We start from the raw sequence: 109427 nt of genomic DNA on the forward strand, positions 1-109427 counted from the left end.
ATCCCCACACCTCGCTGAGCAGCTGCTCGCGGGTGAACACGCGAGAGGGGTGCGTGGCGAGGAAGTGCAGCAGCTGGAACTCCTTGTAGGTGAGGTCCAACGGGCGTCCGCGGAGCTTCGCCGAATAGGACTGCTCGTCGATCGTGACGCCAGACGCCTGTACGCGGGTCGGTTCGGCGACCTCGTCACGGCGTGCGAGTGCGAGCCTGACCCGCGCGTCGGTCTCGGCCGGCCCCGCAGTCGACAGCAGCACGTCGTCGATGCCCCACTCGCCCGAGAGGGCGCTCATGCCGCCCTCGGTGACGACGAGCAGCAGCGGGGCGTCCTGCCCTGTGGCCCGCAGCAGGCGGCAGAGGGACTTCGCCCCGACGAGATCGAGACGGCCGTCGACGATCACGATGTCGTACTCGGGGGCGCTCACGAGTTGGGCGGGCTCGGCCGGGATCTGACGCACTCGATGGCTGAGGAGCTCGAGTGCGGGCAGGACCTGCTCCGAGACCGGAGCATTGGTCAACACCAGGACCTGGGCCACACGCACTCCTTCCGGACGGCGGGGTACGCCGTGCCGCAATGATACCGGGCGCTGATGGGTGACAATGGAGTCATGACGGATCCAGCGCTCGCACCGCGTAATGCTTTCGTCGGCGTGCTCATCGTCTGGGCCGTCGCCTTGGTGGCCGCTGTCGGCGTGGGCATCTTCGTCGCCGAGGAGTGGCGGGTGCCGTGGCTGCTCGTCGCGTTCGGCGCGATCGTGCTCCTCTCCTTCGCCGTGCAGCTGCAGTACGGGCGCACACAGGGCTTCATCTTCCGTGTGGGTGCCAGCACGATCGGTGCGCTGCTGCTGATGGGCGTGATCTCCGTCGGCTTCGGCCTGGCCGCACTCCTCACCTGATCCGCAGACGAGACACCGGGTCTACCGCAGGGTAAAGTGGTGGCCATGGACCTCATGGCGCTCGAACTCTTCTTCATCGGCCTCCTGGGCCTGGCGAGCCTCGCGATCGCCTTCGTCTCGGTCGTCGTGCTGAGAAACCTCTTCCGCGGCCAGCGCTGAGCATCGTGCTCGAGCTCCCCACCGATCTCCCCGCCGACCTCGCGCCGCTCTCGTGGCTCATCGGCGTCTGGGAGGGAACCGGCGTCATCGACTATCCGGTCGGCGACGAGCGTCTACAGGGTGAGTTCACGCATCGCGTGAGCTTCAGCCACGACGGCGGCCCGTTCCTGAACTACTCGGCCACTGCGACGTTCACCGGCGACGACCAGGCGGTCTCCCTCCCGCTCGTCGCCGAGACCGGTTTCTGGAGGCTCAGCCGTCCGGCCACCGCCGCCGATCCCGGCCCCGGGCTGCTGCCGCCGCTGACCGAGCCGGTCACGCGCGGAGTCGACGACGTCGAGCAACTGCGCGCGGCATCGGGCGGATTCCCGATCGAGGTCTCTCTCGCACATGCCGACGGGACGCTCGAGCTCTACCTCGGCGAGATCAACGGTCCGCGCATCGACATCGCCTCCGACGCGATCGTCCGCGGTGCGGGTGCCAAGGAGTACGGCGCCGCGACGCGCATGTACGGACTCGTCGACAACCACCTGCTCTGGGCCTGGGACATCGCGGCTCTCGGCACTCATATGCGGGCGCACGCGTCGGCACGATTGGCCAAGGTCTGACATGACCGGTTTCTCCGGCATCCCCGGCGCTGTGACCGGCGACGGCGGGATCGCCCACTTCGGCGACGCGTTCCGTGAGCAGCGTCGCCTCGCCTCAGGCGGGGCGATCGTGCCGCTCGACGACCGGACGGTCATCGAGGTCGCGGGCCCCGAACGACTCGGATGGTTGGATTCCATCACCTCGCAGTCCGTCGGTCGGCTCGCGCCCGGCGAGAGCACCGAGATGCTCGTGCTCGATCCCCAGGGGCGCGTCGAGCACGCCGCCGGCGTCCTCGACGACGGGGCATCGACCTGGCTCATCGCGGATGCCGGCGACGCCGAGGCGTTGGCGACCTGGCTGACGCGGATGAAGTTCCGCACACAGGCCACCGTCGCCGTGCGTCCCGATCTCGCGCTGCTCGGCTTCGTCGACGGAGGCGCGGCGGCTGAGCGTGGGACTGCTGCGGCATCCGCTCCTGCAGGCGCACCGCTGATCTGGACCGATCCGTGGCAGCGCGTGAGCGCGGGCGGTCACCAGTACGCCGAGGTCCTCGATCACCCGGGTGCAGACCTCGCCTGGAAGGTGGCCATCGCGACCGCCGAGGCAGCAGATGCGCTGGCAGCGACGCTCTCACCGGAAGAGGTCGCCGGACTCCTCGCCGCCGAGGCGCTGCGCATCGCCGCCTGGCGACCGCGGTGGTCGGCCGAGGTCGACGAGCGCTCGCTGCCGCACGAGTCCGACTGGATCCGCACCGCCGTGCACCTCAACAAGGGCTGCTACCGCGGACAGGAGACCGTCGCGAAGGTCCACAACCTGGGTCACCCGCCGCGCAGGCTCGCGGCACTGCACCTCGACGGCAGCGAGGCCGTGCTGCCCGCGGTCGGCGATGCGGTACTCGCGGGCGACGACGAGGTCGGTCACATCACGTCGGTCGCCCGGCACCATGAAGACGGACCGATCGCCCTCGCGATCCTGTCGCGTCGCACGCCGGTCGGCGATCTCGTCGTCCGCGCCGAGGGGGTCGACATCGCCGCGACGCAGCAGGTGATCGTGCCGGCGGATGCCGGTGCCACGGCCGACATCCCTCGTATCACCCGACTGTCCCGACGGCCGAGCGCACCGGATCCGCGCCAGGCGGGCTGACTCGCGGGGCGAGCAGTGCCCTTCACGGGAGCGGCGCGACCGCATCCCAGGGGAGCGTGAGCTCACCGAGTCGCCACCGGCTCTTGACGCCGAGCACGGGCCAGCCATGATCGCGCAGAGCGGCGACCGCGCCCAGGAATCTCTGCGTCGCTCCGAAGGTCGACAACGGCGCCGCACGGCTCCACTCGCGATCGAGGTCGACGAGCAGGGCGTGCACGCGCTCGCCGGGCACGTTGCGGTGGATCAGCGCTTTCGGCAGCCGCTCCGCGACGATGCTCGGACGCTCGAGATCCGCGAGACGCAGGGAGATCGTGAACCGGAGCGGCGATCCGGTCGGGTCGACGTCGACCCAGCTCGACACCCGACCGATCTCCTCGCAGGTGCCCTCGACGAGCAGGCCCTCGGGAGCGAGGCGCCCGGCCATCGTGCTCCAGGCCGCGGCGACATCGGACTCGTCGTACTGGCGGAGCACGTTCATCGCGCGGATCACCGCGGGGCGCCGCCCGGCAGGCAGAGGCACCTCGAATCCACCGCGGGCGAAGGAGACGCGCAGATCGGGCGAGAAGGCGGTGTTCCCTGCCTGCACCTCGACCAGCTGCTGAGTCGCGGTCGCGACTCTGACCGGATCGATCTCGAGGCCGCGCACCTCGGCATCCGCTCGCACGCGCTGCAGTCGGGTGGCGAGCTCGAAGGCGGTCACCCCGCTGGCGCCGTAGCCGAGGTCGATGACGAGCGGATCCGCGGCGCGGCGGAACGCGGGGCTCACCGCGATCCAGCGGTCGTTGCGGCGCAGCCTGTTCGTCCCGGTGGTGCCGCGGGTCGGCCGACCGAGGGGAGATGACGCCATGCGTCAATCCTCGCAGGGCATGGGCGTGGACGCGTCCGGCTGCGCCGATAAACTGGGGCCATGACTTCGAAGCGCACCCTGATCCTGCTCCGTCACGGCCGGAGCGAGTGGAACGAACTGAACCTCTTCACCGGATGGGTGGACGTCCGCCTGAACGAGCAGGGCCGGAACGAGGCCCGCCGCGGCGGCGAGCTCCTGGCCGAGGCGGGCATCCTGCCCGACGTGCTGCACACCTCGCTGCTCAGCCGTGCGATCCAGACCGCGAACATCGCGCTCGACGCGGCCGACCGTCTGTGGATCCCGGTCACGCGCTCGTGGCGCCTCAACGAGCGTCACTACGGCGCTCTGCAGGGCAAGGACAAGGCGCAGACGCTCGAGGAGTTCGGCCCGGAGCAGTTCCAGCTGTGGCGCCGTTCGTTCGACGTGCCGCCGCCCGTGCTCGACGACGACAGCGAGTTCAGCCAGGTGAATGACGTGCGCTACGCCGGCATCGACGGCGAGGTGCCGCGGACGGAGTCGCTGAAGCTCGTCATCGATCGCCTGCTGCCGTACTGGGACGACGCGATCGTCCCCGACCTCGAAGCAGGCAAGACGGTCCTCGTCACCGCGCACGGCAACTCGCTGCGCGGCCTCGTGAAGCACCTCGAGGGCATCAGCGACGATGACATCGCCGAGCTGAACATCCCCACCGGTATCCCGCTCGTGTACGAGCTCGACGAGAACAACGTCCCCACCGGTCCAGGCCGCTACCTCGACCCCGAGGCTGCCGCCGCCGGTGCTGCCGCCGTGGCAGCGCAGGGCAAGAAGTAACACCGCAGACGAAGGGGGCGGATGCTGACAGCATCCGCCCCCTTCGTCGTGTCATCGGCGCTCAGGCGTGGCCGAGCTCCTGCTGCTGCTCGACCGCGAGGGCGATGTCCTCCTCCTCGATGCGCCAGTCGCCGGTCGCCAGGTAGATGACCTTCTTGGCGACCGCGACCGCGTGGTCTGCGAAGCGCTCGTGGTAGCGGCTGGCGAGCGTCGCGTCGACCGTCGCCGTGGCCTCGCCCTTCCAGTTGTCGCTGAGCACCTTCTCGAAGACGCTGGCGTGCAGCTCGTCGATGTCGTCGTCGGTGTTGCGGATGGTGTCGGCCAGCTTCAGGTCCTGGGTTCGCAGCAGCTCGGAGAGCGTGCGCGAGATCTCGACGTCCAGCTCGCCCATCTTCGTGAAGGTGCCCTTGAGGCCCTTCGGGATCGCGCGCTCGGGGAAGCGCAGGCGCGCGAGCTGGGCGATGTGCTCGGACATGTCGCCCATGCGCTCGAGCGAGGCGCTCACGCGCAGCGCGGTGACGACGACGCGCAGGTCTCGCGCGACCGGCTGCTGGCGGGCGAGGATCTCGATGGCCTGCTCGTCGAGCGCCACGGCCAGCGCATCGATCTTGGCGTCATCGGCGATGACCTCTTCGGCCAGCTCGACATCGCTCGTGGCGAAGGAGCGGGTGGCCTTGTCGATGGAGACCGTGACGAGGTCGGCGATCTCCACGAGCTGGGACTGCAGGTCCTCGAGGGACTGATGGAAGACTTCGCGCATGTCGGCGCAACCTTTCGTTCGGGTCTCGGCTGTGGTGTCAACGCGAGACGGCCGGGCCGCTCGCACGAGAGGAGAGCACAGCGCTCCCGCACAGGCCCGAAAGCGATTGTCTGCTCCGAAGGTTAACGAACGGTGCCCAGCACGTGAATAGTACTTCTCGCCGTGGCTCAGGGGCGGGCGAACCCGCCGATCCGCGGGTGAACGCACTCTACGCTGGGGTTATGACCTTGCCGCAGATCGCGCTGCTCGCGTTGGCCGTCGGCCTCGTGATCGGCGTCGGCCTCTCCCTTCTCGTGGCCTGGGCATACCGTGCGCGGGCGCGCGTGGCCGATGAGACCTCGCTCGTGGTCCCGGAGGGTGTGACCGCCGTGCTCGGCAGCATGGACGATGCGGCATGCGTGGTCGACTCCTCCGGACTCGTGCTCGCCGTCTCGAAGGCGGCGACCAGGTTCGGCATCGAGGTGGGCGCACCCCTGGAGAACCCCGAGCTGCGTCAGCTCGTGCGTGGCGGACGCATCGAGGGCAGTTCGGCGACCGAGTCGCTGCGCATCACGCGCGGCGGGCTCAGCCTCGATCCACGGCTCGTGTCGGCTCGGGCGAGCGCCATCAGTCCGCGCATGACGCTGCTGATCATCCGCGACGTCACGGAGCAGGAGCGCCTCGACCAGATGCGCCGAGACTTCGTGGCGAACACCAGTCACGAGCTCAAGACCCCTGTGGGAGCCGTCACTCTGCTCGCCGAGGCCATCGAATCGGCGGCCGATGACCCTGCTCAGGTGCGCCACTTCGCGACCCGGATCTCGGCCGAAGCCGCACGTCTCGGTCAGCTGACCGGTCGGATCATGAGTCTCTCGAGACTGCAGACCGACGATGCGCTGTCCGATGTGCGGCCCGTCTCGATCGACGAGGTTCTCGCCACCGCGCTCGAGGCGCACGTCGTGCAGGCCGACTCCGCCGGGGTCGAACTCGCCCGCGGTGGCGATCGCGGAGTCTGGGTGCGCGGCGACTCGCAGATCCTCATCGAGGCCTTCGGCAACCTCATCGCCAACGCGATCGTCTACTCCCCGAAGGGATCGCGCGTCGGCATCGGTGTGAAGGCCGATGAAGGGGTGGTCGAAGTGGCGGTCTCGGACCAGGGCATCGGGATCGCGGAGGCGGATCGGGAGCGGATCTTCGAGCGCTTCTACCGGGCGGACGAGGCGCGGTCCCGCCGCACCGGCGGAACGGGGCTCGGACTCTCGATCGTCAAGCATGCGACACAGCGCCACGGCGGCGAAGTACGCCTCTGGTCGCGCCCCGGACGAGGCTCGACCTTCACCATCAGGCTTCCGAGGATCGACGCTCCCCCGAGCATCGACAAGGACCAGAAGAACAAGAAGAAGCGCGAGCGCAAAGCGGCCAAGGCCGCTGCTCGCGTCCGAAACGGAGAGAACGCATGACCCGCATCCTTCTCGTCGAAGACGAGCCCGACCTCGCCGACCCGCTCGCCTACCTCCTGCGCCGAGAGGGGTACGAGGTCGAGATCGCCGAGGACGGTCCAGGGGCGCTGGCCGCCTTCCGCGAGCGCGGCGCCGACGTCGTGCTCCTCGACCTGATGCTGCCCGGCATGCCGGGCACCGAGGTGTGCCGGCAGATCCGCTCGACCTCGGCGGTGCCGATCATCATGGTCACGGCCAAGGACTCGGAGGTGGACATCGTCGTCGGACTCGAGCTCGGCGCCGACGACTACGTCACAAAGCCGTACTCTTCCCGCGAGCTGCTCGCCCGGATGCGCGCGGTCCTTCGTCGCGTGGTGCAGGCCGACAGCGAGCTCGACGAGCGCGTGCTCGACGGGGGACGCGTCTCGCTCGACATCGATCGCCACACCGTCTCGGTCGCCGGACAGCAGATCAACATGCCTCTGAAGGAATTCGAGCTCCTCGAGGTGCTGATGCGCAATTCAGGTCGAGTGCTCACGCGCGGTCAGCTGATCGACCGCGTGTGGGGGAGCGACTACTTCGGAGACACGAAGACGCTCGACGTGCACATCAAGCGGATCCGCTCCCGCATCGAAGAGAACCCGGGGGAGCCCGTCATGCTCGTCACGGTTCGCGGTCTCGGGTACCGCTTCGAGGGCTGACGCAGTCGTCGGACGGCACGCCCGTCCCCATGACGGAGAAGAGGCCGGCACCCCGCAGGGTGTCGGCCTCTTCGTCAGCGTATGCGCCAGCTCACTCCGCCGGAGCGGGGGCAGCCGTGTCCGTGGGGGCCGGCTCGGGCGTCGGCGTCGACTCCTGCTCCGTGGGCACGAGGTCGGCGTAGTACGGCAGAGTGCCGTCGAGAACGGGAACCTGAGTCTTCGTGCCGGCACCGTCGCCCGACTGGAAGTGGATCTCGATGGTCGCGCCGGGCATGGTGTCGAGTCCGTCGATGCGCAGCGGCTCCTCGTCGGCACCGAAGCTGACGGTCTTGCCCGCGGGCACGGAGACGGTGAACGGCTCATCGGAGCCCGACACGGTCATCGTGAGCGTCGCCTTGTCGGCGGTCGGGTTGACCACGGCGCCGATGAAGTTGCCGACCGATCCGTCTTCGTTCGCGACGATGAAGGCATTGCGCACGTCGATGGGGCCGTCGGAGTCCGAGACGTTGACGCCGTCGGAGGCGGAGTATTCGATCGTCGTCGCCTGCGGCGAGATGAACGTGCAGCCCGTCGCGCCCAGAAGAACGAGGGCGCTGATGGCGGCAGACGCAACAAGGCGCGATTTCACGGGTCCTCCTGAGGTACGACGGGATATCCGCGTCCCATTCTATGCGCATGCGGGGCACCGCCCGAGGACGCGGCGGCGCGAACCTTAGCGCATGTCCCCTGTGGTATCCTTGAGGTTGCCGAAAGGACAAGTTTTTATGCTTTTTGAGGTTGGCGAAACTGTCGTCTATCCGCACCATGGCGCTGCGACCATCATCGAGGTCAAGGAGCGCATCATCAAGGGTGAGGCGAAGAAATACCTGAAGCTCAACGTGACCCAGGGGGACCTCATCATCGAGGTGCCTGCGGAGAACGTCGATCTGGTCGGGGTCCGCGATGTCATCGGCCGGGAGGGGCTCGACAACGTGTTCGAGGTGCTCCGCGCTCCGTTCACCGAAGAGCCCACGAACTGGTCTCGTCGTTACAAGGCGAACCTCGAGAAGCTCGCCTCCGGCGACGTGATCAAGGTGAGCGAGGTCGTCCGCGACCTGTGGCGTCGGGATCAGGACCGCGGTCTGTCGGCCGGTGAGAAGCGGATGCTGGCGAAGGCTCGTCAGATCCTCATCTCGGAGCTGGCTCTGGCGGAGAAGACCGACGAGGACAAGGCGAGCGCGCTGCTCGACGAGGTCCTCGCTTCCTGAGCGGATCGAGACAAGGCGGGTGCTTCGGCATCCGCCTTTTTTCGTGCGCGCCGGTAACGTGAACCTGGTGAGCATGCTTCCCGTCCCTGACACCGCGATCATCGTCGTCGCCGCCGGCTCCGGCACGCGACTGGATGCCGGAGCGCCCAAGGCGTTCGTCGGCATCGACAGCCATTCGATCCTCCGCCACGCGCTCGACGGCGTCTTCGCGGCGGGGCCCGCCCAGGTCATCGTGGTCGCCCCCGCAGGGTTCGAGGGCGACGCGGAGACCGAAGTGCGTGCTGCGGCCGGCGATCGCGTCGACCTCGGCAGGGTCGTGACGGGCGGAGAGACCAGGCAGCAGTCGGTCGCCGCCGGTCTGAAGGCCCTGTGGGGAAACGTCACGCGAGTTCTCGTGCATGACGCGGCGCGCGCGCTGACCCCGCCGGAAGTGATCGACGCCGTGGCCCGGGCGATCGACGGCGAGACAGGGGTCATCCCGACGCTCCCCGTCGTCGACACGCTCAAGCGGGTCGACGGAGTCGCGGTCATCGCGCCGGTGGATCGCTCCGAGCTCGCGGCAGCGCAGACGCCGCAGGGCTTTCCGCGCGCCCTTCTCGAGGCCGCCTACGATGCTGCGAGCGGCTCGGACGTCGAGTACACCGATGATGCGGCGCTGTTCGCCGCCGCCGGACATCTCGTGCGTCAGATCCCGGGTTCGCCCAGCGGATTCAAGATCACCACGCCCGCCGACCTCGAGCGCGCCCGCCAGCTGCTGGCGGCTGTCGCCATTCCGGCACCCGAGCTCGCCCCGACGTGGACGGGACCCCGGGTCGGCCTCGGCACCGACGTGCATGCATTCGGCGGAGACGGGAACCTGTGGCTCGCCGGCCTGCAGTGGCCGGGGGAGCCGGCGCTCTCCGGGCACTCCGACGGCGACGCCGTCGCTCACGCGATCGTGGACGCGCTGCTCGGCGCTGCAGGGCTCGGAGACATCGGCGAGCACTTCGGCACCGCACACCCCGAGTACGCCGGCGCACACGCGGACGTCTTCCTCGCCCGCACCCGGGAGATCCTCGCCGAGGCGGGCTTTGCGATCGGCAATGTCTCGGCGCAGTTCCAGGGCAATCGACCGCGCTTCAGCACGCGACGCGCGGAGGCGGAGCAGGTCCTGTCGACCGCGCTCGGCGGCGCGCCGGTATCCGTCACGGCGACCACGACCGACGGACTCGGGTTTCCCGGGCGAGGCGAGGGGATCGCGGTGACGGCAGTCGCGATGGTGCACGCGATCTGACAGGCGTCACGGATTGCGCGGGAATGTCTCAGCATCCGCGCTCGTTGTCGGAGAACGTCGTGCGATCGTCGCACGATCCGGAGGAGGCAGCATGAGGATCCTGGTCATCGGAGCCAGTGGACAGGTCGGCCGCACGGCCGTCGACGCGTTGGCCGGACACGAGGTCATCTCGGCGTCGCGCAGCAGCGAGCCGTCCGTCGATGTCACCGACTCGGCGTCGGTGGAGCACCTCTTCGCCTCGGTCGGACAGATCGACGCCGTGATCGTCGCCGTGGGAGAGGTGCCCTTCCGCTCGCTCGACGAGCTGAGTCGGAGCGACTACGAAGCGGCTTTCCGCGGCAAGGTGCTGTCGCAGCTCGACGTCGTGCGCATCGGCACGTCGTATGTGCGCGACGGCGGCTCGATCACGCTGACCTCCGGCATCCTCTCGCGCGAGCCGATCGCCACCGGCGCCGCGGCGTCGCTCGCGAACGGAGCCATCGAGTCCTTCGTCGTCGCCGCGGCGACCGAGCTGCCCCGCGGCATCCGCATCAACGCCGTGAGCCCGTCGGTGCTCGCGGACGCACCGTCGTATCACTCGTCGTTCCCCGGCTTCGTGCCCGTGTCGTCGCACCGCGTGGGGCAGGCCTTCGCGAAGAGCGTGCTCGGCGTGCAGACCGGGCAGGTCTACCCGGTCGACTGAGCGGCGGCAGGGCCGGGGTCACACCCAGTCTTCGGATTGCGCCGCCCGGTAAGCTTGTGCGGTGACTCTCCGCCTCTACGACACCCGCGCACAGCAGCTGCGCGACTTCGTGCCTCTCGATCCCGAGAACATCACGATGTACGTCTGTGGAGCCACCGTGCAGTCCGGCCCTCACATCGGTCACGTCCGAGCGGCGCTGAGCTTCGACCTCCTGCGGCGCTGGCTGACTCACCGCTACGGCCGCGTCACGTTCGTGCGCAACGTCACCGACATCGACGACAAGGTGCTCGTCAACGCGACAGACGTCGAGCCGTGGTGGGCGCTCGCATACCGCATGGAGCAGGAGTTCACCGCCGCGTATGCCGGCATCGGCATCCTGTCCCCGACTTATGAGCCGCGCGCGACGGCGTCCGTCCCGCAGATGCAGGAGCTGATCGCGATCCTCATCGAGCGCGGCCACGCGTACCCTGCACCGGACGGTTCCGGCGACGTCTACTTCGACGTCCGCTCGTGGACGGAGTACGGGTCGCTGACGAACCAGTCCGTCGACGCGATGGAGGCGGCGGAGGATGCCGACCCTCGCGGCAAGCGCAACCCGCAGGACTTCGCGCTGTGGAAGGGTGCCAAGCCCGACGAGCAGGCGGATGCCGTGTGGCAGTCGCCCTGGGGCGCAGGTCGCCCCGGCTGGCACATCGAATGCTCGGCGATGTCCAAGCGCTACCTCGGATCCGAGTTCGACATCCACGGCGGAGGCCTCGACCTGCGCTTCCCCCATCATGAGAACGAGCTCGCCCAGTCGACCGCGGCCGGAGACGGCTTCGCACGCTACTGGGTGCACAACGGCCTCGTGACGGTCGGCGGACAGAAGATGTCGAAGTCTCTGGGCAACTTCACCCTGGCGAGCGACGTGCTCTCGGAGCGGGATCCGCAGGTGGTGCGCTACGCACTCGCCGCCGCGCACTATCGCTCGAGCCTCGACCTCTCGGAGTCGTCGTGGACCGAGGCAGAGGCGGCACTCGGCCGCATCCGCACGTTCGTCGAGCGCGCTGAACGCATGCTTCCGAAGACCTTCGGCTGGGGGGAGCGCACGCCGCTGCCCGAGGCGTTCGCCACCGCGATGGATGACGACCTCGGCATCCCGCAGGCGCTCGGAGTCCTGCACGACACCGTGCGCGCGGGCAATGCGGCGCTCGACGCCGGTGATGCCGACGGCGCCGGGACGGCGAGGAGCGAGGTGCTCGCGATGCTCGACGTCCTCGGATTCGAGCGCGCGGGTGTCGCGTCGACGGGCGATGCGCAGGCCTCTGCTCTCGACGCGCTCGTGCAGACGATGATCACCCAGCGCGCGCAGGCGCGCGCTGACAAGGACTGGGCGGCGGCCGATCGCATCCGTGATGCGATCGCCGCGGCAGGAATCACGCTGGAGGACTCTCCGGCCGGAACTCATTGGAGTATCGATGGCTAAGCCACAGCGCCCCGGCGCAAGCAACGGCAAGAAGAAGGGCCCCACCAAGGGCACCGGCGGACTCGGACGCAAGTCCCTCGAGGGCCGCGGACCGACCCCGAAGGCGGAGGACCGCGCGTGGCACCCGGCAGGCAAGCGCAAGGCCGCGGCCGAGCGCTATGCGGCATCGGGTGGAAAGGGCAAGCCGGGGCAGCGTCAGACGTCCGGCGGAAACCCGAACCGCTCGGCCCGCGCGAAGGACAACACCACCGAGGTCGAGGTCGTCACCGGCCGCAACTCGGTGCTCGAGGCTCTCCGGGCGAAGATCCCCGCGTCGGCGTTCTACATCGCGCAGCGCGTCGAGATGGATGACCGCGTCAAGGAGATGCTGTCGATCGCCACCCACCGCGGAATCCCGGTCCTCGAGGTCACGCGTCAGGAGCTCGACCGCATGGCCGGCTTCGACGGAGTCCACCAGGGCGTCGCCGTCAAGGTGCCGCCGTACGAGTACGCGCACCCGCAGGACCTCCTCGAGGCCGTCATCGACAAGGGCGAGGTCCCGCTGTTCGTCGCCCTCGACGGCATCACCGACCCCCGCAACCTCGGCGCGATCATCCGCTCGACCGGTGCGTTCGGCGGACACGGCATCATCCTGCCGCAGCGTCGTTCGGCCGGTGTGAACTCGGCAGCCTGGAAGACGAGTGCCGGTGCTGCGGCACGCGTGCCGGTCGCGCTGGCGACCAACCTCACCACGCAGCTCAAGGAGTTCAAGAAGCAGGGCGTCTTCGTGCTCGGCCTCGACGGCGACGGCGACGTCCTGCTGCCCGAGCTGCAGCTGGCCGACCGCCCCGTCGTGATCGTGACCGGTTCAGAGGGCAAGGGCCTCTCGCGTCTGGTCGCCGAGACCTGCGATCAGATCGTGTCGATCCCGATCTCGGCCGTGACCGAATCGCTCAACGCCGGCATCGCGACCTCGGTCGCGCTCTACCAGGTGTCGTCCATCCGCAACGCGAAGAAGTAGGGGAGAAGTCATGGCTCGGATCGTCGTGCTCGGAGGAACCGGCTACGCCGGACGCCACATCGTGTCCGAGGCGGTGAGCCGCGGCCATGACGTGATAGCGATCTCACGCAGCACGCCGACCGATGCTGTCGACGGCGCCTCGTACGTGCAGGGCTCGGCGCTGGACGCCTCGTCGCTCGCGAACGCCTTCGACGGAGCGGATGCCGTCGTCTCGGCCCTCTCCCCGCGTGGCGACATGGCGGACCGCGTGCTCGAGGCGCTGACGAACGTCATCGCGGAGCTCGCCGATACGAGCACCCGTCTCGGCGTGGTCGGCGGCGCCGGTGGAAGCCTGGTCGCCCCGGATGGCCCGCGCCTCTTCGACCTCGACTTCCCTGAGGAGTACAAGCACGAGGCACAGGTCGGCATCGACTCGCTCGCACTGCTCCAGAGCACGGACCGGTCGCTGGACTGGTTCTTCATCCACCCGGCCGAGGTCTTCGGACCCTGGGCCGAGGGTGAGCGCACCGGTCACTATCGCGATGGTGGAGATGTGCTCGTGCGTGACGCCGAGGGCAAGTCCTTCATCTCGGGGGCGGACTTCGCGGTCGCGGTGGTCGACGAGATCGAGCGCCCGGTGCACCGTCGCGGACGCTTCACGGTCGGGTATTGACCTCAGACGAGGTCGCGCCAGTCGACCTCGTCGTCGTCATCGGCGACGGAGTGCGTGCCTGTGATGACGGGCAGGCTCATCGTCTCGGTGGGCGGGCCCATGATGGTCGCCTCGTCGCGGCGGTGGCGCAGCACCTCGTTGATGTAGCTCGTGAGGACCTCGGCGAGCGGGACTGAGCGTCCCTGCGCCTGAGAGAGATACCACCGGTGCTCGAGCACCTGGTGGAACACCTCTGCGGGTTCGAGCTTGGCGCGCAGCTCCCAGGGGATCGCACGCACCACGGGCTCGAACACGCGGGTCAGCCATTCGTGCGCGTACATCTCCTCGTCGACCCACTGCTTGGTCGAACGGGCACGGAACTCGTCGAGATCGTTGAGCAGGCGGCGGGCCTGGTTCTCCTCGACGTCCAGGCCCGTGAGGCGGATCAGGCGGCGCTGGTGGTGTCCGGCATCCACCACCTTCGGCTGGATCTCGACGACCGTGCCGTCGGAGGTCGTCGACATCGACATCTCGTCGATGTCGAATCCGAGGGCGTTGAGGCGTTCGACGCGCTCCGTGATGCGCCAGGTCTCCGCCGCGGCGAAGGACTCCTGCACCGTCAGCTCCGCCCACAGCGAGTGGTACGACGAGACGATGCCGTCGGCGATCGAGACCGCGTCGACGCCGTGCTCGAGCCGTCCGCCGGCCGCGAGGTCCATGATCTCCCCGGCGATGTTGGTGCGGGCGAGGTCGAGGTCGTAGAGGCGCTGCCCGTCGGTGAGCCCCTCCTCGTGCAGTTCACCGGTCTCGGCGTCGACGAGGTAGGCCGCGAAAGCGCCGGCGTCCCGGCGGAAGAGCGTGTTCGAGAGCGAGACGTCGCCCCAGTAGAAGCCGACGTTGTGCAAGCGCACCAGGAGCACCGCGAGGGCGTCGACCAGGCGATTCGCCGTGTCGGGGCGCAGCACCCGGGTGAAGAGGGCGCGATACGGCATGGAGAAGCGCAGGTGCGAGGTGACCAGCGCGGCGGGGAGCGGCTCGCCGGCGGCATCCGATCGCCCCGCGATCACGGCGACGCGGTCGACGCAGGGCACATCGAGCCTGGCCAGGTTGCCGAGCATCTCGTACTCGCGCCTCGCCATCTCATCGGTCGTCTCTTTGACCGCGACGACCTTGCCCGAGAGGTCGGCGAAGCGCACCAGATGCCGCGACAGCCCCTTGGGGAGCGACACGATCTGTTCGGACGGCCACTTGCCGAGGGGGGTCGACCAGGGGAGGGCGAGCAGGGCCGGGTCGATCGAGCTCGCCGTGATCCGCAGCGCATCCTGCATGTCTCTCCAGTGGGTCGGGGCGGAAAAGAAAGAAGCGGCGCGGGCGACCGAAGTCAGCCCGCGCCGCGTCAGTGGGTCCGATCAGGCGGAGACGATCGGCTTGTCGTTCAGACGAACGCCCGACTCGATGTCGAACGCGTGCACGTGGCCCGCGTTCGCCGCGAGGGTGACGGTCTCACCGGCGTTGGGGTGGCTGCGACCGTCGACACGTGCGACCAGGTCGGCGCGCTTGCCGTTGATCTCGGTGTGACCGTAGAGGTAGCCGTCAGCGCCGAGCTCCTCGACGAGGTCGACGACGACCGAGAGGCCCTTGCCGTCGGCGGGGCCGACGGTGATGTCCTCCGGGCGGACGCCGACGGTGACCTGCGAGCCGTTGGCGCGGCCCACGGTGTCGCGGTCGAGCGGGACGACCTCGGTGCCGAAGCGCACGCCGCCGTCTGCCAGGTCTGCGCTGAACAGGTTCATCGCGGGCGAGCCGATGAACCCGGCGACGAAGACGTTCTCGGGCTTCTCGTACAGGTCACGCGGCGAACCGACCTGCTGGAGGAGTCCGTCCTTCAGCACGGCGATGCGGTCGCCCATGGTCAGAGCCTCGGTCTGGTCGTGCGTGACGTAGACCGTGGTGACGCCGAGGCGGCGCTGCAGCGACGCGATCTGCGTGCGCGTCTGGACGCGGAGCTTGGCGTCGAGGTTCGACAGCGGCTCGTCCATGAGGAAGACCTGGGGCTGACGGACGATCGCGCGACCCATCGCGACACGCTGACGCTGACCACCCGAGAGGGCCTTCGGCTTGCGGGTCAGGTACTCCTCGAGGTCGAGCAGCTTCGCGGCCTCGAGCACGCGGCTGGCGCGCTCTTCCTTGCCGACGCCGGCGATCTTGAGCGCGAAGCCCATGTTCTCGGCGACCGTCATGTGCGGGTACAGCGCGTAGTTCTGGAACACCATCGCGATGTCGCGGTCCTTCGGCGGCACGTCGGTGACGTCGCGGTCACCGATGAGGATGCGGCCGGCGTTGACCTCTTCGAGGCCGGCGAGCATACGCAGCGAGGTGGACTTTCCGCAGCCGGAGGGGCCGACGAGAACGAGGAACTCGCCGTCAGCGACCTCGAGGTTGAGCTTGTCGACAGCCGGGCGGGTTCCGCCGGGGTAGAGGCGGGTGGCCTCGTCGAAAGTCACAGATGCCATTGTGTTTCTCCTTCACCGGCAGGTACGTGCCGGACGATCCGTAGTGATAGAGCGGCGGAGCGATCCGCCGTGACCCCTCATCGGGTCGGGATCAGTATGGCAGATGCCCGTGCATCTGGGTATTTCTCAGCCTGGCTGGTTAACATCGATCTCGGCCGCTTAACGCGGCGTTCGCCGCCCGAGTGGCGTCCGGGGCCACCCTGCCCCCCTGAGACTGTCTAGAGGAACGATGTCGAGCGACGAGACGCCGAACGTCCCCAGCCCTCGCAATTCGCGTGAGGTCGTGCGGGAGAAGGCACAGAAGGTGCATGCCCAGCAGTCGAGGGCGCGCGTGATGCGACGAATCATCCTCGGGGCGATCGCCGTCGTCGCCGTCGGCGCCATCGGCACCGCGATCACGCTCGCCGTCTCTGCACAGGTCTCGAAGCCGCAGCTCACCCCGGGCGGGATGAACGACGACGGCATCCTCGTCTCCGACATCAGCGCGTCCGCGATGTCCGACGAGACGGTCGCGCCTCCGAGCCCGGAGGAGACCGAGGCGGGTGGCGAGACGACGCCGACCCCGGAGCCCACCACGTCGAGCACGGTCGACATCCACATCTACGTCGACTACCTGTCGCCGGATGCCGGTGAATTCGAGCGCGCCAACGCGCGCCAGCTCGTCAACTGGATCTCGGAGGGTGCGGCGACGGTCACCTACCACCCGGTCGCGCTGCTCACCGCGAGCTCGAACGGCACCAAGTACTCCCTGCGTTCGGCGGCGGCCGCGGCCTGTGTCGCGACGCACTCGCCGGCACAGTTCTACGCGTTCAACCACGACCTGCTCGATGACCAGCCCGAGGTGAACACCGACGGCTTCTCCGATTCTCAGCTGGCCGACATCGCCGGCGCGGTCGGCTCGGACAACGTCAAGAGCGTCCGGTCGTGCATCGAGGATCAGGACTACGTCACCTGGGCGAAGGAAGCCACGTCCCGTGCGCTGGAGGGCCCGCTCGTCGGTTCGGACGACCTCGTGCTCACTGCCGCGCCCATGATCGTCGTGAACGGCGAGGCCTACGTCGGCGCCCTCGACGACCCGAGCGAGTTCTCCCAGTTCGTGCTCACGGTCGCAAGTGACGCGTACTACGCCACCGAGACTCCCACTCCCGCGCCGACCGAGACCACGGAGCCCGCACCCTCGGAGACCCCGGCGCCGTAGTTCGTCGGTGCCCGCCGCCCATCGCTAAGCTGGGGGGTGTCCGCCGACTTGGCGCAATTGGTAGCGCACCGTACTTGTAATACGGGGGTTGCAGGTTCGAGTCCTGTAGTCGGCACAAGAAATCCCAGTTCATAGCGAAGAAAACCGCCCCGGTTCCGTTTCGGAATCGGGGCGGTTCGTTGTTTACTCATGGTTTTCGGACGAACAACTTCGACAGAACAAGTCCGGCAGCCGGGCCGCGGTGCACCTCGTCGGCGTAGTGCTTCAGCGTCGTGCGCTCCGACTCGTGGCCGAGCTGATCCTTTGCCGCTTCGACGCCGAGCTCGTCGCGCAGCACGGTCGCGACGGTCTTGCGGAAGCTCTTCGGCGTCGTGCCCTTCCAGTCCGTGTCGCGCAGCGCGTCGCGCCAGGAGGTCCGATAGTTGTTCGGGTGACGGAACGTCCCCACGCTGGACGCGAAGACGAACGCCGAATAGGACGCCACGCGCCGACGCATCAGCATGTCGACGAGATGATCGGGCAGCTCGAGCTCGCGGTATCCGGCGTCCGTCTTCGTGAACTCCTGGACGAAGAACTTCCCGTCACGGTCCTGCGCGATCGTGCGCCGGATCGTGGCGAGCTTCGCGTCGAGGTCGAGCTGATCCCACTGCAGCGCGAGCAGCTCGCCGGTACGGACTCCGGTGCCGATGATCATGTCCGTCGTGTCGAGCAGCTCACTCGCGCGCGGCCGCCGGCGTCGCCGGTCGTCGGCGGGCCTCCGCTCGGTTCCGGCGTCCCACTCCTCGAAGCGGGCACGCATCGCCCGCACGACCTCGAGGTTCGGGGCGGCGCGCCTGGTCGTGCGCTTCCGCTTCTCCGGTGCTGGAACGTCGGTCATCGGGTTCGGGCGCACGGCGCCGTGGCGCGCAGCGAGCGTGAACATACCGCGCAGCACGACGTGCGTCGTAGTCGCGGTGCCGGGGCCCGAGGACTTCGTGAGCGCGGTGATGAATCGGTCGAGCCGCGGCACGCTGATCTCACTGAGCCGCACCGCGCCGAGGCCGGGGGAGATGTGCTTCTCGATCGCGTTCTTGTAGATCCGAATCGATCCCTCGGCGAGCCGCGCCTTCGAGTCGAGCCACATCGTCGCGAGGTCGCTCACGGTCGAGGCTGACGTGAGCATCTCGCTCGCCGGCGCGAGACGCTTCTTCAGCGCCTTGATCAGCATGCGCTCTGCCTCCGGGGCGGTGCGCCCCTGTCGCTGCATCAAACGGGTGACGCCATCGGAGTCCCGGTAGTAGGCGATCGCGATCATCGTTTCCCCGTCGCCGGAGCAAATCGCGCAGCAGGAAGCGCCGTCGTGGTTCGTGTCGGTGATCCTGCTCCTGCCGCTGCCGCTGCCTCTCTTCCGTCTGGACCTGCTCGCGACCGAGTGGGCCGACCGACGGGCGGTGGAGAGGCGGAAGCCGTTGGAGGTCGCGCGTGACTGATACCGGCATCATCGTCTCCGTCATCGCGCTGCTGTCGGGGGTGCTACTCGCGCTGATCGCGTTCTGGCGGTTTCGACGCAAGGACCGCGCCGACGCTCAGCAGGTCGAGGAAGGCACGATCTCCGGCCGATTCAAGGACGCCGACGCGCTCATGCGGTACATCGACGAGCGCGTCGACGAGCGCACCGCTCAGCTGGTTACGCAGCTTGAGGAGATGCGGGAGAAGCTCAAGACCGTCGGCGCCGAGTCGCACGAGATGCATGACGCTGTCCGAGCCCGCGAGACACAGCTCTGGCTCTGGAATCACCGCGGCCGCCCCGGCGACCTTCCCATGCTCCCCGAGCCCATCCTTCGACGCCTCGGCCTCGGCCACATGGTCCGCGACGACTGGCCCACTCAACCCCTCAACCCCAAGACCTAGGAGGTCACCATGAGCACGCCCACACAGACGCCGAACGTCGTCGTCCAGAACCCCACCGTCCGCAAGGCCGCTGGCATCGTCCTCGGCGCCGCTGGCATCATCCTCGGCACGGCAGTTGTCGTCGACGGCGCGACGGCCGCGTTCGACATCACCGAGATCACGACCCCGATCACCGCCGGCTACCTCTACCTGTCGAGCCTGTTCGGCCTCGCGGTGACCGTGCCGAACGTGCCGACTCCGCGCGCGCTTCTGCGCCGCGATCTTCGCTGAGCCCTGCACGGACACAGAAGACCCCCACCTAGCCTTCGGGCCGGGTGGGGGTCTTTCGTCGTTGTGGTGCGTTAGATCGCGGCGACTCTGTTGAGGAATCTCTCGACCGTCTGCCCCACGACTACGTCAGGCTTCAACTGATCGACTAGATCCCAGTCGAAGTCGGGCCCCCAGTGGAAGTGGAATTCGCTGAAGAGGTGCTTTCCCCACCAGGAGAGGTATCCGGCGAAGTCACCGGTTCCGAAGAAGGAGTTGCCGAAGATGAGCACCTTGAGCGGGCTCGGCGCGGTGCTGTTGGTCCACCTGAAACGCCGGCCCCTCATTCCGCCATCGGCAGGGAAGTGGTTCTCGATCATCGTGATGCCGTCCGCGTAGGCGGCAAGTTCATCGTCGCTCGGTTCGACGATCCGTGAGTAGAGAGGCAACTTGAAACGGCCGGTGAGGTCACCGACTGCATACCGGAACTGGTACATGCGAACGGCGTCGACGATGGGCACGAGCTGGGAGTCGATTTGCGCGGCGAGGGCGGAGAACATTCGCTGAGCGCCGACGGCTGAGAAGTGCGTGTCCGCCATCAGGAATGGATCGTCGACGTCGCTCCACTGCTCGAAGGGGGACAGGCCGCTGACGTAGAAGTCGGCGTCGCGCAGCCTGCTCTCGATCTCTTGGAGCACGGGGCTCGGACCCTCAATGTCGACAGGGGCATCGTCGCGCAGGACGGTCAGCTTCTCCGGGATGATGGTCTGCACGAAGCGCGTCCCACGTGCCTCGCAGCCTTCTCCTCGCTGGGCGAGCACATCCATCCACCGGTCAACTCGCGACATGAGTGCATCGTCGACAGGCTCGGCGTACAGCGACAGCAGGGAGTTGCTGCCCTCGGTGAGGAAGAGATGCCCGCGCAGACCGATGACCGCTGACCCATCCATCGACGGCAACCCGGCCGGCATGAGCATGGGGGACAGGTTGCCCGCCTCGACCTGGTGCTTCACCGCGTTCCGCTCTTCCGAAGACCAGAGGGTCGTCGACGACGACGACTCACCATTCAGTTCTTCGACGGCGGTCTTCTTCAGAGTGGCTAGACCGTCGGCTCCGAGGCTCAGAGCTGCTTCTCGACCATCACTCAGAGCCTTGACCTGGAACCGTCCGGATACGACATCGAGAGCGGTGAAGGCACGGGAGCACTCGAGGGAGAACCACGCATCTTGGGTCGTGATCTTCTGCAGGTCGTTACGAGTTGCGCTCGGTCTCGTTTCCCCGACGATCTCGCCGTCGAAGGTCGCGACCACGCGCACATCCCGGTTGTCTTCCGCCTCTTCGTCGTACACCCAGCCCCTGATGGTCTGCTTGCCGAAGTCGAAGCGTTCCGCGTATCCCCTCATTAGGCCAACTGTAGCGAACGGGTCACCTGCCGCGTTCTGGCCACGACGCACCTGCGTGCGCGGTCGGCGTCCGGTGGTCGGGCTGCGCGCGGCGGTTCGCGCCGATCGCGATCCACGGCTCGAGTCCGGGCAGCTCGCGCAGTGCGGTGCACAGGGTGATGATGTGGGCCTCTTCGAAGAACCCGACCCAGAGGCCGACGGACTCGGTGAGGATATCGAGCCGGTCGCCGGCAGTCGCGTAGAGCTCGGCGATCACAGGGCCCGGGTCGCTGGTGTACCTGTTGGGTGAGCAGATGGCGTCGAGTTCGATGCTGAGCATCACGTCGGGGGAGAGCCTTCGAGGCATGGCCGGGTGTCCTTCCTCCGGCCGAGATGATGAGTCTACGTCGCCGTGCCGACGTCGGTGGTTGGAGGGATGATCGGAACCGTGACGCCTGCTGACATCCTCGCTTTCGAGGCCGCCAACCCGCACCACACGCCGACCCGAGCCGAGCGCATCCGCCGCGAGCTCGGCATCACCCCGATCAGATACTTCGTGCTGCTCAGGCGTGCCGCCAGCTCGGCCGAGGGGATGGCAGCCGACGCGATCACCGCTCGGCGCCCGTGAACAGATGGCGATCCGCGCTGCTGCGCGGGCGCGCAGGACCGCGGCGTAACCCCTCGCTGATGCTCGTCGTATCCATGGTTTAGTCATGGTTTTCGAGGCGTACCAACCTGTACATGGTTGTACTGACCACGCGGAATCGCGCAGAGAGTCCAGAAAAGTACACGCATGGACACCGCATCCTTCAAACGGGGGTTGCAGGTTCGAGTCCTGTAGTCGGCACCGTCCAGCGGATCGCATCCGCGCCTCCCTCGACGACACAGATCGTCACACGGGAAATAGTGCGAGCAGAGCACACGTTCTCCCCGGTATGACTCGTATCGGAAACAGTGACCTAGACGTCTTCCCGCTCTCGCTCGGAGGCAACGTGTTCGGCTGGACAGCCGACCGTGATGCCTCGTTCGCCGTGCTCGACGCCTTCGTGGCGGGTGGTGGCGATTTCATCGACACCGCAGACGGGTACAGCTCGTGGGTGCCGGGCAACTCGGGCGGCGAGAGCGAGACGATCATCGGTGAGTGGCTCGCGTCACGCAAGCCCGAAGGCGTCATCGTGGCGACCAAGGTGAGCCAGCACCCGGAGTTCTCCGGGCTGTCGGCGTCGAACGTGCGCAGGGCCGCCGAGGCATCGCTCGCCCGACTGGGCGTCGACGCCATCGATCTCTACTACGCGCACTTCGACGATGAGACCGTGCCGCTGGAGGAGACGGTCACCGCATTCGGCGAGCTCGTCTCAGACGGCCTCGTACGCAACGTCGCGGTGTCGAACTACACTGCGCAGCGCATCCGCGAGTGGGTGGAGATCGCCCGTCGCACGGGATCGGCGTCGCCCGTCGCCGTGCAGCCCCACTACAACCTCGTTCACCGCAACGACGTCGAGGAGACGATCATCCCGGTGGCGCAGGAGTTCGGTCTGAGCCTGGTGCCCTACTACTCGCTCGCGAGCGGATTCCTCACCGGCAAGTACCGTTCGGCGGCCGTCGAGGGTCAGACCTCGCCGCGCGCCTCCGGTGCGGCCAAATACGCGACGGAGGCGGGGCTGCGCATCATCGACGCTCTCGAGGAGATCGGCGACGCCCACGGCGCCTCGATCGCGGCGACCTCGTTGGCGTGGCTGCGTGCTCAGCCGACGGTCGCCGCCCCGATCGCGAGTGCGCGGACGGTCGAGCAGGTTCCTGACCTTCTCGCCGGAGCGCGATTGGAACTGCGCGAGGACGAGATCGAGACGCTGAACCGCGTCTCCGAGTGGACACCGGCGAAGGCCTGAGGCTGTCGGCCTGTCCTCCGCCCTTGCTAAGAGCCCGAGGACAGGCCGCCGTCGACCAGACCCATCCTGTGAGCCAGGATGACCAGGTGGATGCGGTCGCGGGATCCCAGCTTCGACAGGATCCTGCCGACATGCGTCTTCACGGTGGATTCGCTGACGAACAGCGCCTGAGCGATCTCCGCGTTCGTGAGGCCGCGCGCGATCTCGACGAAGACGTCGCGCTCGCGGTCGGTGAGGTCTGCCGTCAGGTCCTCGGTCGCAGTGGCGGACGCTGCCGGTGTCGCGCCGAGCGTCGGGGTCACATGCTCCAGCAGCATCCGCGTGACCCGCGGTGAGAGGGCCGCGTCACCGCGGTGGATGGCTCGGATCGCCGAGATCATCTCGTGCCTCTGCGCGTCCTTCAGGAGGAATCCGCTCGCGCCGGCGCGAATCGCGCCGAAGGCGTACTCGTCGAGATCGAACGTCGTGAGCACCAGAACACGGGTGTCCGGATTCTCGCGGACGATGGCCTCGGTCGCCGCGATCCCGTCGAGCCCCGGCATCCGGATGTCCATCAGCACGAGGTCGGGACGGAGTCCGGACGCCTGGACGATCGCGTCATGCCCGTCCGCGGCCTCGCCGACCACGACCATGTCGGCCTCGGCGTCGAGCACCATCCGGAAGCCGACGCGGATGAGAGCCTGGTCGTCGACGAGGAGAAGCCTGATCGGCTCGGTCATGGTGCATCCTTCGGTTCGAGGTCAGCAGGATCGGCGGGCGACACAGGCAGCTCGGCGCGCAGCATCCACCGACCGCGTTCGACGGGTTCAGAGGTGATCGTGCCGCCCGAATGCGCGGCACGTTCCACGAGCCCGCGCAGGCCGAACCCGGTCGTGCCGACAGGGCCGGAGACGCCGTCGTTGAGGATCTCGACGATCACCGAATCCGAGGCGTAGATCAGCCTGACCTCGATCGACGTCGCCATCGGCGCGTGCCTCATGGCGTTCGTGACGCCTTCCTGCACGATGCGGCCGAGCGCATGCGACAGAGCGGTGGAGATCGAGGCGGTGCCTGTGACGGAGAGCGTCACCGGAAAACCGGCGCGCTGCGCCACTGCGACCGTCTCCTGCGGCGGCGTTGGCTCGAGAGGTGCCAGGGGGAGTGGCGAATCATCGGCGCGGAGGACTCCGAGCATCGCGCGCATCTCGGTGAGCGCGCTGCGAGCCGTCTCGGCGGCGGAGGACGCCGCCGTTCGTGCCTGCACGGGATCCGGTGTCGCGGCTGCGCCCTCGGACAGGGCGACGATCACCGTGAGCGAGTGCGAGACGATGTCGTGCATCTCGCGGGCGATGCGGGCGCGTTCGCCTGCTGCGGCCAGCTGGGCCTGCTGATCGCGTTCCACGAGCAGCTGGCGGGAGCGGTCGATCACCGCAGCCAGGTAGCGTTTGCGTCCTCCGACATTCACACCGATCAAAGTGCCGATGAGTCCGAGGACCAGCGACATCACGACGGCGTTCGCGGCGATCTGCAGAGTGATGACGCCGGTGAGGGTGAGCGCACCGGCGAGCGCCGCGAGCGATGCGATCGCGATGCCGAAGCCGGTCCACGCCGCCCGCGACGAGCGGTACACGGCGAGCGAGTAGCAGCTGACCAGCAGGACAGGAGCGCCGATCGGCTGAAGCGCGAAGAGGAACAGGGCTTCGAGTGCGAAAGATGCCACGAACGGCACCAGCGGGTGTCTGCGCCGCCAGAGCAGAGTCGCGCAGGTGCCGACCACCGCGGCGGGGACCAGGATCGCCACGCCGATGGCGAGGGGCATCGGAAGATCGCGGGTGATCGCACCAGCGGGAACGAGGGAGAGGAGCAGGCACAGGATCGTGATGACGACGTCGGCGACCACCGGATGCCGCGCCCAGAAACGGCGTAGGACGCCGGGGGGACGCGGCAGCCGCAGCCCCTCGTCCTCGCGGACTGAGGTGCTGCGGCTGATCGGGGTGGTCACCGGCCGACTCTACGCGGATCGGTCATCGGTCGGCTCTCGGTCACGCGTCGCGGGTGCGGAGCACGCCCCAGGCGGCGAGCATGCCCGCAGCCACCCAGCCGGCCAGCGTGAGATACGCGACCGGGCCCTCGAGGGCGGCTCCCTCGGGAAGGATCGCACTCTGAGCGGCGGCGACCGGCAGGTAGTTCGCGGTCTCGAGGAGCCACGTCCACGCGTCGCCGGCGATCGTGAAGAAGCTCGCGACGATCGGCAGGACGAACAGCAGGCCGACGGTCGCGGCGATGGCTCCGGCGCCCGAGCGCAGGATGAAGCCGAATGCGACGCCGATGAGAGCGAAGACGGACATGGCAAGCGACGACACGACGATCGGAAGGAGCGATGCCGCCGGATCGGACCAGTCGATGCTCTGATCGCGCGACGCGACGACCGCGGAGACGGCGACAGCTGCGGCTGAGAAGATCACCAGAGACGACACGAACAGGAAGACCGCGATCACGACGGCCTTGGCGGCGAGCACGGAGCCGCGCTTCGGGTTGGCTGCCAGCGTCGAGCGGATCATTCCGGTCGAGTATTCACCCGTCACGGAGATCGCACCGAGGATGCCCGCGAGCAGCATCGTGAACTGGATCGGCATGACCACGGCCTGAATGGGGTCGAAGCCCGGCAGGTCGATCGCCTGAGCGATGAGCACCGCGATGCCGACGGTGAGCACTGCGGCGATGCCGATGGACCACCAGGTGGAGCGAAGCGTGGAGAGCTTGATCCACTCGCCGCGGATCGCGCGGACGAACGTGAGGCGGTGTCCGGTGTCGACGTGCTGGCGCGTGCGGGCAGGAGCCTGGACGGTCATGAGATCTCCTTCGTGCGGTACTCGACCGAGTCGCCGGTGAGCGCCAGATAGGCGTCTTCGAGCGACCCGGTGGTCGGGGTGAGCTCGTGCAGGGGGATGCCGTGTCGAGCGGCGAGGTCGCCGATGCGGGAGGCCGGCAGGCCGACGATGTCGAGAAGGTCGGGAGCCGAGCTCACGATCTCGACCGACGGACCGCCGACCGCTGTGGCCAGATCCGCTGCGCGGGGCGTGCGGACGCGCACGGTGTTCGTCGTCCAGGCGCGGACAAGCTCTTCGAGCGGAGCGTCGGCGAGCACTCTGCCCCGGCCCATCACGATCACGTGATCGGCGGTCTGCGCCATCTCGCTCATCAGGTGGCTGGACAGCAGGACCGTGCGCCCCTCGGACGCCGCATGGCGCACGAACTGTCGCACCCATCGCACCCCCTCGGGGTCGAGGCCGTTGACAGGCTCATCGAGGATCAGCGTGTGCGGATCCCCGAGCAGGGCCGAGGCGATTCCGAGCCGCTGCCCCATGCCGAGTGAGAACTTCCCGGCGCGCTTGCGGGCGACGGGCGCGATGCCCGCCAGGTCGATGACCTCGTCGACGCGCGACGCGGGGATGCCGTGGGTCGCCGCCATCGCACGCAGATGATTGCGAGCGGTGCGGCCGGTGTGCACCGCCTTCGCGTCGAGAAGCACCCCCACCTCCGTGAGCGGGGCGCGAAGCTTCCGGTACTCCCGGCCGGCGACGGTCGCGATGCCGGACGTCGGTCGGTCGAGGCCGACGATCATGCGCATCGTGGTGGATTTTCCTGCGCCGTTCGGACCGAGGAACCCGGTGACCGTGCCCGGCTTGACCGTGAACGACACGTCCTGGACGGCTGTCTTGTCTCCGAATCTCTTCGTGAGGCCTTCTGCTGTGATCATGTCTACGACGCTATCGACGGCGCCGCAGCCCGCGCGTCCTCCCTGGGTACCGTTCCCCGGAGGCAGCGGGTCATCCTCACGGTGGATGGCCGGTGCGGAATCGTCAGGACGAGGGGCGCCCGAACAGGTCGGGATCCACGGGCCGCTGGGCGCGTGGGAGCTTCTCGACCACCAGACGGTACGACTCCGTGACCAGCTCGGACACGAGTTCCTCGTCGAGTGACGGCCCCGGCATGAGGGTGATCCAGTGCTTCTTGTTCATGTGGTACCCCGGGACGATGTCGGCGAAGGTCTCGCGCAATGCGACCGAGTCGTCGGGGTGCGACTTGAGCGTGACCCTCCCGGTCTGGTCGAGAGGGATCAGCAGGAACACGCGTCCGCGCACCTTGTACACGTCCCACTCGGGACCGAACGGGTTCTCCCGCGCCGCGCCCGGCAGCTCCTCTGCACGCTCCGCCGCGGTGGCGACGAGATTCGTCGAATCCATGAGCTCAGAACAGCCGATCCGCGCCCTTGTCGCTCGCGCGCGGCGCGGCGTGCACGCGCTCGTCGAGCGTCGCAGCGGCGAGCAGCGCCTCGTCGATGATGTCCTTCGTGGGCTCGGCGGTGAGCCACTCCTCACTCAGGGACGCGGGGATCAGCAGCGGCATCCGGTCGTGCACGTCCGCGAGGTGCGGAGGAGCCGGGCGCATCACGATCGAGTAGCAGGTGAAGGACTCGCCGTCGGCGGTGCGACCTCTCTGGGTGACCGCGGCCATCCCGAAGAGGGCCCCCTCGTCGACGAGGAACTCGTGCCACACGCGCTCGGGCTTCTTCATCTCGTACCAGCTGGTCGCAGGGACGAGCGCGCGACTCTTCAATCCGCCGGGGCGCTCCTGCAGCCGCTCGGAGCGGGTGTTGATCGACGGGAACTTCGACGGCTCCCCGTTGATGAGGAATCCCCACCACGCCGGCTCGAGCGTCGGAGCGGTGTCGGGCTGGACGACGATCGGATTGAGATTGCGGAGGTTCTTGCCGGTGGGGCGAACGGTCTCGCGGGCATTCTGCTCAGCCCACTCCCGGAGACCGTCGAGCACGGCCTCGTCGGCCGCTGCGAGGAGTTCGGTGTCGGTGAACCGGGGGTCAAGTCCGTAGCTCGCGCACATGCCGTCAGGGTACGCCCGGCCACGGACATCGTGCACGCTGCGGGAGGAGGATCCTCGCTCGGCTAGGGTCGACGGGTGACTCAGGTTCGTCGTCTCTCCCCGCCCCTCGCGCTCGGCGGAGCAGTCGCGATCGGCGTCATGACGGCTGTCCAGGCCCGGATCAACGGAGTGCTGGGCGTCGAGATCGACAACGGCATCGCGGCCGGTCTCATCTCGTTCTCCGTGGGACTCGCAGCCCTGGCGGTCGTGATCGTCTGCCTTCCCTCGGCTCGTCGAGGCGTCGGACGACTGCGCAGCGGCATCCGCGATCGGACCATCCCGTTCTGGATGCTGCTCGGCGGCGCCTGCGGCGCACTCACCGTATCGACCCAGGGGATCACCGCCGGCGTGCTCGGCGTCTCGCTGTTCACGGTCGGCGTGGTGGCGGGACAGACGCTGCACGGCCTCGTCCTCGACAGGATCGGGTTCGGCCCGGCGGGAGTCGTCGCGATCACGCCGGGACGCGTGGCGGGCGGCGCGTTCGCGCTCGCCGCAGTGGGCATCTCCCTGAGCGGGGACGTGCTGGCCACCGCACCGCTCTGGATGCTGCTGCTGCCGTTCGCCGCGGGTGTCGGCATCGCCTGGCAGGCAGCGACCAACGGCAGGCTGGCTCAGCGCGTGAGGTCGCCCCTCGCGGCCACCTTCATGAGCTTCATCGCCGGCACCGTCGCGCTGCTGGCCGCCGCGGGCATCAGCATCGCCGTGCGAGGGGTGCCCGATGCGCTGCCGACCGAGCCGTGGCTGTACCTCGGAGGATTCCTCGGCGCGGCGTACATCCTGCTCGGCGCCTTCATCGTCGCGCATACCGGCGTGCTGCTGATGGGCCTCGGCTCGGTGCTCGGTCAGCTCGCCACGTCGGTGATCATCGACCTCATCTGGCCCGCGGCCGCGGGGCCGGCGCTCTGGCAGATCGTCGGCATGGTGATCGTCGCCGTGGCATCCGTGGTCGTCGCACTCCCGCGGCGCCGACGCAGCTGAGCGCCCTACTTCTTCTTCGGCTGCGGCATCCGCGTCACGAGTGCCCGGGCGTCGACCGGCTTGCGGCGTCCCGGCTTCTTGCCCTGCGGCTTGCCGCCGACATACAGCCAGCCGAGCAGCTCTTCGTTCTTGCCGATGCCGTGAGCCTTCGCGATGGCCTTCGAGCGCGTGTACCGACCGGTGCGCCACAGCACACCCCAGCCGGCCTCGTCGAGCAGCAGGCTGAGCATGTGGGCGACGCCTGACGCGACCGCCTCCTGCTCCCACCGGGGAACCTTGTCGCTCTTGCGATAGCTGGCGACCACGGCGATCAGCAGCGGAGCGCGAAGAGGCTTGGTCGACGGGGACTTGTCACCCTCCGCCTTCGCGATCGCCGCGCCGAGCACCTCGCGGTCGGACCCGCGGAGCTCGATGAGACGCCACGGGCGCAGCGACGAATGATCGGCCACACGACCCGCTGCGGCGACGAGCGTCAGCAGCTCATCGCGCGACGGCGCGTCGTCGGTGACCTTCGACCAGGACTGCCGTGCGCGGACCGCCTCGAGGGCGTTCACGACTCTTCGGGTGTGAAGTTCAGGGCGATCGAGTTCATGCAGTAGCGGTCGCCGGTGGGCGTGCCGAATCCGTCGGGGAAGACGTGACCCAGGTGAGAGCCGCAGCTCGCGCAGCGCACCTCGGTGCGCACCATGCCGAGCGTCGTGTCCTCGATGAGCTGCACCGCGTCGGGGCGGATCGACTCGTAGAAGCTCGGCCAGCCGCATCCGGAGTCGAACTTCGTGCCGCTCTTGAACAGCTCGGCACCGCAGGCGCCGCAGGTGTAGAGGCCCGCTCGGCCCTCGTCGAGAAGCTCGCCCGTCCAGGCGCGCTCGGTGGCGGCTTCGCGCAGCACGGCGTACTGCTCCTCGCCGAGCTCCTCGCGCCACTCTTCTTCGGTCTTGTCCACGCTGTACGACATCGGTCCTCCTGGGGGTCTGATCCATTCTCTCGCGTTCAGAGGCGCTCGGCGCCACGAGACAATGGATCCATGACGGATGCCGTGCAGCAGCGCTACGCGCGTTTCGCCGAGCAGGAGGCGCCGGGGCGCAGCGACCTGTATGTCGAGTGGGCCGACGGTGTCGCCGCCGACTCCGAGGTCCAGGGCGTGCTCGCGCGGATTCCGGAGAACAGACGGCAGCCCCCGCTCGTGTTCGCGGTGACACGGATGCTGGGCGCCGGCCTCGTCGGCTACGGCGCCTGGCGGTCATTCGTGATCGCGCGCGCCGATGAGATCGTGGCCGAGTGCAGCGGCCGGCGCCTGCAGACGAACGAACCTCTGCGTCTCGCGCCACTTCTGCCTGCGCTGTCGGAGATCGACGGCCCGATCGCGCTGCTCGAGGTCGGAGCCTCCGCAGGACTGTGCCTCTATCCGGACAGGTACTCGTATCGCTTCGTGGGCGCGGACGGGCGGCTGCGCGCGTCGCTCGACCCCGCGGACGGCCCCTCCACCGTGATCCTCGAGAGCCGTGTCGACGGAGCCCTTCCGCCGATGCGGATGCCCGATGTGGTGTGGCGAGCGGGCATCGACCTCGCGCCGCTCGACGCGCGAGACGAGCGTGACCGGCGCTGGCTGCTGGGTCTGGTGTGGCCGGGGGAGGAGGGGCGCGAGCAACGGGTGTCGGCGGCGCTCGACATCGCGGCATCCGCCCCTCCCCACCTCGTCGCAGGCGACGCGCTCGAGCAGATCGACGAGCTCGCCGCCGAGGCGCCCCGCGACGCCGCCCTCGTCGTCACGACTCCCGGCGTGCTGGTGCACATTCCCCGGGAGGCCCGTGAAGCCCTCGTCGACCGCATCCGGGGACTCGGCGCGCGCTGGCTGACCATCGACCCTCCCGCGCTCCTCGACGCCTGGGATCCGCCCGTCGTCGCAGCGGAGTGGCCCGGTTTCGTCGTGGCGCTCGACGGGCAGGTGCGCGCAGCCGCCGACCCACTCGGGCGATGGTGGGAGTGGCGTGCCGGAATCGGCGGGGCGGCGACCTAATCTGATCTCATGCTGGGAGAGCTGAGCGAGCGCGATCGTGCGATCCTCGCGCTGGAGACCGCGTGGCCGCGGCACGGCGGCGCGAAGGAGGAGACCATCCGCGCCCAGCTGGGTATGAGCGCCGCGCGCTACTACCAGCTCCTCGGACGTCTGATCGAGTCGGAGGCCGCCCTCGAGTACGACCCGATGCTGGTGCGTCGGCTGCGGCGCATCCGCGACTCGAGATCATTCCAGAGAGCCGCTCGCACGCCCGGTTTCGTCGGCTGACTCGCGCGTCCGCCACGCGCCGACGGCGCTCGATGCGGATACAGAGGTCGGTGCCGTTAGCATCGAGGGGTGTCAAAGCCCAGCCGAGATCGATTCGACGACGTCCCCCGATCATCCGGACGCGTCGGAGCGCATCGCGCCGAAGCCCCGGGGATGAACGGCTGGGTCGTGCTCCTCTGGTCTTTCGTGGCCGCTCTGGTTCTCATCATCGGCGGCATCTTCGGCTCGCTGGTGGTGATGGGGCGCATCAGCCTCTTCCCGGAGGCCGTCCCCACGGCCAGTCCTGCACCCGTCGAGACCGGAGTCGTCGACGTCACCTACTCGGTGATGATCCTCAACGCATCCCCGGACGAGGGGCTCGACGAGCAGATGCGCGACGTCCTGATCAACAACGGCTGGGCAGCGGACGTCGTGTTCGCGACCGACAGCGCGAGCCAGGACTTCTCGACGACGACGGTCTACTACGTCGCCGACGAGGACGAGCTCGCGGCCATCGGCCTCGCGAACCTCATCGGCGGAGCGCAGGTGGAGCAGAGCGATTTCTACACCGATCTGAACGACACCGGCGCGAAGCAACTCACGGTGGTCATCGGACTCGATCGCGCGACCACCGCTCCCGAGACTCCCGCAGACACCCCTGCCCCGTAGAGCGCCGCGCGGTCCCTCCCCGCAGCTTGCACTCGATGGGGTCGAGTGCCAGAATGGCGTTAGCACTCTCTCACTCTGAGTGCTAAACCCAACGTCTACGTCCAGGAGGGACGACAAAACTCATGGCAAAGATCATCGCTTTCGATGAGGAGGCCCGCCGCGGCCTCGAGCGCGGCCTCAACATTCTCGCCGACGCCGTCAAGGTGACGCTCGGCCCGCGCGGTCGCAACGTCGTGCTGGAGAAGAAGTGGGGCGCCCCCACGATCACGAACGACGGCGTCTCCATCGCCAAGGAGATCGAGCTCGACGACCCGTACGAGAAGATCGGTGCGGAGCTCGTCAAGGAGGTCGCCAAGAAGACCGACGACGTCGCCGGTGACGGAACCACCACCGCCACGGTGCTCGCCCAGGCTCTGGTCCGCGAGGGTCTGCGCAACGTCGCAGCCGGCGCAGACCCGATCTCGCTGAAGCGCGGCATCGAGAAGGCCGTCGCGGCCATCACCGAGGAGCTCCTCGCCAGCGCGAAGGAGATCGACTCCAAGGAGCAGATCGCTGCGACCGCTTCGATCTCGGCTGCTGACCCCGCCATCGGCGAGCTCATCGCCGAGGCGATCGACAAGGTCGGCAAGGAGGGCGTCGTCACCGTCGAGGAGTCGCAGACCTTCGGCACCGAGCTCGAGCTCACCGAGGGCATGCGCTTCGACAAGGGCTACCTGAACCCGTACTTCGTGACGGACCCGGAGCGCCAGGAGGCTGTCTTCGAAGACGCCTACATCCTCATCGCGAACCAGAAGATCTCGAACATCAAGGACCTTCTGCCCATCGTCGACAAGGTGATCCAGGACGGCAAGGAGCTCGTCATCATCGCTGAGGACGTCGAGGGCGAGGCTCTCGCGACTCTCGTGCTCAACAAGCTCAAGGGCATCTTCAAGTCGGTCGCCGTCAAGGCACCCGGCTTCGGCGACCGCCGCAAGGCGCAGCTGCAGGACATCGCGATCCTCACCGGTGGTCAGGTCATCACCGAAGAGGTCGGCCTGAAGCTCGAGAACGCCACGCTCGACCTGCTGGGTCGCGCTCGCAAGGTCATCGTCACCAAGGACGAGACCACGATCGTCGAGGGTGCCGGAGAGGCAGACCAGATCGAGGGTCGCGTCACGCAGATCCGTCGCGAGATCGAGAACACCGACAGCGACTACGACCGCGAGAAGCTGCAGGAGCGCCTCGCCAAGCTTGCAGGTGGCGTCGCCGTCATCAAGGCGGGCGCGGCAACCGAGGTCGAGCTCAAGGAGCGCAAGCACCGCATCGAGGACGCCGTCCGCAACGCGAAGGCAGCCGTCGAGGAGGGCATCGTCCCCGGTGGTGGCGTCGCGCTGATCCAGTCCGGCACCAAGGCTCTCGACGCTCTCTCGCTCTCGGGCGACGAGGCGACCGGTGCGAACATCGTTCGCGTCGCGATCGAGGCTCCGCTGAAGCAGATCGCCCTCAACGCCGGCCTCGAGCCGGGTGTGGTCGCGAACAAGGTCTCCGAGCTTCCCTCGGGTCAGGGCCTCAACGCGGCTACCGGTGAGTACGTCGACATGTTCGCAGCGGGCATCATCGACCCGGCGAAGGTGACCCGCTCGGCGCTGCAGAACGCAGCATCGATCGCGGCTCTCTTCCTCACCACCGAGGTCGTCGTGGCTGACAAGCCCGAGAAGGCTCCGGCCCCGATGGGTGACCCGTCTGGTGGCATGGACTTCTGATCCATCACTGCTGAACAGAAACGCCCCGACCTCGGTCGGGGCGTTTCTGCGTTCGCGGGCGGTCGAGCCCGTGAGTCAGCGGAACAGGCTCGCTGAGTACTGATCGGCATCCGCGTACTGCGTCGCCGCACTGCCCAGCGAGTGCCCGATGGACTCGAGCACCTGCTCGACGTGCAGCTGGGCTCCTCGCCACTCTTCAGCGCATGACTGGAACGCGGCTGAGGCGGTGCCGACCCACGATGCCTGCAGCTGCGTCAGCTGGGACATGAGCGTCGCAGACTCGGTCTGCAGACGCTCCATCGTGGCCAGTGCGGCTCCTTGGGCGGCACCTACTGCTTCGGTGTCGACGGTGATGACGGACATGGGAACTCCTCTCGTTCGGTTCTCCGACGGTAGGGGAGGGGCGACTGCCGGATGCCGATGCGGCGCGATCGCCCGCAGCCGCTGTGGAGAACCTGCGCGGAGGATTCTCCGTGCAGCAGGAGCCGTCAGATGTCGAGCGGCTCGATCGGCTGGGTGTCCTCGAGAAGATGCGCAGGTGTCGCGCGTGAAGGTGCGAGGGGGAGGGTGACGGTGAACGTCGCTCCGCCGCCGGGCGTCTCCGACACCGCGACGCTTCCGTGCAGCGCCTTCACGATGGACGAGACGATCGCGAGACCCAGGCCAGACCCTCCCGTCTCGCGAGCGCGCGAGGTGTCGGCGCGCCAGAAGCGCTCGAAGATCTGCTCGCGGATCTGCGGCGGGATCCCCTCACCGTGATCGACGATCGCGATGCTCCCCGTGCCTCGCACACGATCTGCGTCGACCACGATCTCGATCGGACTCTCCTCCGCCGAGAAGCGTCGCGCATTGCCCAGCAGGTTCGTGACGACCTGGCGGACCTTGTTCTCCTCGCCGAGCACGATCGGCGGCGTGCGCACGGGGATGTCCGCCGCTTCGGTGAAGTCGATCGCCGGCACGGCCGCACCGGAGTTCCGGGGGCGACGGCGCAGGCGCGCGAGCGTTCCGCGTGAGAGCCCACGGGGTGCTGGCGTCTCCGGAGCGGAGGGAGCGACGGGTGTAGAGCGCGTGGTGACATCGATCAGCGGAGCCTCGACGGTGCGATCGACCACGGTCACGGTGCGCGCCGGAGCCGCAGCGCGCAGGTCGAGAGCGGCGTCCCGCGCGATCGGTCGAAGATCGAGGGCTTCGATCTCGGGCTCCCGCTCCTCGTCGAGGCGCGCAAGAGCGAGGAGGTCCTCGACCAGGACGCCCATGCGGATCGCCTCCTTCTCGATCCGCTCCATCGCGCGTGCGGTGTCTTCCTCGCCCTTGATCGCGCCCATGCGGTAGAGCTCGGCGTATCCACGCACGCTCACCAGGGGAGTGCGCAGCTCGTGGCTGGCATCTCCGATGAAGCGCCGCATGTGCTGCACGGTGCGATCTCGCTGCGCGAGTGACGCGTCGACGCGGTCGAGCATCGTGTTGATCGCGCTGTTCAGGCGGCCGACCTCGGTCGTGGGCTCGAGATCGGTGAGACGCTGGGTGAAATCGCCGGCGGCGATCGACATGGCGGTCGACTCGACCTGCCCGAGTCGACGGAATGTCAGGGTCACCAGACCGCGGGTCAGCAGAGCGGCCAGGAAGATCGTGACGAACGCGACCGTGATGTAGATGCCGAAGTACTGGCTGATGATGCGATCCGCGTACTCGAGAGGCATCGCGACGATCTGGATACGCAGCGATCCGTCGCCCTCTCCGGGCACCCGCGCGACAGCGGCGCGGAAGCTCGACCCTTCGGTCCCCTCCATCGTGAACGGCGTGTCCTCGTTCGCCTGCACGTCGAGAGGCGAATAGGTCGCGGGGAAGAGGGGCTGTCCGTTGGCGGAGTTCCCGGTGGTCGTCTGCAGCACGCCCTCGGCGTCGTAGATCGCGACGAAGAAGTCTCGCGGCGAGTCGGTGGGGGTGTAGACGGTCTCGCCGTCCTCGACCGTCACCTCGAAGTAGCGGCTCGCGAGATCCGCCGACACCAGGGCCGGAAGCTGCGCATCGATGTTGCTGATGAGGGAGTTGCGCAGGATCGGCACGGTGCCGATGCCCGCAGCGAGAAGACCCAGCGCGAGCACCGCGACCGTGACGCCCGTCACCTTGGCGCGCAGGCTGATCGACCGCCACCACCGGGTGATCGCGTCAGGCTTGTGCGCCATGCGGACCTCCCTGGAGACGGATGCTGTGCGGCGTCAGCGTGCGGCGGTGTGCCGGACTACTTGCCGACCTTGAGCATGTATCCGAAGCCGCGCTTCGTCTGGATCACCGACTCCTCGGTGTGCGGGTCGATCTTGCGGCGGAGGTACGAGATGTAGCTCTCGACGATGCCGGCATCGCCGTTGAAGTCGTACTCCCACACGTGGTCGAGGATCTGGGCCTTCGACAGCACGCGATTCGGGTTCAGCATCAGATAGCGCAGCAGCTTGAACTCGGTCGGGCTCAGCTCGATCGACTCCTTGCCCACCTGCACGTCGTGGGTGTCCTGATCCATCGACAGCTCGCCGGCCCGGATGATCGACTCCTCGTCGGCCTGCATCGTGCGGCGAAGGATGGCCTGAGCGCGGGCGACGATCTCGTCGAGGCTGAACGGCTTGGTGACGTAGTCGTCGCCGCCGGCGTTGAGCCCCTCGATCTTGTCGTCCGTGCCGTCCTTCGCCGTGAGGAACAGGATCGGCGCAGTGAACCCGGCGCCGCGAAGACGCTTGGTCACGCTGAAGCCGTTCATGTCCGGAAGCATCACGTCGAGGATGATGAGGTCCGGCTCCTCCTCGAGCACCGCCGAGATCGTGGCGGCGCCGTTGGCGACGGTCTTCACCTGGAACCCGGCGAAGCTGAGACCCGTCGAGAGCAGGTCGCGGATGTTGGGTTCGTCGTCGACGACCAGGATGCGCGCATCAGTCATGTCCCCATTATGGTGACTTCGGCCATGCGGATGCTGACTATCCTTCGGAGCGGCGCTTTCGCCCTCCGCGTAGCGGCGCTGTTCCGAGGGAGTGAAGACGGTCAGGCCGCGATCGCGTCGGCATCCATGATCGTGTAGCTGTATCCCTGTTCGGCGAGGAACCGCTGGCGATTCTGGGCGTAGTCCTGGTCGATCGTGTCGCGTGCGACGAGCGTGTAGAAGCTCGCCGTGCGGCCCGACTGCTTGGGACGCAGGAGCCTGCCGAGGCGCTGAGCCTCCTCCTGGCGGGAACCGAACGAACCAGACACCTGAATGGCGACGGACGCCTCGGGGAGGTCGATCGAGAAGTTCGCGACCTTCGACACCACGAGCAGCGAGATCTCGCCCTCGCGGAACGCGCGGTAGAGCTCCTCACGCTCGTCGATGGGCGTCGCGCCGGTGATCTGCGGCGCGTTCAACGACTGCGACAGGGAGTCCAGCTGGTCGAGGTACTGACCGATCACGAGGATCCGCTCGTCCTTGTGCTTCGCGATGAGCTCGCGCACGGCGTCGATCTTCGCCGGGGCGGAGGCGGCGAGGCGGTAGCGCTCGTCGTCGGTCGCGGCGGCGTATTCGAGCCGGTCGTCCGGCGGGAGGTCGACCCGAACTTCGTAGCAGACGGCGGGGGAGATGAAACCCTGCGCCTCGATCTGCTTCCACGGGGCGTCGAACCGCTTGGGCCCGATCAGGCTGAACACGTCTCCCTCGCGTCCGTCCTCGCGGACCAGCGTGGCGGTGAGGCCGATCCGGCGACGCGCCTGGAGGTCGGCGGTCAGCTTGAACACCGGTGCGGGGAGCAGATGGACCTCGTCGTAGACGATGAGGCCCCAGTCGAGAGCATCCAGCAGGGCGAGGTGGGCGTACTCGCCCTTCCTCTTGGCCGTGAGGATCTGGTAGGTCGCGATCGTCACCGGCTTGACCTCTTTGGCCTGCCCCGAGTACTCGCCGATCTCCTCGGGCGTGAGGCTCGTGCGCTTGAGCAGTTCGTCGCGCCACTGCCGAGCCGAGACCGTGTTGGTGACGAGGATGAGGGTCGTGGTCTTCGTCGCGGCCATCGCGCCGGCGCCGACGATCGTCTTGCCGGCGCCGCAGGGGAGGACGACGACGCCCGAGCCGTCCTTCGAGAAGGCGTCGACGGCATCCTGCTGGTAGGGGCGGATCGCCCATCCGTCCTCTGCCAGTTCGATCTCGTGCGGGGTGCCGGGGGTGTAACCGGCGAGGTCTTCTGCAGGCCAGCCGATCTTCAGGAGCTCCTGCTTGATCTGACCGCGCGCCCAGGCATCGACGACGAACGTGTCGGGAGCCGGGTGGCCGATCAGCAGCGGCTGGATGCGCTTGTTGTTCGCCACCTGTGCGAGCACGGCGGGGTCGGTCGAACGCAGGATCAGGGTGCCCTCGTCGTCGCGTTCGATGACGAGGCGCCCATAGCGGTTCACGGTCTCGCGCAGGTCGACGGCCACCGACGGGGGCACGGGGAACCGGGACCAGCGGTCCAGCGTGTCGAGCATGTCCTCGGCGGTGTGCCCGGCGGCGCGGGCGTTCCACAGGCCGAGCCGCGTGATCCGGTAGGTGTGGATGTGCTCCGGCGCGCGTTCGAGCTCCGCGAAGATCGCCAGCTCGTGGCGGGCGCTCTCGGCATCGGCGTGGGCGACTTCGAGCAGCACGGTGCGATCGCTCTGGACGATCAGGGGGCCATCAGACATAGCTGTCCAGTTTACTGTGCGATCACGGTGGCGGCGCGGATGCTCGACACCGGAAGCGTGCGCTCGACGTCGGCTGCCCGGTCGCGCCCGCGCAGCCGGCCTCCGCCCAGCCCGGTCGCCTCGAGGATCAGCTCCCTGGTCGATCCGTCCGGCATGCCCACGCTGACCCGCAGCACGGCCTTCGCGCGCACGGCGGCCTCGAGCTCGCGGTCGAGCCAGGCCGCGTCGGCGTCGGGACCCTGGTGCGAGCGCAGCGCGGCGATGAGGCCCGAGTAGTCCGGCGCCGGGTCGGGCGTCGCCTCGGAGACCGGGTTCCGTTCGCCGGCCACCGCGTGTCCGTCTTCGTCGACGAGCGTCGCCGGGTAGCGGGCATCCGTGAGCGCCCAGTACACGGTGTCGCGCCCGACGCGGGTCGTGAGCGAGGCGACGTGCTTCGTGAGGGCGAGCGGCCGCAGCCCCTGGTCGACGGACATGGCCTCGATCAGATGCTGGTCGCTGCTCTCGATGCGCGTTCGCCCGGTCTCGGCGTCTGTCGACACCCGCACCAGGCCGTGCCGTTGGGCGGTCTGGGTGACGAGATACCGGAGCGGCTGGGGGATGCCGGTGAGCGAGAGCGACTCGAGGAACTCGAGGATCGACTGCTCCGTCTCGCCGGCGACGAGTGCGTGGGCGATCGATTCGGGAGTGAACCGATAGGTGGAGGCCTGAGCGGCGGACTCGCGCGCGGCGATCGTGCGCAGCCGCACGTCCAGACCGGGGGCCAGCGGGCCGGGGGAGATCGCGCTCAGATCGTTCTGGAGGAAGATGCGATCGACCTCGCTCGGGAGGAGTGCCGTGAGGGGAGTGGCATCGACGCTCGCGCCGCGCCGGATCGCCGCCGCCCATGCGGGCTCACGGCCCTCATCGGCGATGAGCCCGAGCAGGCGGGCGCGCTCCAGCAGAGCCGTGCTCTGCTCTGCCCAGGCAGGGTCCCAGGGGTGAGCGTCGGCCCAGTCGCTCGGGGGTATCCACCCGCCCTCCGTGGTGCGCAGACCGCGGGGGAGAGCGTCGCGGAAGCCTTCGACCAGGGTGCTCCACCGATCGGCCACGGACGATCGCAGCCAGTCCTCGGTCTGTGGCGTCGTGCGCAGTCTGCGGGCGTCCGGTGCGACGAGGCGCGAGTCGACGGCGATGGCGATCAGCGCGTCGATCGATTCGGCCACGACGCCCGACTCGCCGAGCTGTCGCTTCTCGCCGGCGCTGACGTTGCCGCCGGCCAGCAGGGTGAAGGGCTTCTCGCGGGCGAGCAGGAGCAGATCGGCCAGGGCCGAGACGGTGGTGAAGGCGCGCTCGGCAGCGTGGGCCGTCTCGGTGTCGGTCGTGGGTTCCGGCACGGTGTCGCTGGGTGCACTCGGCTCCGCACGATCTGCGACGGCGGTGACCACCGGCGGGAAGGGCGCCCCGTCCGGGCGCAGCAGCGCGAGGCTTTCGAGGGTCTCGCGCTGCGCGGAGTGTTCCGACGCGGGACTCGCTGCGAACGCGAGAAGGGCTGCGGCCTCGTCGCGCGTCAGGGTGGGGAGGACCCGAGCGAGCGACGCGGGATCGAGAAGCGCTTCGGCGGCGTCGAAGAAGTCTTGCCAGTTGACGTCCGGGCGCACTCGCCGTGCCGTGAAGAGGGTGCTGAGCTGCTCGTCGCTCGCCGCGGACAGCCATTCGGCCAGCGGTCGGGCGTGCGTGCTCATGCCGGATACCTCAGGGCCGCGATGCCGCGCGCCCCTTGCGGATGAAGCTCATGGCGAGGAGCACGATGATCATGACGAAGGCGGCGGGGAGCCCCCAGTAGGGGATCGCGGCGATGAACGGCCATGCGCCTGAACCGAAGTCCTCCTGCTGCATGCCGACCGCTGTGCCGATGATGATCGCGAAGAAGCAGATGATGGACGCCGCAGCGAGTCCGAGTGCCGTGAACGCCAGAATGCGATCGATGCGGCGAACGGGAACCTCAGGTTCGGGACTCTTGGTGCTCATCCGTCTCAGCCTAGTCGTTGCGGGGTGGCACGGTTCCGCATCGTGACCTACGGATTCCGTGCCCGGCGACCGGTAGGCTGGGGGTGGCCGCACACGTGCGTCCCATCCAGCTCCACACCGACTCAGCGAGGTTTCTTCCATGCCCACCGGCAAGGTCAGGTTCTACGACGAAGACAAGGGTTTCGGCTTCATCGCCGCCGATGACGGCCAGGACGTCTTCCTGCACGCCTCCGCTCTGCCGGCCGGCGCCGCTGTGAAGGCGGGTGCACGCGTCGAGTTCGGTGTCGCCGACGGCAAGCGCGGCCTGCAGGCGCTGTCCGTCCGGGTGCTCGAAGCGCCGCCGAGCCTCGCGAAGGCGAAGCGCAAGCCCGCGGACGACATGGCGATCATCGTCGAGGATCTCGTGAAGCTCCTCGACGGAATGGGCGGCGACCTGCGTCGCGGCCGCTACCCCTCGTCTGCACAAGGCCGCAAGATCGCGGCAGTTCTGCGCAAGGTAGCCGATGACCTCGAAGCCTGAGGCGGACCAGCGTCTGATCGACGCTCACGATCTCGCGCTCGCCGCCCTGCACGAGATCACTCCGGCGTCGACCGTCGGACCCGCAGCCGACTATCTCCCCGAGGAGGACGGCTCGGTCTCGCTGCGCTTCGAGAACCGGCTCCCCGGATACCCCGGCTGGTTCTGGACCGTCACGGTCGCTCGCGTCGATGACGAGGAGCCGACGGTGCTCGAACTCGAGCTGCTGCCGGGCGACGGCGCCCTGCTCGCACCCGAATGGGTGCCGTGGGCTGAACGCCTCGCCGAGTACCGCGCCCACCAGGTGGAGCTCGCGGAGCAGGCGGCCGCGGCCGCCGCGGACGACGAGGATGCCGCATCGGTCGAGGACGACGACTCCGATGACGATCTCGACGGCGATGACCTCGACGACGATGACGACGATGAACTCGACGACGACGACGACGACGACGATGACGACATTGATGAGGACGAACTGGCCGCGGAGCCGCGAGAGCTGCACGCCGGTGACCTCGACGGAGTCGACATCGACGAGCTCGACGACTCCGCCGCCGCGGACGACGAGGATGACGATGACGAGGACGAGTCGGATGACGACGAGGACGACGTCTCCGACGAGGATGACGACTCCGACGACGAGGATGACGACTCCGACGACGAGGATGACGACTCCGACGACGACGAGGACTCCGACGACGAGGAATGATCGTCCACGGGACGAATGAGAAAGGGGCCGCGTTCGCACGCGGCCCCTTTCGTCTTCGTCGGTGGGTGTCAGGCGCCCTGCTGCCCGAGGACGTAGTCGAGAGAGCGGGCGAGCTGTCGGATGTCGTCCGGTTCGATCGAGACGAAGGTCGCGACGCGCAGCTGGTTGCGACCGAGCTTGCGGTACGGCTCGGTGTCGACGATGCCGTTGGCGCGCAGGGTCTTGGCGACCGCCGCCGCATCGATGCTGTCGTCGAAGTCGATGGTCACGACGACCGGTGACCGGTGCGCCGCGTCCGTGACGAACGGGGTCGCCACCGTGGACGCCGCCGCCCAGTCGTAGAGGATGCCGGACGACTCCGCCGTGCGGGCGCCGGCCCAGGCGAGGCCGCCGTTCGACAGGATCCAGCTGAGCTGGCTGTCGAGCAGGTGCAGCGTCGTCAGTGCGGGAGTGTTCAGCGTCTGGTTGAGTCGGGAGTTGTCGACGGCGTTCTTCAAGCTGAGGAACTCCGGGATGTACCGACCCGAAGCGGCGATGCGCTCGATGCGGTCGACGGCGGCGGGCGACACCGCGGCGAACCACAGGCCCCCGTCGGAGCCGAGGTTCTTCTGCGGCGCGAAGTAGTAGACGTCCGCCTGAGAGGCGTCGAAGTCGATGCCACCGGCCGCGCTGGTCGCGTCGATGACGGTCAGAGCGCCGTCGGCGACCACGCGCTCGATCGGTGCCGAGACGCCGGTCGACGTCTCGTTGTGCGGCCAGGCGTAGACGTCGATGCCGTCGACGACCTCTGCAGCGGTGCGCGAGCCCGGCTCGGACTTGCGCACATCCGGCGCCTCGAGCCACGGTGCGGCAGCGGCTGCGGCGAACTTGCCGCCGAACTCGCCGAACACCAGATTCTGGCTGCGGCGCTCGATCAGGCCGAAGGCGGCGGCGTCCCAGAACGCCGTCGAGCCGCCGTTGCCGACGATGATCTCGTATCCCTCGGGAAGGCGGAAGAGTGCTGCGAGCTGCTCGCGGACGCTGCCCACCAGGTTCTTGACGGGTGCCTGTCGGTGCGAGGTGCCGAGCAACGTCGGACCTGCGGCGAGCAGCGCATCGAGCTGCTCGGTGCGCACCTTCGAGGGACCGCAGCCGAAGCGGCCGTCAGCGGGCAGGAGGTCACGGGGAATCTCGATCGCCATGCGTTGATTCTACGGCGTGGGCCCCCGGTGCCTTCACCGCATGACGCCCTGATGTCCGCGCGGGAATGTAGGCTTGCCTAAGAAGACCCGGAGGGCCACATGACGGACTTGATCGACACCACGGAGATGTACCTCCGCACCATCCTCGAACTCGAGGAGGAGAACATCGTGCCGCTGCGTGCGCGTATCTCCGAGCGGCTCGGCCACTCGGGTCCGACGGTCTCGCAGACGGTCGGGCGCATGGAGCGCGACGGCCTCGTCGTCGTCTCCGAAGACCGCACCCTCGAACTCACCGACGCCGGTCGTCGCAAGGCGGTCAACGTCATGCGCAAGCACCGCCTCGCCGAGCGCCTCCTCTCCGACGTGATCGGCCTCGACTGGGCGTTCGTCCACGAAGAGGCGTGCCGCTGGGAGCACGTGATGAGCGAGCAGGTCGAGCGTCGTCTCGTCGAGCTGCTCGGCCACCCCACGGAGTCCCCGTACGGCAACCCGATCCCGGGCCTCGACCAGCTCGGCGACGCGCCTGCGCGCACGTTCGACGAGGGCGTCATCGGGCTCGTGCAGAAGCTGAACGCCGCTGGCGCTCCGATCGATGGCACCGTCCGCCGTCTCGCCGAGCCCGCTCAGGTCGACCCGGAGCTGCTCGAGCAGCTGCGAGACGCAGGCGTGGTTCCCGGTGCGAAGGGCGACTATCGCTTCAACGAGGGCTACGTGCTCATCCAGATGGAGGGCAAGGAAGACGGTCTGGAGCTCCCCGTCGAACTCGCCTCGCACATCTTCCTGGTCGGCGAGCCCGCCTGAACTTCGAGGCCGAAGGGCCCGACATCCGCGTGATTCCGCCTCTCCGAGGATTGCCAGGTTCGCAGGGTGACAGGATCGTTATCTTCCGGTAACCTCGGACGAGTCGTCGAAGAAGCCCGCTGACGACACCCGAGAGGATTCGCCTTCCAGGCTCGTCGACCTCCCGGTCAGACCGCACAACGTACCCGAGCTACATACGTGCCACGAGAGCAGAGTGCCGACGAGCCAGCGCTTCCCGAGCGTGCAGGCGCAGGAGGACTAAGTTTTGGCCAAAGACATCGAATCGCCCGAGAAGACAACTGAAGATCGAGCAGTCGCCCGCAGCTCTCGCAGCCGCGTCGACGCTCGCAAGGTCGTTAAGCCCTTGCGTTCGATCGCCATCTTCGGGGCCGTCGGTGCTCTCGTCGCTGCTGTCGCTCTTCCCGCCTACGCCGCATCGAAGCCGGCAGAGACCGCGGCGACCGTCCAGCAGCTCGCTGCTGTCGACGCCCAGTCTCTGGTCGTCGCGTCCGACGCGACCGCCGCTCCGCTGAGTCGCGGTACCTTCAGCGCCACGACTCCGGACGAGATCGAGAAGAAGAAGGCCGAAGAGGCCGCAAAGGCCCGCGCGGCCGCTGCTGCAGCCTCCGTCGCCTCTGCGTCGAACACCAGCTTCGACATCGGTCGCTACGCGCTGGTGTCGCCCGGTTCCGGCGAGGTCCGGTACCCGCTTCCTCAGGGTTCCTACAACGTCAGCCGCACCGTCGGCGGCGCTCACCAGGGCGCCGACATGCTCGCCCCGGCCGGCACCCCGATCTACGCTGCGGCTGCGGGCGTCGTCCGTGCCTCTGCCGAGAGCATCGGCGGATACGGCGTCGCCGTCATGCTCGACAGCGTCGTGGGCGGTCAGCGCGTGCAGACGACCTATGGTCACATGATCTACGGTTCGCGTCAGGTCCAGGCGGGGCAGACCGTCGCCGCCGGACAGCTCATCGGCTTCGTCGGCAGCACCGGACGCTCGACGGCCAACCACCTGCACTTCGAGGTCTGGGTCAACGGCGGCCTCATGGAGCCGATCGCCTGGCTCGGCGCCAACGCGGGCTGATCGCTCGCACCTTCATCTTTCCCTCGCGGACACGCCTTCGTGCGTTCACCCGCAGTTTGACCCTCCTGTGCTGCTGATGGGTTAGCCTGAACCCGTTGTCGCATAGTCGGGAGAAGCTGATGGAGCGAATACCGAACATCCGAACCATGGATGCCCTCGGTCGTCACGTCCTTCTGCATCGTCCGCAGGGACGCCACGGTCTTGCCGTGCGCATGAGGCGCTGTCTGTAGACAGCGCCTTTTTCATCCCCGCGAACGCTTCCGTCCTGTGCGGCTTCGTGTGAGTCGAGAGTGCCGGGAAGCCGTCCCGGCGGATCGAGAGGATGACGATGCGCACACTTGTACTGAACGCAGGATACGAACCGCTCGCGATCGTGTCGTTCAAGAGAGCCCTGGTCCTGGTCATGAACGACAAGGCGACGGTCATCGAACGTGTCGAGGACGACCCCGTCTGGGGCAGTCACGGCGTCTACGACCGTCCTGCCGTCATCGTCCTCTCGCGGTATGTGCGCATTCCGATCAGCAGACGGGTCCCGGTCACACGGCGGGGCGTCCTCCGCCGTGACAACCACCGCTGCGGCTACTGCGGCAAGGCCGCCTCGACCATCGACCACGTGATGCCGCGTTCGCGGGGAGGGGCTGATTCGTGGGAGAACCTCGTCGCGTGCTGCCTGCGCTGCAACAACACCAAGAGCGACCGCACGCCGCAGGAGATGCGCTGGGAACTGAGGTTCGCGCCTCGTCCTCCGCACGGGACGGCGTGGACGGTCCGCGGCACGGAGCGGAGCGACCCGCGATGGGAGCCGTACCTGGCCCTCGCCGCGTGAACGGAAGGCGGGGGCGGGGCTTCCTCTAGAATGGAATCCTCGCCCCCGTAGCTCAGCAGGATAGAGCAGCCCTCTCCTAAAGGGCAGGTCGCTGGTTCGAATCCAGTCGAGGGCACATCTCAGTCACGGCCGTTGCGCCACAGCTTCGACGGCCACCAGATCACTCGACCCAGGTCGTAGGCGAGTGCCGGCACGAGCAGCGAGCGCACCACGAAGGTGTCGAGCAGCACCCCGAACGCGACGATGAACGCGAGCTGCGCGAGGAACAGGATCGGGATCACCGACAGGGCGGCGAAGGTCGCTGCGAGCACGAGACCCGCAGACGTGATCACGCCGCCGGTGATCGAGAGTCCGCGAAGCACGCCTTCGCGTGTGCCGTGCTCGAGCGACTCCTCGCGCACCCTCGTCATCAGGAAGATGTTGTAGTCGATGCCGAGTGCCACGAGGAACACGAATCCGTAGAGCGGAACCGCAGGATCGGCACCGGGGAAGTCGAACACTCCGTTGAAGACCAGTGCCGAGACGCCCATCGCCGTGCCGAACGACAGCACCGTGGTGATGATGAGCAGCACCGGCGCGAGGATCGACCGCAGCAGCAGCATCAGGATCAGCATGATCACGAGCAGGACGACCGGGATGATCAGGTTGCGGTCATGGATCGAGGCGTCGTTCGTGTCGATCGCGGTCGCCGTCACTCCGCCGACCAGAGCATCGAGCTCGTCCAGCTGGGTGCGCAGGTCCCGCACCGTCGCGGCAGCCGCGTCAGAGTCGGCCGCGTCGGTCAGAGTGCCCTGAAGAAGAACGTCTCCGTCGACGACGGTGGGCTCGGGCACCGGGGTCCCGGGAGGGCCGACGGCGACCAGGCCGTCTTCCGTGACCGGCGCCGAACCGCTCGGCGAGTCAGCGGCCGTGACAGAGACCCCGTCGATTCCATCGTCGGCCAGCAGCACGTCGGCGGCATCCTGCAGCTCGTCCTCCGCGACGACCACGTACACGGGACTGCCGGAGCCGCCGGGGAAGTGCTCGCCCAGAGCCACCTGACCGTCGCGCGCCTCGGACGCGCCGAGCACGAGATCGGACTGGGGCACGCCGACGGCGTTCAGCTGCAGGACGCCCGAAGCACCGGCGAGCAGCACCAGGGTCGTCACGATCCAGATGACGCGCGGGCGGCGGGTGATGAGGTTCGCGAGCCGTGTCCACAGGCCCGTCTTGCGCATGCCGTGCTCGTCGGCGACGACCTCGGGCTCGAACTTCGGGCGACGGGGCCAGAACACCGCGCGGCCGAACAGCAGCAGGAGAGCCGGCAGAAGTGTGAGTGCGGCGAGCATCGCGAACACGATGCCGATGGCGGCCACCGGACCGAGGGTGCTGTTCGACTTGAGGTCGCTGAGCAACAGGCAGAGCAGTCCGGCGATGACGGTTCCGCCGGAGGCCACGATCGGCTCGAAGGAGCCTTTCCAGGCCGCCAGCACGGCGGCCCCCTTGTCTCGGGTGACGCGCAGCTCTTCGCGGAACCGCGCTACGAAGAGCAGCGCGTAGTCGGTGGCCGCTCCGATGACCAGGATGAAGAGGATGCCCTGGGTCTGGCCGCTGAGCAGCAGCACCTCGAACTTCGCCAGCCACCAGACCACGAGGAGCGCGACACAGAGTGCGAAGAGGCTCGTCGAGAGCACGACGATCGGCAGCAGGAACGAGCGGTAGACCAGCACGAGGATGACGAGCACCGCGAGCAGGGCCACGCCCAGGAGGAGGCCGTCGATGCCGGCGAACCCGGCGACGAGGTCGGCGCTGAATCCTGCAGGACCCGTGATGTAGACGGTGACGCCGTCAGGCGCGGCATCCCGCAGCTGAGTGCCGAGTGCGTCGATCGCGTCGGCGAGTTCCGCGTCGCCCTCGATCGGGATGAACGCCTGGACGGCCTTGCCGTCGTCCGACGTCAGAGCGGGAGAGACGTCTTCGCTCACGCCCTCGACGGAGGGCGCGTCGGCCACCGCATCCGAGATGGTCTGGAGGTCTGACTCCGACAGCTCGTCATCGGCGACGAACACCGCGATCGCCGGAATGGCATCGCTGTCGTTGAACTCGCCGAGGAGCTTCTGCACCTGCGTCGCATCGGCCGACTCAGGCAGGTAGCTCGTCTGATCGTTCGATGAGACCTCGTCGACCTTGCCGAACAGCGGGCCGCCGAGCCCTGCGCCCACCAGCCAGATGAGGATGAGGGCGACGGGGATGAAGACGCGCGCCCAGGAGTGCCGACGCGTGCGCTCTCGGGTCGGCGGGGTGGGCGCGTGCTCAGGGGTGGACATCAGATTCCTCTCGGAAGGTGCAGGGGATCGGGGTGCGTCAGGAGACCCAGGCGAGGATGAGGATCATCGTCGCGAGGAACCCGGCGAAGTAGTTGAGGAAGATGAAGCGCCGCCACGCGCGGTTGGTTCCCGCCGATGTGTCGTCGGTGACGTTCCACCAGGGTGCGGCGTTGACGATGTACGGCAGCGCGAGTGCGGCGCCCAAGGGTGCCGGCCAGGACGTGAACAGCATGGCGATGCCGGCGAGTGCCCACAGCGCGATCGACAGCCGTACGGTCGCCCGTGCTCCGATCACGGTCGCGATCGAGCCGATTCCCCCTTCGCGGTCGGGCGCGATGTCCTGCACCGCTCCGAAGGCGTGCGCGGCCATGCCCCACAGGAAGAACGCGAGCAGCACGATGACCGCTGTCGAGGTGACGGCGCCCTCGGCAAGGGTCAGCCCCACGATCGCCGGAGTGACGAAGTGCAGGCTCGAGGTCGTCGAATCCAGGAACGGCCGCTCTTTGAACCGGAGCCCGGGTGCGGAGTAGGCGATCACCGCGAACACGCTGATCGCGAGCCAGAGCCAGGATGCGGGATTCCCGACCGCCACGAGGTAGACCAGGAACGGGACGTTCGTCACGACCGCCGCCCACAGGGTCGCGCGGTGTATGCGGGGGGCGAGAAGCGCGCCCTCGATCCCGCCCTTGCGCGGGTTGGCGAGGTCGGACGCGTAATCGAACACGTCGTTGATGCCGTACATGGCCAGGTTGTACGGCACGAGGAAGTAGAGGGTGCCGATGATCAGCGTCAGGTCGATCTCGCGCGTGCTGAGGAGGTAGGCGGCCGCGAAGGGGAATGCCGTGTTGATCCAGCTGATGGGGCGGGAGGAGAGGACGATCTGCCGGGCGTCGCGACCGGTGGATCCGCGGGTCGAGGAGCTCACGAGGGATCCTCCTCGGCGCCTCGGAGGCCGGCGCGCGCGCGTCGACGTGCGCGCAGCGCTGCCCACAGGGTCGGCAGCAGCACGGCCCCTGCGAGCGGATAGGCGAAGTCCTCGAGCGGTGCGAGACCTATGTGCACCCCGAGGAGGTGATCGGGGGAGTAGTGGAACAGTCCGGTGGCGATCATGACGGTGTCGAAGACGGCGGTGAGGAGGAAGAGCACGACGACGGTCGCGGCGATCGCGCCGAGATGGGCTCTGTTCCGACCAGCGACCACGGAGAGAACGACGGCCGCCACGACGGCGACGCCGACGAACCATGCGGAGAGCTCGATGTAGGTCACGATGCGACCTCCACCGGGCGTCGGCGCAGTCGGGTGAGGATCCGCACAGCCCCGGTGTAGACGACCATGGTGCAGACGACGAGGAAGAGCAGGAAGACAGGCTCTTCGATGGGGAGCTCGGGGGCGAGGACGATCCCCGTCGCGACGGCGGCCTCGCCCCGGAAGAAGATCCCTCCGACGATGCCGGCGACGTCCCATGCGAGGAAGAAGGCGAATCCGATCGCCGTGACGATCGCCGCGGTCACCGCGTCGCTCCAGAAGAAGAGCCGGAACCGCCGGTCGAGCAGCAGCATGCAGCCGAGCGTGATGAGCAGGAGCGCGAGATACAGGAAGCCCATCAGGATTCCCCGCGGGTGGACCCTGCCGGGGTCGCGACATCGAGAGGGCCGCTGGAATGGTCGCCGCGGATGCGCTTGAGAACGATCTCCGCGCTGATGAGGCACATCGGCACCCCCACGCCCGGCGCGGTCGTGGCACCCGCGTAGTACAGGCCCGACACCTGGCGCGACTCGTTCTGAGCACGGAACATCGCGCTCTGGGACAGGATGTGCGCCGGCCCCAGCATCCCGCCGCGCCACGAGTTGTAGTCCTCGAGGAAGTCCGCGGGGCCCTTGGTCTCGCGCACCACGATGCGCTCACGCAGGTCGTGGATGCCGGCCCAGCTCGCGATCTGGTCGATCGCCGCATCTGCGGCCTGCTCGATCGCCGCGGAGCCGGCACCGTCGGAGCCGCCCGCTCCCAACGCCGTGTCGGCGGGGATCGGCACGAGCACGAAGAGGTTCTCGTGGCCCTCGGGGGCCACGGTGCGGTCGGTCGCGCTCGGGCGGCAGACATAGATCGATGCGGGTGAGGGGATCTCGGGGTCGTCGCCGAAGATCGCGTCGAAGTTCGCATCCCAGTCCTCCGTGAAGAACAGGGAATGATGCGGCAGCTCGGGCACGGAACCACGGATGCCGAGCATCACCAGCACGGCGCCGGGACCGCTCGTGCGCTGCTGCCACCAGGAATCGAGGTAGGTGCGCAGGTGCGGCGGCAGCAGCGCCGTCTCGGTGTGGTGGAGATCGGCGCCGGACACCACGATGTCCGCCTCGGCCCGGTGCGCGATTCCGTCGGCGTCGCGCCACTCGATGCCCGTGACGGTCGGAGCACCCGACCGGACGCCGGTGCTGATCGCCGTGACATCGGCATCCAGCACGATCTCGGCTCCGGCCGCCTCCGCGAGCTCCGCGATGCGCTCGACGACGCGCCAGAATCCGCCCTGGGGGTAGCTGACGCCCTCATCGAGGTCGAGAGCGCTCATGAGGTGGTACATCGCCGGTGCGGTGCGGGGGTCGGTGCCGAGGAACACGGCGGGGTACCCGAGCAGCTGCCGGATGACCGGGTCACGGAAACGCCGCGCGGCGAATGACTGCAGGCGCGTGCCCAGCAGGCTGAAGAGACGGGGGAGTGCGCGCAGCACCTCCGGTGTCATCAGCGTGCGCAGCCTCGTGAACGGGTTGTAGAGGAAATAGCGCTCGGCCATCACACGGGCGTCGTGCGCCGAGTCGAGGTAGGCATCCAGGGCCTGTGCGGCGCCTGGCTCGCGTGACTCGAAGAGGCGCGCGACCGCGTCACGACCGGTGGGAACCGTGACGGACGGCGCCGTGCGCCCGTCCGCGAGCGGCGCCCGGAATACGCGATACCCGGGATCGAGGAGGGTCAGATCGAGCTGCTCCTGGGTCGAGGTGCCCATCATCTCGAAGAAGTGATCGAACACCTCGGGCATGAGGTACCACGAGGGCCCGGAGTCGAAGCGGAAGCCGTCGCGCTCGATGGTGCCTGCACGACCACCGACACGGCCGTTCTTCTCATAGACGGTCACATCGTGGCCGTCACGGGCGAGCAGCCCGGCGACGGCGAGACCGGCGACGCCTGCGCCGATGACCGCTACCCGGCTCATCGGCTCCGCTCCATCGCGGTCACGAGCACCGAGCGCGCGGCCAGCATCGCCTTCACCGGATCGGGTACGCGCACCCGCTGCTCGTAGAGACTCGAGGCCGGAGTCTTCGCGACCCGGCGCGTGAGAGCGGCGAACAGCGCGAGTGCGCTGCGGACCGCGGCGCGAGAGTCCTTGGGCAGCAGCGGGATCGAGCGCGCCGCATCATCGAGCTGCGCCGTGATCGTTCGCACCCACTCGTCCCGATCGCCGTCGGTGAGGCGACCGCCGTCGCCGAGGTAACCGCGCTGCAGGCGATCCGTGTCATCCGCGAGGTCGCGCAGGAAGTTCACGTTCTGAAATGCCGCACCGAGCTGCCGTGCTCCGTGCGTCAGGGTCTCGAGCTCGCTGTCGGTGCGCCGCTCGTCCCGCAGGAAGACGCGCAGGCACATCAAGCCGACCACCTCGGCAGAGCCGTAGACGTAGCGCTCATGAGCCGCCGCGTCGTAGGACGTGAAGTGCGACTCCGCGGCGATGTCGGCGGCCATCGAGTCGAAGAACGGCTGCGTGAGATCTTCGCCGATCCCGCACTCCCTCGCCGTTCGCGCGAAGGCGTGCAGGACGAGGTCCGTGCTGTACCCCACGCGCATCGCCCGGTGCGTCTCCGAGACGTACGACGCGAGCGCTCCGCTCTGCGCCGACTCGTCGAGCCCCGCCTGGGCGGCGACTCCGTCGACGATCTCGTCTGCGATGCGCACCATCGCGTAGATGTTGCGCACGTGCTGACGGTGTCTCTCGCCGAGCAGGCGCGTCGCGAGTCCGAAGGATGTCGAATATGTGCGGATGACCTCGGTGGATGCGGTGTCGGCGGCGCGGTTGAACCGCCCCAGACTCGCACCCGATGCGTCGTGAGGGTTCGGGGTCATGCGTGACGCCCTTCGAGGCGGGAGGTGGAGACGAGGATCGACCGTGCGGCATCCGAGCTGATCTCGCCGGCGAGCTCTGCCTCGGACAGCAGGGCGTAGACCGCGTCGAGTTGATCGCCGATGAGGCCGATCACGAATCGCTCCGCTCCGCACTCGCGCAGCAGATCGCGCATCGAGGTGGCGTCCTGCAGGCTGAGGTCCGCCGAACCGAACCGCGGTTCGATGTCGTGCCAGGCGCTCGTCGACCGCGCGAAGGCGATGATGGCCGTCTCCTTGCCCTCTCTCAGGTCGGAGAAGGGGTCCTTGCCGTGCGTCCGGTGGTCGCCGAAGATGCAGAGCAGGTCGTCCTGAAGCTGGTAGGCGAGACCCAGGTGGCGGCCGACGGCCTGCAGCGTCTCCTCGGCTGAGGTGGAGGAGTCGGCGAGGAGCGCCGCGGCGCGCAGCGGGAGCGAGAACGAATAGGTGGCCGTCTTGTAGACGCTCATCGACAGGACGGTGTCGACGTCGGAGGCGATGATCCCGTGGCTCAATGCGACGTCGGTGTGCTCGCCGGCCACCGTCTCGAGGATCGTCTGCTCGACCAGGTCGAGGAGGCGTCCTCGTGTGTGAGCCGGCACATCCGCCCGGGCGAAGCCCATGATCGCGGCCGAGAGCATCAGATCGCCCATCAGGATCGCGCTGGACCTGGCCCAGTGCAGCGCGTCCTGCTCGGAGGCGACCGGTGTGCCGGCGGCGAGCTGCCCGATCAGGTTGGGTCGCTTGCGGCGGGTCAGGTCTCCGTCGATGACGTCGTCGTGAAGGAGGAAGGCATAGTGAAGGAGCTCGATATGGGTCGCTATGTCGACGGCCCCGATCATCGCGTCCTCGCCTGCGGTCGGGACGAGCGCGCGGTGGATGTCGAGCAGCAGCCGCGGGCGCACGAGCTTGCCGCCGAGAGCGTGGTCGGCGGTCGCGCGCCAGAGGGCGGCGAACTCGGCTCCGTACACCTCGGCGTTCTCGCAGTGAATGGCGAAGCGCTGTCGGAGCACCTCTTCGACACGGGTGCTCATGTCCTCTCGCGGCGCGGTCTGCGTCACGGTCGCGGTCATGATCACACCACCCCGAGGTCGCGCAGCCGGGGCAGCTGCTCCACGAGCCAGGGACTGTACGCGAAGGGGGCGCCGATGACGGCGTCGGCGAACTCGGCCGGATCGACCCAGGCCCACTCGGCGACCTCGTCGGGATCGGGGGAGAGGGGGCCGTCTGCGATGGCGACGTGCACGGGGCAGATCTCGTTCTCGACGATCCCGCTCGCGTCGACCGCGCGATAGCGGTAGTCAGGCAGCACCAGGGAGATGTCGGTGAGACGGAGTCCGAGCTCGTCCTGCGCGCGTCGATGCACTGCCTGTGTCATGTCCTCGCCCGGGCGGGGGTGACCGCAGAAGCTGTTGGTCCAGACGCCGGGCCAGGTGCGCTTCGTCAGCGCTCGCCGCGTGACGAGAAGACGCCCCTGCCGGTCGAAGACATGGCAGGAGAAGGCCAGGTGAAGAGGAGTATCGGTGGTGTGTACCGCGTCTTTCGCGAACACGCCTATCGCGACTCCGTCTGCAGAGAGGAGGGTGACCTCATCCAACGGGGAACCTCCTCGATTTTCGCTAGCTTAGCTAATAATCAACATAACACGAAACAATCGTGTGTAGCATGATGGCATGCACGACGGACCCGACGCCACCCCCCGCGGAAGCGGTGCGTCCGATGTGCTGTCTCGCAAGGACCCGATCTCTCCGGATGGCCTCGCGCACGCGGCGATCTACGACGTCGAGTCGGCGGATCCGCGGAGCACTCTGATCGATCGATCAGGTGTCGACCCCGAGGACCTGCGCCAGATCGCGCTCGTCATGGGCGCCCTCGGTGAGCTCCGCGACGCGGAGCAGAAGCTGTCACTCGCCTCACGGCGCTACATGCGCCTGAACGACACGGACATGCGCGCACTGCATTACCTGATCGTGTGCGCGAACCGCGGGGCCACGGCCACTCCCGGGGGCATCGCGACGCACCTCGGCATATCGACGGCGTCGACGACGAAGCTGCTCGACCGCCTCGAGAAGGGCGGACATATCCGGCGGGCGCCGCATCCGACCGACCGGCGCGCTCTCGCGATCACCATCACGCCGGAGACGCGGCAGGCGGCCATGGAGACGGTGGGTCGTCAGCAGGCCAAGCGCTTCTACTCGGCGGCGCGACTCACTCCGGACGAGCGTGACGTCGTCATCCGGTTCCTGTCCGACATGGCCCAGGAGATCACGCTCCGGGATGAGCCGTGGGCTCAACCCGGAGTCGCTACCTCAGACTGAGTCAGTGCGCGGCGTTGTACGCCTCGACGACCGGGGCGGGAATGCGGCCCCGCTCTGAGAGCGTGTAACCGTTGTCGTTCGCCCAGGCGCGGATCGCCGCGACCTCGGGATTGCGACCCGCGCGCTTCCGGGGTGCTGCTGACCGCGACGAGGCCGCCGAGCCGGCCCGTCGTCCAGCCGAGATATACGGTTCCAATGCCGCGCGCAGTTCTTCTGCGTGCGCGGAATTCAGATCGATCTCGTAAGAAGTGCCATTCAGCGAGAAATGGACCGTTTCGCCTTCGCCCACTTCCAGGATGCTTCCGTCGATGTCGTCAACCAGCTGGTGCACAATTCTTCTTGCCATGGGAATACAGTACTGCCGAATATCCGAGCCCGCAGTGCTATTCGTGACCAGGGTCGATCAATTTCAGGCCGACGATGCAGCCGACGAGGCCGAGGAGCAGCAGAATCCGCGGCCAGGAGATGTCGCTGTCGCCGGTGATCATCGCCCACACCACTGTCAGAGTCGCGCCGATGCCGACCCACACCGCATAGGCGGTGCCGGTGGCGATATCACGCATGGCGAATGCGAGCCCGAGCATCGAGAGGATCAGACCGCCCGCGAATATGATGCTCGGCCACAGCTTGGTGAATCCCTCGGATTTGCCGAGCGCAGTCGCCCATACAGCTTCGAGGACTCCGGAGACGATAAGCACGATCCACGACATGACGGTCCTTTCGGACCAGTCTTTTCGCTCACCGGGTACTGGTCTGCCTCGTCCGGGGCCGGGGTTCACCGACCAGTATCCACGATAGCCCTGAGCGCTGGGCAGGGCCTGTGCAGCGCTGTGCCGAGGAGCGCCGCGCGACTCAGGGGAGCAGTCCGGCCCGCCGCGCCTTGGCCACGGCGGCATGGCGGGTCGAGGCGTCGAGCTTGGACATCGCCGTGCCGAGATACGCCTTGACGGTGCCCTCGCGAAGGCCGAGCTGCCCGCCGATCTCCGCATTCGTCGCGCCGAGGGCGGCGCAGGCGAGCACATCGGTCTCGCGGCGGGAGAGATGAACCGTCGGGATCGGCCCGGTGCCGGTGGAGACCGCGTCGTCCGCGAGCATCACGAGGCGCTGCTCCACCTGTGCGATGCGCGCCCGAAGATCCGCATCATCGACGGATGCCGCGATGCTGCGAAGCTCGGCGAAGCTCTCCCGCAGCTCTTCGCGATGGCGCGGGGGGACGGATGCGGACGACGGCGTGACCGAGCGAAGGCGACGTTCCACCTCGTCGCGAACTCGGAGCTCCTCTGCGACGGACTGTGCGACCTGCATCGCCGGCGCCGTGGTCACGCCGCCGACGGGTGTCCGGTCCCAGGCCCCCGCGTACAGGACTCCTCGGGGACGGCCGCTCACGACGATCGGCAGGGCCAGCAGAGTCCTGAGGCCCTCGCCGAGCACGAACACGTCGTAGTCGTGCGTGATCTGCTGCGATGACCCGTAGTCGCTCGTCATGCGAGGGCGCAGCTCCATCATCGCCCGTCCGCCGAGACCGCGTTCGGGTCTGACGCGCAACCCGTCGAGGCTGTGCGTGCGGTTTCCGACGATGCTGGTGACGCTGACCACGCCCTCGTCGATCAGGCCGCCGAAGGCGACCGGGAACCGGGTGCGCTGCGCGAGCTCGCGCACTGCCCTGGCGACGAGCTCGGTCTCTGATTCCATCTCGGTCGATGTGCTCACGACTACCTACTTTCGGGGGTGACGGCGCTGTGTCCCCGTTTCGTAGCGTCGACCCTATCATTCGCCTGGCAATGCGGGGCGAGCCGCAGAACATGAGGCAAGGAGGCCCCATGACCGACCATCCGACGGCAGATTCGCCGGGAGCGATCGACTACATCGCTGTCGAGGAATCACCACGATTCCGCGAACTGAAGAAGACGCAGCGCTCATTCATCTTCCCGCTCGCGGCATTCTTCCTCATCTGGTATTTCGTCTACGTCCTGCTCGCCGCCTTCGCGACCGAATTCATGTCTCAAAGAGTGTGGGGAGATATCACCGTCGGGCTGCTCATGGGGTTGGGACAATTCGTCACCACCTTCGCGATCACGATGGGGTACGTCGCATTCGCGAACCGGAGACTCGATCCGATAGCGACCGAGATCCGCGAAGAGCTCGAGAAGGCGCAGGCTGACGCATGAACCGCATTCACGCCGCCGCGGGGGAGATCGCGGTGGAGAGCAATCCTGTTCTCAACATCTCGATCTTCGTCGCCTTCGTGGCGGTGACACTGTTCATCGTCATCCGTGCGAGCCGGAACAACAAGACGGCGGCGGACTACTACGCCGCGGGCCGCTCGTTCACGGGGCCGCAGAACGGTTTCGCGATCGCCGGCGACTATCTGTCTGCGGCATCCTTCCTCGGAATCTGCGGTGCGATCGCGATCAACGGCTACGACGGATTCCTGTATTCGATCGGATTCCTCGTCGCCTGGCTCGTCGCACTGCTTCTCGTCGCCGAGCTGATGCGCAACACCGGCAAGTTCACGATGGCCGACGTCCTGTCGTTCCGACTGAAGCAGCGGCCAGTGCGCATGGCGGCCGCGATCACCACGCTCGCAGTGTGCTTCTTCTACCTGCTCGCGCAGATGGCGGGAGCCGGCGGGCTGGTCTCCCTGCTGCTCGGAATCGACGGCCGACTCGGTCAGTCGATCGTGATCGCCGTCGTCGGCGTGCTGATGATCGTCTACGTTCTCATCGGCGGCATGAAGGGCACGACCTGGGTGCAGATCGTCAAGGCGTTCCTGCTCATCGGCGGTGCGATCGCGATGACGATCTGGGTGCTGGCGATCAACGGATTCAGCCTCAACACGCTGCTCGAGGCGGCTGTGGCGAATTCCGACAAGGGCGACGCGATCCTTGCGCCGGGACTGCAGTACGGAGCGAACCCCTGGGACTTCGTCTCTCTCGGCATGGCTCTCGTGCTCGGAACGGCGGGGCTCCCGCACGTGCTGATGCGCTTCTACACGGTCCCCACCGCCAAGGAGGCTCGTCGTTCGGTGGTGTGGGCGATCTGGCTGATCGGCGGCTTCTACCTGCTGACGCTGGTGCTCGGCTACGGAGCAGGCGCGCTCGTCGGCGCGGACGTGATCGCGGCGGCACCCGGCGGTCCGAACTCGGCGGCGCCGCTGCTCGCCCTGTATCTCGGCGGGCCGGTCCTCCTCGGGTTCATCTCGGCCGTCGCCTTCGCGACCATCCTCGCGGTGGTGGCCGGACTCACGATCACGGCAGCAGCCTCCTTCGCGCACGACATCTATGCGAACGTGATCCAGAAGGGGAAGAAGGACTCGGCCGGAAACCCCGTCGAGCCGGATCCCAACGGCGAGGTGCGCGTCGCACGCCGAACGGTGGTCGTGATCGGCATCCTCGCGATCGTCGGTGGCATCGGTGCGCAGGGGCAGAACATCGCCTTCCTGGTGGCGCTCGCGTTCGCGGTCGCCGCCTCGGCGAATCTGCCGACGATCCTCTACTCGCTGTTCTGGCGACGGTTCAACACCCGCGGTGCGGTCTGGAGCATGTACGGCGGCCTCGCCGCGGCGATCATCCTGATCATCCTGTCGCCGGTGTTCTCCGGGTCGCCGACCTCGATGATCCCCGGGATCGACATCGTGCTGTGGCCGATGAACAATCCGGGAATCGTGTCGATCCCGCTCGGCTTCTTCCTCGGCTGGCTCGGGACGGTCACGAGCCGGACCAAGGAGTCGCCGCTCCTGGCGGCCGAGATGGAAGTGCGCTCGCTCACCGGTTTCGGGGCCGAGAAGGCCGTCGACCACTGAGCGGCCGATGACGCGAACGGGGACCCCGACGGCCTACTCGTCGGGGTCCCCGTGTGCGGTCAGCCGTGCGACTCGAGGTCGAGAAGGAACCTCTTGCGCTCGGGATGCGCGCCGTACTGACCCGTCGTGCCATCCGACCGCACCACGCGGTGGACGGGGACGACGATGGAGAAGGGACTGAGACGGCAGGCGGTGCCGACGGCCCGCGCGGCACCGGGGCGCCCGGCCAGCACCGCGACCTCCCCGTAGCTGATCGTCTCTCCCCATTCGATGGTGGTGATGGTCTGCAGCGCCGTGCGCGCGAACCCGTCGATGAGGCGCCAGTCGAGCGCCAGGTGATCGTGGAATCGCACCGGCGATCCACCGAAGTACGCGTCGAGGAGTTCGGTGACCTCGTCTGCCGCACCGGGGTCGGGTTCCGGGACGGCCCGGAGCTGGCTCGCGACGTTCTCGAGGAGCCAGGGAACCGATGGATCATTCGACTCCGAGAGGTCGAATCGGACGAGCCCCTCGTCGGAGAACACCGCGAGGGCGTCGCCGAACGGAGTCGGTGCGAAGTCATAGCGGAAGGTCATGCCTCCATACTGACCGGAGCGGGGGCGCGGCAGTGTCCCCATGAGCGCGACCGGGGGAGACCGCACCGACTCGTCGCTCGGGTGCAGAAGCAGTCCACAGGGTCGTCGCTCCGCCCTCGAGCGGGCGGAAATACGGTGAAACCCGCCCGGGATACAGCCTGTGGGGCGAGGCGCGCTTAGTGTGTGAGGTGTGTGGCGACGTGAAGGCAAGGCTGCGGATGACGCAGCGACCGATGCCGCAGTGACCCTCGGCGAATCGCACGAGCCGGTCTCCGGTATCGGCATCGCGCATGCGGCAGAGGCCGAGCGCACTCGGCTGCGTGCGGAAGCTGCTGACCTCGGCGGTTCATCGCCGCTCGTGAACTTCCGCGACACGGTCGAATCCAGCATCGACATCTCGAAGGCCCACCCCGGCAGTCTTCCCCAGTTCATCACAGGCAAATCGACCCTGCTGTCGAATCTCTATCGCGACGAGGTCGGTCTGCGCACTGCGAGGCTCGCCGCCGAGCGGATCACGGCGAAGAACACCGAGCTGCGCACCGTTCGCGGCATCGAGGCGGTGCACCTCGCAGTCGGCGTCGCCGGCTGGCGCATCGGCGGGGCGGATTTCTCGGCGCCCGTGCTGCTTCGCCCCCTCGCCATCCGTCGGCACCACTCCGACTTCGAACTCAAGCTGCAGGGCGCGTTCGAGGTGAACCCCGAGCTCGTGCGCATCGCGCGTGAGCACTTCGGCATCACGATCGACGCCGCGGCTCTCGCCTCCCTCGCCTACGACGGCGGGATCTTCAAGCCGCAGCCCGTGATCGACAGCCTTCGGGCCACGACGCGGTCGATCGACACCTTCACGGTGCTGCCGCGGCTCGTGGTCTCGACCTTCGCCGATGTCGGCGGTGCCATGTCCCGCGACGGCGGGAGTCTGGACCACGTCGTGCTCAACGCTCTGGCCGGTCACGTCGGTGACCGCGAGCAGGTCTCGGCCCGCCGACCCGCGCCGCACCACACCGGACCGGACGACCGGGCGCCGGCATCCGACAATCTGCTGCTCGATGCGGATGCCGAGCAGGAGGCGCTCCTCGCCAGGATCGCCGCCGGACATTCGCTGACCGTCGCGACGCTCCCCGGCACAGGCGGCACACAGACCGTGATCAACGCGCTCGGCGAACTCGTGCGGGCCGGCAAGAGGGTGCTCGTCGTCTCGGCGCGACGGTCGACCCTCGACGGCGTGCGGCACCGTCTTGCGGGCATCGGCCTCGACAGCCTGGCGGTATCGCCCGCGAACGTGCGTCGGGACCTCGTCCGCGCGATCGGCCGGAACGAGAAGGCGACGGCTCCGAAGGTCAGCGACGTCGATGACGCTCTCGTGCGTCTCCGCACGGTGCTCAGGGATTATCGCAGCGCTCTCACCGCTCCGGTCGCGGGGACGAACTCGTCCGTGCTCGACGCCACCAGGCATCTCACGAGGCTCGCCTCCCTGCCCACCCCGCCGTCGACCACGGCGCGACTCAGCGCCGAGACCCTCCGCCGTCTCGCTGACGATCGCTCGTCGGCGGCAGCGGCGCTCGCGCAGGCCGCGCGCCTCGGCGAGTTCCGCTTCGGACCCGACGACTCGCCCTGGTACGGAGTCACGTTCTCGAGCACCGAGGCGGCGAAGTCGGCGCACCAGCTGGCAGCGCGTCTGCACTCCGACAGCGTGCCGACCCTCCTCGAGCGCGGGTATGCCCTCATCGCCCAGACGCATATGCGCCCGTTCTCGACGATCGACGAGCTCGGTGAGTACCTGCGGCTGCTGCAGGGCATCCGCGACTCTCTCGACCGGTTCAGCCCCACCGTCTTCGAGCGTCCGCTGGGCGAGCTCATCCAGGCTCACGGATCGCGCCGCGACGCGCCCGCGATGTCCGGGGCGAACCGGCGTCGGCTGCGTCGTCTCGCCAAGGAGTACGTGCGCCCGGGCGTCCATGTCACCGAGATGCACGAGTCGCTGCTGCGCATCCAGGCGCAGCGCACCCAGTGGCAGCGGTTCGTGGAAGCCGGGGTGGCGCCCGAGGTTCCACTCGGGCTCGCCGACGTCCACTCCTCGTGGCAGCGCGTCACGGCTGAGCTCGCCGAGCTCGATGTCGCGCTCGGCCGCAGGGAACCGCTGTCGACGCTCCCCGTCGCCCGCCTCGTGCGCACTCTCGCCGGTCTCGCGGCGAAGTCCGACGTCTTCGACAACCTCGTGGAGCGCGCGCAGCTGCGCGATCGGCTGGCCGACCTCGGTCTCGAGCCGCTGCTCGCGGAGCTGTCCGTTCGCCACGTCGCCGAGTCGCGTGTGGGTGACGAGCTGGAGTTCGCCTGGTGGCAGACACTGCTGGAACGGGCTCTGCAGGAGGATCGAGCGCTGCTCGGTGCGAACACGGCGGTGGTCGACCGGCTCGAGCGGGACTTCCGTCTCGTCGACGAGGCGCACGCCGCGATGGCCGGTCCGTTGCTCGCCTGGCAGCTCGCGAACCAGTGGAAGATCGCCATCGTCGATGAGCCGCAGGAGTCGCAGAACCTCAGGCGCGCACTGAAGCAGCCGGCGACGACGACAGCCGAGATCGTGAGCTCCGCGCCCACCCTCGTCGGCGTGCTCGCGCCGGTCTGGATCTCGTCTCCCTACCTCGTGCCGCAGATCCCCGACTCCGTCGAGTTCGACACGGTGCTCCTCGTCGATGCGGCCGCGATCAACCTCGCCGAAGCGGCCCCGGCGATCCGCCGTGCCCGTCAGGTCGTCGCTTTCGGCGATCCGGTCACTCAGCTTCCGACAGCGTTCCACGTCGCCGTGGACCCCGGCCCCGAATGGGAGCACGAGGTGCCCTTCGACTCCGTGTCGGTGTTCGAGCGCCTGTCCGAACTGCTTCCCGTGATGACCCTCACGCGCAGCTACCGCGCGGGCGGCGAGGACCTCGCAGAGCTCATCAACGACGCGTTCTACGGCGGCGAGATCGTCTCGCTGCCCTGGGCGGGCTCGTACCTGGGTCGCGGCAGCCTCACCGTCGACTACGTCGAAGGCGGCACCGGCGCACCCGACCCCGTGTCGGGTGCGGTGGAGAGCCCCGAGGCAGAGGTCGCACGCGTCGTCACGCTGGTCGTGGAGCACGCCGTGCATCGCCCGGACGAGTCGCTCATGGTGGTCACCGCGAGCAGGCGTCACGCCGAGCGCGTGCGGGCCGCCGTCACCTCGGCATTCGCCGGGCGCTCCGACGTCGCCGACTTCGTCGGTCGCGACACGGCCGAGCCCTTCGCGGTGCTCACCCTCGAGGAGTCCGTGGCCGAGAGCCGCGACCGGGTGATCTTCTCGCTCGGCTACGGCCTGACCAAGCACGGCCGAGTGCTCAGCGACTTCGGCGACCTGTCCACGCCGGATGGCGAGCGGCTGCTGACGGTCGGGATGACCCGCGCCCGCCGGTCCATGGTGATCGTCTCGTCGATCCGCCCCTCGTCGTTCGATGACGGCCGCCTCGAGTTCGGCGCCGCCACCCTGATGTCGATCCTCGGCGGCCTCGCCACCCGAGGACGCGACGCACGCCTGGAGGATCTCGCCGACCCGCTGACGCTCGCCCTCGCACGAGAGCTGCGCCGTCTCGGCGCAGCGGTCGACGTCGACTACCGCGGTCTGCTGCCGCTCGTCGCACAGCACAACGGCAAGGCCGTCGTCATAGAGTCCGACCCGGAGTCTCGTGGCGAGTCACTGCGCGAGGCCCTGCGGCTGCGCCCGAACGTGCTTCGCCGCCTCGGGTGGCATTACGTGCGCGTGCACGCCTTCGACCTCTACAGCGACCCCGTCACGGCGGCCACGCGCATCGCGGGAGTCTTGGGAATCTCGGCATCCGCGGCTCGAGCCGACAACGACACGCAGCCGATCGATCTCACCGACCCGCAGAATGACTGATCAGCCGGATTCCGGTGCCCCGCGGCAGAAGGTCGTGCGGGTCGCCGGATCGCGGCGTGCCCGGCTGACTCCCGTGCCGGGCACCGACACGGACCCGGATCGGGTCGTCCGGGAACCTCAGCGGACGACGGGCCCGAAGGGGCCCAACGACGACCGCCTAATGCAGGACGTGCCCCCGCACTACTGAGCACCGGCGGCTCAGGCGTGTTCGGGAGACGACGAAGCGCACGGCCCGAATCGGACCGTGCGCTTCGCGGTGCGGACTGCGAGTCAGCTGCGCGGCTTGTTCCCGGCGAGCAGGTCGCGGATCTCGACGAGCAGCTCGGCCTCGGTGGCGGCCGCCGGCTCTTCCTCCGGCTGCTCGGCCGCGGTGCCCTTGCGCGCCTCGACGTGGGCCTTGAACGTGTTCATCGGCAGCACGAAGACGAAGTACACCACCAGAGCGACCGAGAGGAAGCTGATGATCGCCGAGATGAGATCGCCGATGGGGAACGTGACGGTATCTCCGTAGATGCTCTGCACCTGCGGTCCGAAGTTGCCCGTCGCATCCGCCTTGAAGAACAGCGAGACGAGCGGGGTGATGATGCTGTTCACCACGGCGGTGACGATCGCCGTGAACGCGGTGCCGATGACGACCGCGACCGCGAGGTCGATCACGTTGCCGCGGAGGATGAAGTCCTTGAAACCTTTGAGCATGGATGCCTCCGGGGAGTCGATAGGGGTCAGGAAGAAGAGGTGCTGGTCGACGCAGGGGCCGGGGTCGTGGTCTTGGCCGGCTCCGCCTTCGATGATGCCGGGGCGGATGCGGAAGTGCCGGAGCCCGCTCGCGAGTCGGTGCGATAGAAGCCGGATCCGTTGAAGGTCACGCCGATGGATCCGTACTGCTTGCGCAGCTCGCCGCCGCATTCGGGGCAGACGGTGAGGGCGTCGTCGGAGAAGCTCTGCACGGCGTCGAAGGCGTGACCGCACGAACGGCAGGCATAGGCATAGGTGGGCATTGCGATCCTCGCGGGTCAGCGTCGCGTGGGCGACAGGTGGAGGGTCTGCGTGGGAGTCACGACGCCGGTGACCGGCTGGTCGTGAACCTCCCTCGGCAGGAAGTCGAGTACCTCGGAATCATAGATGACTGCGTAGACGGGAGGGCACTTCTCCATCGAACCGATGGTCTTGTCGAAGTACCCGCGCCCCCAGCCCATGCGCATCCCGGTGCGGTCGACGGCCGCGGCGGGGATCACCATCAGGTCGACATCGTTGACGGCGATCGGACCGAGCACCTCGCCGGTCGGCTCGGGAAGCCCGAAGAGGCCTTCCGTGACATCGTCGTCATCGGTCGCCACGGCCCAGTCGAGAAGGCCGTCGGCCCGTGTCACAGGAAGCAGGACCCGGATGCCGCGGCGCACCGCGCCGGTGACGAACTCCCGGGTGCCCGGCTCGGTCGTGGTCGAGAGGAAGCATGAGATCGACCGGGCGCCGAGCGCGTCGACCAGCTCGTCGAGGCGCTGCGTGATGGCGGATGCCGCGGCCTCCCGCTGCGAGTCGCTCAGCAGCTGGCGGCGTTCGCGGAGCTCGGCGCGAAGCGCGCGCTTCTCATGCTCTACGTCGTGGGACATGGCTCCGAGTCTACGGCGGCATCCCCACTAGGCTGGGTGGATGGGTATACGGAAGATGAAGGCTGTCATTCCTGCTGCCGGTCTGGGAACGCGTTTCCTGCCGGCGACGAAGGCGATGCCGAAGGAGATGCTGCCGGTCGTCGACAAGCCGGCGATCCAGTACGTCGTCGAAGAGGCCGCCAGCGCCGGGATCGATGACATCCTCGTCATCATCGGCCGCAACAAGAACGCGATCTCCAACCACTTCGACTCGGTCCCCGAGCTCGAGGTCAAGCTGATGGAGAAGGGCGACACGGGGCGTCTCGAGCGCGTCATCCATTCGAGCGACCTCGCCGACATCCACTTCGTCCGTCAGGGTGAGCCCAAGGGACTCGGTCACGCGGTGCTACGTGCCCGCACGCACGTCGGCGACAGCTCCTTCGCCGTGCTCCTCGGCGACGACCTCATCGACGAGCGCGACCAGCTGCTCACCGAGATGATCGCCGAGCACGAGCGCAGCGGCGCCGCGGTGATCGCCCTCATGGAGGTCGACCCCGCGAGCATCCACATGTACGGCGCCGCCGCCGTCGAGGACATCGAGGGATCGGATGCCGTGCGCGTCACCGACCTCGTCGAGAAGCCCGCACCCGAGGACGCGCCGTCGAACCTGGCGATCATCGGCCGTTACGTCCTGCCCGCCTCGATCTTCGAGGTGCTCGAGCGCACCGAACCCGGCAAGGGCGGCGAGATCCAGCTGACCGACGCGCTGCAGGAGCTGGCCACCAGTGCCGACGGCCCCGGTGTGGTGGGCGTCATCTTCCGTGGACGCCGGTACGACACCGGCGACCGCGTCGACTACATCAAGGCGATCGTCCAGCTCGCCTCCGACCGCGACGACCTCGGCCCCGAGCTGCGGCCGTGGCTCAAGGAGTTCGCGGAACGCCTCTAGGCGTCGACGCGGCGTCGGGAGCGCGCGGATGGATCAGGCGACGGGGATGCGGCATGGTCCCATCGAGCTGCGCCTCGTGCGCTCTCGGGACGCGAGGGCTCTTCAGCACGAGCTGTTGAGCAATCGCTCCTGGCTGCAGCCGTGGGAGGCCACCGTCCCGTACGGATCGGTCTCGTTCGACATGCGACTCAGCATCCGACGTCTGCTGCAGCAGTACCGCGACGGCGCGGGCTATCCGTTCGTCATGGAGTACGAGGGCGAGATCGCCGGGCAGCTCAACGTGTGGGGAGTCGCCAGGGGGTCGTTGTGCTCGGCGACCATCGGGTACTGGGTGAGCGAGCGCTTCGCCGGCAAGGGCATCACGCCCACAGCCGTCGCGCTCGCGACCGATGCCTGCTTCACGGAGTATGCGCTGCACCGCATGGAGATCTGCATCCGGCCCGAGAACGTCGCGAGCCTGAGGGTCGTGCAGAAGCTCGGCTTCCGCTACGAAGGGCTGCGTCGCCGTTACATCCACATCGACGGCGACTGGCGGGATCACTACGCGTTCGCCCTCACTCGCGAGGATGTGCCGCAGGGCGTGCTGGCCCGGTGGCTGAACGGCGAGGTGCCTCCGGACGCCGCGACGATCCCGCCGTCGGACCGTTTCGCGCTCTGATACGCCGCTGACTTCAGAACTCCTCGCGACACACGCTCCGACTGAGCGTCGTGACCAGCGATGTTCCCGTACCGTTGTCGACATGGACGGGCCGGTGCTGAGCGGGGGAGTGATAGTCCTCGTCGCTGTGCTCCTGTGGATGCTCTACCTGCTGCCCTCCTGGCGTGGGCGCTTCCAGTACGACGCCGCGGAGCGCAACGCCGTCAGACTGAACCAGGCCCTGCGGGTGCTGGCCGAGACCAGCGAGACCCCCGGCGAGGTCCGTCTCGAACTCAACGCGCGGACTGCCCTCGCGCAGCAGAAGCTCGCGAAGCGCCTGCAGTCCGAGAAGGAAGCCGCTGAGCTCATGAAGCTCCGCGAAGAGCTGGCTGCGACGAGGGCTGATCCCGTCATGCGACAGGCCCGCGCGCGTCGCCGTGTGCGCATCGTCGCCACCTCGACCCTGCTTCTCGGTCTCGTCGTCACGGGGCTCGGCGTGTGGCAGCTGATCGCGCTTCAGGCGCAGCTGCTGCTCTGGGTCGGCGGGTCGGTCATCGTCGTCGCCGGCTTCGCCCTGCAGCGCATGTCGGCTGTCGCCGCCCGCGCCGCCCGGCGTTCGGTGCGCGTCGTCGAGCAGCCCGTGCAGAGGGCAGAGCCCGAACTGCACGATCAGGGCCCGGCGACATGGACTCCGCGTCCGCTGCCCGAGCCGCTGGTGTCGGTCGCAGGCTCGCGCGCGCAGGTGGCGAGAGCGGAGCTGGATGCGCAGGAGAAGCGCCGCGCTGCGGCTCGTCTCGCCGAGCTTCGTGAGCGAGCGGAGCGCATGGCGCCCGCCGCACCCGTGCAGATTCCCGCGGCCTCGCAGGCCGCCGCGTCTCCGTTCGCGAAGATGGGATACGTCGACGACGCGGAGATCGAGGCGCATGTGCGCGACCTCCTCGCGAAGCGTGCAGCGGGCTGATCCTCGCGGCACGAGAGGGTCTTCGAGCGTGATAGCGTAGAAGACGTCAGGGCCTATGGCGCAGTTGGTAGCGCGCCTCGTTCGCATCGAGGAGGTCAGGGGTTCGAATCCCCTTAGGTCCACCGACGAGAAAGACCCCCGAGCATCGCTCGGGGGTCTTTCTTCTGTCTACTGTGCGCGTGCGCGGAGACGGCGACCGATCGCGTGGTCGCAGAGGGCGGCGGCACCCGCGCCCACCGCGTAGGCGACGAGGTCGCGCGCATCGAATCCGACGCCCAGGACGAGTCGCACCGGCCAGAAGGCCTCGGACCAGATCGCCGGCAGACCGGTGAGCTGGAAGCACTCGATCAGCATGCACAGCGCCGCGGCGCTCGCACCCACGATCCAGACCGGGGCTCGTGGGAGCACGATCGCGATGACGACGTAGATCATCACCGCGTAGAGGGCGTCGCCGAGTGCGTCCGCGATCGGACCACGACCGACGACCTGTGTGACGAGACCGGCCGCGACGACCAGGACGGCGACGACGACCAGTGCCCGGCGACGCGCACTGACGTGCGCGTCGCCGCGTGTGACCGACTGCATTCGCCGCTCCCGCTGTCTCGCCTACTTCCGGTTCGCGCGGTAGTAGGAGAGCAGCGCCTTCGTGGAGGCGTCCTGCGCATCGATGGCCGCCTCGTCCCCGCCGATGGCCGGAGCGATCTGCATCGCGAGCTGCTTGCCCAGCTCGACGCCCCACTGGTCGAACGAGTTGATGCCCCAGATCGTGCCCTGCGTGAACGTGATGTGCTCGTACAGGGCGATCAGCTGACCGAGCACCTGCGGTGTCAGCGCGGGTGCGAAGATCGAGGTCGTCGGGCGGTTGCCGGCGAACGTGCGTGCCGCGACGAGCGCTCCGGTGGTTCCCTCAGCCTCGACCTCTGCGGCGGTCTTGCCGAAGGCCAGAGCCTTCGTCTGGGCGAGGAAGTTCGCCAGGAACAGCTCGTGCACGTCCTGCCCGCCGTCGGTCAGAGGGTAGGCCGGGTTCACGAACGCGATGAAGTCGGCCGGAATCAGCCGGGTGCCCTGATGGATGAGCTGGTAGAACGCGTGCTGGCCGTTGGTTCCGGGCTCTCCCCAGAACACCTCGCCGGTGTCGGTGGTGACCGGGGTGCCGTCCCAGCGGACCGACTTGCCGTTGGACTCCATCGTCAGCTGCTGCAGGTAGGCCGGGAACCGGCTCAGCTGCTGTGCGTAGGGCAGCACCGCATGCGACTGCGCGCCGTGGAAGTTGACGTACCAGACGTTGAGCAGACCCATCAGCACCGGGACGTTGCGCTCGAGAGGCGTGGTGCGCACGTGCTCGTCGACCGCATGGAAGCCGGCCAGCAGATTGCGGAAGGTGTCGGGTCCGAGCGCGATCGCGAGCGACAGGCCGATCGCGGAGTCGACCGAGTAGCGGCCGCCGACCCAGTCCCAGAATCCGAAGGCGTTCGCCGGATCGATCCCGAAGGCCGCGACCTTGTCGAGCGCGGTCGACACCGCCACGAAGTGGTGCGCGACGGCGTCGGTGCGGGCGTCCTCGTCGTCGGAGATGGCTCCCGAGGCCTGGAGTCCGGCCCACAGCCAATCGCGCGCCAGGCGGGCGTTGGTGAGCGTCTCGAGGGTGGTGAAGGTCTTGGACGCGACGATGAAGAGGGTCGTCTCGGGGTCGAGGTCCGCGGTCTTCTGCGCGAGGTCGGTGGGATCGATGTTCGACACGAACCGCGCCTCGATCCCGGCATCCGCATAGGGCTTGAGCGCCTCGTAGACCATGACGGGCCCGAGGTCGGAGCCGCCGATGCCGATGTTGACGACGTGAGTGACGCGCTTTCCGGTGATGCCGAGCCACTCTCCGGAGCGAACTCTGCTGGCGAAAGCGCTGAGTGCGTCGAGCACGGCCTGCACGTCGGCATCCACGTCCTGTCCGTCGACGACGAGCGCGGGGGAGGAGTCGGCCGGTCGACGCAGTGCCGTGTGCAGCACGGCGCGGTCCTCGGACGTGTTGAGGTGGCTTCCCTGGAGCATCGCGGCGTATCGCTCGGCGACTCCCGTCTGCTCGGCGAGGCGCAGAAGCGCTGCGAGAACGTCGTCGGTGACGAGGTTCTTCGACAGGTCGACGTGGAGGTCTGCGAGCGGGAACGAGAATCGCTCCGCACGGTCGGCATCCGCGGCGAACCAGCCTCGCAGATCGGCGGTGATCGACTCGCGCAGCGCGGCGAGTTCGGACCAGGCGGGAGTGAGTGTCGGATCAACAGGAGCGGTCATGGATCCACGGTACTGCCGCACACGACGTCGTGACCCCGTGATGACGTCCGGCCTCGCTCTAGGATGGGGGCGATGACCGACACGGCGCCCACGACGACCTCGGAGCGGAGGCTGCGGCGCGAGATCGGTCGCCGGCTCGTGCGGGCTCCGCTCGCGTGGGGAGTGCTCCTGCTGGTGGCCGCGACGGTGTGGACGATCGCGGGCGACGACCTGAGCTTCTTTCCGTTCCTGCTCATGCTGCTCGGCGGCTGGAGCATCGCCTTCTCCTTCGTCAACGCGACGATGGGCATGCGCCCGGTGCGCGCCGGCGTCGCCGTGCACCTCGGTGTCGCCGTGGTGCTGACGGCTGTGATGATCGTCGTGATCGACGCCGGGAGCGAGCTGCTCTCCGGCCTGGCCGAACCCGTGCGGGCGGTCATCGTCGTGCTGCAGATCGCCGCCGGTCCCGCCGCGGGATGGATCTGGCTGGGCCTTCTGTCGCGCGTCACAGACCGCATCGGACGGCGTGATGCCCTCAGGCGCCCGTCTCCTGTCGCACCCGAATGGGAGCGTGACGAGAACGGCGACGGATCCCACGTCCAGTTCTCCGCCATCGACCTGCGCATGCGGGCGCTGACGGTCGCCATCGTGGCGGTGGTCCTCGTCGTCGGCACCGCGGGCACCGTGCTGCTCATCGCATTCGACGACGCGGTGATTCACATGGGCGCCCGCCTCGCGATCATCCTCACGGGCGCGGTCGTCGGACTGCCGGTCTATCTGACGCTCCGCGCCGTGCTGAGGCGACGGACGCTGTCCTGCAGGGTCGCGTTCGGCGACGACGACCTGCGCATCCGCGCCGGAGACGCGACCCACCGCATCCCCTTCCGGCAGCTGCAGCACCTCGTCTGGCGGACGCGATCGGACTACGCCCGCATCGAGGTGCGCGGCGCGGGCGTCGATCTCTCGCTGATCACCGGGCTCGCGAAGCCGCCGTCGGGCCGCACGGCCGAACTGCCCGTGCTTCCGCGTCGGGTCTTCCGACGACTCGAGCTCGCAGGGCTCGACGTGGAGCGTTCGCGCCGTGATGAGGTTGTGACGTTCTCGCCGCGCCAGAGCGCGCACGCGAGTACACGATGACACGCGCGTCGGGGTACGGTTTCCTTCATGGGAAGACTGCGATATGACGGCACTTCGGAGCCGATCCTCATCGACGACGAGACGCTCGCTCATCTGAAGGTCATCGTCGGCACGAAGCTCCGTCGCCAGGAGAGCTTCATGATGACCTGGCATCCTCGCGAAGGCGGCGACCCCGGCCGTCTCACCGTCTGGATGCACCCGGCGATCCCGCTGCAGTTCCTCTTCACCTCTCCGGACCCGCACAACATCGAGAAGGCGCGCATCGAAGAGATGATGCGCGCTCTCAACGCGACGGGCGAGCTCGTGATCGACGACTACGTGCAGCCGAAGGCTGACAGCGGGAGCGCGCCGAAGTCCTGAACTACTCCGCGGGGTATCCGTCTGCCTGGAGACCGCGGGCCAGGTGCACGGCATTGCGCACTGCCGTCGCCGTGGCCTGCGCGACCTTCTCAGGGGTCGTGGAGAGATCCTTGTAGTCGACGGTCTGCATCGCCTCGCCGTTCCAGTAGATCGACGACTGGGCGGGCAGCGAGTACCCGACGTCGTTCAGCGCCTGGAACAGGATCGCGGCGATGTGGTGGGCTCCATCCTCGTTGCCGACGATTCCGGCGATCGCGACCTTGTCGAACAGGATCGGTCGACCCGCATCGTCGGTCTCGCTCAGTTCGGCGTCGAGGCGTTCCAGCACCCGCTGCGCGACACTCGAGTGCTGGCCCATCCAGGTGGGGGTCAGGAACACGAGGATGTCGGCCGCCAGCACCTGCTCGCGCAGAGTCGGCCATTCATCGCCTTCGCCCATGTCGGTCTCGACGCCGGGACTGATCGAGTGATCGACGGCGCGCACCAGCTGGCCGGCGACTCCGTGCTCCGCGAGAGCTTGCAGGATCTGGGACCCCAGGAGGTCGCTGCTCGATTCCGCGGGAGACGGCTTGAGGGTGCAGGAGATGGCGAGGGCAGTCAGTCGTGTGCTCATCCCTGCACGCAATCACCCCCGCGGGCGATCGCCCAGGGGGTTCCGTCGCTGCCGCGTGTGCGCTAGGCGGTATCCTGGATGACGGCCGCTACGACAGGAGATCCCGTGATCCTCAGCTTCATCTTCTTCATGATCCTCTTCCTCGGAGGCATCTGGCTCATGGGGCTCGCGCAGTCGCTCGAGGACTTCCAGGCGATCGTCTTCATCGCCGGCCTGCTCATCGTGAGTCTGTCGCTCGCGTTCGTGATGCGCGCCAGCGGCTCGGCCACCCGTCGCAAGGACAACTGGTCGGGCAACGCCACCGAGTAGTCAGGCGCGTCTGGCCAGCCTCGCCTCGAGGTTGGCCTTCACCGCGGGCCACTCGGGCTCGATGATCGAGAACTCGACGCTGTCGCGCAGCGCGCCGTTGCGGTATCGGCTCATCGCGCGCATGACACCGTCCTGCTTCGCTCCCAGACGTTCGATCGCCGCCCGCGACTGGAAGTTGACCCACTGCGTCGTCAGGCCCACACGGAACACGCCGAGGTCCTCGAACGCGTGCCGGAGCAGCAGCAGCTTCGACTCGGCGTTGGTGCCGGTGCCGTGGGCCGACGGGCGATTCCAGGTGTAGCCGATGTGCAGCCGGGGGACGTCGGCCTCCAGGTCGTAATAGGACGTGAGGCCGAGGATCCGTCCTTCGGCGTCGAACGCGGTGAACGGGATCATCCCACCGGTCTCGATCAGGCCGATCCGACGGTCGATCTCGGCGGCGAGCCCGTCGGGGAGGGCACCGAGGTGTACCACGCCTGCTTCCACAGCTCACCCTCGAGCAGCGCATCGAGGAGGCCGTCGTGATGAGACGTCTCCAGAGGTCGGAGTTCGACGAGGCGGCCGGTGAGGGTGATCGGGGCCGGAGTGGTGCGGAAGGTCATGCAGCCATTCAATCAGCGCCGCGCCCGGCGCCATGTCACACGATCGGGGCGCGATGCTCCCACTGGCCCCGCCCCATCCTCGCGCCGACGTACGTGGTGTCCCCGACGCGACGCAGTAGCCGTCGATAGGCGGTCACGAGCTCGATGGTCACTCCCAGCTCGAAGGCGAGGCTGGCGGGGTGGGTGCCTCGCGCTCTCTCGGCCTCGGCGTACGCGTCGGCGTCGATCAGCAGTCGGGCCGCCCACTCATCTGCTCGGCGCTCCTGTCGCGCGCGGATCGACGAATCCGCTGTGGGGGTGTGACCGAGCATCGCGTGCCCGAGCTCGTGCGCGATCACGCTGGATGTGGCCCTCGCGCTGAGACCGGGGGTGACCCGGATGGTCGCGGTGTGCGGTTCGTAGCCGCCGGGGCGCCGACCTCGACGTTCGATGAGGTGCAGCCCGTTCTCTTCGAGCAGGCGAAGGAGGGCGTCCATGATCCTCCTCGCCGGGTGGTCGTCAGTCGTAGAGATCGTCGGTGTCGTCAGCGTGTGCGAGAGGAGACTCGAACGCGACTTCGGATTCATCCTGGCGTCGACCACGGACATCGGTGCGGGGGTGCAGGGCGGTGATCGTGGCGCCGCGGAAGCCCTCGGAACGGAGCCGCTCTTCGGCACGCGTGATCACCACGTGCGGTGCGATGTCGAGGGCCGCGCTGACCGCGTACAGGATGGGAACCGGGATCGAGCGCTTGCCCGTGACGTAGTTGTCGAGAGCGCTCCTCGCGATGCCGACCTCGCGCGCCATCGCGGCGATGCTGCTTCCGGCGGCGGCGATCTCGGCGCGGAGCTGGCGGCCTACCGCCGCATTGAACTGCTCGCCCGGTGTCTTCACGTGAGTCACGATAGCACCGGCATGAAGCCAGGATGCCGTCATACTGGTGCGCTGAACGCTTGTCGCACCCCGTATGCGGCGATACTGTCTATGAATGACGACAGATGTGCGACGTGCGGTGGCGAATGCGATCGAAGAAGAACTGCGTCGCGGGGGCCGGGACGCACCCTGGCTCTCCGATCGAGCGGGAATCGCCCGCGCAGCGCTCCGCAGGAAGCTCGCGGGTGAGGCCGACTTCACCGTTGCTGATCTGGCCGACATCGCGCAGGCGCTCGACATATCGGTCGCACGGCTCACGCCCTGACCGCACTAGCGTGGGGGTATGAAGACCATCCCCTTCGGATCCGCCACAGCCCCCGCCGTCGTCGCCGGAATGATGCGCATCGATGACAAGGATGATGCGCAGATCCGTGAACTGTACGACACCGCCCGCAGCGCCGGCATCGACTTCTTCGATCATGCCGACATCTACGGCGGCAGCATGCACTTCTGCGAAAGCCGCTTCGCCGATGCGCTGGACCTCACGGCCGCCGAGCGCGACGAGATCGTGCTGCAGACCAAGTGCGGCATCCACCCCGCCGAGGGCACGTTCGACTTCTCATACGAGCACATCCTCCGCCAGGTCGAGGGGTCGCTCGCGGCGCTTCGCACAGACCACATCGACGTTCTCCTGCTGCACCGCCCCGACGCGCTGGTCGAGCCCGAGGAGGTCGCCAGGGCGTTCGACGAGCTCGAGGCCGCAGGCAAGGTCCGCTCGTTCGGCGTCTCGAACCACACGCCGCGGCAGATCGACCTCCTGCGCACCGCGGTCACTCAGCCCCTGGTCGCCAATCAGCTGCAGCTGTCGATCACGCACGCGCCGATCCTCGCGCAGCCGGTCGCCGCGAACATGGCAGGCGAGGGCCAGAGCATCGTCCGCGACGGCGGAGGCATCGTCGAGTACTGCCGCATCAACGGCATCACGATCCAGGCATGGTCGCCCTTCCAGGGCGGCTTCTTCACGGGGGTGTTCCTCGGCAACCCCGAGTATGCCGAGCTCAACGCCGTGATCGATCGGCTGGCTGCGTCGTACGCGGTCGCACCGATCGCGATCGCGACGGCGTGGATCACGCGTCACCCCGCGAAGATGCAGGTCGTGCTCGGAACCACGACCCCGCAGCGGGTGCAGGATGCCGCTGCCGGCGCCGACATCGAGCTCACGCGCGCCGAGTGGTACGAGCTCTTCCGCGCGGCGGGTCACCTGCTCCCGTAGCAGGCGCGCGAGACGCGGGCGTCGTCTACCCTGAACACATGCCGTTCCTGTTCTCGCTCCTCGTCATCGCGCTGATGATCGGCGCGCTGGTCGACATCATCCGCCGAGACGACGCGCAGGTGAGATTCCTGCCGAAGATGGCGTGGATCATCATCGTGATCCTCCTGCCGCTGATCGGCGGTCTGCTGTGGTTCGCGATCGGCAGGGAGTACTCGGAGGCGGGTCTGCGGCTGCCCCGGATGCGGCCGGCTGCGCGCCCCGCGACCCGCCGACCCGAGCCACGCCAGGCCCCGCCGGTCGACGCTCGCAGCACGGAGCAGCAGATCGCGGATCTCGATCGTGAGATCGAGGAGTGGCGGCTGCGTCAGGAGATCGAGAAGCGCCGGCGAGACGAGGGCGACGCGTCGTCGAGCGGGGCCGCGGACACGTCGAGCTAGCCGACGCGCTCGAGATCGAAGGACTCCCGCAGGGCGTCTTCGAGGTGGGGATACGCGAACTCGAACCCGGCGAGCGTCAGCTTCTCGGGGATGACCCACCGGCTCTTGAGGATCAGCTCGGTCTCGGTGCGGATGCCGATGGCGCCGAGCTCGAGCATCCACCGAGGCATCGGCGGACCGACGCGCACCTCCAGCAACCGCCGCACGGTGGCCATGAAGTCGGCGTTGTCGGTCGGATTCGGAGATGCGGCGTTCACGGGCCCGTCGAGGGTCGGCGTGACCTCGAGGAAATCGATGATGCGGGCGACGTCCTCGACGTGCACCCAGCTGAACCGCTGTCGTCCGCGGCGTGCGCCGGGGCGGTGGCCCGTGCCCGCGGCGCGGCGTGCGCGGCTGATCGGCCAGCGCCCGTCGTGCTGCGCCCCTCCGAGGCCGAGTCGTGCCAGGTTCTTCAGCGGGCCGAGCACGCCGCCGTGGCCGAGCACGATCGCACTGCGCAGGGCCACCCGCCGCGTCCGGGGGAGGTCGTCCGCGAACAGCGCGCGCTCCCACGCCTTGGCCACCTCGACGGAGAACCCCGTGCCGATCTCGCCCGACGACTCGGTCATCGGACGCTCTTCGGCATGACGGTAGATGGTCGCCGTCGAGGAGTTGACCCACAGTGGGGGAGGATTCGCGGCCTTCGCGATGGCGGAGCTCAGCGACGAGGTCGTGTCGAGCCGCGAGCGGAAGATCGCGGCGCGGTTCTCGGGCGTATAGCGGCAGTTCACGCTCTTGCCCGCCAGGCCGATCACGAGCGACGCACCGTCGACGGCCCGATCGATCGCCGCCTGGTCTCCCCAGGAGATGTCGGCGCCGGATCGCGAGACGGTGATCACCTCCCGCCCCGCTGACCGCAGACGGGGGATCAGGTACTGCCCCATGAAGCCGGTCGATCCGCCGATCACGACGGGTCCTGCGGAGAGGGGCATCGGATCCGTCACGGGGTCTCGCTCTCGATCGCGTACTCGAAGAATCCCGTGTACTCGTAGACGCGGCCGAGCAGCGGGGCGTCGATGGTCATGTTCACGTGGTGCCGCTCGCGCTGTTCGTCCCAGCGCTCGACGAGACCGATGCGCGGACTCAGGAAGGGCGGAGCGGTGATGCGCAGCCGCCCGAACCGCATCCCGACCCGGCGGATGGTCAGCACGACGGCACCGTCACGCACGTCGATGTCGAAGGTCGTGACGACCGTGCGACGGGGGCCGATCTCGTTGCGGAGGATGCGGTTCGCGCCGAGGGAGACGACGTCGGGCATGACCCAGGTGCGTCCTGGGAGATCGAAGTGCCTGACTGCCAGCGCCTCGCCCGCGACCGTGCGGTTCTCGATGCGGAACGGGACGTCGTGCTCCCATCCGGCGAACGCGACTGCGAGGGATTCCGCGATGCGGAACACCGGCCACAACCAGCGATGGCGCGAGCCCGCGGTCGTGAACACGCCCGTGCCGACTCCGACATGCCCGTCGGGGATGGTGCGGAAGTACCAGGCGGTCTTCGGGTGGAGTTCCGAGATGCGCTCGCCGAGCGCGCGCTCGTAGGGCGACCGTCGATCAGTGCCGGGTGCTGTCACACCCTCACCCTAGCGAGAGGTCGGACGCAGCAGTCGATCGAGCAGGGCGAGTGCCTCATGCTGCGGCGCGGTGTCGTCGAGGAGCCACTGCGTCTGCAGGCCGTCGGAGGCGGCCACGACCAGGGCGGCGACGGCCTCGGCATCCACGTCCTCGCGTATGAGACCCGTGTCCTGCTGCTCTCGCACGAGCGTGGCCATGTCCGTGCGCAACCGCGCGAAGCGGGTCGTCGCGAACTCACGGGCAGCCGGGTGCCCTTCTTCGAGTGCGGTCGCGACGAGCATGGAGTAGAGCTGGACGAGCCCGGGGACCTCGCGGTTGGTGCGCGCGGACTCGATCATCCGCTCGACCGGCGTCGCATCGGCCGGGAGGGCGTCGGGCTGCTGGCGACCGGGCGCCGTGCTCTCCTGGTAGACCGCGACGAGCAGCTCCTCCAGCGACCCGAAGTAGTGGGTGAGGGCCGCGTGAGTCACGCCGACGGCACTGGCGATGGAGCGGAGGCTCGTGCGGTCGGCTCCGCGTGCGGCGAAGACCTCGATGGCGCGATCGAGGATCTCCTGGCGACGGGCGATGCCCTTCGCGTAGGCACCGCGCTGCCGCGGGCGATCCTGATCCTGACTCATGAGGCGAGTCTACAGATTGAAAACTTCCGCGCGGAGGTATTTGGTGATAGCGTGCTCGGACAGACGGGTGAAGGCAGCCCGCACGTCACCGACGACCGAAGGAGACCCCGTGGCGATTCAGACTTCCATCCAGCTGTTCACGATCAAGGATCAGCTCGAGACCGACCTCGAAGGCTCGCTGAAAGAGGTGGCCGCCAGAGGCTTCACGGCCGTCGAGCCCTACGACTTCGTGCGCCGGGCTCAGCCGCTCGCCGACGCCCTGTCTGCGGCTGGCCTGACCGCTCCCTCCGGCCACGCGTTCCTCGCCTCCGAGTCGTTCGTCAACCCGGACGGCAGTGGAACCACTCTTCCGGTGCCGTCGCCCGCCGAGGTGTTCGCCGCGGCGAAGGTGCTCGGCATGGGCACCGTCATCGACCCCTACACGGAGCCGGCGCGCTGGGAGTCGATCGAGCAGATCGAGGAGACCGCGCGCCTGCTCAACGAGGCGGCCGCCGTCGGCGCGACCGTCGACGTGCGCGTCGGCTACCACAACCACGCCCATGAGCTCGAGGCCGTCTTCGACGGCGTCACCGGACTCGAGGTGCTCGCCGGCCTGCTCGACGAGCGAGTCGTGCTCGAGGTCGACCTCTACTGGGTCGCACGCGGCGGGGTCGACCCGGTCGCCCTGCTGCAGCGCCTCGGGGACCGCGTGATCGCGGTGCACGCCAAGGACGGCACGCTCGATCCCGCGCTCCTGAGCGCCTACCCGCCCGCCGATCAGGTGGCAGCCGGCGAGGGCACCGTGCCGCTCATCGAGGCCATCGCGGCCGCCCCCGCTCTCGAGCTCGCGATCGTCGAGTTCGACCACTTCGACGGCGACCTCTGGGATGCGGTCGAGCGCAGCCGCGTCTACCTCGACGAGAAGGTCGCCGGCTGATGGCGATCGGCAACGGACCCGTCGGCGTCGGGATCATCGGCGCGGGCAACATCAGCGACCAGTACCTGTCGAACCTCACGACCTTCCCCGACGTGCGCGTGATCGCCGTCGGCGATCTGCTCGAGGACCGCGCGAAGGCGCAGGCCGAGAAGTACGGCGTTCCTCGCGCGGGCGGTGTCGAGCTCGTGCTGAACGACCCCGAGATCGACATCGTCGTGAACCTGACGATCCCCGCCGTGCACGTCGAGGTGTCGGAGGCGATCCTCGCCGCCGGCAAGCACGTGTGGACGGAGAAGCCGATCGGCGTCAGCCGCGACGAGTCGCAGCGCCTGCTGCAGAGGGCGGAGGCCGCCGGTCTCCGTGTCGGCGTCGCCCCCGACACCGTGCTCGGACCCGGCGTGCAGACTGCGAAGCGCGCGATCGCCCGCGGCGACATCGGTCGTCCCCTCTTCGCCCAGACCACGTTCCAGTGGCAGGGGCCGGAGATCTTCCATCCGAACCCCGCGTTCCTGTATGCCAAGGGTGCGGGTCCGCTGCTCGACATGGGGCCGTACTACGTCTCGGCGCTCGTGCACGTGTTCGGTCCGGTGGCGGCCGTCGCAGCCCTCGGACTCCAGGGTGCTCCGACGCGCACGGTGCAGGTGGGAGAGCTCGCCGGACAGGAGTTCCCGGTCGAGATCCCGTCGACGCTGAGCGTGCTGATGGACTTCGAGCAGGGCGGACAGGCGCAGAGCCTCTACAGCACCGACTCACCTCTGCTGCGCCAGGGCATCGTCGAGATCACGGGCACCGAGGGCACGATCGTGATCCCCGACCCCAACACGTTCGGCGGACCGATCACGATCACGCGACCGCTGTCCCGCGTGTTCGTGCCGCCGGAGCCGACCGTGCAGGACGTCGTCGACGTCGAGCAGGAGGGCGTGCTCTCGGGACGCGGCGTCGGTCTGCTGGACATGGCGCGGTCGATCGCCGCCGGCCGGACGCATGTCGCCACGGGGGAATTCGGCTATCACGTGCTCGACACGCTGCTGTCGATCGAAGAGGCCGCCGAATCGCGCAGCTTCGTGCAGGTCGAGAGCACGATCGACGAGGTGGGCTCGCTGGATGCCGACTTCGATCCCTTCGAGGCGACTCTCTGAGGTCAGCCGGTGTGGCGGCGGCGGTGCGGTCAGCGCGCCTTCGTCGCCACATAGCGGTCGACGTTCGCGGGTGAGAGCACCTCGCGGGCGACCATGATCGCGGCGCCCAGCACGGCGGCCCGGTCACCCGCCTGCGACTGCACGATGGCGAGGTGCTGGGTCGCCAGGGGGATGGATCGTCGATAGACGACCTCGCGCACCCCGGCGAGAAGGTGCTCGCCGGCGCGGGCGATGCTGCCGCCCAGCACGATGATCGACGGGTTGAGCAGATTGACGACGGTCGCGAGCACCTCGCCGACATCTCGGCCGGCCTGACGGGTCGCCTCGATCGCAGCGGCATTGCCCGAGCGGACGAGGTCGACCACATCTGCGGGACTGTGCGCCGCAAGCCCGGTCTCCCGCAGAGCTGCGGCCAGCGCCGACCCGCTCGCGAGCGCTTCGAGGTCGCGCTCGTCGCCGGGCTCCCTCGTCGAGCCTGCGCCGCTCGGCACCTGGACGTGCCCCAGATCGCCGGCCGATCCCTGCGCGCCGCGTTGCAGCTGTCCGCCGGCGATGATGCCGGACCCGATGCCGGTCGAGACCTTCACGAACACGAGGTCGTCGACGTGCGGCCACGTGGTGGCCTGCTCGCCGAGCGCGAGGATGTTCACGTCGTTGTCGACGAGCACCGGCACGTCGAACGTGCGCTGCACGTAGGCGGGGATGTCGAAGCGGTCCCAGCCGGGCATGATCGGCGGGTTGGTCGGTCGCCCGGTCGAATGCTCGACGGGACCCGGCACGCCGATGCCCACCCCGAGCAGCGGGATGCCGGCAGCGCGGGAGGCCTCGAGGAGAGCGCCCGCATCGTCGAGGATCAGATCGAGGAGGCTCTCGGGCCCGTCGCCGATGTCGATCGTGCGGGTGCGCGAGTCGAGGATCACGCCGGCGAGATCAGCGACGGCACTGGTGGCGTGAGTGGCACCGAGGTCGACGGCGAGCACGACTCCGGCACGGGAGTTGAAGGCGAGTCGCGCAGGCGGTCGACCGCCCGTCGAGACAGCCTCGCCTGCCGGTCGCAGGAGGTCGGCGGCGAGCAGGGCATCGACCCGCAGTGCGACAGTCGACCGCGCGAGACCCGTGATGGTCGCGAGCTCGGCTTTGGTGCGGGCGGTGCCGTCGCGAAGGATCTGGAAGATCTCGCCCGCCCCGGGATTCGCTGCCGCGGCGGTGCGGAGTGCGTCGACCATTGCGTCAGTAAACCACAGACTTGCGCCACCGCTCGGTCGACTTCCGATTCGTTACAAAGAACTTTTGACGAACACCTAGCAAAAGTCGAGGAGCCGTGTCAGACTCACCGCCATGACAACGGATGTCACAGACACCGGTCTCGGGACGATCCGAGTCGGCATCCTCGGCGGGGGATTCATGGCTCGCGTGCATCGCACCGCGGCCAGGGACGCGGGAGGCGAGTTCCGCGCCGTCGCCACCGGCTCCCTCGCGGGCGGGCGTCAGGCCGCGGACGAACTCGGCGCCGGGCGTGCTGAGGCCGATGCCGCCGCTCTCCTCGCGGCCGATGACATCGACGTCGTCCACATCTGCACCCCCAACGCCACCCACGCCGGCCTTGCGCTGCGCGCACTCGAAGCCGGCAAGCATGTCATCTGCGAGAAGCCCCTCGCCACGAACGCTGCGGACGCCCGTGAACTCGCACGGGTCGCCGGATCTCTCGGCCGCGTCACCGCGGTTCCCTTCGTCTACCGCTACCACCCGATGGTGCGGGAGGCGCGGGCCCGCGTCGCCCTGGGCGGCATCGGGGAGCTCCTCACCCTCGACTGCTCGTACCTGCAGGACTGGATGCTCCTCTCCACGGACGATGACTGGCGGGTGCGGTCGGCATCCGGCGGGGCATCCCGGGCATTCGCCGACATCGGCTCGCACCTCTGCGACCTCATCGAGTTCGTGACGGGCCAGCGGATCCGGTCGCTGAGCGCCCGCACCCGCCGGGTGTTCGCCGAGCGAGCCGGACGGGCGGTCGACACGGAGGACATCGTCGCGATCCTCGTCGAGACCGAGTCCGGTGCCCTGGGCACCCTGCTCGTCTCGCAGATGGCCGCCGGACGCAAGAACGCCCTGACTCTCGAACTCCACGGGACCAGGCAGACCCTGCGCTTCGAGCAGGAGCGCCCGGAGGAGCTGTGGATCGGCATGAGAGAGGAGTCCCGGCTGCTGCTGCGGGACCCCTCCACCGCATCGCCCGACTCGGCTCGTCTGCAGCGGGTGCCCTCGGGGCATGCCATGGGCTATCAGGACGCGTTCAACGGCTTCATCGCCGACGTGTATGCGGCGATCGGCGGCGCGACCCCCGACGGGCTGCCCACGTTCGAGGACGGTGTCCGCTCGGCGGTGCTCACCGAGGCGGTCCTCGCCTCGGCGGCCGCGGACGGACGATGGACGGAGGTGGCGGCATGACCGCGACGATCACACAGCCGGTGCTCGAGGTCTCGGGCATCCGCAAGTCGTTCTTCGGAGTGGAGGTGCTGAAGGGCATCGACTTCGATGTGCGTCCGGGGGAGGTGCACGGACTCGTCGGCGAGAACGGCGCGGGCAAGTCCACGCTCATGAAGATCATCGCCGGGGTGCAGCCCGCCGACGACGGCGTGGTGCGCTACCGCGGCGCGGAGGTGCGGCACGCACACCCGCGGCAGGCGATGGACGACGGCATCGTGACCGTCTTCCAGGAATTCACGCTGCTGCCCGAGCGCACGGTCGCGCAGAACGTGTATCTCGGACGTGAGCCCCGACGCGGCGGCTTCGTCGATCAGAAGGCGATGATCCGTCGCACCGGCGAGCTCCTCGCCGACCTCGGCGTCTCGTTCATCGACCCGCAGGCCCGGGTCGGTTCACTGACCGTCGCCGAGCAGCAGATCGTCGAGATCGTCAAGGCGCTGTCGTTCGAGGCGCAGGTCATCTCGATGGACGAGCCCACCGCCGCGCTGAGCGACCGCGAGGTCGAGCTGCTGTACGCGATCATCCGCCGGCTCACGTCTCGCGGGGTGGCGGTGATCTACGTCTCGCACCGGCTCAAGGAGATCTTCGACCTGTGCGACCGCATCACGATCCTCAAAGACGGCGCTCTGGTCTCGACCGATGAGACGAGCGCCCTGACGACCGACGAACTCGTGCGCCGAATGGTCGGCCGATCCATCCAGTCGTACTACCCGGATGCCGTGGCCGGCACCGTCGTCGGCGAGCCGCGGCTCGAGCTCGACGGCTGCGGCAACGCCTTCGTCGACGGCGTCTCGCTCACCCTCCGCGCCGGGGAGATCGTCGGGATCGCCGGGCTCCAGGGGTCCGGACGCACCGAACTGGTCGAGGGGATCTTCGGCATCGACCCGTTCGTGCGGGGCTCGATGCGGGTCGACGGCTCATCGACGCGCATCACGAGCGCCAGGGCGGCGGTGCGCGCGGGACTCGCCCTCGTCTCGGAGGATCGCAAGGCCCAGGGACTGGCGCTCGGGCAGTCGGTGCTCGACAACACCCTGCTCGTGATCCGCAGCGTCTTCACCGCTCGCACCGCCTCGTCCCGTCGAGAGGTGCCCGGGGTGCTCAGCTCGCTGGAGATCAGCTCCCGTGGTCTCGACCAGGAGGTGCGCTTCCTCTCGGGCGGCAACCAGCAGAAGGTCGTGCTCGCCAAGTGGCTGCTCACACAGCCGCAGATCGTGCTCTTCGACGAGCCGACCCGCGGCATCGACGTCGGTGCGAAGTACGCGGTGTACCAGCTCATGCGCGACCTCGCGGCACAGGGCAAGGCGGTGCTGATGGTGTCGAGCGAGCTGCCGGAGGTGATCGGCATGAGTGATCGGATTCTCGTGATGCACGACGGCGAGCTGGTCGCCGAGCTGCCGGCGGGTTCCGCGGAGCACGAGATCCTCGGCGCAGCCACGGGCGCGACGGTCGACGGGGGTGCACGATGAAGAGACTTCGGATCGACTCGACCGTCATCGTGCTCGGGATCCTCATCCTGACGCTCATCGTCGGCGCCATCCTCGTCGGCACCGTCGGTCGCAACTTCTTCAGCCCCGGCAACATCCGCGACATCCTCACCGGCATGAGCGTCCTCGGGCTCGTCGCGATCGGGCAGACCCTCGTGGTGCTGGGCGCGTCGCTCGACCTGTCGGTGACCTATGTCGTGAGTCTGTCGAGCCTCCTGGCGGCGACGATCATGAACGGCAACCCCGGGAACATCCCGGCCGCGGTCTCGATCACTCTGCTCGTCTGCGCCGGGATCGGTCTGGTCAACGGACTCATCGTCACCGTGCTGAAGGTCAACGGGTTCATCGCGACGCTCGGCGTGGGGCTGATCCTGCAGGGGATCCTGAACACCAACTTCGAGGGCTCGGCGGGCAGCGTGCCGTGGGAGTTCCAGCTCATCGGCGCCACCGGAGTCGGGCCCGTGCCGGTGTCGACGATCATCATGATCGCGCTCGCCGTCGTCGTCTGGCTGCTGCTGAACCGCACGCGCACCGGCGCCCACCTGTATGCGGTCGGCGGCGACCCCGAGATCGCGCGCCTGTCGGGGGTGCGCACCCGCCCGCCGCTGATCGCCGCGCACGTGCTGTGCTCCGTCTTCGCGGGCCTCGCCGGCCTGCTGCTCGCCAGCCGTCTCGGCGTCGGCAGTCCCACGGTCGGCCAGCAGGGCGGCTACGCGCTGCTGTCGATCGCAGCCGTCGTGCTCGGAGGCACCCTGCTGCTCGGCGGACGCGGTTCGATCTGGGGTGCCATCGGTGGCGTCGCGATCCTCGCGGTCGTCGACAACGTGATGAGCGTCATGCAGGTCAACCCGTTCCTGAAGGACGTCGTCCGCGGCGTGGTGATCGTCGCCGCGGTGGCCGTCTACAGTCGTCGGTCGATCGTCAGTCGCCGTCCGCGCTTCGGCGCCGGCGGCACGAGAACCGGGGGAGACGACGCCGCCAAGGCGGCCGAGTCCGAGATGGCGGCCGCAGCATCCGAACTCGCCGATACGAGCACCGTGGCGGAAGGAGGCCGGTCGTGAACGCTCTGCGCACACTCGTGAGCCCTCGGGGCGCGGTGTTCCTGCTGCTGGTGATCCTGCTCGTCGCCGTCATGATCCTCAACCCGAGCTTCGCGGAGCCGGGGCAGTTCATGAGGTTCATCCAGCGCGTCGCACCGATCGCCATCGTCGCGATCGGCCAGTACTTCGTCATCATCGCGGGCGAGTTCGACCTGTCGCAGGGCTCGCTGATCACCGCGCAGGTGATCGTCGCCGGCAACCTCGTCGGGCAGGACGACTCCCGCACCGTGCCCGTGCTGCTGCTCATGATCGTCTTCGGGGTGGTCGTCGGACTCGTGAACGGTGTCATCACCACGCTGCTCAAGGTGCCCTCCTTCATCGTCACGCTGGGCATGATGCTCGCCCTTCTCGGCGGCGTCATGTGGTGGACCGGGGGAGCGGCCACGGGCAACCCGGCTGACAGCTTCCGCGAGATCGGTCGTGGCGGCATCCGTGACGTGCCGGTGCTCGAGTTCATCCCCTGGGCGGTGTTCATCCTGATCGGGTGGCTCGCGCTGGGCATCTGGATCACCAAGCGCCCGCTCGGCAAGCTCCTCATCGCGGTCGGCGACAACTCGACCGCGGTCGACTTCGCCGGCGCGCGCAGCGCCTGGGTGACGACACGGGCGTTCGTGATCTCGTCGCTCTCGGCCACGCTCTCCGCCGTGCTGCTCGTGGGGTACGCCGGGGTGCATCCCTCGGTCGGCCGCGGCTACGAGTTCGTCGCCATCACCGCCGTCGTCCTCGGCGGGGTCGTGCTCGGCGGAGGCCGGGGATGGATCGTCGCGGCGGCGGCGGGAGCCTTCGCGCTCGAGGCCCTCTTCATGCTGCTGAACATCGCGGGGGTTCCTTCGACGCTGCGAGACGCCGTGCAGGGCGTGATCATCATCGCCGCAGTGGCGTACTCCGCGGTCGCCTTCCGGGCACGGCGCCGGCGAGGCCCGCAGCCGTCTCCGGACGTTCCGCGCACAGAGACCTCAGAACCCGTAACAACCAGCACCATCCACACAGAAACCAGAGGAGATTAGCAATGCGACGATCGATGAAGATCGCCACCGCAGGGGTGGCTCTCTTCGGCCTCATCGCGCTCGCCGGGTGTACGACAGACCCGTCCGTGGCGCCGGCGGAGTCGGAGAACCCGGAGGAGTCGGCCGAGACCACCGAATGGTTCGACCAGGAACTGTTCGACAAGCAGATGGAGGAGCGGGGTGTCGAGCCCCAGGGGCCGGCGACCGAGCCGTATCTCCAGCACATCAACGCCGAGATGGTCGACACGTCGGAGTTCGCCAGCGAGGGGCCCAAGAAGGCCTGCTTCGCGAACGCCTCGATCTCGAACCCGTGGCGGCAGACGGGCTGGATCACGATGAACGAGCAGCTCAAGTCGCTGCAGGAGGCCGGTGCGATCAGCGAGATGGAGACCCGCGACGCGCAGGATTCGGATGACACGCAGATCGCGGACATCGACTACTTCATCTCCGAGGGCGGCTGCGACGTCTTCCTCATCTCGCCCAACAGCACCGCGGCGATGACGCCGGCCGTCGAGCGCGCATGCGAGACCGGCAAGCCGGTGATCGTGTTCGACCGCGGCGTCGACACCGACTGCCCGGTCACGTTCATCCACCCGATCGGCGGATTCGCGTGGGGCATCGACACGGCCGAGTTCCTCATCGACAACCTCGAAGAGGGCGACAAGGTCGTGGCGCTGCGCATCCTCCCCGGAGTCGACGTGCTCGAGCACCGGTGGGCCGCTGCGGAGAAGCTCTTCGACGAGGCGGGGATCGAGGCCGTGGACTACTTCACGGGCGCCGACCCCGCGGAGATCAAGAGCATCATCAGCGACGAGCTCGCCAAGGGCGACGTGCAGGGAATCTGGATGGATGCCGGTGACGGCGCTGTCGCCGCGATCGAAGCCTTCGAAGATGCCGGCGCCGACTACCCGGTGATGACCGGCGAGGACGAGATGAGCTTCCTCCGCAAGTGGAAGGACACGGGTCTCACGGGCCTCGCCCCGGTGTACTCGAACTTCCAGTGGCGCACGCCGCTGCTCGCCGCGCAGATGATCTTCGCCGGCGAAGAGGTTCCGAAGGAGTGGGTGCTCCCGCAGAAGCCGATCACCGAAGCAGAGCTCGACGACTACCTCGCCGCCAACGAGGGAATGCCGGACGGGCACTACGCGAAGTTCGGCGGGGAGAACCTTCCCGGTTACCCGACCGTCTGGCAGGAACGCCAGATCCCGTAACCCGCGGTGATGCTCCCACCCTTCCCCTCTGCGCCTCGCGGATGGGAGGGTGGGAGCACTCGCGTCATCCCCGAAGGAGCAGGATGCCTCGCACGATCGCCGTCAACACGTGGGTGTGGACGTCTCCACTGACCGACGCGACTCTCGAGCCGCTCGCGCGGAAGGCGGCGGGGATGGGGTATCAGGCGCTCGAGCTTCCGCTCGAGAGCGTCGGGGACTGGGATCCGGCACGAGCCCGCGACGTGCTCGACGACCTCGGCCTCGCCGCGATCGTCGTCGGGGCCATGGGCCCTCGGCGCTCGCTGCTCGCGCAGGCCGGTGATGTCGGGGGCACGCAGGACTACCTGCGCTCGTGCATCGCGGCGGCCGCGACGCTCGGCTCCGCGGTGGTCGCCGGTCCCTTCTACGCACCCACCGGGGCTACCTGGCGGATGTCCGTCGAGGACCGTTCGCGAGTGGTGCGCGAGCTGCGCACGAACCTCGAGCCGGTCGCGGCCGAGGCCGCCTCCGCCGGGATCACCCTGGCCGTCGAACCGCTCAACCGCTACGAGACGAGCGTGCTCAACACGGTCGAGCAGAGCCTCGACGCGCTCGCACCCCTGCTCGGTGCGGGCATCGGGCTCGCGCTCGACACCTACCACCTGAACATCGAGGAGAAGAAGCCCGCGGAGGCCATCCGCGCGGCGGGCTCGGCGATCGCGCACGTGCAGGTGTGCGGCAGCGATCGGGGCGCCGTGGGCGACGACCACACGGACTGGCCGGAGATCCTCCGGGCCCTCGACGATGCGGACTATCGAGGGCCGCTCGGGCTGGAGAGCTTCACGGGCGAGAACGCGACGATAGCCGTCGCCGCATCCGTCTGGCGACCACTCGCGGCGAGCCAGGACGCGCTCGCCGCCCGCAGCATCCAGGCGCTGAGAGCGCTCGGCACCTGACCCGTCACGCGATACGAAGGAGTGTCCATGACCACGCACCCGGTCACCCTGTTCACCGGCCAGTGGGCCGATCTGCCGTTCGAGGAGGTCGCCCGGCTGGCGGCCGAGTGGGGATACGACGGCCTCGAGGTCGCAGCATCCGGCGACCATCTCGACCTGCGGCGAGCCGACGAGGACGACGCCTACGTCGCCTCGCGCCGCGAGATCCTCGACCGGCACGGTCTGCGGATCTTCGCGATCTCGAACCATCTCGCGGGCCAGGCGGTGTGCGACGCCCCCATCGACTTCCGTCACCAGGCGATCCTGCGCGACTACGTGTGGGGCGACGGCGACTCCGAGGGCGTGCGCGCCCGTGCGGCGGACGACATGAAGCGGGCGGCGCGGGTCGCGCGCAAGCTCGACGTCGACACCGTCGTCGGGTTCACCGGCTCATCGATCTGGCCCTATGTGGCGATGTTCCCGCCGGTACCGGCATCCGTCATCGAAGGCGGGTTCGAGGACTTCGCCGCGCGCTGGAACCCGATCCTCGACGTGTTCGACGGCGAGGGCGTGCGGTTCGCGCACGAAGTGCACCCCGGTGAGATCGCCTACGACTACTGGTCGTCCGCGCGGGCGCTGGAGGCGATCGAGCACCGTGGGGCGTTCGGATTCAACTGGGACCCGTCGCACATGATGTGGCAGAACATCGATCCCGTCGGGTTCATCGTCGACTTCGCCGACCGGATCTACCACGTGGACTGCAAGGACACCCGGATGCGACCGCACAACGGGCGTGCGGGCGTGCTCGGATCGCATCTGCCGTGGGGCGACCCGCGACGCGGGTGGGACTTCGTCTCGACCGGCCGCGGCGACGTGCCCTGGGAGGACGCGTTCCGCGCGCTCGAGGCGATCGGATACGACGGCCCCATCTCGATCGAATGGGAGGACGCGGGAATGGACCGCCTGCACGGCGCGCCGGAGGCCCTCGCCTACGTGCGGTCGCTGCTCTGGCCCGCGCCCACCGCCGCGTTCGACGCCGCCTTCAGCAGCCAGCAGACCGGAGATCCCGCATGACCATCCAGCACACCGTCGTCTTCCGCCTCGTGCACGAGGCGGGCAGCCCCGAGGAGCGCGAGTTCCTCGCGACGGGCAGAGCGGTGCTCACGTCGATCCCCGGTGTCGAGGACTTCACGATCCGTCGCCAGGTGAGCCCGAAGAGCGACCTCGAGCATCAGTTCTCGATGGTGTTCCGCGACCGCGATGCGTACCGCTCCTACGACGCGCACCCCGCGCACACGGCGTTCGTCTCGGAACGCTGGGTGCCCGAGGTCGCGGCGTTCCAGGAGTATGACTTCGAGGAGTGACGACGTGACCGGCGGCGCGGATCAGACCGAGTCGCGCAGCTTCACCAGGCGCTCGTGGCCGGTCTCCTCGAGCTCCGCGATGCTCTCGCGCGACTTGAGGAAGTCCGAGAACGAGCGGTAGCCGAGGGCCTTCTCGCTGAACGACGGGTCCATGCGACGCATGTGCGTCTTCACCGCCGAGCTGTGCAGCCACTCGTCGGCATCGGCCTTGTCGTGCCCGAGGCGCAGCGCGCGATGCAGCAGCTCCGTCGCCTCGCCCTGCTCGGTGCCCTCTCCGTGCTCGTCGAGCTTCGCGGACGACGACGGTGCCGCAGCGGTCGCCGCCGCTGCGGCGGCCTTCGCCTTGGCGGCCTTCGTCGGCGGTCGCGACTTGGCCTTCGCGGCGGGCTCGGCGGCCGGCTCGGCCACAGGCTCGACGGCGACCTCGGGAACGGTGACGACGGGCGCGGGCGCGGTCTTGCTCGGGCGCACCACACCGGGAAGCGAGTCGTACGCTTCGAACTCGTCGCACGCGGCGGCGAGGGACTTCGCGGTGGACCCCGCGACGCCGACGCCGATGACGTAGCGACCCAGACGCTTGCAGCGCTGTGCGAGCGGGACGTAGTCGCTGTCTCCGGCGACGATCACGACGTGCGTGAGGTCGGGCAGACGGAACATGTCCTCGACCGCGTCGACGGCGAGGCGGATGTCCGCGCCGTTCTTCGCGTAGGCGGCGGCCGGGAACAGCTGCACGAGGTCGACGGCGCGGGCCACGAGCTGCGACCGGTAGACCGCGTTCACGGGCGACGACCAGTCGGCGTACGCCCGGGTGAGCACGAGCGTGCCGAAGGAGGCCGCGTAGTCGATGATCGCGCCGACCTCGATCATGGCGCGGGACAGCCGCTCCGTGACCTCCGGATCGGTCGGGTTCTCGGTGATCCGCTGGCGGTCCTTGCCATAGGCGTTCCGTCCGTGCACACGGTCGTACCAGGAGATGACGATGTTGTCGAAGTCCAGGTAGACGGCGACGCGGGCGTCGGTGGCCTCAGCCATGGTTCACTCCTTCGCGCGGGTAGCGCACGCCGATCTGCGCGCGGATCTCGTCGAGGGTGCCCATGATCGCGACGCTCTGGGCGATCGGCAGGATGTCGCCCTCGAGCACGCCGTCACCCACGAGGCGCTCGGCCGCGAGGGCCTGGTACTGCATGCCGCGACCGTCGACCTCGGACACGTACTCCTCGACGACCGTGCCGTCCGGCTGCACGACGCGGAACGTGGTGGGGGTGTACCAGACGCGGTCGAGGTCGATGCGCGCCGTCGTGCCGATGATGCTCGCCGCGTCGGGGCCCGCGGCACGCGACGACGAGAGCGTCGTCGAGATCGCTCCGCCGTCGTGCGTCATGACGGTGGCGACCTCGGCATCCGCTCCGGTCTCGATCAGGCGCCCGACGGCGTGGATGCCGGTCGGGGCGCCGAGGATGTCCCACACGAAGGAGATCGGGTAGATCCCGAGGTCGAGGAGGGCACCGCCGCCGAGCTCGAGGGCGTTGAGGCGGTGCTCGGGGTCGGAGGGGAGCAGCTGGGTGTGGTCGGCGCTCACGGCGCGGATCTCACCGAGGGTCCCGGCGGCGATGATCTCGCGGATGCGGGCCATGTGCGGCAGGTAGCGCGTCCACATCGCCTCCATCGCGAGCAGACCCCGGTCGGCGGCCAGACGCTGCAGGTCCTCCGCCTCCGAGTGGTTGAGGGTGAACGCCTTCTCGACCAGCACGTGCTTGCCGGCTTCGAGCGCGAGGCGGGCATTCTCATGATGCATCGGGTGCGGGGTCGAGACGTAGATGATGTCGACCTCGGGGTCGGCGACGAGCGCCTCGTACGAGGGATGCGCGCGCGGGATGTCGAAGCGGGCGGCGAAGGCGTCGGCCGATTCCTGCGAGCGCGAGCCGACCGCCACGAGATCGAGCCCGGCGGTGCGCAGATCGGATGCGAACGCGCCGGCGATGCCGCCGGTCGCGAGGATTCCCCAACGAAGACCAGTCATCATCTCAGCGTAGGGGGTGGAGGCTGAGCACGGGGTGTTCAGACCAGGGCATCCGGGGGCGGCCGGAACGGATGCCGTTCAGACGAGCGCGAGCGCGCGGTCGAGGTCGGCGATCAGATCGCTCGGATCCTCCAGCCCGGCCGACAGGCGCTTCGTGGCGAACTCGGTCATGCGGTCAGCACCGCGGTGCCCAGAGCGCGGGGGAGGAGGTCGTGGTCATGGTCCCATCCTCCGATCGGGCTCCGACACTCGGGGAGGATGTGTCGCCGTGTTGCGCTCCGTTTCGCTGCGCTTCCCCGCCGATTGGCCGGCTCCCGAGCCCGCTCATACTTTCGGGTGCATGACCGAACCCCTCATCATCGGCGCCATGGTGCGCACTCTCGGCGCGTATCCCTCCGGCTGGCGTCAGCCGGGCGCGCATCGCGACCCCTCGGACGATGCCGAGATCCTCCGCCGCATCGCGCGAGAGGGAGAGGACGCGGGGCTCGACTACCTGTTCTTCGGCGATTGGCTGGCCACCGGGCCGGACCTCGAATTCCGCGACCCGTACCTGCTCGCGCGGATCGACCCGGTGAGCGCCGTGCTGTACCTGGCCGGGGTCACCTCTCGCATCGGCCTCATCGCGACGGTGAACACGACCTACGCCGATCCGTATGCGACGGCGCGCTCGCTCGCATCCCTCGACCTGCTGACAGGCGGTCGCGCCGGCGTCAACCTCGTCACCGGAGCCGAGCCACGAGCCGCGGGCAACCACGGTCGCGAAGCGCACGCCGACAACGAGAGCCGATACGACCGCGCCGAGGAGTTCGTCGTCGCCCTGCGCCGTCTGTGGGACTCGTGGAGCGAGGACGCCTGGATCGCGGATGCCGCACGCGGCGTGCTCATCGACCCGGACGGGCTCCGGGGTGCGGACCTCCGGGGCGAGCACGTGCGCGTCTCCGGGCCGCTGAACGTCGCCCGCCCGCCGCAGGGGCGGATCCCTCTCGTGCACGCCGGCACCTCGCCGCGGTCGCGCGCGCTCGCCGCGACCGAGGCCGATCTCGCGCTCATCGCCGCCCCGAACATCGCCGATGCGATCGCCACCCGGCGGCAGCTGCGCGAGATCGCGCTCCGATCAGGCCGCTCGCCCGAGGGGCTGGCGGTGATCGCGCCCGTGCTTCCTGTGGTCGCACGGACGGATGCCGACGCTCACCGCATCGTCGAACGGCTGCTCGCGCTCGTCCCGCTCGACGAGGGGCATCAGTCGTCCCGCACGGCATTCCCCGCGAACAGATCGGTCGTCGCGCTGGCCGACGCCCTGGGCGTCGGCGCCGACGAACCGCTGCGTTCCGCCGGCTTCGACGAGGTCGTGACCCGCGATCAGGCCGGGCGCCTCGGGGAGGCAGGAGCGGCGCTGATCGAGCGCCTGCGACTCATCGCCGGACTCCGCGTCGGGGATGACGGCGAGACGGCGCTGACCTGGCGCCACCTCGTCGCGGCCCATGCCGTGCCTGCCGCATTCGTGGTCGGCGACGCCGCGACGATCGCGGACCACTTCGAGACCTGGCGCGACCAGGGTGCAGCTGACGGGTTCAACGTGCTCTCCGCGTTCCAGCCCGCACAGTTCGAGGCCTTCACCCGCCTCGCCGCGCCCGAACTGCGTCGACGGGGCCTGCTCGGTCGCAGCGACGGAGCGCCCACCCCGCTGCGGGACCGTCTCGGCGTCGGCGGCGGCGAGGTCGGCAGCGAGCAGCGTGCCGCATCATCGCTTCTCGTCCGCTGAACCGCGTCATCCATTACGTCGGATTGCGTCTGGTGACCCGTCATGACGCCTCGTGACAGGCCGGGTCCGCACATGACGACCCCATTCGCGTCACGACCGTGAGAGTCCCTAGCGTGACGTTCACCCGCACACCGAACCACAGCATCCCGTCCAGGAGGACCCGCATGAACCGCCGTCTCATCCGCGCAGCCGCCGTCGCGCTTCCGCTCGTCCTCGCGGCGGGGCTCGCCGCCTGCGCGTCCTCGCCGGCCCCGAGCGGCGCCTCCGCCGACGCGGGCGACCCCGTCACCGGGGGAACGCTGACCTATCTGGAGCACCAGACCTTCACGAACCTCTACCCGCCGCAGGCCGGGTTCTACCCGAACGGAGGCGTGGTCAACAACATCGCCGCGCGCCTGACGTGGCAGAACCCCGACTCGCTCGAGATCGAGCCGTGGATCGCCTCGGCCTGGACCGTGAACGACGACGCCACCGAGTACACGTTCGACCTGCGCCCCGACGTCACCTTCTCGGACGGGACGCCGCTGGACGCCGCGGCCGTGGCGAAGAACTTCGACACGTACGGCCTCGGCGACCCCGAGCGCGGCCTCACGGTCTCCGAGGCGATCAACAACTACGCCTCGAGCGAGGTCGTCGACGACGACACGGTCACCTTCCGCTTCTCGGCCCCGGCCCCCGGGTTCCTGCAGGCGACGTCGACCATCAACTCCGGCCTGCTCTCGCCCGAGACGCTCGACGGCACCATAGAGGACTTCGGAGCGGGCAACGCCGAGGAGATCATCGGCGCCGGGCCTTTCACCCTCACCGACGAGAAGCTGGGCACAGAGTTCACCCTCACCGCCCGCGAGGACTACGCGTGGGCGCCGGAGAGCGCCGAGAACCAGGGCCGTCCGTACGTCGACGCCGTGCACGTGCTCGTCACCCCCGAGGACTCCGTGCGCATCGGATCGCTGCTCGCGGGTCAGGCCGACTACGTCCGCTACGTGCAGGCCTTCGACGAGGACCGGGTCGAGAGCGCGGGCTTCACGCTGTACGCACCGCAGACCCGTGGCGTGAACAACTCCATCTCGCTGCGTCCCGAGAACCCGCTGCTGAGCGACATCAGGGTGCGTCAGGCGCTCGTCGCCGCGGTCGACGCCCAGGAGGTCGTCGACACCCTGTTCACCGAGAACTACCCCGTCGCGACCTCGGTGCTGTCGCAGGAGGCGCTCGGATACAAGGACGAGTCGGAGCACTACGCATACGACCCCGACAAGGCCGAGAAGCTGCTCGACGAGGCGGGCTGGACGGCCGGGTCCGACGGCATCCGCGAGAAGGACGGCGAGCGCCTCGCGATCACCGTGTACGAGGCCGCACCGCAGCCGCTGTCGAAGCAGACGCTCGAGCTCGTCGCCCAGCAGCTCGCGAAGGTCGGTGTGGAGCTCACGGTCAAGCCGGCGGATGCCGGGTCGTATGCCGAGGACACCCGTGACCCGCTCAAGACGGGCTTCTACCACTCGATGGTCGGCCGGGCCGACTTCGACGTGATCAAGAGCCAGTACTACACGAAGAACCGTGACGCGCTGATCTCGAACGACGCCGAGCTCGACGCCCTGCTCGAGGCGGTCGCCTCTGAGCCGGACACCGAGAAGCGAGCGGCGGCCTCGCAGGCCGTGCAGGACTACATCGCCGAGCAGGCCTACGTCATCCCGCTGTTCGAGGAGCCGCAGGTCTACGGCGCCGCCACCTACGTGCACGGTGTGGACTTCGAGTCGGTCGGTCGCCCCACCTTCTCGGGCGTCTGGCTCGCCGAGCACTGAGCATGACTGAGACGGTGCACCGATGAGCTTCGTCCTCCGACGAGCTGGGCAGGCCGCGATCGTTCTGATCGCGGCCTTCACGGCCACTTTCTTCCTCCTGCAGCTGCTGCCGGGGGATGCGATCCTGATCAAGTTCTCCGACCCCAGCCTCGGGCTGTCGCCGGAGCAGCTCGACGGCATCCGCGCCACCTACGGCACCGATCTGCCGTGGTGGCAGCAGTACGTGCACGCGGGTCTCGGATTCGCGGCCGGTGACTTCGGCTACTCGACACAGTTCGGCACCCCGGTGCTGGAGATGCTCGCCGAGGCACTGCCGTCGACCGTGCTGCTCGCGTCGCTGGGGCTCGTGGTCGCGCTGCTGATCGCCGTGCTCGTCGCAGGGCTCTCGTCTCTCGCGCCGTTCGCGTGGCTGCGCGACGGCATCCGTCAGGTGCCGGGGCTGTTCGTCGCGGTGCCGGTGTTCTGGCTCGGCATCCTGCTGATCCAGGTCTTCTCGTTCGGTCTCGGGTGGGTGCCGATCGTCGGCGCCGACCCTGTCGCCGGGCTCGTCCTTCCCGTGCTGACCCTCGCCGTGCCGATCTCCGCTCCGCTCGCCCAGGTGCTGGTGCGCGCCATCGATCAGGTGCAGGCGCAGCCGTTCATCACCGTCGTCCGTGCCAAGGGCGCGCCGCCGTCGTGGGTGCTCACCCGGTCGGTCGCGCGCAACGCGGCCCTGCCGACGCTCACGATCGCCGGGGTGCTGTTCGGCGAGCTCGTGGGAGGGGCCGTGGTCACCGAGACCGTGTTCGGTCGCACCGGCATCGGCCGCCTCACCGAGCAGGCCGTGTCGAACCAGGACATCCCGGTGCTGCAGGGCGTCGTGCTGCTGTCGGCCCTCGGCTTCGTGCTCATCAGCTTCGCCGTCGACCTCGTCACCCCGCTGATCGATCCGCGCCAGCGCGCCCTCTCGAAGTCAGGAGCATCGGCATGACCGTCGCCGCCGTGGCCGCATCCGTCGACACCCCGCCCGAGACACCGCAGCAGGATGCCGCAACGCTCACCCGATCGCCTCGACGCGCGCGCGGACTGCTCGCTCTGCCGTGGGGGCTCTACCTCGCGATCGCCGTCGTCTCGCTCGCCGTGCTCTGGGCGCTGATCCCCGGGGTCTTCGCACCCGGCGACCCTCTCACCGGCACCCCCGCCGACAAGCTGCTGCCACCGAGCGCGGCGCATCTCTTCGGCACCGACACGCTCGGTCGCGACCTGTTCGGCCGCGTCGTCCACGGCGCCGTGCACTCGCTCTCGGGAGCGCTCATCGCCGTCACCGTGGGCCTCGCGCTCGGGACGATCCTCGGTGCGATCGCCGGCGCGATCGGCGGCGTCGTCGACGACATCCTGATGCGCGTCGTCGACGTGCTGCTCGCCATCCCCGGCCTGCTGCTGTCGCTGTCGGTGATCATCCTCCTCGGCTTCGGCACGGTGAACGCCGCGATCGCCGTGGGCCTCGGCAGCGTCGCCGCCTTCGCCCGCCTGATGCGGTCGGAGGTCGCCAGAGTGCGCCGCAGCGAATACGTCGAGGCGGCGTACGGCAGCGGGGGCACCTTCTTCACCGTGCTCCGTCGCCATGTGCTGCCGAACTCGCTCACGCCGATCGTCGCGCTCGCCGCCCTGCAGTTCGGCACCGCGATCCTCGCGATCTCGACCCTCGGATTCCTCGGTTACGGTGCTCCGCCACCCACCCCCGAATGGGGGCTGCTGATAGCCGAGGGGCGCAACTACATCGCGACCGCCTGGTGGCTCACGGCACTGCCAGGACTCATCGTGGTTGTCGTCGTGCTCAGCGCCAACCGCATCTCGCACCGCATCGGAAGGAACCCGCGATGAGCGTGCTCACCGTCGACGGCCTCGCCGTCTCGTACGCCACCCGAGCCGGTCGCCGGGAGGTGGTGCATGGGGTCTCCTTCGAGATCGCCGAGGGAGAGGCACTCGCGCTCGTGGGCGAATCGGGATCGGGCAAGTCCACCACCGCGCACGCCCTGCTCGGCCTGCTGCCCGAGGGCGGCAGAGTCGACGGCGGCACGGTGCGCCTCGGCGAGCTCGACATCTCGGGCTGGACGGATCGCGCACTGCGCGGCATCCGGGGTCCGGAGATCGGACTCGTGCCGCAGGACCCGGTGACCTCGCTCGATCCCGTGCGCCCGATCGGCGCCCAGGTCGAAGAGGTGCTGAAGCTGCACGGCCACCGCGATCGTCGCTCGCGGCGCGCGCGGGTGATCGAGCTCCTCGACCGGGTCGGCATCGATGATCCGGACCTCCGAGCGCGGCAGTACCCGCACGAGCTCTCGGGCGGTATGCGCCAGCGTGTGCTGATCGCCTCGGCCATCGCGCTGCGGCCACGGCTGCTGATCGCCGACGAGCCCACGAGCGCTTTGGACGCGACCGTGCAGCGCAAGGTGCTCGATCTGCTCGACGAGCTGCGTCGAGAGGAAGGCACGAGCATCCTGCTGGTCACCCACGACCTCGGCGTCGCGGCCGACCGCGCCCAACGGCTCGTCGTGCTGAAGGACGGCCGCATCGTCGAGCAGGGAGCGAGCGCCCAGGTGCTCGCGGCACCCTCGGACGGATACACGAAGCAGCTCCTCGCGGACGCCCCGGCGTTCACGACGGGGTTCCGCCGCCCCGAGGCTCCGCCCTTCCTGCGGGATGCCGCGACGGTCGCGGCCGAGAACCCGTTCGCGATCACCGCGACCGGTCTCATCAAGGAGTTCAGGGTCGCGGGGCGTGAGCGATTCCGGGCCGTCGACGACGTGTCGTTCCGGGTGCGCCGGGGCACGACGCACGCGCTGGTCGGCGAGTCCGGATCGGGCAAGACGACCACCGCGCGCCTCATCACGCGCTTCCATGAACCGGATGCCGGGGCCATCGAGATCGACGGCGAAGACGTGACCGGCCTGTCGGGCCAGCGTTTGCGCGCGCTGCGCCGGCGCATCCAGCTCGTCTACCAGAACCCCTTCGCATCGCTGGATCCGCAGCAGCAGGTCGTCGACATCATCGCCGAGCCGCTGCAGAACTTCGGGGTGGGCTCCCGCTCCGACCGCAGGGATCGGGCGCTCGCCCTGATCGACAGGGTGTCGCTGCCGAGCGACCTCGCGCAGCGCACACCGCGTGAGCTCTCGGGTGGGCAGCGACAGCGGGTCGCGATCGCCAGGGCCCTCGCGATCGACCCCGAGATCGTCGTGCTCGACGAGGCGGTGTCGGCCCTCGACGTCACGGTGCAGGCGCGCATCCTCGAACTGCTCACCTCGCTGCAGGCCGAACTCGGTCTCACCTACCTCTTCATCTCGCACGACCTCGCCGTGGTGCGCAGGATCAGTCACACCGTCTCGGTGATGCGCCGCGGGCGGATCGTCGAGGAAGGCGTCACCGAGGAGCTCTTCCACGACCCCAGCACGACTACACCCGGGAGCTGCTCGCGGCCGTCCCCGGACGAACGGAGCAGCCCGCATGACCGCACCCACGATCGCCTTCTTCACCCGGCTGCTCGACGACGCGTCGCCCGCCGAGCGCTACGCGCTGGCCACCGAGCAGATCCGGCACGCCGAACGGCACGGCGTCGGTCGCGCCTGGGTCGCACAGCACCACTTCCGCGCCGCGGAGGGCGGCCTGCCCTCGCCGCTCGTCTATCTCGCGAACGTGGCCGCGCAGACCTCGCGCATCCGTCTCGGCACCGGGGTCGTCACGCTGCCGCTCGAAGATGCGGTGCGTGTCGCGGAAGACGCGGTGGTCGCCGACCTGCTCTCGGGCGGACGCATCGACCTGGGGCTCGGCAGCGGCGGAACCCCCTCGTCCTTCGTGCCGTTCGGTGAGGACGTGCGCGACAAGGCGCCCACCTACGACCGCAAGCTGCGACTGCTGCTCGACGCGCTCGCGGGGCGGGACATCGGCGCCGACAACACCCTCTATCCGGATGCCGGCACTCTGGGCGACCGCATCTGGCAGGCGACCTTCTCGGCCCCCGGAGGCCATCGCGCCGGCATCCACGGGCATGGCCTCCTGCTCTCGCGCACTCAGCCGCGGTCGACGGACGCGCTGCACGCCCCGCTCTCGGCGCTGCAGGATCCGATCATCGACGCGTACCTCGAGGCTCTCCCCGACGGCGTCGCCCCGCGTGTCACCGCCTCGCGGACCGTGTTCGTCGCGGATGACCGCGCGGAGGCCCTGCGCTTCGCTGAGGTCGGGCTGCGTCGTGCCGCCGAGGGGTTCCGCCGACAGGGCCAGACGATCCCCGGCGACACCCTCGATGAGCTGATCGTGGCCCTCGACACCCACCTCGGCACCCCGGAGGAGGTCGCCGAGTCCCTCGCCGCAGACGCCACGCTCGACAGGGCGACCGAGGTCGCGTTCCAGGTGCACTCGGTCGACGCCCCGCACGAGCACGTGCTGCGCTCGATCGAGCTCTTCGCAGAGCAAGTCGCCCCCGCTCTCGGATACACCCTCACCGACACCATCAAGGAGAAGGCATGACCACCGACATCGTCGATCAGATCGTAGGGGTGACGCCCGAGCTCGATGCGCTGCGGCGCCGTCGGCCCGTCACCAGGGAGCAGCTGCAGGCGAGCTTCGACGCGCTCTTCGCGCCGGTGTCGACGGAGGAGGTGTCGCAGGCCGAGCGCGAGCTGATCGCCGCTTTCGCGACGCGCCTCGCCGGCGACGCGGATGCGACGGCCGAGTTCTACGCAGACCGAGCCCTGGCTGTGGACCCGCAGCGCGCCACCGTCGTGATCGCCGAGGCCACGAACGCTGCGGTGACCGGGCCCTTCGGCTCGTACACCGAAGCGGGACTGCAGGGCGAGAACACCGAGGGCGAGCGCTACGCGCCGTCGCCCGAGGTCGCAGAGGCGCTCGGCGGGCGGGTCGCCGCCGCGCTCGCGCACACGCACCTGCTCGTGTTCCGGCCGCGCGAATCCGCGGCCGTCGACATCCAGCGGCTGGTGGATGCGGGGTGGTCGGTCGACGGCATCGTCACCCTCTCGCAGCTCGTCTCGTTCCTCGCGTTCCAGCAGCGCGTCATCACGGGCCTGAGGGTTCTCTCCGCCGCCGGCATCGCCTCGGCATCCGACTCCGAGGAGGAGGCAGCATGACCGAGCTTCTGCGCGATGACGCACCGCACCCCGAGGCGTTCACGCGGGCCGAGGTGGGGTGGACCCCGCATCTGCCGCCGCTCGCGGAGGAGGAGCTGACCGAGCGCCACTACGACGGTCTCGTCGACGCCTCTCGGGCGAAGAACGACTACTTCCGGCTGCTGGCGCGCGACCCCGAGGTGCTCAAGGCGCGCACGCTCGTCGACAAGGACATCTTCTACAACGCCAAGGAGGGTCTTCCCCGGGCCGAGCGCGAGCTCTCGGCGACCGCGGCTTCGCGTCACAACGGCTGCGTGTTCTGCGCCTCGGTGCACTCGCGCTTCGCGGCGCACCACAGCAAGCGGCTCGACGACGTCGATCTCCTGCTGGATCAGGGAGTAGACGCCGACCTCGGGGAGCGGTGGAACGCGGTCGTCGCGGCCTCCGTCGCCCTGACCGACACGCCCAGCACCTTCGGCGCCGACGAGATCGCCCGGCTGCGGGCGGCGGGACTCGACGACCTCGAGATCGCCGATGTGATCCACGGCGCCGCGTTCTTCAATTGGGCGAACCGTCTGATGCTGTCGATCGGGAGGCCGGTCGCACCCGTCTGATCGGTCGAGAGATCAGCACCGGCCCACCTCTGACGTGTCACCGTCGGGGGTGGGCTGGTGTCCTTTTGCGAGAGTATCGGCATACTTCTTGCTGTCTCCATATGACGACGTATCGCTTGCTAACGTCGACGCATGGCAGTCGCGGGCGGAGCATTCTACGAAGTCGATACCGACGTGCTGCGTGCGATGGCGTCGAAGGCACGTCGCATCGTCGGCGAGCTGGGCTCGTCCGATGCCGCGAAGCCTGCTGACGCCGGACACGAGTGGGTCGTCGCAGCCGCGACGCGTTTCAGCAGCGCATGGTCCGACGGGCTCTGCGTCCGTGTGGCCGACACCGAAGACTTCGCAGACAGGTTGAGCACGACCGCTCGGATCTTCGACGAAGGCACCGATGCGGCGAAGGTCGAAGTCGACGCGATGATCTGGGACGACTGATGGAGCTGGGGCAGACCCAGTCGGCGGCGGACCTCGTGCCGGGCTCGGTGTCCGAGGTCAGGGCGACCGCGGAAGCGTGGAAGGCTCGTGGCGCTGAAGCGACCCGTGTACGCGATGACCTCGCCACGCTGGATGACGACGGCACGTGGAGAGGCGCTGCCTACGACGCCTACCTCGACCGGTTCGAGCGGCAGCTGCTGCACTGGAAGCATGCGGGCGAGGCGCTCCGCGCGGGTGCGAGCGTACTGTTCACGTGGGCCGACGCGTTGCAGTGGGCGCAGGACGAAGCCGACCGTGCGATCACTCTCTGGAACGAGGCAGAGCAACAGGCTGCTGCGGCGCTGGCCGCCCACCGTGCACACGTGCGGGAGTTGCGCGTCGGGCAAGGGCTCCGGCACCCCGAGGCCGACGTGCCCTTCGTCGATCCGTCAGGTCCTGCACACGATGAAGCGCGGGAGGTCCTGTTCAACGCCCGGGCGACTCTCGAGGTCTATGCGCGCGACTGCGCGATCCGGTTGGACGATGCCGCGGATGCGGCGCGGATTCCGCTGACCGACGCGGAGGCCGCGACACGAACACAGCACGCGACGACCGAGGTGATCGTCAACCTCGGTGTCGTCCAGCCGTTCCGAGCCACGATGGACATGCTCGCGATCTCGGCGCAGACGCTCTGGGAGCACCCCGACATCATCCTCGAACTCCTGGGCGGCGCTGCCACCTTCCTCGGCGGCGCGGCGCTGGCAGCCGGAGGCGGGGCCATCACCTTCACCGGAGCCGGTGCGCTGGCAGGTTCGCCCGCACTGGTCGTCGCCGGAGTCGGAGTGGCCGGTGCAGGCGCGACGATGATGGGCGACGCCGCCGGCCGATGGCTCACCGAGAGCTACGGCGTCAGCGACCGAGTCCGCGGCCTCGACCGCGGCGATGGACGCGACGACGCGGGGACGTTCGCGAATGGCCAGAAGGATCCGCTGTGGGTTGATAAAGAGAAGATCGGCCTCACGGAGTATGCCCAAGACTTCGAAGTCGAGGTGATCCGCTCGAAGATCAAAGTCGACTACGAGGGTTCTCCGCAGAATGGGCGCTTCTACGACGGGCTTGTGAAGAATACCGACGGGCCGAATACCTATACGGGTGTGGAGGTGAAGTCCGGCAGTGCTATCGAGGCATACAACAGGCCAGGAAGCACGCAGCGACAGTTCGATGACGTTGTGAACGCGGGTACACCAGCGCACGGAAAGATGGACGGCGAGGACATCCTCCTCACACGGGTGGACAGTAAGGACATTCCATGAGAGCACCGTTTACGCACGGCGAGCAGTCTCCCAGCGGGATGCGGGGGTGGGTGACGGACGGTTATCGCCCGATCCCCGATCACCTGCGCCTCATGCTGGGACATCTTGACGGCGACGGTAAGTACACGTACATCATCTGGCCGGGCTCCGATCCTTCGAGCACCATCGGATTCCGCGTGCCGGCAGATGATTCGTTCATGCAGGCCGCAGGCTCCGCGGACGCTATGACTGTCGAGGTGCGGCTTCCCGGCCCCGACGGTGAGTCGCACCTGTACTCGGTCGGACGGCCCGAGCCCGCAGACGGCACGACCACCCTCATCCCCATCAGCGACGACCGCGCGGTGCGCGTGTTCTCGAACGAGATCTTCACCGCCGACGAAGCCGCAGTGATCTTCTACACGTACTACCTCACCGATGCCGTCTCGCAGCCCTACGTGCTTCGCGAGCTGGATCTCTCCAACGAACTCTCGGAGGAACGATGACGCTCTATGGACCCTTCGTCCAGGCCGCGAACGACGGTCGCACCGGCTGGCTGGCCGACGAGCATCTCACGATTCCCGAACGGCTCCGACGCACGCTGGAGTGGCTGGACGCCCGCAAGGACTACACGTACTCGATCTGGCGCGGCGCTGACCCCACAAGGATCGACGGCTACCACGAGCAGGCGAATGAATTCTTCATGCAGGCCGCGGGCTCGGCTGATGCGATGACGGTGGAAGCGCGGCTCCTCGGCGCCGACGGGGAGAGCCATCTGTACACGATCGGCCGGCCCGAGACCGCTGACGGCACGACCACTCTCATCCCTATGAGCGACGACCGCGCGGTACGAGTGTTCTCGAACGAGATCTTCACCGCCGACGAAGCCGCGGAGATCTTCTACACGTTCTACCTCACCGAAGCCGTCTCGCCGCCCTACGTCCTGCGTGAGCTCGACCTCGCACTGGAACTCTCGGAGGAACGATGAAGGTCGCTGTTCGTCACGACGCCGTGGCACAGACCGTCGCCGAGCTCGCGCTCACCGTGAAAGCCATCGAGCACGAACTCGACGCCTTCGATTCCGAGGCGACGCTACTGAAATCGACCTGGGACGGGGAAGCGCAACGGGCCTATGACCGTGCCCAGCGGGAGTGGTCGAACGCGCTCGAGAGCATGAGAGCGTTGCTGGCCGAAGCCACGCGCCGACTGATCGCCGCGAACTCCCTCTCCATGGCGACGGCGTCCACGGCTGCCCGCGTCTGGTCCTGAGCGGCCTACGGGATCAGCACGATCTTGCCCGAGGCGGCTCCGGACTCCATGAGCTCATGAGCGCGTGCCGCCTCGCTCAGCGGCAGTTCCGGGCCGAGCTCGATCGTGAAGTCGCCCGCCGCCAGCAGGTCGACGGTCGCGCCGAGGGCCTCCGCGCGCCACGCGAGCTCCTGCTCAGTGAGCGGCACCGGTGAACCGCCCGAGAACGCCCGGATGCCGAACGACGCGGCATCGGGGCCGCGGACGATCGTCGCGATGCGCTCGCGGTCGGCGACGAGCTCGAGCGACACCTCGATGGCCTCATCGGTCCCCGCGCAGTCGAGCGCGACCGTCACCCCGACGGGTGCGGCCTCGCGTACGCGCTCCAGCAGCCCGTCTCCGTATGCGACCGGGATCGCACCGAGGTCACGCAGCTGATCGTGTCTGGCCGGGCTTGCGGTCGCGATGACGGTGGCGCCCCAGGCGACGGCGAACTGCACGGCTGCCTGGCCGACCGAGCCCGAACCGCCGTGCACGAGAAGCACGTCGCCGTCCGTGACTCCGAGCGAGCGGAGCGCCTGATAGGCGGTGCCGGCGGGGATGCCGATGCCGGCCCCCTCCGCTGCGGTGACGGAATCGGGTAGCGCGACGAGCTTGTCGACCGGTACGGCGAGCATGCTCGAGTAGGTGCCGACCGTGTCGCGGATCGCGACGCGGTCGCCCACCGCGAATCCGTCGACGTCGTCGCCGAGCGATTCGATGACCCCGGCGCCGTCGAACCCGACGGCACGCGGCTCGGTGATCGGCGGTGAGGGGCGCTTCGCGCTGCGGAGCTTGGCGTCGATCGGGTTGGCACCCGCCGCCTCGATGCGCACTACGGCCTCGCCGCTGAGCGCGATCGGATCGGGGATCTCGATCAGGTGCAGCACATCAGGAGAACCGAACTCTGTGTAGACGATCGCGCGAGCCATGGATTCAGGCTACCCCCGAGACGACAGCACCTTCATGATCCGCTGCGGAGAGACGGGCTGCGCGGTGCCGAGACGCTGCGCGAACACGCTCACCCGGTACTCCTCGAGCAGCCAGCGGGTCTCGACCAGGGCCGGCGGCGCGTCGGCGGGCAGCGGGATCGCGCCCCCGGCATCCTCGAAGGCCTTCGCCATGCGCTCGAACTCGCTCATGCGGGTGCGGTCCTTGCCGGGCTCGTTCGCGAGCGTCTTCAGCCGCTCGAGCATCCCGTCCAGGTATCGCGGGAAGTGCGTGAGGCGCTCGACGCCCGCCGCCGAGATGAACCCGGGGTGCAGGAGTCCCGAGAGCTGCGTGCGGATGTCGTTCAGCGGCCCGAGCAGTGCGAGGGAGTTCTGCGAACGGATGCCGCGCTCGACATCGCGGGTCTTCGTGAGGATGCGAGCGACGAGCGACACGCAGGCGAAGAGGTCGTCGACGAGCGACGCCGACACCGCGTCGCGCACGCGCACGAACTCGGCCTCGGTGCGCACGAGGCCGCCCGGCGCCAGCCGATCGATCGTGCTCTGGACGACCGCGGCCCGGCAGTCCTCGATGAGCGCGGCGGCCGACTGGTAGGGCGACGCGGCGAGTGCGAGCTTCTCCTGGCTGGTGAGGTGCTGCTGCACGTACGACGAGGGCGAGGGCACACCGAGCAGCACGAGGCGCAGCACGCCCGCCCGCGTGGCGGTGGCGGCGGCATCCGCCGTGGACTCGACGCGCACCGAGACGGTCTTCCCCTGGTCGACGATCGCCGGGTACCCGCGCACCACTCCGCCGGCCACGCGGGTGTCGAGCACCTCGGGCAGTTCGCCGAACGTCCAGGCGGTGAGGCCGTCCTTCTCGATCGAGGTGGCGGCGGCAGCGGGCTGCGGTCCCTTCGAGGGGCCGGGGCGGCGGGGCGGGGTCGCGATCGACCGGGCCACGCTGCTGCGCGCACGGTCGGCGAGCTCGGCCTGCAGCGCACCGAGGTCGCGGTTCGATCCCGCGACGCGCCCGCGCTCGTCGACGGCGCGGAAGTTCATCCGCAGGTGCGCGGGCACGCGATCGTCTTCGAAGTCGGCAGCCGAGACGAGCTGATTCGCGAGCGGCTGGATGAGGCGTGCCAGCGCCTCTTTGAGCGTGCGATGAGGAAGGCCGCCGTGCGACTCGGGGCCGTCTCCGGCGAGCTCGGCACCGAACTTGTCGGCCCAATCGGCCGCAGGCACCACGTGCCGTCGGATCGCCTTGGGCAGTGCGCGGAGCAGGCCAGTGACGAGTTCGGCGCGCAGCCCCGGCACTTGCCAGTCGAAGCCCCTGTCCTCGATCTGCGCGAGCAGAGGCAACGGGATCACGACGCTCACGCCGTCGTCGGTCGCCCCCGGCTCGAAACGGTACGCGAGCCCGAGCACCTGGTCGCCCTGCGTCCACCGGGTGGGGAACTCGCTCTGGTCGGCCCTGCTCTCGTCGTCGAGCAGGTCGGCCTCGCGCATGACGAGCAGCTTCGGGGTCGCGGCCAGCGCGTCGCGCCACCATTTCTCGAACGAGCGCACGTCGAAGACGTCGGTCGGGATCCGCTCGTCGTAGAAGCGGAACACCGCTTCGTCGCCAGCGAGGATGTCGCGACGCCTCTCACGTTCCTCGAGCTTCTCGAGGCGCTTGCGCAGTTCGGCGTTGCTGCGCCAGAAAGCGCTGACCCGCTTGTCGATGCGCGTCGGATCCCATTCGCCCTCGACGAGGGCGTGTCGCACGAACATCTCACGCGACGCCGCCCGGTCGATGCGCGCGAACTGCACACGGCGACGGGGGATGATCTCGACCCCGAACAGCGTCACCTTCTCGTACGCGACCGCCGCGCCGGCATCCTTCGACCAGTGCGGCTCGGTGACCTGGCGCTTCGCGAGATCGCCCGCGAGCGCCTCCGCCCAGGCGGGGTCGATCGCGGCGACCGTGCGGGCGTAGGTGCGTGAGGTCTCGACGATCTCGGCGGCCATGACCGCCTGCGGGGCCTTCTTGCGCAGGGCGGATCCGGGGAAGATCGAGAAGCGGATGCCGCGGGCGCCACGGTATTCCGCCATCCTCTTCTTCTTCGGATCGAGGCCCTTGCCGGTGTTGCGCTCGTCGAGGATGCCGATCTGCGACAGGAGTCCGGCGAGCAGAGCCCGATGGATCGCATCCGGATCCGCGGTCCCCCCGCGCGAGGAGTCCTTCTCCCGCACGAGCGACCGCAGCTGACGGTGCACGTCGAACCATTCACGCACCCGGACGTAGTTGAGATGCTCCGAACGGCACAGGCGACGGAAGGCGCTCGAACCGAGCTCGCGCTGCTGCTCCCGGAGGTGGTTCCACAGGTTCAGGATCGACAGGAAGTCGCTCGTCGGGTCGGTGAAGCGCGCATGCATGCGGTCGGCTTCGTCGCGCACGCTCTGCGGCGCCTCCTGCGACGGCCGCTCGCGCACGTCCTGGATCGACATTCCGGCGACGATCGCGAGCACGTCGCGGGTGACGTCGGCGCCGCCGGGGCGTCCGGCCTCGATCAGCATGCGGGCGAAGCGGGGGTCGATCGGGATTCGGGAGATGTCTCGACCGATGCGGGTGAGTCGAGGTGCGTCTCCGCTGCCGGTGACGGCGCCCAGCTCGGTGAGCAGGTCGACGGCGGCCTTGACTCCCCGGGAGTCGGGCGGGGTGAGGAACGGGAAGGCGGTGATGTCGCCGAAGCCGAGCGACAGCATCTGCAGGATCACCGAGGCGAGCGAGGTGCGCAGGATCTCGGGTTCGGTGAACTCCGCGCGCTTGTCGAAGTCCTCCTCGCTGTACAGGCGGATCGCGATGCCGTCGCTCGTGCGCCCGGCGCGGCCCGAACGCTGGTTCGCGGAGGCCTGCGAGATCGCCTCGATCGGCAGCCGCTGCACCTTCGAGCGGTTGCTGTATCGCGAGATGCGCGCGGTGCCGGTGTCGATCACATAGCGGATGCCGGGAACGGTGAGGCTGGTCTCGGCGACGTTCGTGGCGAGCACGACCCGGCGCCGCACACCGGCGACGCGGCTCTTCTCGAACACCCGGTGCTGCTCCGCCGCCGACAGCCGGCCGTACAGGGGCAGCACCTCGGTGGGGGAGCGGTCCTTCGCGTACGCGCCGCGCACGGCATCGGCGGCATCCCTGATCTCTGCTTCGCCCGGCAGGAACACCAGCACGTCGCCGGGCTCCTCGCGGTCAAGTTCACGGAGGGCCGCGACGATGGCGGTCACCTCGTCGGACTCCTCGGTCTCCTCCGTCTGCTCGCGGTAGCGGATCTCGACGGGGAAGGTGCGGCCGGACACCTCGATCACCGGCGCGGGCACACCCTCGGGCGTCGCGAAGTGTCGGGCGAAGCTCTCGGGATCGATCGTCGCCGACGTGATGATCACCTTGAGGTCTGGTCGTTCGGGAAGGATCCGCACGAGGTATCCGAGCAGGAAGTCGACGTTGAGCGAGCGCTCGTGCGCCTCGTCGATGATGATCGTGTCGTAGCGGCGCAGCAGCCGGTCGCGGTGGATCTCATTGAGCAGGATGCCGTCGGTCATCAGCGCGATGCGCGTGTCGTCGGACACCTTGTCGGTGAAGCGCACCTTGTATCCGACGAGGCCGCCGAGCTCGACCTGCAGCTCCTCGGCGACGCGCTCGGCGATCGTGCGGGCGGCGAGTCGTCGGGGCTGCGTGTGCGCGATGCGCTCGCGCCCGAGATCGAGGCAGATCTTCGGCAGCTGCGTCGTCTTCCCCGAGCCCGTCGCTCCGGCCACGATGACGACCTGGTTGTCGCGGATGGCGTCGGCGATCTCCTCCCGCGCAGCGCTGACCGGCAGCTCGGGAGGATAGAAGATCACGGGGGAAGGCATAGAACTCCCATCGTACGATTCATCCGTGAGCACTGTGTCGAAGCCTCCTCCCGCATCGCGGTGGTTCCACGAGTTCGGGCGGGCTCCGCGCATCCTCGGACTCGACGTCGCCCGAGGGCTGGCGATCCTCGGCATGGCCGGAGCGCACATCGGCGAGACCGAGGCGTTCGATCCGTTCGACCTGTCGACCTGGACCGACCTGGTGCACGGGCGATCGTCGATCCTGTTCGCGGTGCTCGCCGGCGTCTCGATCGCCCTGATGACCGGCCGCAGCGTGCTGCCCGATCCCGAGCGGATGCCGAGCCTCCGCCTGCAGCTCATCGGTCGCGGAGCGGTCATCTTCCTGATCGGTCTGGCGCTGGAGATGCTGAACACGCCGATCGCGGTGATCCTCACGCTCTACGGACTGCTCTACGTCGCCGTCATCCCGTTCCTCCGGTGGCAGCCGTGGAAGCTGCTGATCGCCGCCGGCATCCTGGCACTCGCGGCACCGGCGCTGCTCGCGTTGCTCGCCGCACTCACCCTGAACCCCACCGGCGCGGGCGTCAGCCTCGTCCTCTACGGCTCGTATCCGATCACCGCGTGGCTCGCGTTCGTCTTCGCCGGCATGGCGCTCGGACGCCTGCGTGTTGAGAAGCTCGAGACCGCGGCGATCACGCTGGGCGCGGGCGTCGGACTCATGGTCGTCGGCTACGGACTGGGCCTCGTCGGAGGAGTCACCCGCCTCGGCTCCGGCTCCGGCTCGGCGATCTTCGGCGGCGAGCCCGCCGCGGGGTGGAGCACCTACTCCGAGGCGCTGGCCGCAGCGGATCCGGGAGGGGCCGTCGTCCGAGCGATCTTCGCCGTCGAACCGCACTCCGGCGGAACGGCCGAGATCCTCGGCTCGGGCGGGTTCGCACTGTCGGTCATCGCGCTGTGCGTGCTGCTCAGCGGGCCGTTGCGTGCGGTGCTCCTTCCGCTCGGGGCGTTGGGGTCGATGCCCCTGTCGGCCTACAGCGTGCACGTCGTCTCGGTCGCGCTCGTGGCGGGACCAGGAGGCTTCTTCTCGAGCAATGCCTTCTGGTTGGCGACGGCCGTCGCGCTGCTTCTCGCGACCACGCTGTGGTCGATCCTGTTCGGGAGGGGCCCGCTCGAGAGGCTGGTCGGCTGGGTCGCCTCGAGGATGGCGGTGGTTCCTCCTGGTCGACCTGTCATCACAGGTCGTAGGGTGGATTCATGACGATTCCTGCACTCGAACTGAACGACGGCCATTCCATCCCGCAGCTCGGCTACGGGGTGTTCAAGGTTCCGGCCGACGAGACCGAGCGCGCCGTGAGCGAGGCGCTCGAGATCGGCTACCGCCACATCGACACGGCCGCCATCTACGGCAACGAAGAGGGCGTCGGGGCGGCGATCGCCTCTTCCGGCATCCCGCGCGACGAGCTGTTCATCACGACCAAGCTCTGGAACGACCGCCACCACGACGACGAGCCGCGTGCGGCGATCGGCGAGAGCCTCGAGAAGCTCGGGCTGGATGTCGTCGACCTCTACCTCGTGCACTGGCCCACTCCGGCGAAGGACGACTACGTGCACGCCTTCGCTCGGCTCATCGAGCTGCGCGAGGCAGGACTGACACGCAGCATCGGCGTCTCGAACTTCCTCGTTCCGCACCTCGAGCGCGTGGTGGCCGAGACCGGCGTGACGCCGGCGGTCAACCAGATCGAGCTGCACCCGGCCTACCAGCAGCGCGACGTCGTCGACTGGGCGACCGAGCACGGCATCCGCATCGAGTCGTGGGGCCCGCTCGGCCAGGGCAAGTACGACCTGTTCGGCACGCCGGCGGTGGCCGAGGCGGCGGCGGCGCACGGCGTCACCCCCGCGCAGGCGGTGCTGCGCTGGCACCTGCAGCGCGGATTCATCGTCTTCCCGAAGTCGGTGCGCGCCGAGCGCCTGCGCGAGAACCTCGACGTGTTCGGGTTCGAGCTCACCGACGCCGAGGTCGCGGCGATCGACGCCCTCGACCCGCTCGACGGCTCTGGTCGGGTCGGATCGCACCCCGACGACGTGAACTGACACGCTCCGTGTCGACAGATGACGCCCCGTGTCGCTTCCCGCGACACGGGGCGTCGTCGTGAGTAGCGTCGTCCGCATGACAGCTCCCTACCGCGTCGTCGCCGTCTCCGGATCTCTGCACGAGCCCAGCAAGACCACGGCGCTCATCCGTGCGATCGCCGGGGCGATCGCCGAGCGGGCCGAGGTCGAGATCGAGGTCATCGAGCTCACCGACATCGGCCCGTCGCTCGCAGGAGCGCTGCGTCGCGACCAGCTTCCGGCGCGCGTCGAGGAGAAGCTGGTGGCGATCGAGGCGGCAGA

117 protein-coding genes, 3 tRNA genes, 2 pseudogenes and 1 riboswitch (2 of these 123 cut by a window edge) are annotated in these 109427 nt (G+C 68.6%); of the genes and pseudogenes, 69 read left to right on the plus strand and 53 right to left on the minus strand.

Annotation, left to right across the window (positions count from 1 at the left end):
- On the minus strand, positions 1–532 hold the 5' portion of the coding sequence (locus tag ACZZZF_RS16990; RefSeq protein WP_053097321.1) for a winged helix-turn-helix transcriptional regulator. It extends 152 nt beyond the left edge of the window; the window shows 532 of its 684 coding nt (coding positions 1–532); the start codon lies at positions 530–532; its stop codon lies beyond the left edge, outside the window.
- A gap of 72 nt (positions 533–604) precedes the next feature.
- On the opposite strand from ACZZZF_RS16990, the gene ACZZZF_RS16995 reads away from it, so the two are divergent.
- The 3 genes from ACZZZF_RS16995 to ygfZ all read left to right on the plus strand — a co-directional run bounded on the left by ACZZZF_RS16995 (position 605) and on the right by ygfZ (position 2782).
- The gene (locus tag ACZZZF_RS16995; protein ID WP_053099202.1) at positions 605–892 is read left to right on the plus strand and encodes a hypothetical protein; all 288 of its coding nucleotides are present in this window, start codon (positions 605–607) and stop codon (positions 890–892) included.
- A 164-nt stretch (positions 893–1056) separates the two neighbouring features.
- Entirely contained in the window at positions 1057–1659 is a 603-nt protein-coding gene (locus ACZZZF_RS17000) for a nitrobindin family protein (RefSeq protein ID WP_463499683.1), read from the plus strand.
- A gap of 1 nt (position 1660) precedes the next feature.
- On the plus strand, positions 1661–2782 hold the full coding sequence (ygfZ, locus tag ACZZZF_RS17005) for a CAF17-like 4Fe-4S cluster assembly/insertion protein YgfZ (RefSeq protein ID WP_056279879.1): 1122 nt from the start codon (positions 1661–1663) through the stop codon (positions 2780–2782).
- Positions 2783–2804: 22 nt separating this feature from the next.
- Here ygfZ and ACZZZF_RS17010 read toward each other — a convergent pair whose 3' ends face one another.
- Complete coding sequence (locus ACZZZF_RS17010; RefSeq protein ID WP_463499686.1) at positions 2805–3629, minus strand: methyltransferase domain-containing protein; 825 nt, start codon at positions 3627–3629, stop codon at positions 2805–2807.
- Positions 3630–3689: 60 nt separating this feature from the next.
- Here ACZZZF_RS17010 and ACZZZF_RS17015 point away from each other — a divergent pair, with 60 nt between their 5' ends.
- Complete coding sequence (locus ACZZZF_RS17015) at positions 3690–4439, plus strand: phosphoglyceromutase (RefSeq protein WP_053097313.1); 750 nt, start codon at positions 3690–3692, stop codon at positions 4437–4439.
- A 61-nt stretch (positions 4440–4500) separates the two neighbouring features.
- Here ACZZZF_RS17015 and phoU read toward each other — a convergent pair whose 3' ends face one another.
- The gene (gene phoU, locus ACZZZF_RS17020; RefSeq protein WP_053097311.1) at positions 4501–5199 is read right to left on the minus strand and encodes a phosphate signaling complex protein PhoU; all 699 of its coding nucleotides are present in this window, start codon (positions 5197–5199) and stop codon (positions 4501–4503) included.
- Between the two features lie 221 nt (positions 5200–5420).
- Between phoU and ACZZZF_RS17025 the strand changes: the two genes are divergently transcribed.
- Entirely contained in the window at positions 5421–6638 is a 1218-nt protein-coding gene (locus ACZZZF_RS17025) for a sensor histidine kinase (RefSeq protein WP_072591611.1), read from the plus strand.
- Positions 6635–7318 (plus strand): response regulator transcription factor, encoded by a 684-nt coding sequence (locus ACZZZF_RS17030; protein WP_053097307.1) that lies wholly within the window; start codon positions 6635–6637, stop codon positions 7316–7318. Before ACZZZF_RS17025 ends, ACZZZF_RS17030 begins: the two co-directional genes overlap by 4 nt.
- A gap of 91 nt (positions 7319–7409) precedes the next feature.
- Here ACZZZF_RS17030 and ACZZZF_RS17035 read toward each other — a convergent pair whose 3' ends face one another.
- Entirely contained in the window at positions 7410–7946 is a 537-nt protein-coding gene (locus tag ACZZZF_RS17035; RefSeq protein ID WP_083569359.1) for a DNA modification methylase, read from the minus strand.
- 136 nt (positions 7947–8082) lie between these two features.
- Here ACZZZF_RS17035 and ACZZZF_RS17040 point away from each other — a divergent pair, with 136 nt between their 5' ends.
- The 6 genes from ACZZZF_RS17040 (at position 8083) to ACZZZF_RS17065 (ending at position 13637) form a co-directional block, all read left to right on the plus strand.
- Positions 8083–8565 (plus strand): CarD family transcriptional regulator, encoded by a 483-nt coding sequence (locus ACZZZF_RS17040; protein ID WP_053097304.1) that lies wholly within the window; start codon positions 8083–8085, stop codon positions 8563–8565.
- 73 nt (positions 8566–8638) lie between these two features.
- Positions 8639–9838 (plus strand): 2-C-methyl-D-erythritol 4-phosphate cytidylyltransferase, encoded by a 1200-nt coding sequence (gene ispD, locus ACZZZF_RS17045; protein ID WP_463499962.1) that lies wholly within the window; start codon positions 8639–8641, stop codon positions 9836–9838.
- Positions 9839–9929: 91 nt separating this feature from the next.
- Positions 9930–10520, plus strand: a complete 591-nt coding sequence (locus tag ACZZZF_RS17050; RefSeq protein WP_056279884.1) for a short chain dehydrogenase — start codon at positions 9930–9932, stop codon at positions 10518–10520.
- Positions 10521–10581: 61 nt separating this feature from the next.
- Entirely contained in the window at positions 10582–11985 is a 1404-nt protein-coding gene (cysS, locus tag ACZZZF_RS17055) for a cysteine--tRNA ligase (protein WP_463499688.1), read from the plus strand.
- Positions 11978–12985: a 23S rRNA (guanosine(2251)-2'-O)-methyltransferase RlmB gene (rlmB, locus tag ACZZZF_RS17060; RefSeq protein ID WP_053097298.1), complete on the plus strand. Its 1008-nt coding sequence runs from the start codon at positions 11978–11980 to the stop codon at positions 12983–12985. Before cysS ends, rlmB begins: the two co-directional genes overlap by 8 nt.
- A gap of 10 nt (positions 12986–12995) precedes the next feature.
- On the plus strand, positions 12996–13637 hold the full coding sequence (locus ACZZZF_RS17065) for an NAD(P)-dependent oxidoreductase (protein ID WP_363521387.1): 642 nt from the start codon (positions 12996–12998) through the stop codon (positions 13635–13637).
- Positions 13638–13639: 2 nt separating this feature from the next.
- Here the strand turns inward: ACZZZF_RS17065 and ACZZZF_RS17070 are convergent, their stop codons facing one another.
- Entirely contained in the window at positions 13640–14944 is a 1305-nt protein-coding gene (locus tag ACZZZF_RS17070) for a DUF4032 domain-containing protein (RefSeq protein WP_463499690.1), read from the minus strand.
- A gap of 81 nt (positions 14945–15025) precedes the next feature.
- Positions 15026–16129 carry an ABC transporter ATP-binding protein gene (locus tag ACZZZF_RS17075; RefSeq protein ID WP_053097292.1) on the minus strand — a complete coding sequence of 368 codons (1104 nt, stop codon included), beginning with the start codon at positions 16127–16129 and terminating at the stop codon, positions 15026–15028.
- A gap of 229 nt (positions 16130–16358) precedes the next feature.
- Between ACZZZF_RS17075 and ACZZZF_RS17080 the strand changes: the two genes are divergently transcribed.
- Positions 16359–17327, plus strand: coding sequence for a DsbA family protein (locus ACZZZF_RS17080; protein ID WP_053097290.1), 969 nt, complete (start codon positions 16359–16361; stop codon positions 17325–17327).
- A 42-nt stretch (positions 17328–17369) separates the two neighbouring features.
- Positions 17370–17442 (plus strand) — tRNA-Thr (locus tag ACZZZF_RS17085).
- 72 nt (positions 17443–17514) lie between these two features.
- Here the strand turns inward: ACZZZF_RS17085 and ACZZZF_RS17090 are convergent.
- Complete coding sequence (locus tag ACZZZF_RS17090; RefSeq protein ID WP_463499693.1) at positions 17515–18621, minus strand: tyrosine-type recombinase/integrase; 1107 nt, start codon at positions 18619–18621, stop codon at positions 17515–17517.
- A 167-nt stretch (positions 18622–18788) separates the two neighbouring features.
- Between ACZZZF_RS17090 and ACZZZF_RS17095 the strand changes: the two genes are divergently transcribed.
- The gene (locus ACZZZF_RS17095; protein WP_463499696.1) at positions 18789–19217 is read left to right on the plus strand and encodes a hypothetical protein; all 429 of its coding nucleotides are present in this window, start codon (positions 18789–18791) and stop codon (positions 19215–19217) included.
- A 9-nt stretch (positions 19218–19226) separates the two neighbouring features.
- Positions 19227–19487 carry a hypothetical protein gene (locus ACZZZF_RS17100; protein ID WP_053097287.1) on the plus strand — a complete coding sequence of 87 codons (261 nt, stop codon included), beginning with the start codon at positions 19227–19229 and terminating at the stop codon, positions 19485–19487.
- 71 nt (positions 19488–19558) lie between these two features.
- Here ACZZZF_RS17100 and ACZZZF_RS17105 read toward each other — a convergent pair whose 3' ends face one another.
- Positions 19559–20866 carry a hypothetical protein gene (locus ACZZZF_RS17105; protein ID WP_463499699.1) on the minus strand — a complete coding sequence of 436 codons (1308 nt, stop codon included), beginning with the start codon at positions 20864–20866 and terminating at the stop codon, positions 19559–19561.
- Positions 20867–20888: 22 nt separating this feature from the next.
- A complete protein-coding gene (locus ACZZZF_RS17110) occupies positions 20889–21212 on the minus strand; it encodes a hypothetical protein (protein WP_053097283.1) in 324 nt (107 codons plus the stop codon).
- Between the two features lie 69 nt (positions 21213–21281).
- Here ACZZZF_RS17110 and ACZZZF_RS17115 point away from each other — a divergent pair, with 69 nt between their 5' ends.
- Together ACZZZF_RS17115 and ACZZZF_RS17120 are read left to right on the plus strand one after the other, a co-directional pair.
- Positions 21282–21473: a DUF3263 domain-containing protein gene (locus tag ACZZZF_RS17115; RefSeq protein ID WP_463499701.1), complete on the plus strand. Its 192-nt coding sequence runs from the start codon at positions 21282–21284 to the stop codon at positions 21471–21473.
- Between the two features lie 307 nt (positions 21474–21780).
- Positions 21781–22734 (plus strand): aldo/keto reductase, encoded by a 954-nt coding sequence (locus tag ACZZZF_RS17120; protein ID WP_463499704.1) that lies wholly within the window; start codon positions 21781–21783, stop codon positions 22732–22734.
- 26 nt (positions 22735–22760) lie between these two features.
- On the opposite strand, the gene ACZZZF_RS17125 is transcribed toward ACZZZF_RS17120, so the two are convergent.
- From ACZZZF_RS17125 to ACZZZF_RS17150, 6 genes are all read right to left on the minus strand, one after another.
- Positions 22761–23453: a response regulator gene (locus ACZZZF_RS17125; protein ID WP_463499706.1), complete on the minus strand. Its 693-nt coding sequence runs from the start codon at positions 23451–23453 to the stop codon at positions 22761–22763.
- Positions 23450–24715 (minus strand): sensor histidine kinase, encoded by a 1266-nt coding sequence (locus ACZZZF_RS17130; RefSeq protein ID WP_187250560.1) that lies wholly within the window; start codon positions 24713–24715, stop codon positions 23450–23452. Before ACZZZF_RS17130 ends, ACZZZF_RS17125 begins: the two co-directional genes overlap by 4 nt.
- A 40-nt stretch (positions 24716–24755) precedes the next feature.
- Positions 24756–25565, minus strand: a complete 810-nt coding sequence (locus ACZZZF_RS17135; RefSeq protein ID WP_053097273.1) for an ABC transporter permease — start codon at positions 25563–25565, stop codon at positions 24756–24758.
- Entirely contained in the window at positions 25562–26473 is a 912-nt protein-coding gene (locus ACZZZF_RS17140) for an ABC transporter ATP-binding protein (protein WP_053097271.1), read from the minus strand. The genes ACZZZF_RS17135 and ACZZZF_RS17140 overlap by 4 nt, the downstream gene beginning before the upstream one ends.
- A gap of 103 nt (positions 26474–26576) precedes the next feature.
- Positions 26577–26960: an MmcQ/YjbR family DNA-binding protein gene (locus ACZZZF_RS17145; RefSeq protein WP_056279896.1), complete on the minus strand. Its 384-nt coding sequence runs from the start codon at positions 26958–26960 to the stop codon at positions 26577–26579.
- Positions 26961–26964: 4 nt separating this feature from the next.
- Positions 26965–27618 carry an SOS response-associated peptidase family protein gene (locus tag ACZZZF_RS17150; protein ID WP_056279898.1) on the minus strand — a complete coding sequence of 218 codons (654 nt, stop codon included), beginning with the start codon at positions 27616–27618 and terminating at the stop codon, positions 26965–26967.
- 75 nt (positions 27619–27693) lie between these two features.
- Here ACZZZF_RS17150 and ACZZZF_RS17155 point away from each other — a divergent pair, with 75 nt between their 5' ends.
- Complete coding sequence (locus ACZZZF_RS17155; RefSeq protein ID WP_463499707.1) at positions 27694–28635, plus strand: DMT family transporter; 942 nt, start codon at positions 27694–27696, stop codon at positions 28633–28635.
- A 5-nt stretch (positions 28636–28640) separates the two neighbouring features.
- Here ACZZZF_RS17155 and ACZZZF_RS17160 read toward each other — a convergent pair whose 3' ends face one another.
- A complete protein-coding gene (locus ACZZZF_RS17160) occupies positions 28641–29189 on the minus strand; it encodes a nitroreductase family protein (RefSeq protein ID WP_053097263.1) in 549 nt (182 codons plus the stop codon).
- Positions 29186–29590 (minus strand): peptide-methionine (R)-S-oxide reductase MsrB, encoded by a 405-nt coding sequence (gene msrB, locus ACZZZF_RS17165; RefSeq protein WP_285364169.1) that lies wholly within the window; start codon positions 29588–29590, stop codon positions 29186–29188. Before msrB ends, ACZZZF_RS17160 begins: the two co-directional genes overlap by 4 nt.
- A 69-nt stretch (positions 29591–29659) precedes the next feature.
- Between msrB and ACZZZF_RS17170 the strand changes: the two genes are divergently transcribed.
- The 4 genes from ACZZZF_RS17170 to groL all read left to right on the plus strand — a co-directional run bounded on the left by ACZZZF_RS17170 (position 29660) and on the right by groL (position 33309).
- Positions 29660–30652, plus strand: a complete 993-nt coding sequence (locus tag ACZZZF_RS17170) for a DUF2332 domain-containing protein (RefSeq protein WP_053097259.1) — start codon at positions 29660–29662, stop codon at positions 30650–30652.
- A 9-nt stretch (positions 30653–30661) separates the two neighbouring features.
- Positions 30662–30919, plus strand: a complete 258-nt coding sequence (locus ACZZZF_RS17175) for a DUF3263 domain-containing protein (RefSeq protein WP_053097256.1) — start codon at positions 30662–30664, stop codon at positions 30917–30919.
- Positions 30920–30988: 69 nt separating this feature from the next.
- The gene (locus tag ACZZZF_RS17180) at positions 30989–31567 is read left to right on the plus strand and encodes a LytR C-terminal domain-containing protein (protein WP_230100374.1); all 579 of its coding nucleotides are present in this window, start codon (positions 30989–30991) and stop codon (positions 31565–31567) included.
- A 122-nt stretch (positions 31568–31689) separates the two neighbouring features.
- Positions 31690–33309: a chaperonin GroEL gene (gene groL / locus ACZZZF_RS17185; protein WP_053097253.1), complete on the plus strand. Its 1620-nt coding sequence runs from the start codon at positions 31690–31692 to the stop codon at positions 33307–33309.
- A 75-nt stretch (positions 33310–33384) separates the two neighbouring features.
- On the opposite strand, the gene ACZZZF_RS17190 is transcribed toward groL, so the two are convergent.
- The 6 genes from ACZZZF_RS17190 to ACZZZF_RS17215 form a co-directional block, all read right to left on the minus strand.
- A complete protein-coding gene (locus tag ACZZZF_RS17190; protein ID WP_056279906.1) occupies positions 33385–33672 on the minus strand; it encodes a WXG100 family type VII secretion target in 288 nt (95 codons plus the stop codon).
- A 125-nt stretch (positions 33673–33797) separates the two neighbouring features.
- Positions 33798–35495: a sensor histidine kinase gene (locus tag ACZZZF_RS17195; RefSeq protein WP_463499709.1), complete on the minus strand. Its 1698-nt coding sequence runs from the start codon at positions 35493–35495 to the stop codon at positions 33798–33800.
- A gap of 56 nt (positions 35496–35551) precedes the next feature.
- Positions 35552–36238, minus strand: coding sequence for a response regulator transcription factor (locus ACZZZF_RS17200; protein ID WP_053097249.1), 687 nt, complete (start codon positions 36236–36238; stop codon positions 35552–35554).
- A 101-nt stretch (positions 36239–36339) separates the two neighbouring features.
- A complete protein-coding gene (locus ACZZZF_RS17205; RefSeq protein WP_056279908.1) occupies positions 36340–37980 on the minus strand; it encodes a DNA repair helicase XPB in 1641 nt (546 codons plus the stop codon).
- Between the two features lie 11 nt (positions 37981–37991).
- Positions 37992–39701, minus strand: coding sequence for a helicase-associated domain-containing protein (locus tag ACZZZF_RS17210; RefSeq protein WP_463499712.1), 1710 nt, complete (start codon positions 39699–39701; stop codon positions 37992–37994).
- A 10-nt stretch (positions 39702–39711) separates the two neighbouring features.
- On the minus strand, positions 39712–39987 hold the full coding sequence (locus ACZZZF_RS17215; RefSeq protein WP_053097244.1) for a hypothetical protein: 276 nt from the start codon (positions 39985–39987) through the stop codon (positions 39712–39714).
- A gap of 139 nt (positions 39988–40126) precedes the next feature.
- On the opposite strand from ACZZZF_RS17215, the gene ACZZZF_RS17220 reads away from it, so the two are divergent.
- Together ACZZZF_RS17220 and ACZZZF_RS17225 are read left to right on the plus strand one after the other, a co-directional pair.
- Positions 40127–40507, plus strand: a complete 381-nt coding sequence (locus ACZZZF_RS17220) for a cold-shock protein (RefSeq protein WP_053097241.1) — start codon at positions 40127–40129, stop codon at positions 40505–40507.
- Positions 40491–41210 carry a DUF3027 domain-containing protein gene (locus tag ACZZZF_RS17225; RefSeq protein ID WP_463499714.1) on the plus strand — a complete coding sequence of 240 codons (720 nt, stop codon included), beginning with the start codon at positions 40491–40493 and terminating at the stop codon, positions 41208–41210. Before ACZZZF_RS17220 ends, ACZZZF_RS17225 begins: the two co-directional genes overlap by 17 nt.
- Positions 41211–41278: 68 nt before the next feature.
- Here ACZZZF_RS17225 and serC read toward each other — a convergent pair whose 3' ends face one another.
- Entirely contained in the window at positions 41279–42391 is a 1113-nt protein-coding gene (serC, locus tag ACZZZF_RS17230; protein WP_463499717.1) for a phosphoserine transaminase, read from the minus strand.
- 99 nt (positions 42392–42490) lie between these two features.
- Here serC and ACZZZF_RS17235 point away from each other — a divergent pair, with 99 nt between their 5' ends.
- The 4 genes from ACZZZF_RS17235 to ACZZZF_RS17250 all read left to right on the plus strand — a co-directional run bounded on the left by ACZZZF_RS17235 (position 42491) and on the right by ACZZZF_RS17250 (position 45217).
- Positions 42491–43192: a metal-dependent transcriptional regulator gene (locus ACZZZF_RS17235; protein ID WP_053097237.1), complete on the plus strand. Its 702-nt coding sequence runs from the start codon at positions 42491–42493 to the stop codon at positions 43190–43192.
- Between the two features lie 265 nt (positions 43193–43457).
- Positions 43458–44276 (plus strand): M23 family metallopeptidase, encoded by an 819-nt coding sequence (locus ACZZZF_RS17240; RefSeq protein WP_082297861.1) that lies wholly within the window; start codon positions 43458–43460, stop codon positions 44274–44276.
- A 328-nt stretch (positions 44277–44604) separates the two neighbouring features.
- On the plus strand, positions 44605–45102 hold the full coding sequence (locus ACZZZF_RS17245) for an HNH endonuclease (RefSeq protein ID WP_053099198.1): 498 nt from the start codon (positions 44605–44607) through the stop codon (positions 45100–45102).
- Positions 45103–45143: 41 nt separating this feature from the next.
- A tRNA-Arg gene (locus ACZZZF_RS17250) sits at positions 45144–45217 on the plus strand.
- A 4-nt stretch (positions 45218–45221) separates the two neighbouring features.
- On the opposite strand, the gene ACZZZF_RS17255 is transcribed toward ACZZZF_RS17250, so the two are convergent.
- Genes ACZZZF_RS17255 through idi form a run of 8 tightly spaced genes read right to left on the minus strand, consistent with a single transcriptional unit; the run spans position 45222 to position 53127 of the window.
- Positions 45222–47408, minus strand: coding sequence for an MMPL family transporter (locus tag ACZZZF_RS17255; RefSeq protein WP_463499719.1), 2187 nt, complete (start codon positions 47406–47408; stop codon positions 45222–45224).
- 37 nt (positions 47409–47445) lie between these two features.
- Positions 47446–48333, minus strand: coding sequence for a prenyltransferase (locus tag ACZZZF_RS17260; RefSeq protein WP_056279918.1), 888 nt, complete (start codon positions 48331–48333; stop codon positions 47446–47448).
- A complete protein-coding gene (locus ACZZZF_RS17265; protein ID WP_463499721.1) occupies positions 48330–48674 on the minus strand; it encodes a lycopene cyclase domain-containing protein in 345 nt (114 codons plus the stop codon). Before ACZZZF_RS17265 ends, ACZZZF_RS17260 begins: the two co-directional genes overlap by 4 nt.
- Positions 48671–49012, minus strand: coding sequence for a lycopene cyclase domain-containing protein (locus ACZZZF_RS17270; protein WP_295104009.1), 342 nt, complete (start codon positions 49010–49012; stop codon positions 48671–48673). Before ACZZZF_RS17270 ends, ACZZZF_RS17265 begins: the two co-directional genes overlap by 4 nt.
- Entirely contained in the window at positions 49012–50613 is a 1602-nt protein-coding gene (gene crtI, locus ACZZZF_RS17275; protein ID WP_463499722.1) for a phytoene desaturase family protein, read from the minus strand. The genes ACZZZF_RS17270 and crtI overlap by 1 nt, the downstream gene beginning before the upstream one ends.
- Positions 50610–51515, minus strand: a complete 906-nt coding sequence (locus ACZZZF_RS17280) for a phytoene/squalene synthase family protein (protein WP_463499724.1) — start codon at positions 51513–51515, stop codon at positions 50610–50612. The genes crtI and ACZZZF_RS17280 overlap by 4 nt, the downstream gene beginning before the upstream one ends.
- On the minus strand, positions 51512–52603 hold the full coding sequence (locus tag ACZZZF_RS17285) for a polyprenyl synthetase family protein (protein WP_157557435.1): 1092 nt from the start codon (positions 52601–52603) through the stop codon (positions 51512–51514). The genes ACZZZF_RS17280 and ACZZZF_RS17285 overlap by 4 nt, the downstream gene beginning before the upstream one ends.
- 2 nt (positions 52604–52605) lie before the next feature.
- Positions 52606–53127 (minus strand): isopentenyl-diphosphate Delta-isomerase, encoded by a 522-nt coding sequence (idi, locus tag ACZZZF_RS17290; RefSeq protein WP_056279923.1) that lies wholly within the window; start codon positions 53125–53127, stop codon positions 52606–52608.
- A 76-nt stretch (positions 53128–53203) separates the two neighbouring features.
- On the opposite strand from idi, the gene ACZZZF_RS17295 reads away from it, so the two are divergent.
- Positions 53204–53848 carry a MarR family winged helix-turn-helix transcriptional regulator gene (locus tag ACZZZF_RS17295; RefSeq protein WP_082297860.1) on the plus strand — a complete coding sequence of 215 codons (645 nt, stop codon included), beginning with the start codon at positions 53204–53206 and terminating at the stop codon, positions 53846–53848.
- A 1-nt stretch (position 53849) separates the two neighbouring features.
- On the opposite strand, the gene ACZZZF_RS17300 is transcribed toward ACZZZF_RS17295, so the two are convergent.
- The 3 genes from ACZZZF_RS17300 to ACZZZF_RS17310 all read right to left on the minus strand — a co-directional run bounded on the left by ACZZZF_RS17300 (position 53850) and on the right by ACZZZF_RS17310 (position 55558).
- Positions 53850–54194, minus strand: coding sequence for a histone-like nucleoid-structuring protein Lsr2 (locus tag ACZZZF_RS17300; protein ID WP_053097221.1), 345 nt, complete (start codon positions 54192–54194; stop codon positions 53850–53852).
- 37 nt (positions 54195–54231) lie between these two features.
- Complete coding sequence (locus ACZZZF_RS17305) at positions 54232–54558, minus strand: DMT family transporter (protein WP_053097219.1); 327 nt, start codon at positions 54556–54558, stop codon at positions 54232–54234.
- 10 nt (positions 54559–54568) lie between these two features.
- Positions 54569–54636: riboswitch (guanidine-III (ykkC-III) riboswitch) on the minus strand.
- A gap of 64 nt (positions 54637–54700) precedes the next feature.
- On the minus strand, positions 54701–55558 hold the full coding sequence (locus tag ACZZZF_RS17310; RefSeq protein ID WP_053097217.1) for a LuxR C-terminal-related transcriptional regulator: 858 nt from the start codon (positions 55556–55558) through the stop codon (positions 54701–54703).
- Positions 55559–55668: 110 nt separating this feature from the next.
- Here ACZZZF_RS17310 and ACZZZF_RS17315 point away from each other — a divergent pair, with 110 nt between their 5' ends.
- Positions 55669–56016, plus strand: a complete 348-nt coding sequence (locus tag ACZZZF_RS17315) for a DUF485 domain-containing protein (RefSeq protein ID WP_053097216.1) — start codon at positions 55669–55671, stop codon at positions 56014–56016.
- Positions 56013–57650, plus strand: coding sequence for a solute symporter family protein (locus ACZZZF_RS17320; protein ID WP_056279927.1), 1638 nt, complete (start codon positions 56013–56015; stop codon positions 57648–57650). Before ACZZZF_RS17315 ends, ACZZZF_RS17320 begins: the two co-directional genes overlap by 4 nt.
- Before the next feature lie 59 nt (positions 57651–57709).
- On the opposite strand, the gene ACZZZF_RS17325 is transcribed toward ACZZZF_RS17320, so the two are convergent.
- A complete protein-coding gene (locus tag ACZZZF_RS17325) occupies positions 57710–58225 on the minus strand; it encodes a methylated-DNA--[protein]-cysteine S-methyltransferase (RefSeq protein ID WP_053097213.1) in 516 nt (171 codons plus the stop codon).
- Between the two features lie 190 nt (positions 58226–58415).
- Here ACZZZF_RS17325 and ACZZZF_RS17330 point away from each other — a divergent pair, with 190 nt between their 5' ends.
- Entirely contained in the window at positions 58416–62135 is a 3720-nt protein-coding gene (locus ACZZZF_RS17330) for an AAA family ATPase (RefSeq protein WP_463499725.1), read from the plus strand.
- A 270-nt stretch (positions 62136–62405) separates the two neighbouring features.
- On the opposite strand, the gene mscL is transcribed toward ACZZZF_RS17330, so the two are convergent.
- From mscL to ACZZZF_RS17345, 3 genes are read right to left on the minus strand one after another with little or no spacing between them, the layout of a single operon-like run.
- Positions 62406–62831 (minus strand): large conductance mechanosensitive channel protein MscL, encoded by a 426-nt coding sequence (gene mscL, locus ACZZZF_RS17335; RefSeq protein ID WP_053097207.1) that lies wholly within the window; start codon positions 62829–62831, stop codon positions 62406–62408.
- A gap of 26 nt (positions 62832–62857) precedes the next feature.
- Positions 62858–63133 (minus strand): FmdB family zinc ribbon protein, encoded by a 276-nt coding sequence (locus tag ACZZZF_RS17340; RefSeq protein WP_463499728.1) that lies wholly within the window; start codon positions 63131–63133, stop codon positions 62858–62860.
- Positions 63134–63148: 15 nt separating this feature from the next.
- Positions 63149–63745, minus strand: coding sequence for a 5-formyltetrahydrofolate cyclo-ligase (locus tag ACZZZF_RS17345; RefSeq protein ID WP_463499731.1), 597 nt, complete (start codon positions 63743–63745; stop codon positions 63149–63151).
- A gap of 40 nt (positions 63746–63785) precedes the next feature.
- Between ACZZZF_RS17345 and galU the strand changes: the two genes are divergently transcribed.
- The 4 genes from galU (at position 63786) to ACZZZF_RS17365 (ending at position 66393) form a co-directional block, all read left to right on the plus strand.
- Complete coding sequence (gene galU, locus ACZZZF_RS17350) at positions 63786–64673, plus strand: UTP--glucose-1-phosphate uridylyltransferase GalU (RefSeq protein ID WP_053097201.1); 888 nt, start codon at positions 63786–63788, stop codon at positions 64671–64673.
- A gap of 46 nt (positions 64674–64719) precedes the next feature.
- Complete coding sequence (locus ACZZZF_RS17355) at positions 64720–65331, plus strand: GNAT family N-acetyltransferase (protein ID WP_053099195.1); 612 nt, start codon at positions 64720–64722, stop codon at positions 65329–65331.
- An 82-nt stretch (positions 65332–65413) separates the two neighbouring features.
- On the plus strand, positions 65414–66271 hold the full coding sequence (locus ACZZZF_RS17360) for a hypothetical protein (protein ID WP_072591593.1): 858 nt from the start codon (positions 65414–65416) through the stop codon (positions 66269–66271).
- Positions 66272–66320: 49 nt separating this feature from the next.
- Positions 66321–66393 (plus strand) — tRNA-Ala (locus ACZZZF_RS17365).
- Positions 66394–66439: 46 nt separating this feature from the next.
- On the opposite strand, the gene ACZZZF_RS17370 is transcribed toward ACZZZF_RS17365, so the two are convergent.
- On the minus strand, positions 66440–66856 hold the full coding sequence (locus ACZZZF_RS17370; RefSeq protein ID WP_463499734.1) for a ribosomal maturation YjgA family protein: 417 nt from the start codon (positions 66854–66856) through the stop codon (positions 66440–66442).
- A gap of 21 nt (positions 66857–66877) precedes the next feature.
- Entirely contained in the window at positions 66878–68557 is a 1680-nt protein-coding gene (gene pgi / locus ACZZZF_RS17375; protein ID WP_463499736.1) for a glucose-6-phosphate isomerase, read from the minus strand.
- Between the two features lie 72 nt (positions 68558–68629).
- On the opposite strand from pgi, the gene ACZZZF_RS17380 reads away from it, so the two are divergent.
- Positions 68630–69673, plus strand: coding sequence for a hypothetical protein (locus ACZZZF_RS17380; protein WP_463499738.1), 1044 nt, complete (start codon positions 68630–68632; stop codon positions 69671–69673).
- A gap of 27 nt (positions 69674–69700) precedes the next feature.
- The gene (locus ACZZZF_RS17385) at positions 69701–70033 is read left to right on the plus strand and encodes a DUF7882 family protein (protein WP_053097194.1); all 333 of its coding nucleotides are present in this window, start codon (positions 69701–69703) and stop codon (positions 70031–70033) included.
- Position 70034: 1 nt separating this feature from the next.
- On the opposite strand, the gene ACZZZF_RS17390 is transcribed toward ACZZZF_RS17385, so the two are convergent.
- Positions 70035–70646 carry a flavodoxin family protein gene (locus ACZZZF_RS17390; protein WP_463499739.1) on the minus strand — a complete coding sequence of 204 codons (612 nt, stop codon included), beginning with the start codon at positions 70644–70646 and terminating at the stop codon, positions 70035–70037.
- A gap of 105 nt (positions 70647–70751) precedes the next feature.
- On the opposite strand from ACZZZF_RS17390, the gene ACZZZF_RS17395 reads away from it, so the two are divergent.
- On the plus strand, positions 70752–70955 hold the full coding sequence (locus tag ACZZZF_RS17395) for a hypothetical protein (protein WP_053097189.1): 204 nt from the start codon (positions 70752–70754) through the stop codon (positions 70953–70955).
- Here ACZZZF_RS17395 and ACZZZF_RS17400 read toward each other — a convergent pair.
- The 3 genes and pseudogenes from ACZZZF_RS17400 to ACZZZF_RS17410 all read right to left on the minus strand — a co-directional run bounded on the left by ACZZZF_RS17400 (position 70956) and on the right by ACZZZF_RS17410 (position 72430).
- Positions 70956–71557: pseudogene (locus ACZZZF_RS17400) on the minus strand (GNAT family N-acetyltransferase).
- 35 nt (positions 71558–71592) lie between these two features.
- The gene (locus ACZZZF_RS17405; RefSeq protein ID WP_463499742.1) at positions 71593–72033 is read right to left on the minus strand and encodes an ImmA/IrrE family metallo-endopeptidase; all 441 of its coding nucleotides are present in this window, start codon (positions 72031–72033) and stop codon (positions 71593–71595) included.
- 22 nt (positions 72034–72055) lie between these two features.
- Positions 72056–72430: a helix-turn-helix domain-containing protein gene (locus ACZZZF_RS17410; protein ID WP_463499745.1), complete on the minus strand. Its 375-nt coding sequence runs from the start codon at positions 72428–72430 to the stop codon at positions 72056–72058.
- 94 nt (positions 72431–72524) lie between these two features.
- Here ACZZZF_RS17410 and ACZZZF_RS17415 point away from each other — a divergent pair, with 94 nt between their 5' ends.
- From ACZZZF_RS17415 to ACZZZF_RS17425, 3 genes are read left to right on the plus strand one after another with little or no spacing between them, the layout of a single operon-like run.
- Positions 72525–72734 carry a hypothetical protein gene (locus ACZZZF_RS17415; protein ID WP_056279941.1) on the plus strand — a complete coding sequence of 70 codons (210 nt, stop codon included), beginning with the start codon at positions 72525–72527 and terminating at the stop codon, positions 72732–72734.
- 18 nt (positions 72735–72752) lie between these two features.
- Entirely contained in the window at positions 72753–73682 is a 930-nt protein-coding gene (locus ACZZZF_RS17420; protein ID WP_463499748.1) for an aldo/keto reductase, read from the plus strand.
- 38 nt (positions 73683–73720) lie between these two features.
- On the plus strand, positions 73721–74119 hold the full coding sequence (locus ACZZZF_RS17425; RefSeq protein WP_053097181.1) for a PLDc N-terminal domain-containing protein: 399 nt from the start codon (positions 73721–73723) through the stop codon (positions 74117–74119).
- Here ACZZZF_RS17425 and ACZZZF_RS17430 read toward each other — a convergent pair.
- Genes ACZZZF_RS17430 through ACZZZF_RS17440 form a run of 3 tightly spaced genes read right to left on the minus strand, consistent with a single transcriptional unit; the run spans position 74116 to position 76349 of the window.
- Positions 74116–75090, minus strand: coding sequence for an epimerase (locus tag ACZZZF_RS17430; protein ID WP_463499751.1), 975 nt, complete (start codon positions 75088–75090; stop codon positions 74116–74118). The two genes, ACZZZF_RS17425 and ACZZZF_RS17430, sit on opposite strands and share 4 nt — an antisense overlap.
- An 8-nt stretch (positions 75091–75098) precedes the next feature.
- Complete coding sequence (locus tag ACZZZF_RS17435) at positions 75099–75728, minus strand: DUF4166 domain-containing protein (protein ID WP_463499753.1); 630 nt, start codon at positions 75726–75728, stop codon at positions 75099–75101.
- A 9-nt stretch (positions 75729–75737) separates the two neighbouring features.
- Positions 75738–76349, minus strand: a complete 612-nt coding sequence (locus ACZZZF_RS17440; RefSeq protein ID WP_463499754.1) for a TetR/AcrR family transcriptional regulator — start codon at positions 76347–76349, stop codon at positions 75738–75740.
- Between the two features lie 109 nt (positions 76350–76458).
- Here ACZZZF_RS17440 and ACZZZF_RS17445 point away from each other — a divergent pair, with 109 nt between their 5' ends.
- Positions 76459–77265, plus strand: coding sequence for a sugar phosphate isomerase/epimerase family protein (locus ACZZZF_RS17445; RefSeq protein WP_230100357.1), 807 nt, complete (start codon positions 76459–76461; stop codon positions 77263–77265).
- On the plus strand, positions 77265–78404 hold the full coding sequence (locus tag ACZZZF_RS17450; protein WP_053097175.1) for a Gfo/Idh/MocA family protein: 1140 nt from the start codon (positions 77265–77267) through the stop codon (positions 78402–78404). The genes ACZZZF_RS17445 and ACZZZF_RS17450 overlap by 1 nt, the downstream gene beginning before the upstream one ends.
- Before the next feature lie 29 nt (positions 78405–78433).
- Here ACZZZF_RS17450 and ACZZZF_RS17455 read toward each other — a convergent pair whose 3' ends face one another.
- Entirely contained in the window at positions 78434–79630 is a 1197-nt protein-coding gene (locus tag ACZZZF_RS17455; protein WP_463499756.1) for an ROK family transcriptional regulator, read from the minus strand.
- A 112-nt stretch (positions 79631–79742) separates the two neighbouring features.
- On the opposite strand from ACZZZF_RS17455, the gene ACZZZF_RS17460 reads away from it, so the two are divergent.
- The 8 genes from ACZZZF_RS17460 (at position 79743) to ACZZZF_RS17495 (ending at position 87971) form a co-directional block, all read left to right on the plus strand.
- Complete coding sequence (locus ACZZZF_RS17460) at positions 79743–80852, plus strand: Gfo/Idh/MocA family protein (protein ID WP_463499758.1); 1110 nt, start codon at positions 79743–79745, stop codon at positions 80850–80852.
- Positions 80849–82357, plus strand: coding sequence for a sugar ABC transporter ATP-binding protein (locus ACZZZF_RS17465; protein WP_053099192.1), 1509 nt, complete (start codon positions 80849–80851; stop codon positions 82355–82357). The genes ACZZZF_RS17460 and ACZZZF_RS17465 overlap by 4 nt, the downstream gene beginning before the upstream one ends.
- Positions 82354–83436: an ABC transporter permease gene (locus tag ACZZZF_RS17470; RefSeq protein WP_056279956.1), complete on the plus strand. Its 1083-nt coding sequence runs from the start codon at positions 82354–82356 to the stop codon at positions 83434–83436. Before ACZZZF_RS17465 ends, ACZZZF_RS17470 begins: the two co-directional genes overlap by 4 nt.
- On the plus strand, positions 83433–84482 hold the full coding sequence (locus ACZZZF_RS17475; protein WP_230100355.1) for an ABC transporter permease: 1050 nt from the start codon (positions 83433–83435) through the stop codon (positions 84480–84482). Before ACZZZF_RS17470 ends, ACZZZF_RS17475 begins: the two co-directional genes overlap by 4 nt.
- 14 nt (positions 84483–84496) lie before the next feature.
- Positions 84497–85693 carry a substrate-binding domain-containing protein gene (locus ACZZZF_RS17480; RefSeq protein WP_400341970.1) on the plus strand — a complete coding sequence of 399 codons (1197 nt, stop codon included), beginning with the start codon at positions 84497–84499 and terminating at the stop codon, positions 85691–85693.
- A gap of 83 nt (positions 85694–85776) precedes the next feature.
- Complete coding sequence (locus tag ACZZZF_RS17485; protein ID WP_463499760.1) at positions 85777–86628, plus strand: sugar phosphate isomerase/epimerase family protein; 852 nt, start codon at positions 85777–85779, stop codon at positions 86626–86628.
- A gap of 27 nt (positions 86629–86655) precedes the next feature.
- Positions 86656–87681, plus strand: coding sequence for a sugar phosphate isomerase/epimerase family protein (locus ACZZZF_RS17490; RefSeq protein ID WP_463499762.1), 1026 nt, complete (start codon positions 86656–86658; stop codon positions 87679–87681).
- Complete coding sequence (locus ACZZZF_RS17495) at positions 87678–87971, plus strand: Dabb family protein (RefSeq protein ID WP_053097158.1); 294 nt, start codon at positions 87678–87680, stop codon at positions 87969–87971. Before ACZZZF_RS17490 ends, ACZZZF_RS17495 begins: the two co-directional genes overlap by 4 nt.
- A gap of 21 nt (positions 87972–87992) precedes the next feature.
- Here the strand turns inward: ACZZZF_RS17495 and ACZZZF_RS17500 are convergent, their stop codons facing one another.
- Positions 87993–89003 (minus strand): NYN domain-containing protein, encoded by a 1011-nt coding sequence (locus ACZZZF_RS17500; RefSeq protein ID WP_053097157.1) that lies wholly within the window; start codon positions 89001–89003, stop codon positions 87993–87995.
- The gene (locus ACZZZF_RS17505) at positions 88996–89991 is read right to left on the minus strand and encodes a Gfo/Idh/MocA family protein (RefSeq protein WP_463499764.1); all 996 of its coding nucleotides are present in this window, start codon (positions 89989–89991) and stop codon (positions 88996–88998) included. The genes ACZZZF_RS17500 and ACZZZF_RS17505 overlap by 8 nt, the downstream gene beginning before the upstream one ends.
- A gap of 340 nt (positions 89992–90331) precedes the next feature.
- Between ACZZZF_RS17505 and ACZZZF_RS17510 the strand changes: the two genes are divergently transcribed.
- From ACZZZF_RS17510 to ACZZZF_RS17570, 13 genes and pseudogenes are all read left to right on the plus strand, one after another.
- The gene (locus ACZZZF_RS17510; RefSeq protein ID WP_463499766.1) at positions 90332–91753 is read left to right on the plus strand and encodes an NtaA/DmoA family FMN-dependent monooxygenase; all 1422 of its coding nucleotides are present in this window, start codon (positions 90332–90334) and stop codon (positions 91751–91753) included.
- A 164-nt stretch (positions 91754–91917) separates the two neighbouring features.
- The gene (locus ACZZZF_RS17515; protein WP_372984208.1) at positions 91918–93552 is read left to right on the plus strand and encodes a TIGR04028 family ABC transporter substrate-binding protein; all 1635 of its coding nucleotides are present in this window, start codon (positions 91918–91920) and stop codon (positions 93550–93552) included.
- 22 nt (positions 93553–93574) lie between these two features.
- Complete coding sequence (locus ACZZZF_RS17520) at positions 93575–94522, plus strand: ABC transporter permease (RefSeq protein WP_053097150.1); 948 nt, start codon at positions 93575–93577, stop codon at positions 94520–94522.
- On the plus strand, positions 94519–95415 hold the full coding sequence (locus ACZZZF_RS17525) for an ABC transporter permease (protein ID WP_072591576.1): 897 nt from the start codon (positions 94519–94521) through the stop codon (positions 95413–95415). The genes ACZZZF_RS17520 and ACZZZF_RS17525 overlap by 4 nt, the downstream gene beginning before the upstream one ends.
- Positions 95412–97039, plus strand: a pseudogene (locus tag ACZZZF_RS17530) (dipeptide ABC transporter ATP-binding protein). The gene ACZZZF_RS17525 and the pseudogene ACZZZF_RS17530 overlap by 4 nt, the downstream one beginning before the upstream one ends.
- Positions 97036–98055 (plus strand): putative FMN-dependent luciferase-like monooxygenase, encoded by a 1020-nt coding sequence (locus ACZZZF_RS17535; RefSeq protein WP_463499768.1) that lies wholly within the window; start codon positions 97036–97038, stop codon positions 98053–98055. The pseudogene ACZZZF_RS17530 and the gene ACZZZF_RS17535 overlap by 4 nt, the downstream one beginning before the upstream one ends.
- A complete protein-coding gene (locus ACZZZF_RS17540; protein ID WP_463499770.1) occupies positions 98052–98672 on the plus strand; it encodes a CMD domain protein in 621 nt (206 codons plus the stop codon). The genes ACZZZF_RS17535 and ACZZZF_RS17540 overlap by 4 nt, the downstream gene beginning before the upstream one ends.
- The gene (locus tag ACZZZF_RS17545) at positions 98669–99265 is read left to right on the plus strand and encodes an alkylhydroperoxidase domain protein (RefSeq protein ID WP_463499772.1); all 597 of its coding nucleotides are present in this window, start codon (positions 98669–98671) and stop codon (positions 99263–99265) included. The genes ACZZZF_RS17540 and ACZZZF_RS17545 overlap by 4 nt, the downstream gene beginning before the upstream one ends.
- A gap of 132 nt (positions 99266–99397) precedes the next feature.
- On the plus strand, positions 99398–99700 hold the full coding sequence (locus ACZZZF_RS17550) for a hypothetical protein (protein ID WP_187250526.1): 303 nt from the start codon (positions 99398–99400) through the stop codon (positions 99698–99700).
- Positions 99700–100992, plus strand: coding sequence for a putative T7SS-secreted protein (locus ACZZZF_RS17555; RefSeq protein WP_463499774.1), 1293 nt, complete (start codon positions 99700–99702; stop codon positions 100990–100992). The genes ACZZZF_RS17550 and ACZZZF_RS17555 overlap by 1 nt, the downstream gene beginning before the upstream one ends.
- On the plus strand, positions 100989–101474 hold the full coding sequence (locus tag ACZZZF_RS17560; RefSeq protein WP_187250524.1) for a hypothetical protein: 486 nt from the start codon (positions 100989–100991) through the stop codon (positions 101472–101474). Before ACZZZF_RS17555 ends, ACZZZF_RS17560 begins: the two co-directional genes overlap by 4 nt.
- A complete protein-coding gene (locus ACZZZF_RS17565; protein WP_072591568.1) occupies positions 101471–101956 on the plus strand; it encodes a hypothetical protein in 486 nt (161 codons plus the stop codon). Before ACZZZF_RS17560 ends, ACZZZF_RS17565 begins: the two co-directional genes overlap by 4 nt.
- On the plus strand, positions 101953–102237 hold the full coding sequence (locus ACZZZF_RS17570; protein ID WP_056279979.1) for a WXG100 family type VII secretion target: 285 nt from the start codon (positions 101953–101955) through the stop codon (positions 102235–102237). The genes ACZZZF_RS17565 and ACZZZF_RS17570 overlap by 4 nt, the downstream gene beginning before the upstream one ends.
- 5 nt (positions 102238–102242) lie before the next feature.
- On the opposite strand, the gene ACZZZF_RS17575 is transcribed toward ACZZZF_RS17570, so the two are convergent.
- Both ACZZZF_RS17575 and hrpA read right to left on the minus strand, forming a co-directional pair.
- Positions 102243–103187, minus strand: a complete 945-nt coding sequence (locus ACZZZF_RS17575) for a quinone oxidoreductase family protein (protein WP_072591566.1) — start codon at positions 103185–103187, stop codon at positions 102243–102245.
- A 9-nt stretch (positions 103188–103196) separates the two neighbouring features.
- A complete protein-coding gene (hrpA, locus tag ACZZZF_RS17580; protein WP_463499776.1) occupies positions 103197–107075 on the minus strand; it encodes an ATP-dependent RNA helicase HrpA in 3879 nt (1292 codons plus the stop codon).
- Positions 107076–107100: 25 nt separating this feature from the next.
- Between hrpA and ACZZZF_RS17585 the strand changes: the two genes are divergently transcribed.
- The 3 genes from ACZZZF_RS17585 to msuE all read left to right on the plus strand — a co-directional run.
- Complete coding sequence (locus tag ACZZZF_RS17585) at positions 107101–108294, plus strand: heparan-alpha-glucosaminide N-acetyltransferase domain-containing protein (protein ID WP_463499778.1); 1194 nt, start codon at positions 107101–107103, stop codon at positions 108292–108294.
- On the plus strand, positions 108291–109127 hold the full coding sequence (locus tag ACZZZF_RS17590) for an aldo/keto reductase (RefSeq protein ID WP_053097128.1): 837 nt from the start codon (positions 108291–108293) through the stop codon (positions 109125–109127). Before ACZZZF_RS17585 ends, ACZZZF_RS17590 begins: the two co-directional genes overlap by 4 nt.
- Before the next feature lie 76 nt (positions 109128–109203).
- On the plus strand, positions 109204–109427 hold the beginning of the coding sequence (gene msuE / locus ACZZZF_RS17595) for an FMN reductase (RefSeq protein ID WP_053099190.1). The gene runs 346 nt beyond the window's last position; the window shows 224 of its 570 coding nt (coding positions 1–224); its start codon is at positions 109204–109206; its stop codon lies beyond the right edge, outside the window.

The organism is Microbacterium sp. AC215 (assembly GCF_979258645.1).

Coding starts and splice junctions, on each gene's coding strand:
- ACZZZF_RS16995 (WP_053099202.1), top strand. CDS start 605: ATGACGGATCCAGCGCTCGCACCGCGTAATGCTTTCGTCGGCGTGCTC.
- ygfZ (WP_056279879.1), top strand. CDS start 1,661: ATGACCGGTTTCTCCGGCATCCCCGGCGCTGTGACCGGCGACGGCGGG.
- ACZZZF_RS17010 (WP_463499686.1), bottom strand. CDS start 3,629: ATGGCGTCATCTCCCCTCGGTCGGCCGACCCGCGGCACCACCGGGACG.
- ACZZZF_RS17015 (WP_053097313.1), top strand. CDS start 3,690: ATGACTTCGAAGCGCACCCTGATCCTGCTCCGTCACGGCCGGAGCGAG.
- phoU (WP_053097311.1), bottom strand. CDS start 5,199: ATGCGCGAAGTCTTCCATCAGTCCCTCGAGGACCTGCAGTCCCAGCTC.
- ACZZZF_RS17025 (WP_072591611.1), top strand. CDS start 5,421: ATGACCTTGCCGCAGATCGCGCTGCTCGCGTTGGCCGTCGGCCTCGTG.
- ACZZZF_RS17030 (WP_053097307.1), top strand. CDS start 6,635: ATGACCCGCATCCTTCTCGTCGAAGACGAGCCCGACCTCGCCGACCCG.
- ACZZZF_RS17040 (WP_053097304.1), top strand. CDS start 8,083: ATGCTTTTTGAGGTTGGCGAAACTGTCGTCTATCCGCACCATGGCGCT.
- ispD (WP_463499962.1), top strand. CDS start 8,639: ATGCTTCCCGTCCCTGACACCGCGATCATCGTCGTCGCCGCCGGCTCC.
- ACZZZF_RS17050 (WP_056279884.1), top strand. CDS start 9,930: ATGAGGATCCTGGTCATCGGAGCCAGTGGACAGGTCGGCCGCACGGCC.
- rlmB (WP_053097298.1), top strand. CDS start 11,978: ATGGCTAAGCCACAGCGCCCCGGCGCAAGCAACGGCAAGAAGAAGGGC.
- ACZZZF_RS17065 (WP_363521387.1), top strand. CDS start 12,996: ATGGCTCGGATCGTCGTGCTCGGAGGAACCGGCTACGCCGGACGCCAC.
- ACZZZF_RS17070 (WP_463499690.1), bottom strand. CDS start 14,944: ATGCAGGATGCGCTGCGGATCACGGCGAGCTCGATCGACCCGGCCCTG.
- ACZZZF_RS17075 (WP_053097292.1), bottom strand. CDS start 16,129: ATGGCATCTGTGACTTTCGACGAGGCCACCCGCCTCTACCCCGGCGGA.
- ACZZZF_RS17080 (WP_053097290.1), top strand. CDS start 16,359: ATGTCGAGCGACGAGACGCCGAACGTCCCCAGCCCTCGCAATTCGCGT.
- ACZZZF_RS17090 (WP_463499693.1), bottom strand. CDS start 18,621: ATGATCGCGATCGCCTACTACCGGGACTCCGATGGCGTCACCCGTTTG.
- ACZZZF_RS17100 (WP_053097287.1), top strand. CDS start 19,227: ATGAGCACGCCCACACAGACGCCGAACGTCGTCGTCCAGAACCCCACC.
- ACZZZF_RS17105 (WP_463499699.1), bottom strand. CDS start 20,866: ATGAGGGGATACGCGGAACGCTTCGACTTCGGCAAGCAGACCATCAGG.
- ACZZZF_RS17110 (WP_053097283.1), bottom strand. CDS start 21,212: ATGCCTCGAAGGCTCTCCCCCGACGTGATGCTCAGCATCGAACTCGAC.
- ACZZZF_RS17115 (WP_463499701.1), top strand. CDS start 21,282: ATGATCGGAACCGTGACGCCTGCTGACATCCTCGCTTTCGAGGCCGCC.
- ACZZZF_RS17120 (WP_463499704.1), top strand. CDS start 21,781: ATGACTCGTATCGGAAACAGTGACCTAGACGTCTTCCCGCTCTCGCTC.
- ACZZZF_RS17125 (WP_463499706.1), bottom strand. CDS start 23,453: ATGACCGAGCCGATCAGGCTTCTCCTCGTCGACGACCAGGCTCTCATC.
- ACZZZF_RS17135 (WP_053097273.1), bottom strand. CDS start 25,565: ATGACCGTCCAGGCTCCTGCCCGCACGCGCCAGCACGTCGACACCGGA.
- ACZZZF_RS17140 (WP_053097271.1), bottom strand. CDS start 26,473: ATGATCACAGCAGAAGGCCTCACGAAGAGATTCGGAGACAAGACAGCC.
- ACZZZF_RS17145 (WP_056279896.1), bottom strand. CDS start 26,960: ATGGATTCGACGAATCTCGTCGCCACCGCGGCGGAGCGTGCAGAGGAG.
- ACZZZF_RS17150 (WP_056279898.1), bottom strand. CDS start 27,618: ATGTGCGCGAGCTACGGACTTGACCCCCGGTTCACCGACACCGAACTC.
- msrB (WP_285364169.1), bottom strand. CDS start 29,590: ATGTCGTACAGCGTGGACAAGACCGAAGAAGAGTGGCGCGAGGAGCTC.
- ACZZZF_RS17170 (WP_053097259.1), top strand. CDS start 29,660: ATGACGGATGCCGTGCAGCAGCGCTACGCGCGTTTCGCCGAGCAGGAG.
- ACZZZF_RS17175 (WP_053097256.1), top strand. CDS start 30,662: ATGCTGGGAGAGCTGAGCGAGCGCGATCGTGCGATCCTCGCGCTGGAG.
- groL (WP_053097253.1), top strand. CDS start 31,690: ATGGCAAAGATCATCGCTTTCGATGAGGAGGCCCGCCGCGGCCTCGAG.
- ACZZZF_RS17190 (WP_056279906.1), bottom strand. CDS start 33,672: ATGTCCGTCATCACCGTCGACACCGAAGCAGTAGGTGCCGCCCAAGGA.
- ACZZZF_RS17195 (WP_463499709.1), bottom strand. CDS start 35,495: ATGGCGCACAAGCCTGACGCGATCACCCGGTGGTGGCGGTCGATCAGC.
- ACZZZF_RS17200 (WP_053097249.1), bottom strand. CDS start 36,238: ATGACTGATGCGCGCATCCTGGTCGTCGACGACGAACCCAACATCCGC.
- ACZZZF_RS17205 (WP_056279908.1), bottom strand. CDS start 37,980: ATGTCTGATGGCCCCCTGATCGTCCAGAGCGATCGCACCGTGCTGCTC.
- ACZZZF_RS17210 (WP_463499712.1), bottom strand. CDS start 39,701: ATGAGCACGCACGCCCGACCGCTGGCCGAATGGCTGTCCGCGGCGAGC.
- ACZZZF_RS17215 (WP_053097244.1), bottom strand. CDS start 39,987: ATGAGCACCAAGAGTCCCGAACCTGAGGTTCCCGTTCGCCGCATCGAT.
- ACZZZF_RS17220 (WP_053097241.1), top strand. CDS start 40,127: ATGCCCACCGGCAAGGTCAGGTTCTACGACGAAGACAAGGGTTTCGGC.
- ACZZZF_RS17225 (WP_463499714.1), top strand. CDS start 40,491: ATGACCTCGAAGCCTGAGGCGGACCAGCGTCTGATCGACGCTCACGAT.
- serC (WP_463499717.1), bottom strand. CDS start 42,391: ATGGCGATCGAGATTCCCCGTGACCTCCTGCCCGCTGACGGCCGCTTC.
- ACZZZF_RS17235 (WP_053097237.1), top strand. CDS start 42,491: ATGACGGACTTGATCGACACCACGGAGATGTACCTCCGCACCATCCTC.
- ACZZZF_RS17245 (WP_053099198.1), top strand. CDS start 44,605: ATGCGCACACTTGTACTGAACGCAGGATACGAACCGCTCGCGATCGTG.
- ACZZZF_RS17255 (WP_463499719.1), bottom strand. CDS start 47,408: ATGTCCACCCCTGAGCACGCGCCCACCCCGCCGACCCGAGAGCGCACG.
- ACZZZF_RS17270 (WP_295104009.1), bottom strand. CDS start 49,012: ATGGGCTTCCTGTATCTCGCGCTCCTGCTCATCACGCTCGGCTGCATG.
- crtI (WP_463499722.1), bottom strand. CDS start 50,613: ATGAGCCGGGTAGCGGTCATCGGCGCAGGCGTCGCCGGTCTCGCCGTC.
- ACZZZF_RS17280 (WP_463499724.1), bottom strand. CDS start 51,515: ATGACCCCGAACCCTCACGACGCATCGGGTGCGAGTCTGGGGCGGTTC.
- ACZZZF_RS17285 (WP_157557435.1), bottom strand. CDS start 52,603: ATGACCGCGACCGTGACGCAGACCGCGCCGCGAGAGGACATGAGCACC.
- ACZZZF_RS17295 (WP_082297860.1), top strand. CDS start 53,204: ATGCACGACGGACCCGACGCCACCCCCCGCGGAAGCGGTGCGTCCGAT.
- ACZZZF_RS17300 (WP_053097221.1), bottom strand. CDS start 54,194: ATGGCAAGAAGAATTGTGCACCAGCTGGTTGACGACATCGACGGAAGC.
- ACZZZF_RS17305 (WP_053097219.1), bottom strand. CDS start 54,558: ATGTCGTGGATCGTGCTTATCGTCTCCGGAGTCCTCGAAGCTGTATGG.
- ACZZZF_RS17315 (WP_053097216.1), top strand. CDS start 55,669: ATGACCGACCATCCGACGGCAGATTCGCCGGGAGCGATCGACTACATC.
- ACZZZF_RS17320 (WP_056279927.1), top strand. CDS start 56,013: ATGAACCGCATTCACGCCGCCGCGGGGGAGATCGCGGTGGAGAGCAAT.
- ACZZZF_RS17325 (WP_053097213.1), bottom strand. CDS start 58,225: ATGACCTTCCGCTATGACTTCGCACCGACTCCGTTCGGCGACGCCCTC.
- mscL (WP_053097207.1), bottom strand. CDS start 62,831: ATGCTCAAAGGTTTCAAGGACTTCATCCTCCGCGGCAACGTGATCGAC.
- ACZZZF_RS17340 (WP_463499728.1), bottom strand. CDS start 63,133: ATGCCCACCTATGCCTATGCCTGCCGTTCGTGCGGTCACGCCTTCGAC.
- ACZZZF_RS17345 (WP_463499731.1), bottom strand. CDS start 63,745: ATGTCCCACGACGTAGAGCATGAGAAGCGCGCGCTTCGCGCCGAGCTC.
- galU (WP_053097201.1), top strand. CDS start 63,786: ATGGGTATACGGAAGATGAAGGCTGTCATTCCTGCTGCCGGTCTGGGA.
- ACZZZF_RS17355 (WP_053099195.1), top strand. CDS start 64,720: ATGCGGCATGGTCCCATCGAGCTGCGCCTCGTGCGCTCTCGGGACGCG.
- ACZZZF_RS17360 (WP_072591593.1), top strand. CDS start 65,414: ATGGACGGGCCGGTGCTGAGCGGGGGAGTGATAGTCCTCGTCGCTGTG.
- ACZZZF_RS17370 (WP_463499734.1), bottom strand. CDS start 66,856: ATGCAGTCGGTCACACGCGGCGACGCGCACGTCAGTGCGCGTCGCCGG.
- pgi (WP_463499736.1), bottom strand. CDS start 68,557: ATGACCGCTCCTGTTGATCCGACACTCACTCCCGCCTGGTCCGAACTC.
- ACZZZF_RS17380 (WP_463499738.1), top strand. CDS start 68,630: ATGACCGACACGGCGCCCACGACGACCTCGGAGCGGAGGCTGCGGCGC.
- ACZZZF_RS17385 (WP_053097194.1), top strand. CDS start 69,701: ATGGGAAGACTGCGATATGACGGCACTTCGGAGCCGATCCTCATCGAC.
- ACZZZF_RS17390 (WP_463499739.1), bottom strand. CDS start 70,646: ATGAGCACACGACTGACTGCCCTCGCCATCTCCTGCACCCTCAAGCCG.
- ACZZZF_RS17405 (WP_463499742.1), bottom strand. CDS start 72,033: ATGGACGCCCTCCTTCGCCTGCTCGAAGAGAACGGGCTGCACCTCATC.
- ACZZZF_RS17415 (WP_056279941.1), top strand. CDS start 72,525: ATGACGACAGATGTGCGACGTGCGGTGGCGAATGCGATCGAAGAAGAA.
- ACZZZF_RS17420 (WP_463499748.1), top strand. CDS start 72,753: ATGAAGACCATCCCCTTCGGATCCGCCACAGCCCCCGCCGTCGTCGCC.
- ACZZZF_RS17425 (WP_053097181.1), top strand. CDS start 73,721: ATGCCGTTCCTGTTCTCGCTCCTCGTCATCGCGCTGATGATCGGCGCG.
- ACZZZF_RS17430 (WP_463499751.1), bottom strand. CDS start 75,090: ATGCCCCTCTCCGCAGGACCCGTCGTGATCGGCGGATCGACCGGCTTC.
- ACZZZF_RS17440 (WP_463499754.1), bottom strand. CDS start 76,349: ATGAGTCAGGATCAGGATCGCCCGCGGCAGCGCGGTGCCTACGCGAAG.
- ACZZZF_RS17450 (WP_053097175.1), top strand. CDS start 77,265: ATGGCGATCGGCAACGGACCCGTCGGCGTCGGGATCATCGGCGCGGGC.
- ACZZZF_RS17455 (WP_463499756.1), bottom strand. CDS start 79,630: ATGGTCGACGCACTCCGCACCGCCGCGGCAGCGAATCCCGGGGCGGGC.
- ACZZZF_RS17460 (WP_463499758.1), top strand. CDS start 79,743: ATGACAACGGATGTCACAGACACCGGTCTCGGGACGATCCGAGTCGGC.
- ACZZZF_RS17465 (WP_053099192.1), top strand. CDS start 80,849: ATGACCGCGACGATCACACAGCCGGTGCTCGAGGTCTCGGGCATCCGC.
- ACZZZF_RS17470 (WP_056279956.1), top strand. CDS start 82,354: ATGAAGAGACTTCGGATCGACTCGACCGTCATCGTGCTCGGGATCCTC.
- ACZZZF_RS17480 (WP_400341970.1), top strand. CDS start 84,497: ATGAAGATCGCCACCGCAGGGGTGGCTCTCTTCGGCCTCATCGCGCTC.
- ACZZZF_RS17485 (WP_463499760.1), top strand. CDS start 85,777: ATGCCTCGCACGATCGCCGTCAACACGTGGGTGTGGACGTCTCCACTG.
- ACZZZF_RS17490 (WP_463499762.1), top strand. CDS start 86,656: ATGACCACGCACCCGGTCACCCTGTTCACCGGCCAGTGGGCCGATCTG.
- ACZZZF_RS17495 (WP_053097158.1), top strand. CDS start 87,678: ATGACCATCCAGCACACCGTCGTCTTCCGCCTCGTGCACGAGGCGGGC.
- ACZZZF_RS17500 (WP_053097157.1), bottom strand. CDS start 89,003: ATGGCTGAGGCCACCGACGCCCGCGTCGCCGTCTACCTGGACTTCGAC.
- ACZZZF_RS17505 (WP_463499764.1), bottom strand. CDS start 89,991: ATGACTGGTCTTCGTTGGGGAATCCTCGCGACCGGCGGCATCGCCGGC.
- ACZZZF_RS17510 (WP_463499766.1), top strand. CDS start 90,332: ATGACCGAACCCCTCATCATCGGCGCCATGGTGCGCACTCTCGGCGCG.
- ACZZZF_RS17515 (WP_372984208.1), top strand. CDS start 91,918: ATGAACCGCCGTCTCATCCGCGCAGCCGCCGTCGCGCTTCCGCTCGTC.
- ACZZZF_RS17520 (WP_053097150.1), top strand. CDS start 93,575: ATGAGCTTCGTCCTCCGACGAGCTGGGCAGGCCGCGATCGTTCTGATC.
- ACZZZF_RS17525 (WP_072591576.1), top strand. CDS start 94,519: ATGACCGTCGCCGCCGTGGCCGCATCCGTCGACACCCCGCCCGAGACA.
- ACZZZF_RS17535 (WP_463499768.1), top strand. CDS start 97,036: ATGACCGCACCCACGATCGCCTTCTTCACCCGGCTGCTCGACGACGCG.
- ACZZZF_RS17540 (WP_463499770.1), top strand. CDS start 98,052: ATGACCACCGACATCGTCGATCAGATCGTAGGGGTGACGCCCGAGCTC.
- ACZZZF_RS17545 (WP_463499772.1), top strand. CDS start 98,669: ATGACCGAGCTTCTGCGCGATGACGCACCGCACCCCGAGGCGTTCACG.
- ACZZZF_RS17550 (WP_187250526.1), top strand. CDS start 99,398: ATGGCAGTCGCGGGCGGAGCATTCTACGAAGTCGATACCGACGTGCTG.
- ACZZZF_RS17555 (WP_463499774.1), top strand. CDS start 99,700: ATGGAGCTGGGGCAGACCCAGTCGGCGGCGGACCTCGTGCCGGGCTCG.
- ACZZZF_RS17560 (WP_187250524.1), top strand. CDS start 100,989: ATGAGAGCACCGTTTACGCACGGCGAGCAGTCTCCCAGCGGGATGCGG.
- ACZZZF_RS17565 (WP_072591568.1), top strand. CDS start 101,471: ATGACGCTCTATGGACCCTTCGTCCAGGCCGCGAACGACGGTCGCACC.
- ACZZZF_RS17570 (WP_056279979.1), top strand. CDS start 101,953: ATGAAGGTCGCTGTTCGTCACGACGCCGTGGCACAGACCGTCGCCGAG.
- ACZZZF_RS17575 (WP_072591566.1), bottom strand. CDS start 103,187: ATGGCTCGCGCGATCGTCTACACAGAGTTCGGTTCTCCTGATGTGCTG.
- hrpA (WP_463499776.1), bottom strand. CDS start 107,075: ATGCCTTCCCCCGTGATCTTCTATCCTCCCGAGCTGCCGGTCAGCGCT.
- ACZZZF_RS17590 (WP_053097128.1), top strand. CDS start 108,291: ATGACGATTCCTGCACTCGAACTGAACGACGGCCATTCCATCCCGCAG.